The organism is Dyella sp. BiH032 (assembly GCF_031954525.1).
GTDB lineage: Bacteria > Pseudomonadota > Gammaproteobacteria > Xanthomonadales > Rhodanobacteraceae > Dyella_D.
On sequence record NZ_CP134867.1, the window covers coordinates 2047365 to 2162707 of the forward strand.

Here is a 115343-nt window from a genome sequence, read left to right on the forward strand (position 1 = left end):
CGTTCCACCGCAACGAGCGTGAGCGGGCGGAAGAATCGCTATCGGTCGGGCCGTTCCGCGGCTTCCTTACCGCGGTACATCGACTGCAGGCCGCTTTTCCGGCGGAAAGTTCACCGATCCGTACGGCCTTGGTCACCGCGCGTTCCGCGCCGGCGCACAAGCGGGTGATTCTCACGTTGCGGCGCTGGGGCGTGCGCATCGACGAAGCCTTGTTCCTCGGCGGGCGCGACAAGGGGCCGTTCCTGGAAGCCTTCGGCGCTGACATCTTCTTCGACGATTCGCCGGCCAACGTCGAATCCGCGCGCAAGTACGTGGCTGCGGGGCACGTTCCGCATGGCGTCAGCAATCGCTGAGCGCGCAAAAAACCGCCCGGGTCGGCGCTCCGGGCGGCAAGTGTTCCCGTCGGGTAGGGAGCGAGGACGCTACGCGACTACTCGTCCTCGTCGTAGAACTCGTCGGGCAGCTCGAGATCTTCCCCTTCTTCCTCATCGTATGGGTCCGGCCAGGGCCGGTTTTTTCCCGCCATGCGCGCGGCGGGGCCTTCGTCCATTTCCCAGAATCGCTGCGTGCTTCCCATAGCGCTCATTCCAGCCCCTGGTTTCCCCGAGGCGCGGGCCTGCCCGGCGGGCAGCAGGCCGCAAGTACACGTTGAGCCGTAAAGCCAGGGTGGAAAAGACGCAAAAAACACCTTGCGGCGACGCTGGCGCGGATTAGAGGCAGCCCGTCAGCCCTTCATACAGCGTCGTGCTGGTGCCGGGGAGCGTCGCCCACAGCGGCCTGGAGCCCTGCAGGGCAGCGACTAGTTGCCGCGCGTCCGTGCCCGGAGCGAGCGGGCTGGCGCATTGCCACTGATGGACCGCCGACCGGACCTTGCCGGTATCCGGATCCACTTCCTCGGAGCTGGCGGCGAACACGAAGCGGCATTCACCCACCTGGCCGGTCGTGGTATTGGCCGAGCAGGTGTACCTGAGGGCTTCGAGATTCGAATATTCCCCCTCGCAGAAGGTATCGCCGCAGATGTCGTCGAAGTTCACCTTCAGCTGGTAGATCACCCCCAGCCAAGCATCGCGTTCCTGCCAGGTGGGCAGGTAGCTGTGCATGTCGACGTAGGCAGGTGTTTCGGTCGTGGAGCGCGTCATGGCGGCGTGCGCGTCGCCATGGGGCAGTCCGAAGGCGAGGCACGCGATGGCCGTGCACGAGGCCAGCAGGGAGCGAATGGTCATGGGTTCTCCTAGCGAAGATGCGCCCGATCGGCGCATGACCATTGAGCGATATCGGCCCATGCCTTCGCTGCCGGCCGATGCGACCGCGTTGCGTAGGCTCAGGCCGGCAAGGAAACGAGGAAAAGCCGCGCGTCTTGTAGGCGTGGCGCGGCTACACCAGCCGCGTTCGCCGCCACCATGAAGTGACCTGGCCTTCGCGCACGAGCGTGAACAGGCCGGAGCCGAGGATCAGCGCGATGCCGATGAGCATGGGCCAGTCCAGGTGATCGCCGAACAGCCAATAGCCGAAGCCGATGGCCCACAGCATCTGGCTGTACTGGGTGGGCGCGACGCGGTTGGCGGGCGCGTGCTGCGTGGCGAGCATCAGGAGCACGCCGGCCAACCCGGCGAGCAGGCCATAGCCGGCCAGGAGCAGCCATTGATGGAAGCTCGGCCAGACGAAGTCGGACAGCATCAGCAAGCCGCCGACCAGCAGCGGCCCGATCACGCCGGCGCCGTAAAGACTCAGCCGTTTTTCGTGCGCTCCGGCCATGCGCAGCGCGACCACCGATACCGCTCCTGACAGACCGCACACCATCGCGGCCAGATGTCCGCCGCTGAGCGCACGAAACCCCGGACGCAACACCACCAGCACACCCACGAAACCCGCCACGACGGCGGACCAGCGGCGCCAGCCGACGTGCTCCTTGAGGAACAGCACGGAAAGCAGGGTCACGAAGATCGGCAGCAGGAAGATCAGCGCGAACGCTTCCGCCATCGGCAGCGCGGTGAAAGCCATCACCGCGGAGATGTTGCTGATCGCCCCCGATACCGCCCGCGTCCACCACAGCACCGGCTTGCGGGCCTTGAACACCTCGATCCAGCGATCCCCCGGCTTGCGGATGAAGGGCAGTGCCGAAAGCATCAGCACCGCACCGAAGAACACGGCCTCATAGGCAGGCAGCGTTCCATGCAGCGATTTCACGAAGGCATCGCTGATCGCGTAGGCCGCGTAGCAGGCGAAGCCCAGCAGAACACCTTTGATCATGGGGATGATCCGGAGGGACGGCGGGGGAGGCAGGCATGGTCCCACAGTCGTGGCGATCAATGACACTCGGCGGATGTCATTGCCGTTGTCCAGCTTGGTTTGGTGAGTTGGGGTGGCGGCGTTGTCGCGAGCACTCGCCTCTCATCTGCTGTGGCCGGAGGGAGTTTTCGTGGGACCGGCATCTTTTCCCTGGAAGGGGGAAGAGATGGGGCTATGGCACTTTATTCTGCGCGCTCTCCGTTCCGGTGAGAGAGCTACGGAGCGGTGATGCGGTGAGCTTTTGGGGAACTAGGCGTGAGGCGTCGCTTCATCGACGCGTTCCCGCGAGCCCCCGCCCCTCATCCCGCCTTCTCTCCCACGGGGACTACCTACGGGTCGCCCGGAGGGGAGAAGGAGAAGTGAATACCGAGGCAAGCAAAACAAAAACAAGAGCGAGCGAAGCGACGCTCCGTGTCGCTCTTGATCTTCCGGGTTCCCTTCGCGGCGGTGAGGGCTGGACGATCAGGCCCGCGAAGCGGGGCGGGGGCAGGACGCCCCCGCCTTTTCGATCAGGGCATGGATGCCCTGTCGAAAAGCCCGGCCAGCCCTCAACGCACCCGCAGCAGCGAAGGCTGCGGAGGGCGCCGCGCAGGGGGCCCTTCTTCTTGGTTAGGCGGTCTCTAACATCAAGTGCACCACCCCCACGACACGGTGATGCATGGGACAGCATTACAGCCATCTGAGCGCCGAAGAACGGGGCGCGATCATGGTGGGCAAGGCACGCGGCGAGAGCGCTCGGCAGCTGGCACGGCTGCTAGGCCGTTCGGCTAGCACGATTTCCCGGGAATTGGCGCGTAATGGGCACCGCGAACCGGCGGAGCGTCCGCGCATGGGTCGTCCGACACTTGGCTATGACGCCCGCCGTGCCGGTGCGCGGGCTCGACGGCTCGCGCGCAAGGCACGCCGACGGCGCAAGCTACATCGTGATGGGGTCTTGTGGCCCCTGGTGCGCCAGCTGTTAGCGCGCCGCTGGTCACCGCAAGAAGTGAGCCGCACACTGCGCCGGCAGCATCCTGACGAGCCGGCCAAACACGTGTCCCATGAGACGATCTACACCGCGATTTATGCCATGCCGCGTGGCGAACTGCGGCGTGAGCTGGTGGCCTTGCTGCGCCAACACAAGTGCGCACGCCGTCCGCGTGGCCAAGGGGCGAACCGGCGCGGCCGCATGCAGGATCTGCCGAGTATTCATGACCGCCCGCCGGAGGCCAACGAGCGCCTGTTACCAGGCCATTGGGAAGGCGACTTCCTCAAGGGGGCGCGTAACCGATCGTCGGTGGGGGTGCTGGTGGATCGACGCACTTTGTTCCTGAAGCTGGTCAAGATGAAGGGGTGTTCGGCCCAGGAGGCGCTGGAGGGCTTCAGTCGCGCCTTCCAGGGCGTGCCGCCGGAGCTTCGCCAGACACTGACCTATGACCAGGGCAAGGAAATGGCGCTGTACAAGACCTTGTCCGAACGTACCGGCTTGAGCATTTATTTCGCCGATCCGCGCAGCCCCTGGCAGCGGGGCATCTGCGAAAACACCAACGGCCTGCTGCGGCAGTACCTCCCTAAAGGCACCGATCTGTCCGTGCATAGCCAGCGAGCGCTGGATGCCATCGCTCAGGAGATGAACCTTCGGCCCCGAGCCACCTTGGGCTACCACTGTCCGGCGGAGATGTTCATGCGTGCCATGGGGCACGATGACCTCGCTCAGGCCATCGATGATGCACTTCTAGATTGACACCGCCTTACTTCTTCTTGGGCAAGCAAGAAGAAGTAACTCGCTCTCCGGCAGGAGAGCGAAACCCTCGCCCCAACGGGGCGAGACACGACTGGCGACCACGTCGCGACAATCGAGCGATATCGCCCCTGGGTTCCGGCCCACGCCGGAATAACGAGTAGGTAAGGGCAAGGCGACCCTGAGCGCCCGAATGGGGTTCGCAAACTCACCCCAACCTACGCACTCCGCCCAGCCAGCGGCGGGATGACGCCATAGAAAGGCAAGGCGGCCGCCAAGCAGGCCATGAGGCGACAACCGGGTCGGGTCGCTAGGGCTGGGCGCGCGACGCCAAGAACAAACATCCAGCCGTTCAGGCCCCCAGCCGGCACCCCCGAAAAGACCCACCGCCCACGGCGCCCAGGTCAATCCCTACTCACGAGGCCCCGCCTGCAAGCCCCCTGCAGGCCACCCTCACAGCCCCCCACCTAACTACCCCCCAAGTGCTGCACCTCGTCATGACCCACCCCGAGCCCCCCGGCTAGAATCGAAAACTTCCTACCCACCGCACGGAACATACGCATGTCCGCCCGCCTGAACCCGCTCGACCTGTACGACGTCCGCTCGCTGCTCACCGACGAGGAGCGCATGGTGCAAGACACCGTGGGCCGGTTCGTGGACGAGAGGGTGCTGCCGGTCATCGGCGATGCGTTCGACCAGGGGCGGTTTCCCAAGGAACTGATTCCGGAGATCGCCGGCCTTGGCCTGCTGGGTGCCACCATTCCCGAGAAATACGGCTGCGCCGGCATGAACGGCGTCAGCTACGGCCTGATCTGCCAGGAACTGGAGCGCGGCGACTCGGGCCTGCGCAGCTTCGCCTCGGTGCAGAGCTCGCTATGCATGTACCCGATCTACGCCTACGGCACGGAAGAGCAGAAGCTGCACTACCTGCCCAAGATGGCCGCCGGCGAAATCATCGGTTGCTTCGGCCTGACCGAGCCGCACGGCGGCTCCGATCCGGCCAACATGAAGACCAACGCCAAGAAAGACGGTGGCGACTGGGTCATCAACGGCGCCAAGATGTGGATCACCAACGGCAACCTCGCGCACATCGCCATCGTGTGGGCGCAGACCGAGGACGGCATCCAGGGCTTCATCGTGCCGACGGACACCGCGGGTTTCACCGCGCAGGAAGTGCACAAGAAGATGAGCCTGCGCGCCTCGGTCACCTCGGCGCTGTTCTTCGACAACGTGCGCGTGCCGGAAGCCAACCGCCTGCCGAACGTGAAGGGTCTCAAGGGCCCGCTGGGCTGCCTGACCCAGGCCCGCTACGGCATTACCTGGGGCCCGATCGGCGCCGCGCAGGCCTGCCTGAAGGAAGTGCTGGACTACACGCAGGAGCGCGTGCTGTTCGGCCGCCCGCTGGCCTCCAATCAGGCCGTGCAGATCAAGCTGGCCGAGATGGCCCGCCGCATCACCATGGCGCAGCTGCTGTCGCTGCAGCTCGGCCGCCTGAAGGATGCCGGCGCCATGCAGCCCACGCAGGTTTCGCTGGCCAAGTGGAACAACTGCCGCATGGCCATCGACATCGCGCGCGAATGCCGCGACATCCTCGGCGGCGCGGGCATCACCACGGAGCACGTCGCCATCCGCCATGCGCTGAACCTGGAATCGGTCATCACGTACGAGGGCACCGAAACCGTGCATCAGCTGGTGGTCGGCCGCGAGCTGACCGGCATCAACGCGTTCTGAGATGGCCAAGCCCCACACCAGCTGGGTCGACCTGCGCATCGAGACCGAACGGCTGATCCTGCGTCCGCCGCGCGACGAGGACTTCGATGCCTGGGCGGCCAACATGGCCGATGCGGAATCCGCGCGCTTCATCGGCGGGCAGCAGCCGCGCGCGGTGGCATGGCGCGGGTTCCTGACCATGGTGGGCGCGTGGGCGATCCAGGGCTTCGGCATGTTCTCGGTGATCGAGAAAAGCAGCGGCCAATGGGTCGGCCGGCTCGGTCCGTGGCAGCCGGAAGGCTGGCCGGGTCCGGAAGTGGGCTGGGGCCTAGCGCGGTCCGCATGGGGCAAGGGCTATGCGGCGGAAGGGGCGGCCGCGGCCATCGATTGGGCCTTCGATCATCTCGGCTGGACCGATGTGATCCACAGCATCGATCGAGAGAACACCGCCTCGCAGGCGCTCGCCATGCGGCTTGGCTCGCGCAACCGGGGCCCGGGACGCTTGCCCGAGCCGTTCCAGGACGTACCCATCGATATCTGGGGCCAGACCCGCGAGGAGTGGCGCCGGCGCGCCTGAGGAAACCCATGCACGATGCGCTGGAGCAAGTCATCGCCGAAGCCGTGCCGCAGTTGCGGCGCCTTTGCCGCGAGCCCTGGCACCTGATCGGCAGCGCCGCCGCTCGTCTGGCCGGCGCGGACGTCACCGTGGCCGACCTCGACCTGCTGACCACCGCCGAAGACGCCGCGCGCCTGGCCGAGGCCTGGCGCGATCGGCGCGAGCCGGCCTACGAGCCCGCTGGCGCCGATCGCTTCCGCTCGCGTTTCGGCCGCTTTCGTTTCGCCGCCATGCCGGTGGAAGTGATGGGAGCGCTGGAACTCCATGCGGAGCAGGGCTGGGAACCGGTCACCGTCGGCGAGACGATGTCTGTCCGCGTCGCCGGGGTGGACGTGCCGGTGCCGAGCGTGGCCGAGCAGATCCGCATCCTCGAAAGCTTCGGCCGCCCGAAGGACCTTCACCGCGCCGCGCTGTTGCGCGCGCTGGACCGCGGCGCCGAGGTGGGCGCCAGCTGACGTTTCCGCCGGCCTGGCCGGCTCCTTTTCCCGCCGCGGCTGCGCGGCTCATCACACATTGAACCCGACTCCCCATGACCGCGCTCCCGTTCAACCTCAGTGCCCGCCACAAGGGCTTCAACCGCGCCGAGATCGTCGACCAGAACTTCATCGAGTTCGTGCAGCTGTGGCAGGGCCGGGCGCAGGCCGCGCCCGACGACGGCGAGCCGGTGCTGCCGGGCAGCGCGCTCGATGCGCGCGGTTTTCGCGAATTGCTGGAGTCGCAGCTCATCTCGCGCCATCTGGACTTGATGGCGCGTGTGCTGCGCGTGCAGAACAAGGTGTTCTACACCATCGGCTCCAGCGGCCACGAAGGCAATGCGATGGTGGCGCGACTGACCCGCCATACCGATCCCGCCTTCCTGCATTACCGCTCCGGCGGCTTCATGGCCGAGCGCTTCCGCAAACTGCCCGGCATGGACCCGGTGATGGACTCGGCGCTGTCCTTCGCCGCCAGCATGGAAGACCCGGCCTCCGGCGGCCGCCACAAAGTGTGGGGCAGCAAGCCGCTATGGGTGCTGCCGCAGACCTCGACCATCGCTTCGCACCTGCCGAAGGCGTTCGGCACGGCGGTGGCGATCGAGCAGGCGCGCCGCATCGGCCATGCATTGCCGATTCCGGACGACAGCATCGCGATCTGCTCGTTCGGCGATGCCTCGTCCAACCATGCGAGCGCGCAGACCGCGTTCAACGCGGCGGCGTGGACGGCTTACCAGAAACTGCCCGCGCCCGTGCTGTTCGTGTGCGAGGACAACGGCATCGGCATCTCGGTGAAGACGCCGAGCGGCTGGATCGCGAACAATTTCCGGCATCGTCCGGACCTGGATTACTTCTTCGCCGATGGCCTCGATCTCGCCGAAGGCTATGCGCAGGTGCGCGACGCGGTGGAACACTGCCGCCGCACGCGCCGCCCGACCTTCCTGCACCTGCGCACCACGCGCGTGATGGGCCACGCCGGCACCGATTTCGAGATCGAATGGCGCAGTGTGGAAGAGCTGTTCGCGCTGGAGGCGACCGACCCGCTGCTGCGTTCGGCCGACATCGCGCTGGCGTCCGGCCTGTATACGCGCGACGCACTGCTCGAACTCTACGAGACCACCCGCAAGCGCTGCTTCGCCGCGGCGGAAGATGCCGATCGCCGGCCGCGCCTGGGCTCGCTGGCCGAAGTGATGAAGCCGCTCGCGCCGTACACGCCGGCCGCGGTGAAGGCCGAAGCCGAACGCGCCGACTACGCCGCGCGCCGCGCGGAAGTGTTCGGCGGCGAGGACAAGCTGCCCGAAAAGCAGCCGCCGCGGCACTTGGCCATCCAGATCGGCCAGGCCCTGCACGACGTGATGGCGAAGTATCCCGAGTCGCTGCTGTTCGGCGAGGACGTGGCGCAGAAGGGCGGCGTGTACACCGTCACCAAGGGCCTGTTCAAGACCTTCAAAGGCAATCGCGTGTTCAACACGCTGCTGGACGAGACGATCATCCTCGGCCTGGCCCAGGGTTACGCCAACATGGGCATGCTGCCCTTGCCCGAGATCCAGTACCTGGCCTATTTCCACAACGCCTGCGACCAGATCCGCGGCGAGGCCTGCAGCCTGCAGTTCTTCTCCAACGATCAGTACCGCAACCCGCTGGTGATGCGCGTGGCTTCGCTGGGCTATCAGCGCGGCTTCGGCGGGCATTTCCACAACGACAACTCGATCGCCGCGCTGCGCGACATTCCCGGCCTGGTAGTGGGCTGCCCGAGCCGCGGCGACGACGCGGCCGCCATGCTGCGCACGCTGATGGCGCTGGCGAAGGTCGACGGGCGCGTGTGCGCCTTCCTCGAACCCATCGCGCTGTACATGACCAAGGACCTGCACGAGGCCGGCGACGGCCAGTGGCAGTTCGCCTATCCCGCGCCGGGCGAAGCGATGCCGCTGGGTGAAGGCCGCGTCTACGACGCCGGCGCCGAGGACCTGGTGGTCTTCACCTTCGGCAATGGCGTGCCGATGGCGCTGCGCGCCGCGCGCGAGATCGGGAAGAAGCGCGGCTGGCGCACGCGCGTGGTGGACCTGCGCTGGCTGGCGCCGCTCAATGACGGTTTCATCGTCGAGCAAGCGCGTAGCGCGAAGCGCATCCTGGTGCTCGACGAAGGCCGCCGCAGCGCGGGCGTCGGTGAAGGCATCATCACCGCCATCGTCGAAGGCGGCTGCGGCGCTACGCCGTTGCAGCGCGTGGTGGGTGCGGATACCTACACGCCGCTGGCCGGCGCTGCCCTGCTGGTACTGCCGGGCGAAGCGGAAGTCGTCGCTGCCGCCGAACGCATGGCGTGACGCAGCGCACGGCGCGGGGACGGTGGCGATTCAGTCCCCGCGCCGTATGGTCGTCTTCCTTCGAGCCAGAACGAAGGGAGGCACCCATGAAACACGCCGTTCACGCGCTTCTGATCGCCTCGGTCCTCGCCACCGCCGCGTGCACGCAGGACAAGTCGGAGCAAGCCCCGCCGCGGCCTGCACCGACGACGACCGCCACCGCTTCGGCATCGAATCTCGCGCCCGCGCCGGACAGCAGCGCGGCGGAGGCCTCCTCTTCGGCCGAGCCGATCGCCAAGGGACCCTATCTGTTCGACCTGTTGCAGCGGCCGGATTTCGCCGCGGCGTTCCAGGCGCTGGCTGGTGCCAAGGAGCTGCCGGAGTGGACCCGGCAGGGCGGTACGTCCACGCCTGCGCAGAACGTAACCGTGGGCAGCAAGACCTTGCAGGCCGCGTCGGGCTGCAAGCCGCACGATTGTCCGAGCGAACGCATCGTGCTGCTATATGACGAAAAGACTCATGACATGTGGGGCGTATTCGCCCGCCGCCAGGGCGAGGCGCCGGCCGACGTCAGCGATACCAGCAACGACCAGTTGACCTGGCTGGGCGAGCCGGACGAGCAGCTCAAGGACGCGCTCAGGAAGAGGCTCTATTACCCCGAGTGAGTGCGACGGCCAAGCGAGGCGCTCCCTCTGAAATGAAGAGGAGCGCCGCCTCGCCCGGGGTCGTCAGCGTTCCCGGGCGGGATCGTCCACCACCCCTGCCGGCCAGGCGGTCGCGCAGCCCGTCCCCGGATTCACGGCCACGCGCACCCGGTTGCGTCCTTCCAATTTCGCGCGGTACATCGCGTGATCCGCGCGTTCCACGAGCGATTCCGGCGTGTCGTCCGGCCGGCGCATCGCGATGCCCACGCTGACGGTCAGCAGCCGTCCGTCTCCATCCACGGGAATGTCCAGTCGATGGACGCGGCGGCACAGGCGGATCGCCACCTGGACGGCCTGCGCCTGCGCCACGTCGCGCAGCACGGCGACGAATTCCTCGCCGCCGTAGCGGCCCAGCAGGTCCTGCGGACGCAATTCGTGGCGCAGTGCGCCGGCCACCGCCAGCAGCGCGCGATCGCCGGCGCGGTGGCCGAGGCAGTCGTTGAGCGCCTTGAAATGATCCAGGTCCAGGAAGAGCAGGGCTGCCGGCTGGTGATCGGCGGCCAGCACGGCCTGGAGCCTCTCGCTCCAGGCGCGGCGGTTGAGTACCTGGGTGAGGGCGTCGACGTCGGCCAGCTCGCGGACGACGTCAGTGTCGTGGCGCATGGCCAAGGCGTGGTCGGCCAGGCCCAGCGCCAGCACGATGGCCTGGAAGGCGCCGGCCACCAGTGCGGCGTCGCCGAGCCAGTTCATGCCGGGCAGCACTCCGCTGGCCTGCGCGCTGTTCATTGCGGTGAGCGCGAGCAGGGGCGTGAAGCCGAGCAGGAAGTAGCGCGCCGGGCGCGATCCGCGCCAGGCGGCGACGAGGCCCGCGTAGAGCAGCAGGACCGCGCCGATGATCAGTACGGGATAGAGCAGGGCCCGCGATGCGGCCGCGAGCGCGTCCACGCGGCTGATGCGCATCACGACCAGCGGCGGCATGCCCAGCGCCAGCGCGAGCGCACAGGCGTGAAGCGGCGGCGAGAAACGCTCCAGCTCGCAGAAGCGGGCCACGAACGCCGCCGCGAACGCCATCGACAACAGCGCCGCGGCCGGCCCGATGAGCGAGGCCGTGCCGGCCAGCCAGGTCCATTCCATCGGATGGAACACGTAGCCGGTCTGGATGCCCTGGATGATGCCGTAGCAGACCACGTAGCCCGCATACCAGGCGAAGGTGGCGTCGCGCAGCATGAGCGCCAGGCACGAGGTCATGACCGCCATGGCGAGCATGACGGCGAAGCACGCGCTGGAAAGCATCAGCCAACGCGCGTCTTCGCGCAGGTAGTCGCTCCACGGCGTCCATTCGAAGCGCACCGGCGTGGCGCCGGTGGCATCGGCCTCGAATCGCAGCAGCAAGGGTTCGGACGGAATCCCGTCGGCGCCGAGTCGCCAGGCGAGCCGGCCGTGTCCGTGCATCGGGGCGTCGAAATCGTCCAGGGCCATCCGCTGCGGCGGCAGGCCGTGCCGATACAAGGTGACGGGCGCGAGCGGCGGCGGATAGACGGTCAGCGCATGTTCCTCGGCGACCGCCGAGGGCGGTGGCCGGAGCACGACCCAGCCGGCCTGGCCAGGCCGGCTGACCCGGTTCAGCAGATCCGGATCGAAGGCGTGGAACTCGCCGCGGTCGTAGGCGGCCCACACGCTGGCCGGCGTGTCGCCCGGGCGCGCCTCGCGCCACGCGCCGTCCAGTGCGGAGGCCGGCACGGCCTTCAGCGGGGCGAGCAGGAGCAGCACGATGGCCAGCACACGCCGCCATGCTTGTGATCCGCATGTTCCGCCAGCCCGCACCCGAAGCCCCCCTTCGTGCCCGCTCGCCCCGCGCCGGAAGCGTTCCGGCCGTGAGCGATAGGGACTTGCATTCTGGCCGAGCGGGGCCGTCGGCCCCATTCGGTCGAACGGCATAGAAGGAACAGCCGGCGGACGCCGCGCCGGAGACGTCACCCAGTCTTAACCGCCAGTGGGGAAGCTTGGGCGACCGGCCCGCCGAAGGCCCTTGCTTCGAAGGAGCAATCGATATGAGCGCTACCAAGATCGCGGTATTCGTAGGCAGCCTGCGCAAGGCATCGATCAATCGCAGGCTCGCGCTCGCCGTGGAGAAGCTGGCGCCGAAGGAATTTTCGTTCGAACACGTGCCCATCGACGGACTGCCGCTGTACGACCAGGACTTCGACGGTGCTTATCCGGCGGCCTGCCAGCAGCTCAAGCGCACGGTCGAGGCGGCGGACGCCTTGCTGTTCGTGACGCCCGAGTACAACCGTTCCATTCCCGGCGTGCTGAAGAACGCGATCGACATCGCGTCGCGCCCGTGGGGCACCAACTCGTTCGCCGGCAAGCCCGGCGCGGTGATCGGCGCTTCAATCGGCGCCACGGGATCGGCGTTGTCGCAGCAGCATCTGCGCAATGTGCTGGCCTACCTGGACGTCCCGCTGCTCGCACAGCCTGAGGTCTTCGTGCAGTTCAAGAGCGACGACCTGATCGGCGCGGACGGCCAGATCAGCAAGGACGACACCAAGTCCTTCTTGCAGAGCTTCGTCGATCGCTACGTCGCCTGGGTACGCAAGCAGCTGGGTTGAGCGCGGCCCGCAGCTCGCCGTGCATCGGGCGTGGCGTGCGGCCCCTCAGGCGAGCTGCCTGGCGAAGCGTTCGAGCCACAGGAAGGAAACCAGGACGGCCGTCGGCGTCCGTGCGCGGGTGGACGCCACCGCCTCGAGCAGGCGCTCGACGCCGCGCGGGTCGATCAGGCCCAGGTCCGCGAGGGCGCATTCACGCAGCTGCGTGGCCAGCGCGGCCGCCTGTCTGGCGATCAGGGCGGGAAAGACCTCCTCGAAGGTTTCTTTCCGATAGCCGGCGGGAAACGTGTCCTCGCCCAGACGCTTCTGCAGATAACGGCGCATCAGCGTGCGTTGCCGGCGCTGTGCCGTCGGCAGACGGTGGCAGAAATGCACCAGGCGGGGATCGCTCAGCGGATTGACTGGCCACAGCCCACGTCGCGCGATGTCCGGCGCGCGGCAGGCCTGGGCCGCGAGCGCGGTCGTCGGCACCGGGCCGGCTGGAGCGCTGAAGCAATACGCGGTGCGTGCCGCTTCCCGCGCGCGGGGCGTGAGCAGCGCCGCCACCTCCGCCCGATGCGCGCGCTCCCGCTCCCGCTCGAGCGCTTCCGTGCCGCCTTCGCCGGAGAGCTCGTGCGCATAGTCGGGAAACAGCTCGTCGCCGCCCAGGCCTGTATAGAGCCGGTCGCATCCCTGTGCGCGGGCGATGTCCCAGAGAGCGGCGCAGGCTTCCAGGTAATACTCCTGATGGAACCCCAGTCGCCGCCCGGGCAACGGGCCCAAGTCGAGGCTGGGCAGGAAGTCGGCGATCTCCACGGTGCGGTCGCGCAAGCCGAGCTGTTCCACGATGGCCTGGCGCCGCCTGAGCTGGGGTGTGCGAGTGTCGCCGTCGAGCAGGATGCCGAGACTCGCCAGGGCACCGTGCCTGCCCGCCAGGCCGCAGGCGACTGTCGCCGAGTCCATGCCGCCGCTGAGTTCCAGCGCCGAGCGCTCCGCGGCGACCGGCCGCGCATCTAACACGATGCCCAGGCACGCGCCGAAATCGGCCAGCAGCGCATCGGCTTCCCGGGGCGGCGCCAGGTCCGCATCACGCGCCGGCGACGGGTACTGATGACTGGCCTTGCCCGGCTCGGCGGACAGCGTGGCGCGTTCGGTGAGCAGCACGATGCCGACGCAAAGCTGCCGCGCCGAGTACATCGTGTGCAGCGCGAGGCGATGGCTGGCGATCTCGAAGTCCAGCGCGGTCGGCGCGGCGGTCAGGTCCGCCGCATCCCAGGACAATTCCAACCGTTCGTCCGTGGCGCGGGCGTAGACCGGCAGCGAGCCAAACACGCCGGCGCGCACCTTGAGGCGGCATCCGGCCGGTGCCGCTTCGATCATGACGTAGTCGAGCGGCCACAGCAGGCATTCGCGGTGGCGGCGTTCGAATTCCGCGGCATCGACGTCGAGGATCGTGGCTTCCGCGGCATCGGCGCGGCGTTCGCGCACGGCCGCGAACCACTGGCCGTCGGTGCGAACGAGCACGCTCTCCAGCGCCGGGTGTTCGAACGGAGCGATGCGGCTTGGGCCAAAACGGATGGCGCCGTCGCTCCAGCGCGGGGCGATGGCGAGGTCGGCTAGTGCGATCGTGGCCTTGAGCATGTTCCGTCCATGAAAAGCCATCCATGAAAAAGCCGCCCCGGTGCCGGGGCGGCTTCGCGATCACCCGTGAACGGGCATGGCAGGCATGGCCGGCGGATCAGCCGCCGTCGCCACGGCCGCCGAACGTGCCGATGTCGCCATCCCAGATGGTCTTCGGCGCGTGCTTCTGCATGGGGGCCTGCTTCTGCATCGGCGCTTCCACCGACACGCCGAACAGATCAACTGCAATCACGCCTTCTTCACGCACGAAGAGTTCCTGAAGTTCCATGTGAATGCCCTTTGCAATGAGCCGCGACACTGCGGCCGGTCGAGCCTAGCACTGGGGCCGCGGCAAAACCGGTACTTCGTCACGCATGCCCGCGCAACGAAGTGGTCGGCCGGTCAGTCCGAGGGGCTGGCGCCGACGCCGCAGATGCGCTCCAGCAACTGCGCTTGGACATTGCGCACCGCCTGGCCGCCCGGCTGCAGGCGCTGGTAGTGGCCGTCGGCCTGCAGGATCGACGCACTGCTGTTGTCGGCCAGGTAGAGCTCCAGTTCCTTCTTCAGGCGCTGCTGCAGCTTCTTGCTCTCGATAGGGAAACCGGTTTCCACGCGACGGTCCAGATTGCGTTCCATCAGATCCGCGCTGGCCAGGAAGAGTTCGTCGTGGCCGCCATTGGCGAACCAGTACACGCGGCTGTGCTCGAGGAAGCGGTCGACGATGGAGCGCACGCGGATGTTGTGCGACACGCCGGGGACGCCAGGGCGGAGGCAGCACATGCCGCGCACGATCAGGTCGATCTTCACGCCGGCGATGCTCGCCTTGTACAACGCGCGGATCACCTTCGGATCGGTGAGCGCATTGACCTTGGCGATGATGTGCGCCTCGCGGCCGGCCTGGGCGTGCGCGGTTTCGCGCGCGATCATCTCCAGCAGGGTTTTCTTCAGCGTGAACGGCGCATGCAGCAGCTTCTTCATGCGCAACACCTTGCCCATGCCGGTGAGCTGGCTGAAGAGCTTGTGCACGTCCTCGCACAGCGCCTGGTCGGAGGTGAGCAGGCTGTAGTCGGTATAAAGGCGCGCATTGCCGGTGTGGTAATTGCCGGTGCCCAGGTGGGCGTAGCGCACCAGTTCATCGCCCTCGCGGCGCTGGATCAGCATCAGCTTGGCGTGCGTCTTCACGCCCACCACGCCGTAGATCACCATCGCGCCGGCCTGTTGCAGGCGCGAGGCGAGGCTGAGGTTGGATTCCTCGTCGAAGCGTGCGCGCAGTTCCACCACCACGGTCACTTCCTTGCCCGCCCGCGCGGCGTCCACCAGCGCGTCGACGATCTCCGAGTTCGCGCCGCTGCGATACAGCGTCTGCTTGATCGCCAGCACGTTCGGGTCCTTCGCCGCCTGGTGCAGCAGGTCGACCACCGGAGCGAACGATTCGAAGGGATGCAGCAGCAGCACGTCCTGCTTGCCGATCACCTGGAAAAGATCCTCTTCCTTCTTCAGTGCCTTCGGGATGGCCGGCGTGAAGGGCGGATACAGCAGCTGCGGCGCGTGCGACTTGTTCACCAGGCCCATCAGGCGCGTCAGGTTGACCGGGCCGTTCACTTCGTACATCTCGGCCGCGGTGAGGCCGAACTGCTTGAGCAGGTAGTCGGTGAGTTCCTTCGGGCAGTTGTCGGCCACTTCCAGCCGCACGGCGTCGCCGAAGCGGCGCGAATACAGCTCGCCGCGCAGCGCGCGGGCGAGGTCCTCGACGTCTTCCGGATCGATGGTGAGGTCGGCGTTGCGCGTGAGGCGGAACTGGTAGCAGCCGCGCACCGACATGCCGGGAAAGAGTTCTTCCGTGTGTGCGTGGATGATCGACGACAGCAGCACGAAGTTCTCGCCGCCCTCGCTGACGTCCTCCGGCAGCGGGATCAGGCGCGGCAGCACGCGCGGCGCCGGCACCACCGCCAGGCCCGAATCGCGGCCGAATGCGTCCACGCCTTCCAGCTGCACGATGAAGTTGAGGCTCTTGTTGACCAGCAGCGGGAACGGATGGGTGGGGTCCAGGCCGATCGGGGTGACCAGCGGCGCCACCTCGTGGCGGAAATAGCGGCGCACCCACAGCTTCTGTTTGTGCGACCACTCGTTGCGGCGCACGATGCGGATGCCCTGGCGCGCCAGTTCCGGCAGCACGCGTTCGTTGAGGATGGCGTACTGGCGCTCGATCTGCCGGTGCGCGATCTCGCTGATCTCCTGCAGCGCGCGCTTGGGCGCGATGCCGTCGGGGCCGACGATTTCGTGGTCGAAGGCGATCTGGCTCTTCAGGCCGGCGACGCGGATCTCGAAGAACTCGTCCATGTTGCTGGAGAAGATCAGCAGGAACTTCAGCCGTTCCAGGATCGGCTTGCGCTCGTCCAGCGCTTGTTCCAGCACGCGGATGTTGAACTGCAGCTGCGACAGCTCGCGGTGGATGTACAGGCTGGCGTCGCTGAGGTCGTGGGTTCCGCCCAGCGGTTCGCTCAGGGGCGGCTCCGCGCCGTTGGCTTCCTCGACCGTAAGGCTGGTGCGGTTTTCGCTGCTGGACATCGTGTCGGTCCTGGCCCCTGCCGGCGGGGAAGTGGGAGTAGGCATGCTACCCCGTTGCCGCGGCAGGCACGTCCCCGGCCCGCCGGTCACTCCGGGCCGTTTCGCAGCGGGTCATATTGCTACGGAAATTTGACGGCGGCATGACGGCGTCAGCCCCTCGCATAATCGATCAGGCCGGACGACAGGTGATCGAAGAGCCGGCGCACGGCGGGCGTGCGGCGCAGGTCTTCGTGCATTACCGCCCAGGTGTCCAGCGGCAAGGAAAGCGGTTCCAGCACGCGCACCAGCTTCGCGTCGCGCGCGGCGAGCGGCAGCTGGCAGAAACCGATGCCGTAGCCGGCCCGCAACGCCGCCAGCGCTGCCAGATCGTGGTCGGTGCGCAGCGCGAACCATTCGCGGGACCAGGGCAGGTCCTTCGGGCGCATGGTCCGCGCATAGGCCGGCTCGTGATCGAAGCCGATCAGGCTGTGCGCGCGCAGCTCCTCCAGCGTGGCGGGCGTGCCGTGCCGGCGCAGATAGCGTCGATGCGCGAACAGGCCCAGCTCGATTCGCCCCAGCCGGCGGGACACCAGCGCCTGCTGGGTGGGACGGGTCATGCGGATGGCCAGGTCGGCGTCCTTGCGCAGCAGGTCCTCGGAGCGGTTGGTGGCCACCAGCTCGATCGTCACTTCAGGGTTGGACGCGCGGAAACTCGTGAGCATCGGCGGCAGGACTTCCGCGCCGATCACTTCGCTGGCCGTCACGCGGACCACGCCGCGCACGGTGTCGTCGCCGGTGGTGGCCGCGCGGCGCAAGGCGGCGGTGGCCGAGGCCATGGCCTCCGCATGCGGCATCAATCGGAGGGCCGCGTCGGTGGGCACCAGCCCTTGCGGAGAGCGGGTGAACAGCGCCAGCGCGAGGGCGTTTTCCAGCTCGCGGATGTGCCGGCCGAGGCTGGGCTGCGTCATTGCCAGCGTGCGCGCGGCGGCGGACAGGCTGCCTTCGCGCATCACGGCGAGGAAGGAGCGGTAGAGATCCCAGGAGGGCTCGGACATGGCCATGCATATCTGTATAGCAGATATGCGGTTCTCGTGGATTTTCTTATGGGACATGCGCGCTCATGCTGCGTCCACCTAAGACGGATGACGGACATGAAGCAGACGAAGCGAGTCCTGGTGGTGGGCGCCAATGGCGGCGTCGGCGGCGAAACGTGCCGGGCGCTGTTGCGCCACGGTTGGACGGTGCGTGCCCTTGCACGCAAGCCTGGCGGTGCCTTGCAGGGCGTGGAGTGGTTCCAGGGCGATGCCATGGTCGCCGACGACGTGGCGCGCGCCGCGGCGGGCGTCGATGCGATCGTGCATGGGGTGAACCCGCCCGGTTACCGCGGCTGGGAGAGGCTGGTGCTGCCGATGCTGGAGAACACCCTCGCCGCGGCGAAGATGGCGGGCGCCCGCGTCGTGCTGCCGGGCACAATCTACAACTATGGATTGGATGCCTTTCCGGTGCTGACCGAAGATGCGGCCCAGCATCCGCCCACCCGCAAGGGCGAGCTGCGCGTGGCGATGGAGCAGCGCCTGGCGCGGGCCGCGCGGGAAGGCACGGCGGTGCTGATCCTGCGCTGCGGCGATTTCATCGGGCCGCGCAACACCGGCAACAGCTGGTTCTCGCAAGGGCTGGTCAAGCCGGGCAAGCCGGTGCGCGCCGTGACCTATCCGGGACCGCCCGCGCTGGGCCACGCCTGGGCCTATCTGCCGGACGTGGCGGAAACGCTGGCGCGGTTGCTCGATCGCGCCGACGAGCTGGAGCCGTTCGCCTCGTTCCACTTCGGCGGCTATTGGCTGGATGGCTACCAGATGGTCGACGCCGTACGCGCGGCGACCGGCGACGCTTCGGTGCGCGCGGCGCGCTTTCCATGGTGGATGGTGGCGTTGGCGACGCCGTTCGCGGAGACGCTGCGCGAGCTCTGGAAGATGCGCTATCTGTGGAAGACCGAAGCACGACTGGAGGATGCCAAGCTGCGGCGCTTCCTCGGCGAGGTGCCGGCAACGCCGGTGGTCGAGGCGGTGCGGAGTGCGCTGGTGGGAGCGCAGTGTCTCTAGAAGCATCGGGCGACGCCCTTCATCCCTCTCCCCGACGGGGAGAGGGAGCTAGGTTGGCGCACCTTTGGCGCGTGCCCTCTGCTCTCCGGCCAGGTACCGGCTCGGTGGCTCCCCCAGCACGCGCCGGAATGCCGCGGTGAACGCGCTCGCGCTGCCGTAGCCCAGCTCCATCGCCACGTCGGTGATGGACTGGCCGCGGCTCAGGCGGGTGAGGGCGGCGAGCAGGCAGGCCTGCTGGCGCCACGCGGCATAGCTCATGCCGGTCTGCACGCGGAAGGTGCGGGTGAAGTGGCGGCGGCTCATGCCCGCCTTCGCGGCCATGGCGTCGATGTCGATGTCCAGCGCGGGGGCATCGAGTATTGCGCGGCACAGCGCGTACAGGCGTGGATCGGCCGGCAGCGGCGTGTTGAGGGCGAGAGTGGGCATGGCGCGGATCTCGTCCAGCAGCAGCGCCATCAGGCGGCCATCGCGGCTCTCCAGCGCGTACTCGACGGGGAGATCGACGGCGGCCTCGAGCAATTCGTGCAGCAGGGGTGAGACGGCGATGACCTGGCAGTGCGCCCACAGGTCCCGCGCGGCGTCGGGCTGCACGTAGGCGCTGCGCGTGCTGACCTCGCCATCCATGTGCACTTCGTGCATGACGCCCGCCGGAATCCACAGCGCGCGCCGCGGCGGCACCACCCAGCTTCCTTCGGGCGTGATGGTCTTCACCACGCCGGTGGCGGCGTAGAGCAGTTGATGGCGCTTGTGCGCGTGCGCGGGCAGGACGAAGTGCGCGGGATAGTCGTTGCCGGTGGCGACGATCGGGCGCGGAGTGTCCTCATAGCGGTTGACGCGTGTCTGGCGCATGCATGGCCCGGATTCGACAGAAACTGACCCTACGGCGTGAGCGGGCCGGAGGTACTCAATCTAAGGTGCAGCCCTGGCCGCGGCAAGATGCCGCGCCGCCCACCGTCCCCAGCCGCCATTTCTTGCCCATGCAGACCCGCGTCGACGATCTACCCGTAACCGCTGCCCAGGCCGAACCGCGCACCGAGTTCGGCATCATCGGCGCGATCAGCTTCTCGCACCTGCTCAACGACATGATCCAGTCGCTGATCCTGGCGATCTATCCGATCCTGAAGTCGGGCTTCGACCTCAGCTTCGCGCAGGTGGGGCTGATCACGCTGACGTACCAAGTCACCGCCTCACTGCTGCAGCCAATGGTCGGCATGGTGACCGACCGCAAGCCGATGCCGTTCTCGCTGCCGGTGGGCATGGGCTTCACCCTGTGCGGCCTGCTGCTGCTGGCCAAGGCGCCGAGTTTCCCGCTGCTGCTGGTGGCTGCCGCACTGGTGGGCACGGGCTCGTCCGTGTTTCATCCGGAGTCCTCGCGCGTGGCGCGCATGGCTTCCGGCGGCCGGCACGGGTTGGCGCAGTCGCTGTTCCAGGTGGGCGGCAACGCCGGCGCCTCGCTGGGGCCGCTGCTGGCGGCATGGATCATCGTGCCGAACGGCCGCGGCAGCGTCGCCTGGTTCTCGCTGGCCGCGCTGTTGGCGATCGTGGTGCTGCTGCAGGTGAGTGCGTGGTATCGCGACCACCATGCGACGCGCGGCAAGGCGAAGGCGCGGCATGCAGCGGTGACGCTGACGCGCGGGCAGGTGGCCGGCTCGCTGCTCATCCTGGGTCTGCTGATCTTCTCCAAGTACTTCTACGTCGCCAGTATCACCAGCTATTACACGTTCTATCTGATCCACAAGTTCGGCGTGTCGGTGCAGAACGCGCAGACGCATCTGTTCGTGTTCCTGTTCGCGGTGGCGGCCGGTTCGCTGATCGGCGGCCCGGTGGGCGACCGCATCGGCCGCAAGTGGGTGATCTGGGCGTCGATCCTGGGCGTGGCGCCGTTCACCTTGATGCTGCCGCATGCCAGCCTGTTCTGGACCGGCGTGCTGACCGTGGTGATCGGCCTGATCCTGTCCTCGGCGTTCTCCGCGATCCTGGTCTATGCACAGGAACTGATTCCCGGGCGCGTGGGCATGATCTCCGGGCTGTTCTTCGGCTTCGCCTTCGGCATGGGCGGCATCGGCGCGGCGGTGCTGGGGCGCGTCGCGGACCTTCACGGCATCGACTTCGTCTACGGCCTCTGCGCTTACCTGCCGCTGCTGGGCGTGATCACGGTATTGCTGCCCAATCTGGACGGACACCGGCGCCTGGCCGCCTCCCGCTGATTTCTCTGCCGTGCGCTACCGGACGCGTTAGCATGGACGGCATCGCCGCGCGTTGGCGCGGCATGCCTCCAAGGAGCAGGTCATGCGTTCGGGCAATCCGGTTTTACGCGATAGCACTTTCCAGGGTCTGTTCGCCGAAGGCGAACGCATGACCCTCAATGGCACGGTGGCCAAGACGGGGCTGCTGCTGTTCCTGGCCGTGGTGACCGGCGGCTGGACCTGGCTGCGCTTCAGCCGCGTCGCCGCCGAAGCCGGCAGCGCCGGCGCCGGGCTGGCGGCGGTTTCGCCGTTCATCTGGGGCGGCCTGATGGTCGGCCTGGCGCTGGCGCTGCTGACCACGTTCAAGGCGAACTGGGCCGGCATCACCGCGCCGGCCTACGCCATCGCCGAAGGCTTCGCCCTCGGTGGCCTGTCGGCGATTTTCGAACTGCGCTTCCCCGGCATCGTCCTGCAGGCGGTGATGCTCACCGCAGGCGTGATGGCGGTGATGCTGGTGCTCTACCGCACGCGGGTCATCCGCGTCACCGACAAGTTGCGCATGGGCGTGGTGGCGGCCACCGGCGGCATCGCGCTGCTGTACCTGGTGGACCTGGGGCTGCGCGCGTTCACCAGCATCCAGGTGCCTTTCATTCATGAGTCCGGCGCGCTGGGCATCGGCTTCAGCCTGCTGGTGGTAGGGCTCGCCGCGTTCAACCTGTTGCTGGATTTCGACATGATCGAAAGCGGCGTGGACCAGGGCGCACCGAAGTACATGGAGTGGTACGGCGCCTTCGGCCTGATGGTGACGCTGGTGTGGCTGTACATGGAGCTGCTGCGGCTGCTGTCGAAAGCGCGCCGCTGAGGGCTCACTGCATGAGAACGAAAAAGGCCGGCTTCCGCCGGCCTTTTTCTTAGGGAACCCACGATTGGTTTATCCCTCTTGGTTTACGAGCTCATGTCCTGCATGACTTCGCCAGGACATAGCCGATCAGCAAGAGCTCGATCACTTATCCGCAGCCGACCACCACGGGTTCGGGCTCCAGGCGCACGCCGAACTTCGCATCCACCCCGGCGATCACCTTCTGCGCGAAGGCCCATAGTTCGGGGCCGCTCGCCTTGCCGTGGTTCACCAGTACCAGCGCGTGCCGGTTGGAGATGCCGGCGTCGCCTTCGCGCTGGCCCTTGAAGCCGGCGGCTTCGATCAGCCACGCGGCCGAGAGTTTCCAGCGGCCGTCCGTGCCGGGCCAGGCCATCAGTGCCGGATGCTCGCGTTTCAGTGCCTCGCCCACGGCGGCATCGACGATCGGGTTCTTGAAGAAGCTGCCGGCGTTGCCGATGACGGCCGGGTCCGGCAGCTTGCGTGTGCGCAGGTGCACGACCGCTTCGGCGACGTGGAAGGGCGCGGGCTTCTCCACGCCCATGCGCGCCAGCTCCTCGCGGATGCCGGCATAGTCCAGGCGCAGTTCGCGCGTGCGCGGCAGCGCGAAGCGCACGGCGGTGACGATGTAGCGGCCGGGCTCGTGCTTGAACACCGAATCGCGGTAGGCGAAGGCGCAGGCTTCGCGGTCGAGCACGGCGACGCGGCGTTCCTTGGTGTCCCAGGCTTCCACGCTTTCGACGAACTCGGCCACCTCGGTGCCGTAGGCGCCGATGTTCTGGATGGGAGCGGCGCCGACAGTGCCGGGGATCAGGATCAGGTTCTCCAGCCCCGCGAAGCCCTGGCCCAGCGTCCAGCGCACGAAGTCGTCCCAGCGTTCGCCGGCGGCGACGGCGATGCGGGTGAGGCCGCCTTCCTGTTCCACGTGCACGCCGCGGTTGGCCATGGCCACCACGGTGCCGTCGAAGTCGCCGGTGAACAGCAGGTTGCTGCCTTCGCCCAGCACCAGCAGCGGGCCGCCGCGGACGACGGGGAAATCCAGCAGTTCCGGCAGCTTGGCCGCTTCGCGCACTTCGGCCAGCAGCCTGGCGCGCGCGTCCACGCGCAGCGTGTTGCGCTGGCCGAGCGGCGCGTTCTCGATCAGCACATAGCCGCCCATGTCGATGCGTTGCGGCGGCAGCGCGGCGTGCTCAGCCGGCATGGGCGCCTCCGTGCTGACGGCGGATTTCGTCCACGCATTCGGCGATGAGTTCCGGGCCGCGGTAGATCATGCCCGAGTAGATCTGCACCAGCGCGGCGCCGGCCTCGATCTTGCCGGCTGCATCGCCGCCATCGAGGATGCCGCCCACGCCGACGATGGGAATGCGCTCGCCCAGGCGCTTGCGCATGCCGCGCAACACCTCGGTGGAACGCGCGTACAGCGGCCGGCCGGACAGGCCGCCGGCTTCGTTGCCGTGCGGGTCGCTGGCGACAGCCGCATGGTCGACGGTGGTGTTGGTGCAGATGACACCGTCCACGCCGGTGCCGAGCAGCACATCGGCGATGCCGTCCAGCTCGGCCTCGGTCAGGTCGGGCGCGATCTTCAGCAGCATCGGCTTGCGCGCGCCGGCCTGCGAGCCCAGGCGCTCCTGCGCCTCGCGCAGCGTCTCGATGAAGCGGCGCAGGGTGGCTTCCTCCTGCAGGTCGCGCAGGCCCTGGGTGTTCGGCGAGGAAATGTTCACCGTCACGTAGGTCGCGTGCGGATAGACCTTCTCCAGGCAGAAGAGATAGTCGTCCACCGCTTTCTCGTTCGGCGTGTCCTTGTTCTTGCCGATGTTGATGCCGAGCACGCCGCGATAGCTGGAGCGCTGCACGTTGCGCACCAGCGCGTCCACGCCGTGGTTATTGAAACCCAGGCGGTTGATGATCGCCTCGTGGCGGGGCAGGCGGAACATGCGTGGCTTGTCGTTGCCCGGCTGCGGGCGCGGCGTGGTGGTGCCCACCTCGACGAAGCCGAAGCCCAGCGCGCCGAGCGCGTCGAGATGGTCGGCGTTCTTGTCCAGGCCCGCCGCCAGTCCCACCGGATTCGGGAAGCGGATGCCGAACACGGTGGCCGGAAGTTCCGCGGGCGGCTTGGCCGCCAGGTGCAGGAAGTTGCTGCGGTGGGCCACGTCCAGGCCGTACAGCGTGGCGCGGTGCGCCGTTTCCGCGTCGAGCGCGAACAGCAGGGGGCGAAGATATCGGTACATGTTCAACCTGGATGGCCCACGTAGACGCGGGTGTCGTAATCGAAACTGATCTTGCCGTCGTGTGCGGTGGCGTCGAACAGCTCCCGCAACGCGCGCAGCATGGGGCCGTGCATGGGATGGTCTTCCTTCGGCGCGTACGAGGAAGACATCAGGCGGCCGCGCAGGCTGTCGAAATCCTGCTGCTGGCGGTGCTCGAAGCTGGCGGTGCCGCGATAGCCCTCGCCGAACCATGCGCGCATGCGCGGCTCGTCGGCATAGCGTTCGGCGACGCTGGTGTAGTCGGTGCCATAGCGCTGCAGCAGCGCCTCGTAGCCTTCCAGAAACGGCGTGCCGACGAGGCGGCGGCTGTTCCAGTAGATCGCGGCCAGGCCATGCGGCCGCAGGACGCGCGCGAACTCATGGCGCGTGGCGTTCTCGTCGAACCAGTGAAAGGCCTGCGCCACCGAGATCAAGTCCACGCTGTGCGCCGCCAGGCCAGTGGCGTCGGCGCGGCCGTCGAGCGCGCGGAAGTGCTTGTCGTGTCCCAGCCATTTCTCGGCCGCCGCGCGCATGGCGGCGTTGGGTTCCACCGCGATCACGCGGTAGTCGGCGTCGAGGAACATCTTGCTGGAAATACCGGTGCCCGCGCCGACGTCGGCGACCAGCCACTGGGGCGTCACGCCATGCTCGTGCTGCAGCCACTGCAGCAGCGCCTTCGGATAGTCGGGCCGGAAGCGAACGTAGTCCTCGACGCGGTTGCTGAAACGCTCCGTGCTTTGCAGGTCGGTCATGGCACTCATCCCGTGAGGTTTTGCCCGCCGTCGACGCAAAGCGTCTGGCCGGTGATCCAGCCGGCCCACGGCGAGGCGAGGAACAGCGCGGCGTGCGCGATGTCCTCCGGCGCGCCGAAGCGGCCGAAGGGGATGCTGGCGAGGGCGGCGCGGTACAGCGCGGGTTCCTCACGCCGGCGGCGATCCCACAGGCCGTCGGCGAAATCCACCGAGCCCGGCGCGATGGCGTTCACCCGGATGCGATGCTCCGCCAGCGCGAGCGCCTGCGAGGTGGTGTATTGGCTGAGCGCGGCTTTCACCGCGGCGTAGGGCGCGTTGCGCGGCCGCGGATGGAACGCGGCGATGGAACTGGTGTGCAGGATGCAGGCGTGCGGCGACGCCTTCAGGTGGGGCAGGGCGAAGCGCGAGGCGCGCACGGCCGCCATCAGGTCGATGCGGAAGCCGGCTTCCCAGCCTGCGTCGTCGTCCGCGAAGCCGTAGCCGCTGGCGTTGTTGATCAGCACGTCGATGCCGCCCAAGGTGTCGGCGGCGTTGCCGATGTAGCGCTCGATCGCTTGCGCGTCGCCCAGATCGCAGCTTTCCGAATGGGCGACCGCGCCGAGCGCGGCGATCGCCTCGCGGGTATCGCGCAGTGCTTCCGTGCCGCGCGCGCAGATCGACACCGCCGCACCGGCCCCGGCGAAAGCCAGGGCCATGCTGCGCCCGATGCCCTTGCTGCCGCCGGCGATCACCACGCGGTAGCCATCGAACGGGAAGGCGGGGCGGGGTGGCGGGATGGGCATCCGGTTGGCCGTGTCGAGGGTCGTGTCGAGAGTGGGACCGATGGGCGCCCGGCCGGAGCCGGGCGCCGTTCGCTTACAGGTCGAACTTGATGCCCTGGGCCAGCGGCAGCGCGTCCGAGTAGTTGCTGGTGTTGGTCTGGCGGCGCATGTAGACCTTCCATGCGTCCGAGCCGGATTCGCGGCCGCCGCCGGTCTCCTTCTCGCCGCCGAAGGCACCGCCGATTTCCGCGCCCGAGGTACCGATGTTGACGTTGGCGATGCCGCAGTCCGAACCGGCGGCCGACAGATACTGCTCCGCCGCCCTCAGGTCGCGCGTGAAGATTGCCGACGAAAGGCCCTGCGGCACGTCGTTCTGCAGTTCGATGGCCTCGTCCAGGGTCTTGAACGGCATGACGTAGAGGATCGGCGCGAAGGTCTCGGCCTGCACCACCTCGTCGCTGTTCTTCACGCCGGTGACGATGGTCGGCAGCACGAAGTTGCCCTTGCGGTCGGTGAGCGCGGCGCCGCCGGTCAGCACCTTGCCGCCCGTGGCCTTGGCTTTCTCGATCGCGGCGAGGTACGCATGCACCGCGTCCTGGCTGTTGAGCGGACCCATCAGAGTGGTGGCCAGGGTCGGGTCGCCGATCTTGCCTTCCACCTGCTTGTACGCGGCGACCAGCTTGTCGGTGACTTCGCCGATGATCGACTCGTGCACGAACAGGCGGCGCGTAGTGGTGCAGCGCTGGCCGGCCGTGCCGACCGCGCCGAACACGATGGCGGGAATGGCCAGCTTCAGATCGGCGCTCTGGTCCACGATGATCGCGTTGTTGCCACCCAGCTCCAGCAGCGAGCGGCCCATGCGGCGCGCGACGCGCTCGCCGACCAGGCGGCCGACCTTGGTCGAACCGGTGAAGCTGATCAGCGGGATGCGCTTGTCGTCGACGAAGTTCTGCGACAGTTCCACGCCGGCGTCATTGAACAGGAAGAAGATGTCCGGGAAGCCGCCGGCCTTCAGCGCTTCGTTGCAGATCTTCATGGTGGCGATGGCCGAGAGCGGGGTCTTCGGCGAGGGCTTCCAGATGCAGATGTCGCCGCAAATCGCCGCGAGGAACGCGTTCCACGCCCACACCGCCACCGGGAAATTGAATGCGCTGATGATGCCCACCAGGCCCAGCGGGTGGTACTGCTCGTACATGCGATGGCCGGGGCGCTCCGAGTGCATGGTGTAGCCGTAGAGCATGCGGCTCTGGCCCACCGCGAAGTCGGCGATGTCGATCATCTCCTGCACTTCGCCGTCGCCCTCGGGCTTGATCTTGCCCATCTCCAGCGCGACCAGCGAGCCGAGGGCGTCCTTGTGCTTGCGTAGCGCCTCGCCGCACAGGCGCACGGCTTCGCCACGGCGCGGCGCGGGCGTGGTGCGCCAGATCTTGAAGGCTTCCTGGGCGCGCTTGACGATGGTCTCGTAGTCCGCGGCGCTGGAGGCATGCACGGTACCGATCACCTCGCCGGAGGCCGGGTTCACCGGCTGCAGCGTGCCGGCATCGGTGGTGCGCGACCACTCGCCCTGGCCGAGATAGGTGCCGGAATGCTCCGTGCCGATGCCGAGCGCCTTGAGGATTTCGTGGGACATGCGTGCTCCTGGACCGTGGCGCCTCGCGGCGCGGTGGGGACATGGTGGAAAAACGCGATTCTAGCAGGCGCGGCCGGATCCCCCGCGATGCCGGCGGATGATGCGCCGCGCCATGACTGGCGGCCAGCGCAAATGCTCGAACGGTGCGGGAAGGAGGTTCGAATCCGTGCCTTGTTCGACCACCGTGCTTTCGCGCATTCGAGCGCAGTGGCCTAGGCCATGAAGAAGCGAGAGGGCATGCGCGAAAGGGCATGGCCCGCGGTTTTTTCGCGCCGCGCCTTGTTCATCTATACTTCCCGCCCGTTGCCCCCGTAGCTCAGTTGGATAGAGCGTCCCCCTCCTAAGGGGAAGGTCGTACGTTCGAATCGTATCGGGGGCACCACTACCAAGGGCACGCATGGCGTGCCCTTGTTTTTTCGGGACCCGGCCGTCCAGCCGTACCGCTGGCGCAGACGGCGGTCGGGAAGTGCAAGCGGGTGCCGTGGGCTATGCCGGCGCCTTGCGACAACGCCGGGCCGGAGCATGCGTTCAGGCGCCTGCGGCCACAGTCGGCCGCCTGGCCGGTGTTGGCCGGCGTCACAAAACTCCTACGGCGGGTCGTCAACCATGCGTGACGGATTCGCCGTTCCATGCGCGACAGAAGGAAAACCTATGGACACGAGGCTTCGACCGGCCGTTTCACAGTCGATCACCGCGGCGTTGTTCATGCTCCTGGGGCTGGCGCTGCTGGCGGGAGGCGCCTGGTTGCTGGTTCTGGGCGGCTCGCCGTACTACGTGCTGGCCGGTGCGGCGCTGATCGCCACTGGATGGCTGGCGTGGCGCGGCCGGCGGCTGGCGCTCGGGCTGCATGCGCTGTTGCTGTTCGTCACCCTGCTGTGGGCGGTCTATGAAGTGCGCCTGGACTGGTGGCAGCTGGTGCCGCGCGTGGCCGCATGGTTCGCGCTGGCGTGGTGGCTGCTGCTGCCGTGGGTATCGCGGCGCCTGGTGATCGAGCCCAGGCCCGCGCTGCGCTGGGCGGCCGGCACGCTGCCGTTGTGGATCGCGACCGGGCTGTGCGTGGCGGTGGGCGCGGTCGCGTATTTCACCGATGGCCACACTTTGGCCGGCGAGGTGCCGGCAGCGAGCATGGCGGCGCCGGTGCCGGCCGATGCGACCGGCACGCCGCCGAACGACTGGATCGCTTATGGCCGCTCCGGCTATGGCGATCGCTATTCGCCGGCTGCGCAGATCACGCCGGCCAACGTTTCCCGCCTGCAGGTGGCGTGGACCTTCCACACCGGTGATTTCAAGGGGCCGGGCGATCCCACGGAAATCGCCAACGAGGTCACCCCGCTGAAGGCCAACGGCATGCTGTACCTGTGCACGCCGCACAACATCGTGATCGCGCTGGACCCGGACACGGGCAAGGAACGCTGGCGTTACGACCCGAAGATCAACCGCGACGCCAAGGGCTACCAGCACATGATCTGTCGCGGCGTGGCTTATCACGACTCCGGCGCGTATGCCGCCCAGACCGCGGCCGAGGGCGCCGTGCCGTCCCTGCCGGCCGCACCCGCGCCGACGCCGAAGGGCGCGGTGGCCGCCGAAGCGATCCATTTCGACAGTTGCCCGCGCCGCATCTTCGCCCCGACCGCGGATGCCACCATCGTGGCGCTCAATGCCGACAACGGGCAGCTGTGCGAAGACTTCGGCGAGCACGGCGTCATCGGCTTGTACCAGGGCATGTCGGCGACGCAGCGCGGCTTCCTCAATCCGACCTCGCCGCCGACGGTGACGCGCAACGTGCTGATCGTTTCGGCGAGCGTCACCGACAACGAATCCACGCACGAGCCTTCCGGCGTGATCCGCGGCTACGACATCACCACCGGCAAGCTGTTGTGGAACTGGGACTCGGCCGAGCCGGATCGAACCGAGCCGCTGGAACCTGGGCAGTACTACAAGCACAACTCGCCCAATTCATGGAGCGTGTCCAGCGTCGACGAGAAGCTCGGCCTGGTTTATATCCCGATGGGCAACCAGACGCCGGACATGTGGGGCGGCGACCGCTATCCCGAGGGCGAGCGCTTCAACAGTTCGATCGTGGCGCTGGACATCGCCACCGGCAAGTTGCGCTGGGTCTACCAGACGGTGCACCACGATCTGTGGGACATGGATATCGGCGGACAGCCCAGCCTGGTCGACATCGACACGCCGCAGGGCAAGGTGCCGGCGCTGGTGGCGTCCAGCAAGCGCGGCGATATCTACGTGCTGGACCGCCGCGACGGCAAGCCGATCGTGCCCGCGCCGGAACAGCCCGTACCCCAGGGCGCGGCGACGGGCGACCGGACGTCGCCGACGCAGCCGTTCTCGGCGCTCAGCTTCAAGCCCGAGCGGCCGCTGCGCGAGGCGGACATGTGGGGCACCAACCCGTTCGACCAGCTTGCCTGCCGCATCAAGTTCAAGCGGCTGCGTTACGACGGCATCTTCACGCCGCCGTCGGAACAGGGTTCGCTGGTATATCCCGGCAACTACGGCGTGTTCGACTGGGGCGGCGTCGCGGTCGACCCCGGCCGGCAGCTGATCGTCGGCAATCCCAACTACATGGCGTTCGTTTCCAAGCTCTTCACTCGGGAGAAGGAGGAGTCGAAGAACGCCAAGGGGTCCACCGGTAGCGAACATGGCCTGCAGCCGATGAAGGGCACGCCGTTCGCGGTCGAGCTGCTGCCCTTGCTGTCGCCGCTGGGCATTCCCTGTCAGGCGCCGCCGTGGGGCTATGTCGCCGCGGTGGACCTGAAGACCATGCGCAAGGTGTGGATGCACAAGAACGGCACGGTCGTGGACAACGCGCCGCTGCCCATCCCGCTGCCGCTCGGCGTGCCCAGCCTGGGCGGCATGATCACCACCGGCAGTGGCGTGGCCTTCATGAGCGCGACGCTGGACTATTACCTGCGCGCGTATGACGTGCGCGATGGCCGGAAGCTGTGGGAAGCAAGGTTGCCGGCGGGTGGGCAGGCGACACCCATGACCTACGTGTCCGACCAGACCGGGCGCCAGTACGTGGTGATCATGGCCGGCGGCCACGGTTCGCTCGGCACGAAGCTGGGCGATGCATTGATCGCCTATGCGCTGCCGGAGGGCGAGAAGAAGTAGGTCGCGGTGAACGCCGGCGTCATGGCGTCTGTGCCGTAACGCCGGCGTTCGCGTTGCTTGCTCCAGCGAGCTGCGTCAAAGCACGCGCATGAATGCGACCAGGTCCTGCTTTTCCTGGTCGCTCAACTTCGTTCCCAGCACCAGGTTGAAGTACTCCACGGTGTCGTCCAGGGTCAGCAGCCGGCCATCGTGCAGATACGGCGGCGTGTCCTTGATGCCGCGCAGCGGGAAGGTTTTGATCGGTCCGTCCGCGCTGGCCATCATGCCGTTGATCATGCGCTGCTTGTAGAACCGTTCGGCCTGCAGGTTGTGCATGGTGTTGTCGGTGTAATACGGCGGCGCGTGGCAGCTGCTGCATTGCCCCTTGCCGAAGAACACCGCCTGGCCGCGCAATTCCTGCTCGGTGGCCTTGGCCGGATCGAGCTTGCCGTCCACGGCGAGCTTGGGCGCCGGCGGGAAATCCAGCAGTTCCTGGAATTCCGCCATGAAGTGCACCTGGCTACCGCGTTCCAGGATGTTCACACCCTTCTTGGTCGCGATGACCGGGTCGCCATCGAAGTAGGCGGCGCGCTGCTCGAACTCGGTGAAATCCTCCACGGTCTTCAGTGCGCGCTGCGAGCCGAACAGTCGCTGGATGTTCACGCCGCGCAGCGCAGGGGTCTCGATACGGTGGCGGAACTCCTGCGGGCGGATGTCGCCCACCAGGTGCGTGGCGCCGTTGGTGCTGCCGTTGGCATGGCAGTCGAAACAGGCGACGCCGAGGCTGGGCCGCGCGGAACGGCGGTCGCCGGTGGCGTTGAACTGCTGCTGCGGGAACGGCGTTACCAGCAAGCGCAGTCCTTCGAGCTGCTTGGGATTCAAGAGCCCGTTGAACAACTCGTAATAGTTGTCCAGCGTCACCAGCTTTCCCTTGGACACATCGCCGAGGTCGGGTCGCGTGGTGAGGAAGATCGCCTGCGGGAACTCGGGCAGGATGTGATCCGGCAGGTCGAAGTCCAAGTCGAAGCGGGTGAGGTCGCGGTTGTCCTGCTGCTTGATGCGTTCGATCTCGAAGTGCGGGAAGACCATGCCGCCTTCGGGATGGTTGGGATGCGGCAGGGGCAGAAAGCCCGCGGGAAATGCGTCCTTGCTCTTGATCTCCTCCGGCGACATGTCCGCGAGCTGCTGCCAGCTCGTACCCGACTTGAGTTTCACGCGTACGCCTTCCTGCACTGGCTTGCCGCGCGACATGGTCACGCCTTTGGCCGGCTTGTCGGAGAGGTCGTAGCGTTCCTGCAGCAGGTTCTTCTGCCGTTGCATGACGCCGGGCTTGGCCTGCGACATGCGTTGCATGGTGGTGGCGAAGTCCGGTTCGACGACCGGAAGGTAGCTGCTCGGCGGTGGCTTGTGCGATGAGTCGACTTGCCAGCCCAGTACCGAGCCGGACAGCAGCGACCCGGTAGTGGCAAGCATGACAGCGGTCGCCAAGGCGACTCGCCGACCGTGTTTTACGCTGATGCGTTTCATGTGGCCTCCCTAGGGTTTGAATCCTGGCGGCCGGACGTATCCCCCTTTTGCCGTGAAGCCGCCGCAAGCGAGCGTATGCCTGCCTGAGGAGGCGGGATAATTGATTGATTGGATCGGTTCGATCAGTGCAGCCTATGCGCGTCGAACTGATGTGAAACCGTGATGCGGCTCGACGTTTTGCGATATGCGCGTCATTCGCGAGGTCAGGCTTCCGCGCGGACCTGGCGCGCATGCGTCCACACGCTGAAGACGTCGCCATGCGTCGCGCGCCGCCAGCTCGCCCGCGCCAGCCATGCGAAGCCGATGCCCAGCGCGATGCCGGCGATGTCCACCCCAAGCACGGCGGTCGACGCCGGCGTCCATGGCTGGCTCCATGTCGCGGCATTGCGAGCGAGGTCGAGCAGCGCCACCGCGACATAGGCGATGGCGGTGATTGCGAGCAGTTCCACTGCCGCGCGTGCGACGGGCCGCAGGCAGGCATAGGCCACAGCGAATGCCACGCTGCCGTAGCAGGCCGCGCGCATCGGCACGGCCGGATCGGTGCCGAGCATGTCTGCGGCCGCCGTGGCGGCGAAGGCGGCAGCGATGCCCAGGCAAGTGCCGATGCAGATGCCGACCGTCGCGCGCGCCATCACCCATGTCTTGCCGGGCTGTTCGGCGTGGCGCCGCTTGCGGCGCGATTCGATCCACAGCAGATTGCCCGAATAGAACAGGAACGCGCCGGCCAGGCCCAGCAGGAAGTACAGCCATTGCACCGCGCGCCCGCCGAAGTTGCCGAAGTGCAGCGCGTAGATGGACGAGTTCACCAGGCCGTTGGTCGTATGCGTGGCGCCAACGTGTTCTTCCAGCACTTCGCCGGTTACGCCGTGCAACGCGATGGTGCCGTACGTGCCCAGCGTGCGCTCGGACACGCCGCGCACCTGCACCAGCGCGTTGGCGTCGCCGTAATGGGTGAAATGGATGTAGTCCGGTTCGAACGTGCTGACGCCGGTGGCGAGGGCCGCCGCCTTGGCGCGCGCGATCAGCACGTCGGCCGGCAGCGTCGGCGCGGCACGGCCGGCGGCTTCCACGGTGGGTGCGGTGGCGATCGCCTTGGCGAAGGCTTCGTTGAGCTTGCCGTCGAACGCAACCAGGTTGAGCGAGGCGAACAAGGGCACGAACAGGCACATCAGCGCACCGGTCACGGCAAAGACGATGTGGAACGGCAGGCTGAGCACGCCGATCGCGTTGTGCGCGTCCTGCCACAGCCGCTTGAGGTTGCGGCCCGGGCGCAGCGCGAATAGATCGCCCAGCAGTTGCGGCAGGTGGATGAGCAGGCCGGACACCAGCGCCAGGCCGTAGATCACGCTGACGATGCCCATCAGGTACAGGCCGACCACCGGGATGCCCAGCGAATCGTGCAGTGCATAGACGAAGTCGGCCAGATGGCTGCGGGTGGGGGCGTCTTCGTCAGCGGTGGCCTGTTCGAGCCTGTCGGGCGTGGCGAAGTGTTCTTCGCCGTCGTTCCAATAGGCGTACGGCCCCTGGGCGCTGCCCGGCGGCGACAGCACGATGCCGAAGTAGGCGCCGGCCTTGGGATGCGCCTGCAGCAGCCGGTCGATCATGGTCTGCACGGGCATGTCGCGCGCGGGCTGGCTGCGCCATGGCGGGTTCTGCCACGTGGCGATGTCGTGGTGGAACACGGTGAGTGCGCCGGCGAAGAACGCCACGAACAGCGCGAAACCGGCGAGCAGGCCGGTCCACGTGTGCACAGTCTGGAAGGTGCGGATGGTCGAGGATTTCATCATCGGCCTCAGGTGCCGGCCAAGTGGCGCGACAGCCATAGCAGGGCGAACACGGCGGCGTTGGCCGCGGCCAGCACCGCCCAGGCGCGCGTGCCGCTGCGGAACATGTAGCTGCCCGCCATGACGCCTACCCAGAGGGGAAAGAACAGCAGCAGCACGGGAATGAGCCAGTCCTGGCCGTGTCCCGGCAGCCAGAACAGGCACAGCGCCAGCAGCATCGCGGACAGCGGGAAGCCCAGGACTGTGCCGGCGAGGCAGCGCGCGATCATCGCCGCTCCTCCGGCGCCGCGTACCAGGCGAGATAGGGCAGGGCGACCCAGCCCAGCATCAGCGCGGTGAGCGCCGCGAAGCCGCCTGCGCCCGGGCCGAGCAGCGCGACCCAGGCCGCCACCCCGCCGGCGGCAACGAGCCACGCTGCCGCGCGCACCCACGGCGGCAGCGGCGTCGCGCGCAGGCGCTGCCGGGGGCTGGCGAGGTAGAGCAGCAGCGTGCTGGCGAAACAAAGCAGGAGGGCGGCGGGCAGCATGGATCAGAACCGGTACGTCACATTCAACTGCCAGTTCGTCGGCGCGCCGTAGTACCCCTGCGCCCAATACAGGCTGGCGATGTATTTGCGATTGGTGAGGTTGTCCACGTTGAGCGTGGCGCTCCACGAAGGATCGAAGTCGTAACGCGCCATCGCTCCCAGTAAGGCGTAGCTGCCCTGGCGGGTGAAGATCTCGCGGCCCTGCGTGTCCAGCGCCAGCTGGTCGCGCACGATCCGGTCCTGCCAGCGCAGCGAACCGCCGACTTTCAGGCCCGGCAGCCAGGGCAAGCGGTAGGTCGTGGTCACGCGCAGCACGCGCCGAGGCACGTAGGTGCGCACGTTGCGGTCCTGGTCGTCCTCGATGCCCAGTTGCGTGAAGCCGGCGCTCGCTTCCCAGTTCGGCGTGAGGCTGCCGGACAGGTCGAATTCGTAACCGGTGGAGGTGGCATTGATGCCGCGATAGTAGCTCTGGCCGGTGGCGGGGTTGATGCCCACCGACTCGGCGTAGTTGTTCTGGCGCGAGCGGAACACCGCGAACGAGGCGTTCAGGCGATCGTCCATCCATGCGCCCTTGACGCCGGCTTCCAGGTTGTCGCCGGTGACCGGGTCCAGCACGCGGTTGTCGATGTCCACTTCGGTCTGCGGGTTGAACAGCTTGGCGTAGCTGGCGTACACGGAGTAATGGGCGCTCAGGTCGTACACCGCGCCGACGAAAGGCGTGGTCTTGGTCTTCTCGTAGGCATGCGCCACGCCGTAGTTCTCGCCGGTGCTGCGGATATGCGTGAGGCTGGCGCCGGTGATCAGCTTGAACGCATCGGCGATGTTCCAGCGCGCGGTGGCATAGGCGCTGCGGCGGCGGACATTGAACTCGGCGCCCTGGTAGTACGCGTCGAATGCCGGTTTCGGATAACGGCCGTCCCAGCCTTCCAGCGGCGGCAGCGGCGTGCCGATGTCGTTGGAATAACCGGAGAGCTGGTCGACGTCGCTCTTGCCCGCGTTCACGCCGAGCACGAGTTCGTGCTCGCGCCCGCCGAGGGTAAAGGGGCCGCTTGCATAGACGTCGGCGTAATACTGCTTCTCGGTGCTGCCGTAGGCGGACGGATAGCTGAAGAGCCCCAGGCCGGTCGCCGCGTCCGGCGTGCCGTACACGTAGAAGAGCTCGCTGTCGTTGGCGATGCGCCGGTAGTTGAGCGCGCCTTTCACGCTCCAGCCGTTGCCGAAATCGTGCGACAGCGTCAGGTAGGACTGGGTGTTGGCCAGGTCCCAGCGCGCCCAGTCCGCGGCGGTGCTGGTGGAGCGGGCGTAGTGCGTCGGCGTGCCGTCGGTGTTGTACAGCGGCAGTGCGCCCCACATCGGGCTGTCCGGCGAATTCTTCTGCCAGGTGATGCCGGCCGAGAGCAGGGTGCCCGGCGCGAGGTCCGCTTCCAGCATGCCGGCCGCGATCTTCTTATGCATCGAATAGCGGTCCAGATAGCTGTCGGTCTGCTGGTCGGCCAGCACCAGCCGGCCGCGCACGCTGCGGGAGGCATTCAATGGGCCGGAAAGGTCGGCATCGAGGCGGCGGTTGTTCCAGCTTCCTACGGTGGCGCCCACGCTGCCCTGCAGATCGGCGGTCGGACGCTTGCGCACGAAGTTGATCGTGGCCGATGGATTGCCGGTGAACGACAACAGGCCATTGGCGCCGCGCAGCACTTCGATGTGGTCGTAGATGGCGGTATCGATGTCGCCTTCCTGTCCGCCGTTGGCGAACGGCATGCCCAGTCCATCGGTAAGGAAGTTGGTGATGTCGAAGCCGCGCGCGCCGTAGTACGTGCGATCGGTCTCGATCTTCTCGACGTTGATGCCGGTGGTGCGGCCGAGCACGTCGTTGATGTTGTTCATCCCGAAATCGTCCATCTGCTCGCGGGTGACCACGCTCACCGATTGCGGCGTCTCGCGCAGCGACAGGGGCAGGCGTGTCGCGCCGGTGGCGGCGGGCAGGGTGTAGCCGTCGGTGCTGTCGCCGCCGACGTTGGCGGTCGTGCTGATGCCTTCCAGATTTGTGACCTGGCGCGGATCCTTGGGCTGGCGCGGCAGCTCGCCGTCGCCGTTGCCAGTGGCTGCGGGCGCGGCCGGCGGATCGGCGGCGAAGGCCGGCGCGGCGAACGCCAGCAGGCAGGCGAGCGCCAGCGGGCCGTGGCGCAGGGAGAAAGCAGGGCGACGAAGCACGGAATGCGAGGGGATGTTGCCGACCACGATGGCGTCCTTGTAGGCGGCGTCCTCGGGGAGGCGCCGGCGGGTGAAAGAAGGAGCGGCTGGGTCGGTGAAGCGACGTGGCTTGCTGTTGTTGGTAAATGATAATAATTCTTATCTACGGCCGACAAGCCTTTTCGCAAGCCTGGTGCAAGCCGGTGTCTGTTTGCCGATGGTGGGCGCAAACGCGAGCCGCTCGGCCGGGAGCCTGGCGGCAGATATCGGCGGACTAAAAGAACGGAGAGGGGAGCGAGCGGATGGGCCGCCGTCGTCAGCGCGGCACGACGGCCGTGGCCTCCACTTCCAGCAGCAGCCCTTCGCGGGCGAGGCGGCTCACTTCGACGAGGGTGCTGGCTGGCGGGTGCTTCGTATCGATGTATTTGTCGCGCGCCGCCCGCAATGCCGTGAGCTGCGACATATCCGTGACGTACCTGTCTATTCTCACCACGTTCGCGAAGCTGGCGCCCGCCGCTTTCAGCGCGGCATCGATGTTGGCGAACACCTGCTCCGCCTGCCGGCCGAAGTCACCGGCGCCGACCAGTCTGCCCTGGGCGTCGAGCGCGATCTGCCCTGAGAGGTACAGCGTGCGCGCGCCGCTGGGCACCTCCACGACGTGGGTGTAGCCGGTCGGCTTGGACAGATTGGACGGATTGAGATAGCGGAAGCCGTTGGCGGAAGCAGCCTCATCGGCCGCGGCGCAACCAGCGGTGGACAAGGCGAGCAGAGCCAGGCAGCAGGCGAAGCGTCGTGACACGACACACTCCAGGGCCACGCTCCAGGGCATGGCGTGGCCGGATCATAGCCAATGCGTGGCACGGAACCGCGATGCCAATTGGCTCGGTATCGGGCGCGAAGCACAAGACACAGTGAGGGTGGTCCGGCGTCCGCTTGTGCCAATCATCAACATATTTGTTGACAATAAACCGATTGGTTGATATTAATGCGCCATGACGAATTTCCAGCAACTCCTGCATCTCGTCGACGAAGCGGGGCAGCCCCCCGAGCTGGCCCAGGAGCGCCTCAGCCAAGTCTTCTTCGCGCTCTCCGATCCGGTTCGCCGGAACATCCTGGAGCGCCTGGATGGCCAGGCGCTGCTCGTCTCGGAGATCGCCGCGGCATTCGATATTTCCTTGCAGGCGGTATCGCGGCACATCCAGGTGCTGGTGCGGACGGGGCTGATCCAGCAGGAACGCACCGGAAGGATCAGCCGCTGCAGCCTCGATGCCGGCCCCATGCTGGAGGCAGCGGTATGGATGAACCGCTACAGCAAGTACTGGCAGCAGCAGTTCGACCTGCTCGCCGTCACCCTGGCGGACATCGACGAGCGCCGCGCCGCCGCGCCGAAGAAGCCCGCGCGCAAAGCCGCGAAGAAGCGTCCGTCTGGCAGGAAGTGAGGCGCGCTGCTGCGCGCCGGTAGTGCAAGCCCAACTCCCCTTATCCCGAGGAAGTGTCATGGCTCAGCATCGCGTCGTCAGTCACGAAGAATGGCTCCAGGCCCGCAAGCGTTTTCTGGTCAAGGAGAAGGAATTCACCCGCCTGCGCGACGAGCTCAGCCGGCAGCGCCTCGAGCTGCCGTGGGAGCGCGTCGAGAAGACCTATGCGTTCGAAAGCGAGCAAGGCAGGGTGACGCTGGCCGATCTGTTCGGCGATCGCAACCAGCTGATGGTCTACCACCTGATGTATGCCCCGGAATGGGATATCAGCTGCAAGAGCTGCGCATTCTGGGCCGACAATTTCAACGGTATCGTGCCGCACCTGGCGCAGCACGGCGTCGCCTTCGCGGCGATCTCGCGGGCGTCGTTGGCGAAGCTGCGGAAACAGGCGGGCGATTTCGGCTGGAGCTTCCCGTGGGTGTCGTCGCTCGACGATTTCAACTACGACTACAACGTATCGTTCTCGCCGGAAGCGCTGGCGCGGGATGAGGCCTATTACAACTACGGCACCGAAAAGGTGCGCGGCACGGATCGCCCTGGCATCAGTGCTTTCTTCAAGGACGATGATGGCAACGTCTATCACACGTATTCCACCTATGCGCGCGGCGTGGATATCTTCAACACTGCTTACCACTATCTCGATGCCGCACCGCTGGGGCGCAACGAGGACGGGCTGGCCTATCCGATGGAATGGGTGAAGCACCGCACCGCCTACGGCGCCTGATCGGCAGGAGGACTTTTCATGAAATACGCGGACGTCAATGGAAAGCTGGCCGACTATCGCCGCCAGATCGCGAGGATCCGCGAGAGGATGCGCGACACCCTGGCCGAGGTCGAGCCGGAGGAAGTGAGCGATTACGAGCTTGCCGACACCGATGGCAAGGTGCGCCTCTCGGATCTGTTCGGCGAGCACGAGGATCTGATCGTCGTGCACAACATGGGCGTGACCTGTTCCTATTGCACGCTATGGGCGGACGGCTACAACGGCATTCACCAGCACGTGGTGACGCGCGCAGGTTTCGCGGTATCCAGTCCGGACCGGCCGGCCGTGCAGAAAAAGTTCGCCGAAAGCCGCGGTTGGAAGTTCCCCATGGTGAGTCACGCGGGAACGAGTTTTGCGAAGGACATGGGCTACACCTCCACCCATGGTGGATGGCTACCCGGCGTCTCGGTGTTCCGCCGCGAGGGCGACGCCATCCTGCGGGTGTCGGACACAGGCTTCAGTCCCGGTGACGATTTCTGCCCGCTATGGCATTTCTTCGACATGCTTCCCGGCGGCGTCGGGGCATGGCCAGGTGTGATCACCAAGCCAACCTGCTGTTCTGGCGACTGACGCGGAGGATGGATCATGTGTCCTCTGTGCATCGGTACCGCCTGGCTCATCGCCGGCGGCATGGGTTCGGCCGGCGGCATGGCGACGGTGGTGTGGCGCTCGGTGAGCAAGCGCCGCACCGGTAACGATGGCATCCACAGCGTGGCGCCGGCGGCGGAGATGCCGCCGCTCGCCATGCCGATGCCGTGGCACGCGCGGCTGCACGGAGATCACGAAGCCTGCGCGCAGCACGAAGCGGCGGCGGCCCCCGAAGCGAAGCACGGCGCCCGCTGAGCACCGGGCTGCTGCAACTCATGAGAGGATGGCACCGCCCGAGGGCGTGAACGCCATGCTGCGGTCTCCTCGAATAGCCAGCGCTTTTGCCTGTCACGCCATGGCGTATGGACGTTCGCTCAGCTACAGGGCGTTCGATAGAGAGAGGTCCGGATGACATCGTGCGACGCGCATGCGAAGGGAGTTCATGTGCTCAAGGCTTATGGGGGCTTCCCAGGGGCGCCACTAATGCTGGCCATGCTGTTGGCCGCGTGCGGGCCGGCGGTTGCACCGAAGCACGCCGTTCGTGTGGACGGCGGACCGACCGCGCCGGCCAAGCCGGCGTCGCCATCCTTTGCCGACCTGCCGGCGCTATCGGGGCTGGATGCGGCGGTTCAATCCGGTTTCCGTTCGTCGTCTCCGGTAGAACCGGATGCGGGCGGATTGACGGCCGCCTTCGGGCACGCGAGGTACTGCTATCACCTGCAGTTCCGCATGCAGGCCAGCCGGCGCATGGACGAATCCTGCCAGGCTGCGTTCAAGGATGGGGCGACAACCGAGGCTGCGGAAGCATGTCGATCCAGGGCGATGAGAATGGATGTGGAGCGGGCTGGCCTCAATGAACCGTTCGCCGGTTGCGCGGGCGACGCCAAGACCTCTCGCCGCTATTTCGAAGCCGCGCGCGCCGCGGCACGCGCGGGGAATACAGAGGCGCAGCTGTGCTACCTCCAGGGGAGTTTCGACGACGGTGACATCCGCTACTCCCGCGAGGATCTCGATGGCTATCGGCAGGATGCGCCGCGGCTCATCGCCGAGGCGATGAGCCGCGGCGACTGGCGTGTGGTGGTTTTGCTGGCGCGCGGTAGACCTGTCGACACCTTCGAGTTGCTCTCTGCCATCACGCACGACGATCTTTACGAGGTGTACGTGATGAAACGCGTGCTCCAGAAGGGTGCGGAGCCGGCTCTCGCCCAACGGGCGGAAAGGTCGATCCAGGTGGAATACACGCTGCTCAATATGCAGACGCGCGAGCCGATGCTCTCGGCGGAACGGATGACCGAAGGCCTTGCCGAAGCGGAAGCGATCTATCGCCGGTACTTCGCCGACGGGCCGCTGCTGAAAGAGCCGCCCGTCGTGTGCAAATCGGGCTTCGGCAGCAGTGCTCCCTGGCTCTGAAAACCTGGCCGTGCTTTCACCGGCTGGCCAGGTCGTCCGAACTGGCCGCCTGCCCAGCGAGCGATACCGCTTGTGCGGGTGTTTCAATCCGGTCCGCGCGAAGCCGCCGCAACCGGCGGTTGCTGATGGTCAATCCGTCGATCTGGCCGGATGCCGCTCGGGTGAATGTCACCGTACCGAGCGAGCCGATGAAGCGGTCGCCGCCCATGGCGTCCAGGTTCACTTCGTCGCGGCGAGGCCAGCGGACGGCGAGCTTGCCGTCCTTGACGCGCACGGCGTAAGTCGTGTCCAGCTCCGTGCTGCGATATGTGCCGGCGAAGGTAGCCAGCACCGCCGGCGAAGGCATGGGTTCGTCGATGCGGACGAACTCGCGCGTCGTCGGCCAGAAGTCGCGGATGCGCAAGCGTGGCGAGCCTCCACCGGCTGATGTGAAGCGCCACTCGTGCGTTGCCTGCGCGGCGTCCGCCGGTCGGAACACCCCATTGCCGATGGGCAGCAGGGCCGTAGTGGCGCCGATCTGGCGAAGCTGGCCATCCTTAAAGTCCAGCCGGACGATCTCGTCCGTCTGCGGGCTCCAGTACGTGCCCGCCCATGGTGCGATGGACGCGGGCGGGAGCGAAATCGCGGGCGGGGTGGTGTCCTTCATGCGATCGCCCAGGTAGACCGCCGCGACCTTGCGCGTGAGATCGGCCGGCGCGATGGTGGAACCGTTGCACAGGGCAACCACTGCGACCCGATGGTCGGGAAAGAGCACGGCATCGGACCGGAAGCCGTTGTCGGCGCCGTCGTGGCTGATCAACCGCAGACCCTGGTATTCGCCGATGCGCAGCCCGCCGCCGTAGCCGGTGCTGGTGCCATCGTTCAATCGACCGGCCGTCTGCAGCATCGCCATTGCTTTCTCGCCGCCGACGCGCGCATCGACCAGGTTCTGTTCCCACTTCAACAGATCGCCGACCGTCGTATTGAGGCTGGTGGATCCGTAATGGGTAATGTGGGGAACGTTCGTCACCCAGCCGCCACCATTGCGCGGACTGTAGGCGGAAGCGCGGCCGGGCACGATTTCCGCATAGTCGTCCAGGAAGCGGGTCTGGTCCATGCCGAGCGGCTTGAAGATGCGTGCGTCTGCGAAGTCTCGCAGCGACTGGCCGGAAACGCGCTGCACGATGACGGCCAGGAGCGTGTAGGCGGCGTTGCCATACACCACTTCGCTGCCGGGATCGAAGTTCAGCGACCGCTGTCGCGACAGTGCCCATAGCACGTCGCCCTGCGTATAGAGGTCGTCGTTGCGCCAGCCTGCCATGTTGAGCAACTGACCTTGCTCACGCAGGCCGTTGGTGTGGTGCATCAGGTGTTCGATGGTGATGGTTTTGCCAAGGTCCGGCAGTTCGGGCACGTATTCGCGCACGTCGTCGCGCAGCGACAGCTTGCCCTCCTGTACGAGCAGGGCGATCGAGAATGCCGTGAACTGCTTGGAGATGGAGGCGACGTGGAAGACGGACTGCGGTGTGATCGGCACGCCATACTCGAGGTTCGACATGCCGTAGCCCTGCGCATAATCGAGCGTGCCGTTGCGCGAGACGCCCACCGCGCAGCCGGGAGTGGCGGTGCCTTTCCAGGGCGCGAAGATCGCATCGATCTTCGCGTGGCGGGCTGAAAGCGTCGCGCCGGCTTCCTGCGCGCGGCTTTCGCCGATGGATGTAGCCAACGCGACAGCGATGGCCGAGGCCAGCAAGAGCGAACGAGTCGTGCGCACGATCGGTCCCCTGTGAGGCAGGTTGGCGCCGGAACCTAGCATCGTGCGGTAAGGCTGGGTATGGGCTGGAAGTCAGGCCCTGAACGAGAAACTGGTATCGCTTCGCCGCGTCTGAATCCATCTGTCTTGGCGGTGGGCGATGCAGGTATGGGTACGGTCTTCACGTCACTGGAGGTGTCTCCGTGTGGTGAATGCGTAGCGACTGATGGGCCCAGTTCCGTGACTGCGTGTCGGACAGCGATGGTGCGGGGCGGTTCCGAAAGAGTATGGTCACGCCGGCAGCGAAGCGCACTTGGCCATCGATACGCACAAAACAAAACAGCGCCGACATCCAAGGATGCGAGGCGCTGTTTGTCTGGATCGGATTGGTGGAGCGGAGGAGGATCGAACTCCCGACCTTCGCATTGCGAACGCGACGCTCTCCCAGCTGAGCTACCGCCCCACGCGAGCCGCAAATACTAGCAGCGGGGTTGGGCGTCCGCCAAGCCCCCTGGGCGTTTCGCTCAGTCCGGCAGGCGGCCGGCGAGGCGCTCGTGGAGGAAGTCGCGACGCCAGCCTTCCAGGAAGTCCGGCCATCGGCGGGTGACGACATAGTTTTCCAACACCTTGCGAGGGCAAAGCAGACCGGCGGGCAGATCCAGCTCCAGGGCGGTGGCGTCCACCACGTCCTTCATGGCGGCCAGGGCCTTCTTTGCTTCGCCCTGCGGGGTGCCCGGGATCGGGGCGGTGGCGGCGAGATCGTCGTCGGTGATGGGCTGCTGCAGAAGATGGAACAGCTCGGTGCGCTGTGGCGCGCGCAGGGCGCGCTGGCCGCGGGTGCGGCTGTCGAGCTCCGACATGCTTTGCGGCGGGAGCTGGGCCAGGTTCATGGCCTGCGCGTCCTCCAGCAGCCAGGGGCGGGGACGGTCCTGCTCGCGCGCGGTGGCGTCGCGCCACAGGAGAACCCGGCGCAGGCGCGCCTGCTGGGCGGGATGCCAGTCGGAAGCGCTGCGGAAATTTTCCTGCGGTTGCGAGTCGCCTTCGCGGACGCAGGCGCGGCGCTTGAGGCGCTCGCAGTCCTCCATGTGCCAGGCGGCGCGGCCGCGCTGGTCGAGGCGTTCGGCCAACTGCTCGCGAACGGGTTCCAGATAGACCACGTCGAGGGTGGCGTAGGCGCGTTGCGAATCGGTGAGCGGACGCTGCATCCAGTCGGAGCGGGTTTCGCCTTTGTCGAGTTCTGCGCCGACCAGTTCGGCGACCAGGGCGCGGTAGCTGATGCCCAGTCCCATGCCGACGAAGGCGGCGGCGATCTGCGTGTCGAAAAGCTTGGCCGGACCGCCGGGCAGCAGCGGAGCAAGCGCTTCCAGGTCCTCGCTGCCGCTGTGCATGACGGTAAGCAACTGGCCATGGCCGAGCAGCGGACGAAGCGCGTCGCCGATATCGAAGGCGAGCGGATCGACGAGCGCATAGCGCTTGTTCCAGCCCAGCTGGAGCAGCGCCAGTTGCGGATAGAAGGTATTGCGGCGCATGAACTCGGTATCGAGATCGAGCGCGGCGTCGGCGGGCAGCGCGGTGAGCCATTGCTCGAGCGCGTCGCGGCTGGTGATCCATTCCGCCGGCGGGGTGAGGGGGAGTTGCATCGATGCTTCCTTAGCAGCCTGACGGACATGCATCGCTCATTGTCCTGTCAGGAGTTTGTGCCTATGGTTAGCGGCGCACCTTAGCAGGCCGCCCCAAGGACGCCCACCATGCCGAGCAAGGAAACCGTACGACGCCAACGCGCCCTGGGCGGAGCGCTTGGCGTGGTCGTGCTCGGGATGGCGCTGGTGTATCACTTCTTTCCGCGCGTTTTCCATGTGGACCCCGCGCGGACGCAGACGCAGCGTGCGATGAACCTGGGGCCGGTGGCGGCGCCGCTGGGCACGGGCCGCGCGTCGGCCGCGTCTACGGCGCAGGCGGAGTTGGATGCCGGCCCGCCGCTGACGCTGGCGCCCACCGAAGTGATCGTCGCGCGCATGGGCAAGAAGGACCAGGACCTGCCCGAGCAGAAGAGCGCCGATACGCCGGAAGTCGAGGCCTTGCTGGACAAGGCAGCGAAGGCGCTGCGCAACGGCCAGTTGGCAGGCGACAAGGACGGCGCCGCGGCGCTGTTCGCCGAGGCGCTCAAGCTCAAGCCGGACAGCCGGCGTGCCGCGCAGGGACTTTATGAAGTACGTGCGCGCCTGGTGGCGGAGATCGGGCAGGACATCCTGGTCGGCGACGAGGAGTCGGCCAAGGATCTGCTGGACGCGCTCAAGAATGTTCCCGACAGCAAGGACGACGTGGCGCAGATCGAGGACAAGCTCAAGACACTGGCGCAGGTGCGCCCGATGCTGGCGCAGGCGGCCACGCTGCTGCAGCAGGGCAAGGTGGATCAGCCCAAGGGCGGCAACGCGCTGGAGCTGTATCGGCAGGTGCAGCAGCTGGACGCCGAGAATGCGATGGCCGCGCAAGGCATCGTCCAGGTGCAGCGCGCGGTGCTGGACCGGGCGCTGGCCGCGGTGGCGACCAACGATTTCAAGGGTGCGGGCGATGCGCTGACCGAGGCGGCGACGATTCTGCCCGGGTCGCCGGCATTGCAAGATGTGCAGGGGCGTGTCGACGGCATCCGCCATCAGCGCGCGACCAGCTTGCTGGCGCAGGCACGTTCCGCGCTGGATGCGGGCAATCCCGCGCTGGCCCAGCAGCTGGCGGGGCAGGCCAAGGAGCTGGCGCCGGACCTGGCCGGACTCAACGATTTCCAGGAACGCATGACGAATGCGCGCCTGTACGCCAGCTACAAGCCGGGGCAGGTGTTCACCGATCGCTACGTGGATCTGCCTGGACAGACGCCGGCGATGGTCGTCGTTCCCACGGGCAGTTTCGTGATGGGGGCGCCGGACTCCGAAGAGGGGCGCGGCAACACCGAGAGTCCTCAGCACGAGGTGACGATCGGCAAAGGCTTCGCGTTGGCGCGCTCGGAGATCACCATCGGCCAGTTCCGCGAATTCGTCCGGGCCAGCGGCTACCAGCCGGAATCGGTGAAGCTAGGCGGCGCCAGCGTGTACGACGAACGCAGCGGCGCGCTGCGCGACGACCCCGATGCCACCTGGCAGAGCGACTACGCGGGGCGTGCGACCGGCGACGACCGCTTGCCGGTGGTCAATATTTCCTGGAACGACGCGAAGGCGTACGCCGATTGGCTCAGTCAGCGCACCGGCAAGCGTTACCGGCTGCCGAGCGAGGCAGAGTTCGAATACGCGTTGCGTGGCGGAACGACTACCCGGTACTGGTGGGGCGACGGCGCGCCCACGCGCAAGGTGGAGAACCTCACAGGCGCGGGCGATCGTTCACAGAGCGGGCGGCGCTGGAGCAACGCGTTCGAGAAGTACCGCGACGGCTACTGGGGCCCGGCGCCGGTGATGAGTTTCGAGGCCAACCCCTACGGCTTGTTCGATATCGACGGCAACGTCTCGGAATGGGTACTGGACTGCTGGCACGAGAGCTATGTGCGTGCGCCCACCGACGGCAGCGCCTGGGTGAATCCGGGGTGCTCGACGCGGGTGGTGCGGGGCGGCTCCTGGGGCAGCTCGCCAGACCAGGTGCGCTCGGCCTATCGGCAGGGGGCTGAGGGGAGCGTACGCAGCGGTCGCGTCGGTTTCCGGGTTCTCCGGGAGCTCTGAGACCGGCGGGCGGCATGGACCTGTCCGGCTGCCGGCGCGCAAACCCTTGAGCGGGCGACATCTTTATACGCATGCTTGCGTCTGGCCGGATTCGCTTGTCTTGCCGCTGCACGCAACCGTAAAATGGCCCGCTTTCGTGTAAGGGAATCATCGACTTAGGGCGAGGGGCCCGGGTACGGTCGGGGGGTGAGGCAGGTCGTCGGCCTGTATGAATTTCCCCATCTATCCGCAGGTTAGGGCCTTTTCTAGGTTGGTTCGATGCGAAAGTGGCGAAACTGGTAGACGCACCAGATTTAGGTTCTGGCGGGTAACCCCCGTGTGGGTTCGAGTCCCACCTTTCGCACCATCTCCCTTATCGAAAAGGCTTTTTGCGGGCGGCGAGGCCGCCGGGCGCCTTCGGCGCGCACTTTCGGGTATTCAGGAGACGTCATGCAGGTTTCGGTTGAAAACGTTGGCAAGCTCGAGCGCAAGCTCACGGTGAAGTTTCCGGCAGAGCGCTTCGAATCGCAGGTCAGCGCGCGCATCGCCGAGATGGGCCGCACGGTGCGTCTGAAGGGCTTCCGCCCGGGCAAGGTACCGACGGCGGTGATCCAGCAGCGCTTCGGCGCGCAGGTCCGCGGCGAGGTGCTTTCCGACCTGATCGGCACGACCCTGCGTGAGGCGGTGGAGAAGGAAAATCTCCGCCCCATCGCCAATCCGGCGGTGGATACCACCGGCAACCCGGAAAACGGCGAGATCACCTACACCGCTACCTTCGAGATCATGCCGGAGTTCCCGGAAATCGACGTCGCCGGCCTGGACATCAAGCGTCCGGTGGCCGAGGTGACCGATGCCGACATCGAGAAGATGATCGAGACTCTGCGTGCCCAGCGCCGCAGCTTCGATGAGGTGGACCGCGCCTCGGCCGACAGCGATTTCGTGATGTTCGAGTACGCCGCCGTCGCCGGCGACTACCGCTTCCCGGCCGAGGGCCTCGAGCGCGCTGGCAGCGTGCTCGGCTCGGGCACCCTGTTCAAGGCCCTGGACGAGGCCCTGACCGGCCGCAAGGCGGACGAAGAGTTCGAAACGGACGTGGAATTCCCGGCCGACTTCCGCAACGAGAACCTCGCCGGCAAGACCGCGAAGGTCACGTTCAAGATCGTGAAGGTACAGGAGCAGAAGCTCCCGACTGTGGACGCCGAATTCGCCAAGCTGTTCGGCATCGTCGACGGCGACCTGGAGAAGTTCCGCAAGGAAGTGCGCAACAACCTGGAGCGCGAGCTCAAGGCCACCCTGATGGCCCGCCTGAAGTCCCAGGTGGCCGAGAAGCTGTCCGAGGCGCACGAGAGCCTGGACGTGCCCAACATCATGGTGCAGTCCGAGGCTCACAACCTCGCCGCCGGCAGCGTGCCGCGCGGCCAGCAGCCGCCGCCGCAGCTGATCGAGGCTGCCGCTCCGATGGCGCGCAAGCGTGTGATCGCCGGCCTGCTGATGGGCGAAATCGCCCGCAAGCAGGAGCTCAAGCTCGACCGTACCCGTCTGGCCGAACAATTGGCCGCGATCGCGTCGACCTACGAGGAGCCGGAGAAGGTCATTGAACTGTACAACTCCGACCCCCAATTGATGTCCGGGCTGCAGAACCGCGTGATGGAAGATCAGGTGGCGCTGTGGGTGGCGGATCACGCCAATACCACGGACGAGAACCTGAGCTTCGACGAGGTCATGCGCCCGGTCAGCGCCTGAGGCGGGTTTCCTTCGACACCCGCTCGACCCCACGCCCCAGATGGGGATGAAAGTCGTCGCGGCCGGCCCCGGTGGGCCCGGCCGCGAAACGGGTGACGACGTGAGCCGTGCCCCTTGGGAGCGCGAATTCCGCCCGGATGGCGATTTTTCGCGGTTTCCAGCACGATCTGCCGAGCACAAGCAGGCGAATTAACCGGAGAGCGACAAGCATGGCCATGGACCCGATCCAGAACCTCAACCTGGTCCCCATCGTCGTCGAGCAGACGGCGCGCGGCGAGCGTTCGTACGACATCTATTCCCGCCTCCTGAAGGAGCGCGTGATCTTCCTTGTCGGCGAAGTGAACGACCAGGTCGCCAACCTGCTGGTCGCGCAGATGCTGTTCCTGGAGTCCGAGAACCCGGACAAGGACATTCATCTGTATATCAACAGCCCGGGCGGTGCGGTCACCGCCGGCCTGGCGATCTACGACACCATGCAGTTCATCAAGCCGGACGTCAGCACGATGTGCGTCGGCCAGGCCTGCAGCGCCGCGTCGCTGCTGCTGATGGCGGGCGCCAAGGGCAAGCGCTACTCGCTGCCCAATTCGCGCGTGATGATCCACCAGCCGTCGGGCGGCGCCCGCGGGCAGGCGACGGACATCGAGATTCAGGCCCAGGAAATCCTGTACCTGCGTCGCCGTCTTAACGAAATTTATGTACATCACACCGGCCAGCCGCTGGACAAGATCGAGCGGGACATGGAGCGTGACCGTTTCATGAGCGCCGAGGCCGCCCGCGAGTACGGCCTGATCGACCAGGTGCTGGACCGCCGCGCCGTCGAAACGGTCAAGTCGGCCTGATAGACGGCCGTTATAGTGCTTGAAAGCCAGGTTCTGCGTCTGGAATCGGACGCGGAACCCTGTGCTATTCTCGCTTCGCAACCGATTTACAGCAGGGTTACAGCATGACTGACGAGCGGCAGGGCCGTTCCAACGACAGCGGCAAGATTCTCTACTGCTCCTTCTGCGGCAAGAGCCAGCACGAAGTGCGCAAGCTGATCGCGGGTCCGTCCGTGTTCATCTGCGACGAGTGCGTGGAGCTTTGCAACGACATCATCCGCGAGGAGCTGGAGGAGAAGGCCGCCTCCGGGCGCAGCCAGCTGCCCAAGCCCCGCGAGATCATGGAGACGCTCGACCAGTATGTGGTCGGCCAGACCCGCGCCAAGAAAGCGCTGGCGGTGGCCGTGTACAACCACTACAAGCGCATGGAGTCGCGTCAGAAGAGCGACGACGTCGAGCTGGGCAAGTCCAACATCCTCCTGATCGGCCCTACCGGCTCGGGCAAGACCCTGCTCGCCGAGACGCTGGCGCGCCTGCTCAACGTGCCGTTCACCATTGCCGATGCCACCACGTTGACCGAAGCCGGCTACGTGGGCGAGGACGTGGAGAACATCATCCAGAAGCTGCTGCAGAAGTGCGACTACGACGTCGACAAGGCGCAGTCGGGCATCGTCTACATCGACGAGATCGACAAGATCTCGCGCAAGAGCGAGAACCCGTCGATCACGCGCGACGTGTCGGGCGAAGGCGTGCAGCAGGCGCTGCTGAAGCTGATCGAGGGCACCCTGGCCTCGGTCCCGCCGCAGGGCGGCCGCAAGCATCCGCAGCAGGAATTCCTGCAGGTGGACACCAAGAACATCCTGTTCATCTGCGGTGGCGCGTTCGCCGGCCTGGAGAAGGTGATCCAGCAGCGTTCCGAGACCACGGGCATCGGCTTCTCCGCCGAGGTGCGCAGCAAGGAACGTACCGAGAACCTCGGGAAGGTGCTGGCGGACGTGGAGCCGGCCGACCTGGTCCGCTTCGGCCTGATTCCGGAGTTCGTCGGCCGCTTGCCGGTGGTGGCGACCCTGGACGAGCTGGATGAGGCCGCTTTGGTCAAGATCCTGACCGAGCCCAGGAACGCCGTCACCAAGCAGTTCAAGAAGCTGTTCGAGATGGAAGGTGTGGAGCTGGAGTTCCGCCCGGAGGCCCTGCAGGCCATCGCCCGCAAGGCGTTGAAGCGCAAGACCGGCGCCCGCGGCCTGCGCACCATCCTGGAGCAGGTGCTGCTGGACACCATGTACGAGCTGCCCTCACTGGAGCACGTGAGCAAGGTGGTCGTGGACGACGCCGTCATCAACGGCCAGGCCGAGCCTTACCTGATCTATCGCGGCAACCTGCAGCAGCAGCGCGTGGCGGGCGAGGGCGGCGACGCCGCCTGAGCAGCCTGCGCCTCGCAAGGCTGAACGAACGGCCCCGGCGTCTGTCGGGGCCGTTTTTGTTTCCGTTGCGCCATGCGCACTTGTGCGCGGGCGCCCCGGCCTCCACTTGACGATCAGATGCCTCCGGCGCAGTGTCGGGGCGTAGTCGCTTCAGTCCCCCGAGGGAACCATTTACATGGCAAAAAATGCCCCCCTTCCCGTCGCCACGGGTGCCACCCTGGACGCGCTTCCGGTTCTGCCGCTGCGCGACGTGGTGGTCTATCCCCACATGGTCATCCCGCTGTTCGTCGGTCGCGATAAATCCATGCGCGCGCTCGAGCGCGCCATGGAGGGCGAGCGCCAGATCCTGCTGGTGGCGCAGAAGAGCCCCGACATCGACGATCCGGCCGTGGCCGACCTCCACCAGATCGGTACGCTGGCGGGCGTGCTGCAGCTGCTGAAGCTTCCCGACGGCACGGTGAAGGTGTTGGTCGAAGGCCAGGCACGCGTGTCCGTCGAGAAGTACCAGGAGGAGGGCGGCATGCTGATGGCCACCTCCCGCATCATCGAGCCGCAATACAGCGCCAAGGAGCGCGAGCTCGACGTGGTATCGCGCACGCTGGTGTCGCTGTTCGAGCAGTTGGTGAAGCAGAGCCGCAAGCTTCCGCCGGAAGTGCTGGCGACGCTGTCCGGCATCGACGATCCGTCGCGGCTGGCCGATTCGATCGCGGCCCACCTGTCTGTGCGCATGGCCGACAAGCAGAAAGTGCTGGAGACGGCCGACGTCGGCCAACGTCTCGAGCTGCTGATCGGGCTGGTCGACGGCGAGATGGATCTGCAGCAGGTGGAAAAGCGCATCCGCGGTCGCGTCAAGTCGCAGATGGAGAAGAGCCAGCGCGAGTACTACCTCAACGAGCAGATGAAGGCCATCCAGAAGGAGCTCGGCGAGAGCGAGGAAGGCCCGAACGAGATCGAGGAGCTGCAGAAGAAGATCGACAACGCCGGCATGCCCAAGGCGGTGTTGGCCAAGGCGCGCCAGGAGTTCGGCAAGCTGCGCCAGATGTCGCCCATGTCGGCCGAGGCCACGGTGGTGCGCAACTACCTGGACTGGCTGGTCGGCGTGCCGTGGAAGAAGCGCACCAAGGTGCGCAAGGACCTGCAGCTGGCGCAGGACGTGCTCGACGCCGACCACTTCGGTCTGGAGAAGGTCAAGGAACGCATTCTCGAATACCTGGCCGTGCAGCAGCGCGTGAACACCATGAAGGGTCCCATCCTTTGCCTGGTCGGTCCGCCGGGCGTGGGCAAGACCTCGCTCGGCCAGTCCATCGCGAAAGCGACGAACCGCAAGTTCGTCCGCATGAGCCTGGGCGGCGTGCGTGACGAGGCCGAGATCCGCGGTCACCGCCGCACCTACATCGGTTCGATGCCTGGCCGCATCGTGCAGAACTTGAACAAGGTCGGCACCAAGAACCCACTGTTCGTGCTGGATGAGATCGACAAGATGTCGATGGACTTCCGCGGCGACCCGTCGTCGGCGCTGCTGGAAGTGCTGGATCCCGAGCAGAACCACACGTTCAACGATCACTACCTCGAGGTCGATCTCGATCTTTCCGAGGTGATGTGGATCGCCACGGCCAACTCGCTCAACATCCCCGGGCCGCTGCTGGATCGCATGGAAGTCATTCGCATCCCCGGTTACACCGAGGACGAGAAGATGGCGATCGCGCAGAAGTACTTGCTGCCGAAGCAGCTGAAGGCCAATGGCCTGAAGGAAGGCGAGCTCAGCGTCGACGGCGAAGCCGTCCGCGACATCGTGCGCTACTACACGCGCGAGTCCGGTGTGCGCAATCTCGAGCGCGAGGTGTCCAAGATCTGCCGCAAGGTCGTCAAGGAGCTCACCCTGGGCGAAGTGAAGAAGGCCAAGGGCAAGAAGGTGGAGGCCAAGAAGGCCGAGGCCGCGAAGGCGACCAAGGCCAAGAAGCCTTCGGCGATCAAGGTCACCTCGGAGAACCTGGAGCATTACCTCGGCGTGCGCCGCTTCGACTTCGGCCGCAAGGAGCAGCAGAACGAAGTCGGTCTGGTCACCGGCCTCGCATGGACGCAGGTGGGTGGCGATCTGCTGAGCATCGAAGCCTCCATCGTGCCGGGCAAGGGCCGGCTGGTGCACACCGGCCAGCTTGGCGACGTCATGAAGGAATCCATCCAGGCGGCGCTCTCGGTGGTGCGTGCGCGGGCGGACAACCTGGGCATCGATCCGGAGTTCCATCAGAACTACGACATCCACATCCACGTGCCGGAAGGTGCGACGCCAAAGGACGGCCCGAGCGCGGGCATCGCCATGTGCACGGCGCTGGTGTCGGCGCTCACCAAGGTGCCGGTGCGCTCCGAGGTGGCGATGACCGGCGAGATCACCCTGCGCGGCCGCGTACTGCCGATCGGTGGCCTCAAGGAGAAGTTGCTGGCGGCTCACCGTGGCGGCATCACGACGGTGATCATCCCGGAAGAGAACAAGAAGGACCTTGCGGACATTCCGTCGAACATCACCGGCCAGCTCGACATCCATGCGGTTCGCTGGATCGACGAAGTGCTCGACATCGCGCTGGAGCGTCCACTGCAGCCGCGTCAGGCCAAGGAAGAGGAAGCGGCGCCGGCGACGGTGGAGAAGGTGGAGAGCGCCGACGAGTCTGCCGAGACGCCCGCGCGCCCCCATTGAGCGGCGTCGCGATCGGTTGATCATCGAAAGTGGCATGCCCCTGGCATGCCACTTTTTTTATGCGCAGATGAGCGTTCCGCGTGTGCGCTGCGTAACGTTTCGAACCCTGTAATGCAAGTGCTTCTGAACGTGGCAAAGAGCCTGAAAGCCTTGGTATTGCTTATATTGCGGACCCTAGGGGGCACTGGTATAAAGGCGGCACCGCAATCCACGCGCGTCGTCGGAAGCGCATCGATGCGGGGTCGCGGGGCGGCGCCCCACACCTGGTCGCCAACCAACTCTAGTCGGCGTCGTCTCGTCCCAGACTGACCACGCGGGCCGCATAATCGTTTAAGGGAGTGTCTCAATGAATAAAACCGATCTGATCAATGCCATTGCCGAGAAGGCCGAACTCACCAAGGCTGACGCTGGCCGCGCGCTCGAGGCTTTCTTCGAGACCGTGCAGAAGGCGCTGAAGAAGGGTGACGATGTGTCGGTCGTGGGCTTTGGCACTTTCACCGTGCGCAAGCGCGCCGCTCGTACCGGCCGCAACCCGCGCACCAACGAGACGATCAAGATCAAGGCCTCGAAGGTTCCGGCTTTCAAGGCTGGCAAGACCCTCAAGGATGCCCTAAACTAAGCGGCTGACCGCTTGGTTTCGGGTGCTTAGCTCAGCGGTAGAGCACCGCCCTTACAAGGCGATGGTCGTAGGTTCGATCCCTACAGCACCCACCAGAAAACTGCGGAGCGGTAGTTCAGTCGGTTAGAATGCTGGCCTGTCACGCCGGAGGTCGCGGGTTCGAGTCCCGTCCGCTCCGCCACAGTTCGCAAGGGCGCCCGCGTGGCGCCCTTGCTTTTTATGGACCGCGCCGGGTAGGGCGCATCGATCAACCCTGACGGGAAGATTCCCATGTTGCAGGCACTACGTACCAAGCTTCACGGATGGCCGTCCATCGTCATTCTGGGCGTTTGCGTCTTCGCGATTTCCTTCTTCGGTATCGAGTCGTACTTCATATCGCGGACCGAGACCTTCGTGGCGAAGGTCGGCAAGCATGAGATCTCCCAGCAGGACTTCCAGCAGCGCATGAACAACCTGCGCCAGCAGATGATGCAGCAGCAGGGAGAGCAGTTCGATGCGGCGGCGTTCGAGAAGCCCGAGAACAAGCTGCGCATCGTCAACGCGATGGTCGACCAGCGCCTGCTGCTCGATGCGGCTGCCAACATGGGCATGCGCGTCTCCGATCAGCAACTGCGCGACAGCATCCTGGCCTTCCCGGGCCTGCAGCAGAACGGCAAGTTCGACCCAGGCCTGTATCGCGCTTTCCTCACCGGCATGGGCAAGACCTCCGGCCAGTTCGAGGCGGAGCTGCGCAACGAGCTCGCTGTGGCCCAACTGCCGGATGCGATCGATGCGTCCACGGTCATCACCGATGCGGATATCGATCGTTATCTCAACCTCAGCATGCAGCGTCGCGATCTGCGCTTCTTCGCGCTGCCGCGTCCGGCGTTGACCGATGCGAAGGTGGACGATGCGCAGATCGATGCGTACTACAAGGCTCATCAAGCCGACTTCGTGAATCCCGAGCAGGTCTCGGTGAAGTACATCGAAGTGACCGGTGGTGATCTCAAGCTGGACGCGGAGCCCAGCGAGGATGACCTCAAGAAGCGCTACGAGCAGGAAAAGCAGCGCTTCGTGTTGCCGGAGCAGCGTCTCGTCTCACACATCCTGGTCAATGTGCCGAAGAACGCGACGCCGGAGCAGCAGAAGGCTGCCTTGGCCAAGGCCCAGCAGATCGCGGGCGAAGCCAAGCCGGACAATTTCGCCAAGCTCGCCGAACAGTCGTCGGACGACCTGGGTTCGAAGCGCACGGGTGGCGATCTGGGCTGGCTAGAGAAGGGCGTGGCCAACGCGGCCTTCGACGAAGCACTGTTCGCGCTGCAGAAGGACCAGATTTCCAAGCCGGTGCTTTCCGACGAGGGCTATCATGTGCTGTGGCTGCGCGACATCCGCAGTGGCCAGGCCAAGCCGTTCGCCGAAGTGCGCGACCAGCTCGCCAAGGAGGCGATGACGGGTGAGCGCGACCGCAAGTTCAATGAGATTGCCGGCAAGCTGACCGACAGCGCCTATCAGAATCCGGGCTCGCTGGAACCGGCATCGCAGGCGCTCGGGCTGCCGATCAAGACTTCCGAGCTGTTCTCGCGCCAGGGCGGCACCGGCATCGCCTCGAACCCGAAGCTGGTGCAGGCCGCGTTCGCCGACGACGTGCTGGCACAGGGCAACAATTCCGGCCTCATCGATCTGGGCAACGACCATGCCGTGGTGATCCACGTCGACAAGCATGTGGCCGCCGCGCCCAAGCCGTTGGCCGAGGTGCGCGACGCGGTGCGCCAGAAGGTCCTGGACGAGCGCGTGGCTGCCGCGGCCAAGGCCAAGGCGGATGATCTGCTGGCTCGCCTGCAGAAGGGCGAGGACATGGCAGCCATCGCCGCTTCCGTCGGCGCCCCCTTGCGGAAGGCTGACGAAGCCACCCGCGGACTGGGCGACGTGCCGCCGGAAGTGCTTTTTGAAGCCTTCAAGCTGCCGCACCCCGCGCAAGGGAAGGCAGAGTTCGCCAGCGTGCCGCAGCAGGATGGTTCCTACGTCCTGCTGGCGCTCGACAAGGTGCAGGATGCCGATCTCTCCAAGGTCCCGGCCCAGCAGCGCGATATGCTCCGCCAGCAGATGGCTCGGGTGTACGGAGCGTCGGCCACGCAGGCGTTCATCGATGCGCTGAAGGCCAAGACCGAGATCAAGGTTGCCACTGACCGCATGTAATTCGCGGCGGGCGCAGAAACAGAAAGGCGACCTTCGGGTCGCCTTTTTTTGTTCTGCCCCCGTCAATCCGTGGTCAGACTCCGGTCATCCCCAGGATGTTGTAGCCGCTGTCCACATAAGTGACTTCGCCCGTGATGCCCGAAGCGAGATCCGAGCATAGAAACGCAGCGACATTGCCGACTTCATCGATAGTGACGCTGCGTCGCAGTGGCGCGTTCTCTTCGACGTGGTCCAGCATTCTGCGGAAGTTGGAAATGCCGGCCGCTGCGAGCGTCTTGATCGGGCCCGCGGAAATGGCGTTCACGCGGGTGCCTTCAGGCCCAAGGTTGTAGGCGAGGTAACGGACGTTCGCCTCGAGGCTGGCTTTCGCCAGGCCCATCACGTTGTAGTTGGAGAGCGCGCGTATCGCACCGAGGTAGCTCAGGGTGAGGATGGCGCCGCCGCGGCCACCCATCAGTGGCCGCGCTGCTTTGGCCAGTGCGGCGAGGCTGTAGCTGGAGACGTCGTGTGCGATGGCGAAACTTTCGCGGGTAAGTTGATCGAGGAATTCGCCCTGCAACGCTTCGCGTGGCGCGTAGCCGACCGAATGCACGAGGATGTCGAAGCCATCCCAGTGGCGGCCCAATTCGGCGAAGAGCTGGTTGATCTGCGTATCGTCCGAGACGTCGCAAGGCAGCGTGATGTTGGAGCCGAAGGCGTTGGCCGCCTCGTCGACGCGATCCTTGAGTCGGTCATTCTGGTAGGTGAAGGCCAGTTGCGCGCCTTCGCGATGCATCGCGTTGGCGATGCCCCAGGCGATCGAGCGCTGGCTGGCGATGCCGACGATCAGGGCGCGCTTGCCGTGCAGGAATCCCATGCGTCCTCTCCGGGCCATGGCGCGCCCAGGCGCGTCGCGGGCAGTGTAACAGGCCGGTTTTGCGATGGCGGCAGCGGGCATCAGCCCTGGGCGTCGAGCTTCAGTACCTGGCCGAGACGAAGCGTGGAGCCTTGCAAACCGTTCCAGCGCCTGATCTGGTCCACGTCGAGCGAATAGCGGCGGGCGATGTTCCACAGCGTTTCGCCGGATTTCACCGTGTGGGTCCGGGTGCGGGTCGCCTGTGCCTTGCCGGCCGCGGTTCCGCCATCCTCCAGCGGAGCAGACGGGCCACTCGACGCCGCGGCGAAGCTGCTGCTGTCTGAGCCAGTCGTTCCGTTGCTGCCGTTCTGCAGCAGGGCATTGCGGAACTGCTCCACGCGACCGCTCGGCATGACCAGGTAAGAAGCCGCGCGCTTGTCGAAGTACCCGTTGCGGAAGCCCGCGTTGAGATTCTTCAATTCGTCCACGGACATGCCCGCATGGTTGGCGGCCTGGGCGATCGGCATCGATTGGTCGACGGGGACGGAGACCAATTGCTGTTCGGGCGCGATCAGCGGCAACTGGACATTGAAGCGTCCCGGGTCGCGTACGACGCAGGAGATGGCAAGCAGTTTCGCCAGATGTTCGCGCGTGATGCGCTTGACCGGCATCTTGGGAATGGCCGGCTCCTCGCCCGGCATGCCGTAGCGATCGAGCAGCTTGCGGGCGGCGAATTCGCCGGCGTTGAAGGCATAGTCGGCCATGCGCCAGTCGCCAAGATCGTCGTGATAGCGCTTGAGCAGCGCCATGATCGCGTCGGTGGCGGCCGGCATATCCAGGCGGCCATCGAAATTCTTGTCCACGCGCATGCCGAGGGCATTGGCCGTCACCGGCATGATCTGCCACATGCCCGCCGGATTGCCCTTGCTTCCCGGCACCGGACGGTAGTGGCTCTCGACCCAGGGCAGCAGGGCAAACTCGCCCGCCACGCCATGCTTGGCGGCGATCTGCTGTACGTACATCAACCGCGGCATCACCTCGCGCATCTGCGCTTCGAATACCGATGGGCTTTGTGTGTACCGGCGCGCCCAATATGTAATGGACGGATCAGCATCGCAATCGGCCATCTGGAAGCTGCCGCGCAATTGATCCCACACGTTGGCCGAGTCCGACGGCGTTTCCGCCGCGCCCACGTGGCCGGGAACATTGCTGATGCTCGGCTTGGGCGCCGCAGGCTTTACCACGTTCACGGAAGCGGGTGCCGAAGGCTGGGAGGGCGGAGCGCTCGCGCAGGCGGCAAGACACAGGGTGACCGTCGCGGGAAGAAGGCGAAGAGTGGGGCGTGTCATGCGCGGAACTCATCCTTGGCAGCGCGCAGAGTCGCGAAGCGCGAGACGCGGTCGGCAGCGGCGCCGTGGCGGGAGCACCACTGCGCCACGTCTTCGCTGTCGATGCGCAGGAAAGGGTTGGTTGCCCGCTCGGTCGAGAGAGTCACCGGCAGGGTCGGCTCTTCGCGTTCGCGCAGGGTGCGCACCTGCTCGATGCGCTGCAGGAGATCCGAGTTCGCCGGTTCCACGGTCTGCGCAAAGCGTCCGTTGGAAGCGGTGTACTCGTGCGCGCAGCACACCTTGAGGTCGCCCGGCAGGTCGGCGAGCCGGTCCAGCGACGCGAGCATCTGCTGGGGCGTGCCTTCGAACAGACGGCCGCAGCCCATGCTGAAGAGCGTGTCGCCGCAAAGCAGCAGGCCTTCCCCGACGTAGGCGATATGGGAGCGGGTATGGCCGGGGATCTCCAGCACGCGAAACGCAGCGGTGGGCTTGTCCAGCGTTACCGTGTCTCCATCGTCGACGCGGTGGGAGACATGCGCGATGCGGTCGTCGCGGGGGGCATACACGGGAACTTGGTGACGCGCGAGCAGCGCTTGGACGCCGCCGATGTGATCGTTGTGATGGTGCGTCAGCAGAATGGCGCGCAAGCGCAGTTTGCGTGCGGCCAGCGCGGTTTCCACAGGAGTAGCTTCGCCAGGATCGACCACGAGCGCATTACCGGCATCGTCGTACAACAGCCAGATGTAGTTGTCGGCGAGCGCCGGTAACGGTACGACGTGCAAGGGGGCACCTCTGCGGTTTCGTATCGACTGGCGCAGGCCTCCCGGCTTGCGCGAAGTGGGGGACTATAAAGCGGGCGGGGCGGAGGCTCGTTAGCAAGCCGTTAACCGGCGCCGGCCGCGTTCAGTGTTGTGTCGCGGTTGGGCGCGGCGGTGTGAACAGGGGCCCGGTTCCCGGTGCCAGCGTTTACACTCAGCGCTTGAACGTACCCGTCCGATCTTCCATGCCGCAGCGCGACAAAGACATCTACGCCAGCGCTCATCTTCGCCACCTCCTGGCGGAGGAGGCCGCAGCGATGGCGCCGCACCTGCAGCGTTGCGCGGGGTCGCACGCCCTGCTGCTCTCGGCGCTGTCGCACGACCACCCGCCGGTGCTGCCGCTGCTCGGCTATTGGACCCGGATGCGCTTGGTGGGTACGCGTTTCCAGGGCGACGTCAAAGCCCGGGCCGACGAACCGTTGCCTTTCGTGGACGACGCTTTCGGCCTGGTGCTGCTGCGCCATGCCGTGGAGGTAGCGCCGGTGCCGCAAGCCCTGCTGCAGGAGGCCTGCCGGGTGCTGGCGCCGGGCGGTGTGCTGGTGGTGAGCGGGTTGCATCCGTTGAGCGCATGGCTGCCCTGGGTCTACTGGCACCGTCGCCATGGCACCATGCCTGCCTTGACCTCGCCGCTCATCTTGGAACGCTGGGTGCGGGGGGCGGAGCTCGACATCGAGCGCGTGGAGCGGGTAGGTCATGTCTGGCCCAATGCGGGCAGACGGGCGCGCGGCGCCCATCCGTTGGGCGGCGCCTATTGGCTGATCGCCCGGAAGCAGCGCCGGGTGGCCATACTGCCCAAGCTCAAGCCGGCGCTGGTGCCCGCGCCGGTCAATGTGAAACTGGCACCCGGTGCGAGGCGCGACGCCTCGTCCGACGCATGAAACATCAACGCAGGTAACGATGACCGACGTGGAAGCTTTTACCGATGGCGCATGCCTCGGCAATCCCGGGCCGGGCGGCTGGGCCGCCCTGTTGCGCGCCAAGGGGACGGAACGCCTGATCGCCGGCGGCGAACCGGAGACGACCAACAACCGCATGGAGCTGATGGCGGCCATCGCTGCGCTCGAGGCACTGAAGCGCCCTTGCAAAGTGCTCCTCACCACGGACTCCCGCTATGTGATGCAAGGCATCGAGGAGTGGGTGCCGAAGTGGATCGCCAATGGCTGGAAGACTGCCGACAAGAAGCCGGTGAAGAACCAAGACTTGTGGCAGCGGCTCGCCGCGGCCGCGGGAGCGCATCAGCTGCGCTGGCAATGGGTGCGCGGCCATAATGGCCACGTGGAGAACGAGCGAGTCGACGTGGCCGCCCGCGAACAGGCCGAGCAGTACAGGAGCAAGCGATGAGGCAGATCGTCCTCGACACCGAAACCACAGGCCTCGAAGTCCGCCAGGGGCATCGCCTGATCGAAATCGCCTGCGTCGAGATGGTCGAGCGCCGACCCACCGGGCGCCACTACCAGACTTACCTCAATCCGGACCGCCTGATCGACGAAGGCGCCAAGCAGGTCACCGGCATCGAGGACGAGTTCCTGCTCGACAAGCCACGCTTCGCGGACGTGGTGGAGGAGTTCCTGGCCTTCATCCAGGGCGCCGAACTGATCATCCATAACGCCACGTTCGACGTGGGCTTCCTCGATGCCGAACTGGCGCGCGTCGGTGAGCGCTATGGCCGGATCGCCGATCATTGTCCGGTGATCGACACGCTTGTGATGGCGCGGGAGCGCTATCCCGGCCAGCGCAACAGCCTCGATGCGCTCTGCAAGCGCCTGGGCGTGGACAACTCGGCGCGCGATCTGCACGGCGGCCTGATCGACGCCCAGCTGCTGGCCGAGGTGTACCTCGCCATGACCTCGGGCCAGGTCGCGCTGGACCTGGGATTCGAAGCTGCGCCGGAGCAGGGTGGTGCCGCGCAGGTGGTGATGCCTGCGGTACTCACGCGGCGGCCAAAGGTGCTGCGCGCCACCGAGGACGAGCTGACGGCGCACGAGCGGCGCCTGGATGCCCTGGACAAGAGCGCCGGCGGCACGAGTATCTGGCGCAAGGAGGAGGCGCCTGTGGCGGATGCGGCGGTGGCCGCCGGCTAGGCCGTGAGGCTTCGCGGAGAGGCATCAATCGATCCTGGCGAGGATCACGGTGATGTTGTCGTTGCCGCCGGCGTCCAGGGCGGCGAGCAGCAGGTGGTCCACGCATTCCTGCGCGGCGATATCGCGGCGCTCCACGACGCGGGCAATCGCCGCATCGCTGACTTCTTCGGTCAAGCCGTCGCTGCAAAGCAGGAATGCCATGCCTGGCTCGAGCTTCCCGCGTGCCAGGCCGATATGCAGCTGATCCACTGCCGTGATCCCCAGCGCCTGGGTGATGACATTGCGTTGCGGATGGCGTGCGGCCTGGCTGGCATCGAGCGTGCCTGCAGCCACCAGTTCCTGAACCAGCGAGTGGTCATGACTGATCTGCTTCAGGCCGTCTTTCCACAGGTAGATACGGCTGTCGCCGACCCAGGCTACCTCGTAGCCGGCCGGACTCAACCGCAGCGCCGCAATGGTGGTACCCATCGGAAGCGGGTCGCGGTAGTTCCGCGTCTGCGCCATGAGACGCTCATCGGCACCTTTGATCGCCTCGACGAGGGTGTGCCCGCGGGTCACAAGATCGGTCACCGCGTCGCGCACCAAGGCCGAGGCGACCTCGCCATGCTGATGACCGCCCATACCGTCGGCGACCAGGAACAGGCCCAGGCCGGCGTCGGCGTAATAGGTGTCTTCGTTGCGCGCACGCCGCAGGCCGACGTGGGTACCGTGTCCGAATTCGATCATGGGCTGCCGGGAGGGACGTGTGCGCGCAGGATGCCCCATGTCCGGGGAGTTGTCACGACGAACCGTCTCGCGTATGATCGCCGGCTCGCGCGGACCACCGTGTGACCCCTTCGGAGAGGTGGCAGAGTGGTCGAATGTACCTGACTCGAAATCAGGCGTACGTGCAAGCGTACCGTGGGTTCGAATCCCACCCTCTCCGCCAGATATGCAAAAGGCCCCGATCGGGGCCTTTTGCTTTTTCGGCTTGCTGTTTGCTGGGCGCGCGGAAGTGGTTACTCCAGCTTGCTCCAGTAACGGCCGTGCCGCGGCAAATAGTGGTTGGCGGGATCGAGCGATACCGCCACGCGTGTCGCCTGCCCAGTAATTTCCTGCCGTGGGAAGAAGCCGTAGTAGCGCGAGTCCGCGCTGTTGTCGCGGTTGTCTCCCATCAAAAGATAGCGTCCCTGGGGGACGACCACGGGGCCGAAATCGCGCATCGGGCTCGCATGGAATCGGGATAGTCGCACGGGGTGTCCGCCGTCTGCGGTCTCCTCAAGGACATAGTCGGCCGGATCGGTGGTGTCGTCATCGATGCCGGTGACGTGGGTCGGCCGGTAATGCGCATCGCGTCCATTGACGAACAGGCGATTGCCGCGCAACGCCACCATGTCCCCGGGAACGCCGATCACACGTTTGACGAGGCGTTCCCCCGCTGCTTCCGACTCCAGTACCACGATATCGCCGCGCTTCGGATCTCCCAGATGCAGAAGCGAGACATGCGTAAATGGAATGCGCATGTCATAGGCCATCTTGTCCACCACGATACGGTCACCGATGCGTATGGTGGGTTGCATGGAGCCGGTGGGGACCACGTTCCAGTCCGCCACTGCGCTGCGGAACACCAGCATGCACAGCAGGAATGCCAGGAACCCGCGGTTTCGGCGCAGAAACGATCTGAGCAGCTGCATGATCCTTCTCCCAACCCGTAGGCATCGTTGCCTCGATGCGAGACAGGCCGGTGTAGGGATAGTTCCCGATCCGACGTGTTTTATCGCTCCCGGAAGGCTTCCTTGGCCTTGAAGACTGGTTTGAGCAAGTAGTCGAGAATGGTCTTGTCGCTGGTGCGGATGTCGATGGTCGACGTCATGCCGGGACGTATGGCCAATGGCTTGTCGGCCACCATGAGCGAGTCCCCGTCCGTGCGCACCAGCACGCGGTAATAGGTGGTGTCGTCGCCTGGCTTCTTTTCGTTTTCCAGCGTGTCGGAGCTGACCAGCTCCACCTTGCCCTTCAGCGCGCCATAGATGCCGTAGTCGTAGGCCGAGATCTTCACCGTGGCCGCCTGGCCGATGTGCACAAAGCCCACGTCCGCCGGCTTGATCTTGCCCTCGACCAGGAGTCGTCCGTCGACGGGAGATATCTCCATGATGGTCTCGCCAGGCCGCACCACGCCCCCGATGGTCTTGATGCGGATGTTTTTGACCACGCCTTTGACGGGGGAGGCGAGCAGGGTGTGCTCCACCACACTGGCATTGCCTGCCAGGCGTTCCTTCGTTTGCGCCAGCTCCAGCTCCGCCTGTGCGAGCTCGGAGTTGGCCTGTGCCTTGAAGCGATTGCGCTGTTCCGCGATCTGCATCTTGTAGTTGTTGGCGTCGCGGCGCATGCGCAGGATTTCGACTTCCGAAACTAGTCCCTTGCGCATGAGAGGTTCCGAAAGCGCCAGTTCCTTGGTTGCGAGGTCGAAGCTTCGTTGCAACGAGGCGACGCTTTCGTCGAGGGACCTGCGCCGTGCCTCGAAGGCCTGCGTTTCTTCCTGAATCACCTTGGGTTCGTTGCGGACCTCTTCCGAAAAATCCAGGGCTTGGTCATAGGCCTCGGCACGCAGTCGTGCCACGTTGCCCTGCAGGCCGATGACCTTGGAACGGACTTCGCGATAGCCGGCTTCGGCACGTGTTGGGTCGATCTTCGCCAGCGGTTGGCCCTGTTCGACCAGATCGCCTTCCCGCACGAGCAAGGCCTGCAGGATGCCGCCATCGAGACTCTGGATATTCTGTTCGCCGCCCGAGGCGACGATGCGTCCTTCCGCCCTGGTCACTTCATCGACGCGCGCGATCGCGGCCCAGCTCATGGCACATATCAGTATCACCAGCATGAGATAGAGCATGGCGTTCATGCGAGGCGTGGAATGTGCCAGCATGGCCTGCCGGATGTCGTTGACGTAAGCGATGTCGCCCGGCTGCAGGGTGGCCGAGTGCTTCTTCTTTTTCATGCGTCGAGCCCTCCTTGACTCGCCACCTGTGGCGTTGGAGCGGCAGAGGAGGATTTCTTTGACGCAAGCCGAGCCATGATGTCGGCCTTCTTCCCGTCGGCGACGATCTTGCCCTCGTCGATCACGATCACGCGTTCGACCAACCTCAAAGCCGATGGCCGATGCGTCACCATCAGGACGGTCTGGTCCTGCAGTGCGTGCTGGAGTTGTTCGAGAAACTGGCTTTCGGTCTGCGCATCCATGGCGCTGGTTGGCTCGTCGAGCAGGAGCACCTTGGGGTTGGCGATCAAGGCACGGGCGAGCGCGACCATCTGTCGCTGTCCTCCGGACAAGCCTTCGCCTGTCTCGCCGATCGGCAGATTGATCCCGAGCGGGTGGCGGGAGGCCATATCCTCCAGACCCGTGAGACGCAGTACGCGCAGGAATGCCTCGGCCGAGGCGTCCGGTCGCGAGATGAGGACGTTCTGGCGCAGCGTGCCGTAGAAGAGGCGGGAGTGCTGGCCGACATAGGCCACTGCGTGGCGCCAGTCGGCGACATCCAGCTGCGAGGCATTGAGTCCATCGGCGAGCAGCTGCCCCTTGGTGGGCTCATAGAGTCTGCCGATCACCTTCAATAGCGTGGACTTGCCGCTACCCACCTTGCCGAGGATGCCTATCCGCTCGCCAGGAGCCACGCTGAAACTGATGCGATCCAGCATGGGCGGCGGGGAAGGCCGATCGGGCGGTACCGGGTAGCCGAAACCGATGTCGCGCAGCTCGATGCCGCCGCTCAAGGTGTGGCCGGCCAGATAATCGCGCTCCTTATCGCGTTCGGTCGGTGTCGCCATCAACTGATCCATGGACCGGTAAGCGACCTTGGCCTGCTGATAGCGAATGGCCAACCCGGCTACCTGGCTTAGCGGTGCGAGTGCGCGGCCGGAAAGCATCACGGTGGCGATGAGTGCGCCTTGGGTAAGTTCCTTTGCCTCGATGAGGTAGACGCCCATGACGATGAGCACCACGGTCTGCAATTGCTGAAGGAAAGCGATGATGCCCGTCGCCGTCGCGGATAGATGGCGCGATTTCATCGACGTGGCCGCCGACAGCGCGCTGAAGGTATCCCAGCGCCGCTGCATGAAGCCTTCGCCCGAGACGGCCTTGAGCGTCTCGATACCTTCCAGTGATTCGATCAATACGCCCTGCTTGAGCGAGGACTCCCGCAGGTTTTCGTTCATGATCCGCGCGAGCGGCCATTGAACCCACACGCTGATCAGGGCGATCAGGGGAATCATCGCCGCAGGCACCCATCCCAGCGGACCGCCGACGGCGAAGATCACGCCGACGAACAGGAGCACGAAGGGGAGGTCGGCAATCGCCGAAAGCGTCGCGGAAGTGATGAAGTCGCGCACCGAATCGAATTCACGCAACTGATTGGCGAAGGTGCCGGGAGACGCTGGCTTCCGCTCCATGCGAACGGACATGGCCTGCTGGAACAGCATGCTGCCCACCGCAAGATCGGCCTTCTTGCCGGCAAGGTCCAGCAGGTAGCTGCGGATGTAGCGCGTCACGCCTTCGAAGATCATGGCGAGCGATACGCCGATGGCCAGCGACCATAAGGTCACGATGGCAAAGTTCGGGACCACTCGGTCGTAGACGTTCATGGTGAAGAAAATGCTGGCCAGGGAAAGCACGTTCACCAGCAAGGTGGCGATCGCAGCATTGGCGTAGTAACCGCGGTAACGCCACAAAGTGCCGAACAGCCAGTGCGAAGGGCGGCTCTTGGGGAGGCCGGTGTCTCTGCCGTTCTCGCCGACGGTGCCCTTAGGCTTGGCGAGAATGGCAGCACCGGCGTACAGCGCATCCATCTCATCGGCGTCTAGTGCCACAGGGTCTCTGCCGAGTTCGGGCAGCACGACCCGATAGATGGGGCCGTTCTCGCCGGAGGATCGATCCAGCAAGAGACAGCCGCCTCCGTCCTTGCGCAACAGGACGACGGGCCACAGGTGCTCCGAGATCTTCGCGGCCTTGCGCAGGACCATGGTCGCCGACAGCCCGGCACGCTCCAGCGCGACTAAGGCGAGTCCTGGTTCCAGCGGCGTCGACACGGGCAGCCCCGCGAAGACGGCTCGCTCGCTCCTGCTCACTCCATGCTGCTCGCATAGCAGCATCACACTCTGCTGCAAGGTGTCTTCGCTGGCGGCGGTCGGCGCCGTTCCCACGCTTTTGCGCGGAAGGCTAAAGGCTTCGGTGGACACGTGGTTGCTCCGTGGCGAGGCCGGACACCATCGCGTCCCGCGCGCGGGGGGAGCGATTCATGAATCGCGGAAAGCCCGGGCTACGTGCCATCGGGCTTTCCCGGTGCCCGGAAAAGTCTGCCAAGGATCGAAGACGGTCCTGTCAGGGGCCATCGAAGAGGTACGAAACGGCGGTGCCCCTCAGTCCTAAATGCTCGAATGACTGCGACTCCAAAAAGATAAGGGCGGTGTCGCCACCGCCCTTCCTGAGCTTTCTTTTTCCCTGGCGCTCAGCCGGCTTTCTTCTTGGCCAACCGCAACCAAGTATCCACCACGGTGTCCGGATTCAGCGATACCGATTCGATGCCCTGGTCCATCAGCCATTCGGCGAGATCCGGATGGTCGGACGGGCCTTGGCCGCAGATGCCCACGTACTTGCCTTTCTCGCGAGCGGTCTTGATCGCCATGGCGAGCAGCTTCTTGACCGCCGGATCGCGCTCGTCGAACAGGTTGGCGACGATGCTGGAATCGCGGTCCAGGCCCAGGGTGAGCTGGGTGAGGTCATTGGAGCCGATCGAGAAACCGTCGAAGATGTCGAGAAACTCATCGGCGAGCAATGCGTTGGAGGGCACCTCGCACATCATGATGATCTTCAGGTCGCGCTCGCCTTGCTTCAGGCCGTTCTTGGCCAGCACCTCGACCACCTTGCGGCCTTCGCCCAGCGTGCGCACGAAGGGGATCATTACCCACACATTGTCCAGGCCCATCACCTCGCGCACGCGCTTGACGGCTTTGCATTCCAGCCCGAACGATTCGGCGAAGCCTGCGTCGACGTAGCGGCTGGCGCCGCGGTAGCCGATCATCGGATTTTCTTCGTGCGGCTCATAGCGCGAGCCACCCAGGAGGTTGGCGTACTCATTGGACTTGAAGTCCGACAAGCGCACGATCACCGGCTTGGGGAAGACCGAGGCGGCGATGGTGGCAATGCCTTCCGCCAGCCGGTCGACGTAGAACGACACCGGGTCGGCGTAGCCGGCGATGCGTTCGTCGATCTTCGCCTTGGTGGCGGCATCCTGCTTGGCGTATTCGAGCAAGGCCTTGGGGTGCACGCCGATGTGGCTGGCGATGATCATCTCCAGGCGGGCCAGGCCGATGCCGGCATTCGGCAGCATGCCGAAATCGAAGGCGCGTTCCGGGTTGGCCACGTTCATCATGATCTTCAGCGGCGCCTCGGGCATGTCGCCCAGGTCGGCGGTGACACGATCGAACTTCAGCGTGCCTTCGTAGATCGTGCCGGTATCGCCTTCCGCGCAGGACACGGTGACGTCCATGCCATCAGGGATTTTTTCCAGCGCATTGCCCGTCCCTACCACCGCGGGCACGCCCAGTTCGCGCGCGATGATCGCGGCGTGGCAGGTGCGGCCGCCGCGATTGGTGACGATCGCGGAGGCGCGCTTCATCACCGGCTCCCAATCGGGGTCGGTCATGTCGGCCACCAGCACGTCGCCGGGCTGCACCTTGTTCATATCGGCAAGACTGCGCACGACGCGCGCCTTGCCGGCGCCGATCTTCTGGCCGATGGCGCGGCCTTCGGCCAGGACCTTGCCCTTCTCCGCGAGATGGAAGCGCTCCAATTGCGTGGCATGGGCGCGCGATTTCACCGTTTCCGGGCGGGCCTGCACGATGTACAGCTTGCCGGTATGGCCGTCCTTCGCCCATTCGATGTCCATCGGGCGGCCGTAGTGCTGCTCGATGATCAGCGCCTGCTTGGCCAATTCCTGCACGTCCTCGTCGGTGATGCAGAAGCGGTGGCGCAGCTCGTCCGGCGTCGGCTCGGTCTTTACGCGCTCGCCCGGCGTGGACGAATAGACCATGCGCAGCTGCTTGGCACCGAGCTGGCGGCGCAGCACCGCCGGCTTGCCCTGCTTGAGCGTGGGTTTGAAGACATAGAACTCGTCGGGGTTCACCGCGCCCTGTACGACCATTTCGCCCAGGCCATAGGAGCCGGTGACGAATACGACGTCGCGGAAGCCGGACTCGGTGTCCAGCGTGAACAGCACGCCGGAAGCGCCCACGTCCGAGCGCACCATCAGCTGCACGCCGGCGGAGAGGAACACGTCTTCGTGCTTGAAGCCCTGGTGCACGCGATAGGCGATGGCGCGATCGTTGTAGAGCGAGGCGAAGACTTCCTTCACCTTGTGCAGCACGTCATCGATGCCGACCACGTTGAGGAAGGTTTCCTGCTGGCCTGCGAAGGACGCGTCGGGCAGGTCTTCGGCGGTAGCAGAGGAGCGCACGGCCACGGCGATGTTCTCCGCGCCGGCGTCCTTGCAGAGCTTTGCGTAGGCGCCTCGAATGGCTTGATCGAGGTCGGCCGGCAGCGGCGTCTCGGTGACCCACTCGCGGATCTCCTTGCCGGCGGTGGTGAGGGCGTCGACGTCATCGACGTCCAGATCGGCCAGGCGAGCCTGGATGCGCTTGGCCACCCCACTCTTGTCCAGGTACTGCTGAAAGGCTTCGGCAGTGGTGGCGAAGCCGCCGGGGACGGAAACCCCGAGCTTGGCCAGGTTGCCGATCATCTCGCCGAGCGACGCATTCTTGCCGCCGACCTTGCCCAGGTCGGTCATGCGCAGCGAGTCGAGCCAAAGCACCAGATCGTTCAAGGGAGTCTCCTCAGAGCTCTATAGGGGGTAAGGCGATAGGGGTAGGGCGTGTGACAGCGCGCAAACGCGGCCGCAAAGAACTGGTATTGTCCGCCGCCGATGGTGCGGGGCACAAGAAGACCATTGACGCCCACTGCCGCGCCAACTGCATACCAGTCAGGAGATGGTCAAGCAAAGACAGGGATTCGCGCATGCGCTAAGGTGGCGGCCACTCTTTATCGAGGCCCCAGGGACAGGTATGCGGCGAACCGTTTTTTATATCTCCGATTCCACTGGTATTACCGCGGAGACGATCGGCAACAGCATCCTGGCCCAATTCGAGGGCGTGCAGTTCGACAAGCATCGCCTGCCGTTCGTGGACGATCCGCAAAAAGCTGAGGCTGCGGCGTTGCGTATCAAGACGAGATACGCCCAGACCGGCGAGCGTCCGATCGTGGTCAACACCATGGCGTCCCGCGACCTGTGCGAGATCGTGGCGGGGAGCGGGGCGCTGATGCTGGACGTATTCGCGCCGTTCATCGGTCCGCTGGAGGATGAGCTGGGCGCCAAGCGCTCGGGGGCTGTCAACCGTTCCCATGGCCTGGTGGACTTCGACAAGTACGAGGCGCGCATCAATGCCACCAACTATGCGCTGTCCCACGACGACGGCATCGACGTGGACTATGCGCAGGCGGATCTGATCCTGGTCGGCGTATCGCGCTCGGGCAAGACGCCGACCTGCCTTTACATGGCCTTGCATTACGGGGTGAGCGCCGCCAATTACCCTCTGACCGACGACGATCTCGACAAGCTGGAGCTTCCGGCGCGGCTGCGTCCCTATCGGGACCGGTTGTTCGGCCTCACCATCGACCCCCAGCGGCTGGCGCAGATCCGCGAGCAGCGGCGCGCCGGCAGTCGTTATGCGACCCTGCAGCAGTGCCGATGGGAGCTGGAGCAGGCCGAGAAGCTCATGCGCCGCGAAGGGATTCCCAGCCTCAACACTACGCACGTGTCGATCGAGGAAATCGCGAGCAAGATTCTGGACCGCTTCGGTATCGAGCGGACCATGTTCTGACCCCGAGGAGTAGCCATCGTCTTTATGAGTGCCGTGCTGGACAGTCGCCAGTCCCTGTTGCCGGATCGCTTCGGTTTTCTGATGGGACTGTATGCGGAGAACTACCATCGCCTGACGCACCTGTTCGCACCGCACGAACTGGCGCCGGGCTATTACGTGTCGGCCGTGGACGACGGGCTGGACGTTCGCCTGCAGGTGCAGGAACGGCACCCCTATACGCTGGAACTGGAACTGACCTACGACTTCCTCGACGACAACACGGGCCATCCTTCCCCGTCGGCGCAGTTGAGGATGTATACGGACGCGCATGTCGCCGAGGCGTTGCATTGCCATCCAGGCCGCCACCTGTGGCAGGTGCTGGGGCCGTTTCCTCCGGCGCACACGGTATTGCAGCACCGGTTGCGCATGAACGGCTTTCTCTCCCGCTGGCTGGAGTACCTTGCCGAACAGGGACACTCGCGCGGAACGCTCGAGCCGATCGAGCATCACAAGCCAGTGGAGCTCCCGCCGGGACACGAGTTGTAAGTCTGCGAAGCGCCGATCTTGCGCTGACGGAGCTGTGCAAAACGCAGGCAACAAAAAACCCGCGCGAGGCGGGTTCCTTGGAAAAGTGGCGGAGCGGACGGGACTCGAACCCGCGACCTCCGGCGTGACAGGCCAGCATTCTAACCGACTGAACTACCGCTCCGCATTTTCGAACAACTCAAGCCAAAGAGGCCCCTGCTTTCCAGCTCGGCTCCGTCGCTTCATGGCGAAGCATCCGGTTCAAACTGGCGTCCCCACGGGGATTCGAACCCCGGTCGCCACCGTGAAAGGGTGATGTCCTAGGCCTCTAGACGATGGGGACGTGATTTAAAACTTTGGTGGAGCCAGGCGGGATCGAACCGCCGACCTCCTGCATGCCATGCAGGCGCTCTCCCAGCTGAGCTATGGCCCCACTGCTGTGGAGCCCGAAAGAATAGATAGGGTTCCGGGTTTCGTCAAGCATCCGCGAAGAATTTTTTTCACAAATGTGGGTGGCGGATGACCGCCGTTTGGCCGGTCATCCGCGCGTTCTCGGAGCCGGCTTCGCGTAGGTGCCTGTCGGTGCAGCGCATGCCTTGCATGTAGTCTGTCCTCGGTTCGACACGGAAGCCTCCATGCACGATCTGCACTTCATCCAGGACCTCGCCACGGTGATGCTGGTCGCCGGCCTCACCACCGTAATCTTCCAGCGCCTGAAGCAGCCGGTCGTGCTCGGCTACATCATCGCCGGGCTGGTGGTCGGGCCGTACACCTCGGCAGTGATCTTCATCCACGACGAAGACACCATCCGCACGCTGTCGGAGCTGGGCATGATCCTGCTCCTGTTCGCCCTGGGGCTGGAGTTCAGCCTGAAAAAACTGAGGGCCGTGGGCGGCGCGGCGCTGGTAGCGGCGATCTGCGAGATCGTGCTGATGGTATGGATCGGCTACGAGATCGGGCGCTTCTTCGGCTGGAGCTCGATGGACTCGATGTTCCTCGGCGCCATGCTGTCGATCTCGTCCACCACGATCATCATGAAGGCGCTGGACGACCTGGATCTGAAGCGCGAGCGCTTCGCCCAGCTGATCTTCGGCATTCTCATCATCGAGGATGTGCTCGCGGTGGTGCTGATGGCCCTGCTCACGGGCATCGCCAGCACCGGGAACCTGGAGGCCGGGCCGGCCATGGAAGCCGTCGGCCGCCTAATGCTCTTCATGGTGGTATCGCTGGTCGTGGGATTGCTGCTGGTCCCGCGGGTGGTCGATTACATCGCACGCGTCAGCCGCGACGATGTGTTGCTGGTGGCGGTGCTGGGTCTGTGCTTCGGTTTCTGCCTGCTCGTGTCTGAGATGGGGTATAGCGTGGCGCTCGGCGCGTTCCTGATCGGCGCGATCGTGGGCGAGTCCGACAGCGTGGCCCGCATCGAGCGGATCATCGGGCCAGTGCGGGACATGTTCAGCGCCATTTTCTTCGTCGCCATCGGCATGCTGATCGATCCGGCGCTGCTGGCCCAGTACGCGTTGCCGATTACCGTGGTGACGATCGTCGTGGTGCTCGGCAAGGTGATTACCTGCAGCTTCGGTACCTTCGTGGCGGGCAACGGCGGACGGACTTCCCTTCGCGTCGGCATGGGGCTGGCGCAGATCGGTGAGTTCTCGTTCGTGATCGCTTCGCTGGGATTGAGCCTGAAGGTGACCAGCAGCTTCCTCTACCCGGTTGCGGTGGCGGTATCCGCCATCACCACCTTTCTTACGCCGTACCTGATACGAGCAGCGGACCCGCTAGCGTCGGGACTGGCCCGCCGCCTGCCTTCCGGCATCAGCGGCATGTTCAACGCGTACACCGACTGGATGGGTAGCCTGAGCCTGAGCGGGCAGGGCGCCATGGTGATGAAGATGATCCGCCGCCTGATCTGGCACGTGATCATCAACATGATGCTCGTGGTGGCAGTGTTCCTGATCATGGCCTTCCTGTACCGCCGCGGCTTCTTCCATTGGGACCTGTTCGCCCAGCGCCCCCCGGTCGCGCGCTCGCTGGCATGGTCCCTGGCGGCCCTGCTTTCCCTGCCGATGATCGTGGCGACCTATCGGAAGGCGGCCGCGCTCGGCATGTTGCTCGCCGAACTGAGCATTCCGGAACGTGTGGGCGGTTCGCTCAATGTGAAGATCCGGTCCGTATTGGCACGTCTTGTGCCTCTGGCGGCGATGTGGGTGCTCGGACTGCTGGTCGCCGCGCTGGCGTCGACCATCCTGCCGCCGCGCGAAGTGGCGCTGGTGCTGCTGTTGGTCGGGCTGGGGCTCACCTGGTTGCTGTGGCGCGTACTGGTCCAGGTGCACGCCCGTTTGCAGGCGGCGCTGAAGGATACGCTGGAGCGCGACGGACGCCCGGGCGGACATCCGTGAAGGAATTCGCAAAAAGCCACGACTGTCACGTGGCTTGAACCTTTATCATGCCTGATGGTCCCAGGCCCGAATCGTTGCTAAGACCGGGAAGGCGCCGCACAATGCGTGGCGCTGCCTCCATCGGGGAGGCCCGTCCGGTGAGCACCGGGACATCCAAAAACGAGGGAGTTTCAAATGAAGCAATTTTTGCGTCCCACGCTGACGGCCGCCGCCCTGGCGGTTGCGCTGGGCCTCACCGCCGGCGCCCACGCCCAGGCCGCCAAGACCGCCGCTCCGGCGGCTGGCGCGGTCGACAAGACCAAGGCCAGCTACGTGGTCGGTTGGGACCTGGCCAGCCAGCTGCCTCCGCTCGTGCGCGAGGAAGTGGATCCGGCCACCGTGGCCCGCGCCGTGCAGTCCGCCCTGTCCGGCCAGAAGCCGACCATGACCGAGGCTGAGGCCAAGCAGGTGCGTGACGCTTTCGTCGCCAATCTGCAGACCAAGGCCAAGGCCGAGTACGAGAAGGTCGCCGCCAAGAACAAGTCGGATGGCGACGCGTTCCTGGCCAAGAACAAGAGCGCCGCTGGCGTGAAGACCACCGCCTCGGGCCTGCAGTACCAGGTGATCAGCCAGGGCACCGGCGCCCGCCCGGGTCCGAACGACACCGTGCAGGTCAACTATGTGGGCAGCTTCGTCGACGGCACCGTGTTTGACGACTCCTCCAAGCACGAAGGCAGCCAGGGTCCGGCTTCGATCCCGCTCAACGGCGTGATCCCGGGCTTCCGCGAAGGCCTGCAGCTGATGCAGGTGGGCGGCCACTACAAGCTGTTCATCCCGTCGAACATCGCCTACGGCGCTCAGCCGCAGAACGGCTTCCCGCCGAACGCGACCATCATCTTCGACGTGACCCTGGTGAAGACCGGCCCGACGCCGGCCGGTGCTGGCGACCAGGGCGGCGCGAAGTAAGCGCGGCTTTTTTCGCTGTCACACGCACGGGGCGCGAAGCGATTCGCGCCCCGTTGCTTTTCGGAAAGGCACGCGGCGCGATACGTGAAGACGGCCTGCTAGAATTCGCGGTCTGTCGTTTCCCCGGAATCCCTGGACGATGAAAGCCACCATTTTCGGCACCGGCTATGTAGGCCTGGTCACCGGTGCCTGCCTGGCCGAGATGGGCAACCACGTAGTCTGCGTCGACATCGATGCCGCCAAGGTCGAGCGCCTCAAGCGCGGCGAGATCCCCATCTACGAGCCGGGCCTCGAACCCATCGTCAAGCGTAACCATGCGAGCGGGCAGCTGGATTTCACCACCGATCCCGCCCCGGCGATCGCGCACGGCCAGGTGATCTTCATCGCCGTCGGCACGCCGCCGGATGAAGACGGCAGCGCCGACCTCAAGTACGTCCTCGGCGTGGCACGCACGATCGGTCGTCATCTCGATCGCTATGCGGTCGTCGTGAACAAGTCCACCGTCCCGGTGGGTACGGCCGACCGCGTGCGCGAGGCGATCGCGGCCGAACTGGATGCACGTGGAGTGGATGTCGAATTCGACGTGGTCTCGAACCCGGAATTCCTCAAGGAGGGCGATGCGGTCGAGGACTGCCTGCGCCCCGACCGCATCATCATCGGCAGTTCCAGTGAGCGCGCGGTGGGTGTGCTGCGCAAGCTGTACGCGCCGTTCAACCGCAACCACGATCGCACCGTGGTGATGGACGAGCGTTCGGCCGAGCTGACCAAGTACGCGGCGAATGCCATGCTGGCGACCAAGATCAGCTTCATGAATGAGATCGCCAATATCGCCGAGCGCGTCGGCGCCGACGTGGAACTGGTCCGCCAGGGCATCGGTTCGGACCCGCGGATCGGCTATCACTTCATCTATCCCGGTGCCGGTTACGGCGGTTCCTGCTTCCCGAAGGACGTGCAGGCCCTGGAGCGCACGGCGCGCGGTGTCGGCTATGAGGCGCAGCTGCTGGGCGCCGTCGAGGCGGTGAATCATGCGCAGAAGGGCAAGCTGTTCGAACTGATCTCGCGCCACTTCGGTGGCGAACTCCAGGGCAAGACCGTCGCCCTGTGGGGCCTCGCGTTCAAGCCGAACACGGACGACATGCGCGAAGCGTCCAGCCGTCACCTGATGGAAGCCCTGTGGAAGGCCGGCGCCACCGTGCGCGCCTTCGACCCGGAGGCGCGCGAGGAAACCCATCGCATCTACGGCGACCGCGGGGACCTCGTGCTGTGCGATGGCGCTTATCAAGCACTCGAGAGGGCTGACGTCCTGGCCATCGTCACCGAATGGAAGGCATTCCGCAGCCCCGATTTCGCGCGCATCCGCGCTGCGCTGACAAGTCCGGCAATTTTCGATGGCCGCAATCTCTACGATCCTTCGGCCGTCGAAGAAGCCGGGCTCGCGTATTACGGCATCGGCCGCGGCCGCAGCCTGAGGGTTTGACGTGTCCGCCTCCCTGGAACAGCGCCTGACCGAACTCGAAGTGCGGCTTACCTTCCTGGACGATACGGTAAACGCGTTGGTGGCTGCGGAAACCGCGCAGGCCCAGCGTGTCCTGGTCCTCGAACAGCTGCTCCGTGGTCTGCGCGAGGAGCTTGTGGCGCTGCGCACTTCCCAGGCGCACGATCCCCACAGCGAACCGCCGCCGCCGCATTACTGATCAATCTCCACTACCCGTACAGCAAGACAGGTTCATCGACATGGCCGAATCCCTGCGCGATCAGCTGCTCAAGAGCGGCATCGTCAAACAGGTCCGTGATGAGAAGCGGCAGTCCCAGCCGCCCGCCGGAAAGCCCACGAACAAAGGCGGCAAGCCGAAGCCACAGCCGCAGCCGGGGCGGAAGCCGCGCGATGGCGAGATCGATCTGGCCAAGGCATACGCCATCCGCGCACAGTCGGAGGCCAGCGAGCGGCGTCAGGCCGAGCAGGAGGCTGCCGAGCAGGCGCGCCTCAAGCGGGAGCGCAAGCAGAAGATCCAGCAGCTGCTGCAAGGGCAGGCACTGAACAAGAACGATGCCGAGCATCCGCGCCATTTCGAGTACGGAGGCAAGATCCGCCGCGTCTACCTGGATCAGGCCCAACTGGCGGCCGTGAATGCCGGCGAGTTGGGCATCGTGCAGCAGAATGGCCGCTACACGGTCGTCACCCGCGCGATCGCCGAGCAGGTACGGGAGATCGATCCGCACCAGCTTGCGCTACTGGTCGACCCGAACGCGGGCGGCGTGGGCGAGGATGGCGTGCCCGACGATCTGGTGTGGTGACGCGCACTCCCACCGCATGACCAAAAAAAGGCCGGCATCGCTGCCGGCCTTTTTCTTATGAGGCTACGCGTCAGGCTTCGGGCGGTTGCGCAAGGACCGGCAGATCCCAGCCTTGCTTGGGAGCGAAGCGTTCGCCGTGACGCTGGGCCAGGTGTTCCAGTTTGCCCTTGATCACGCTCACGCCTTCGCTGCGGACGTACTGGATCGGGCCGCCGCGGAACGGCGCGAAGCCGGTGCCGAAGATCACGCCGGCATCGAGCAGGTCGGGATCGTCCACCACGCCGTCGGCAAGGCACGCGACCGCTTCGTTGACCATAGGCAGCAGCATGCGGTCCTGCAGGTCGGCCGGAACTGCATAGTCCGGATCCACTTCGGGCTTCTGCGGCTTGCCTTCCTGCCACACGTAGAAACCTTGCCCGTCCTTCTTTCCGCGCTTGCCTGCAGCGAGCTTGTCCTCGATGCCGGGCGGCAATTCCAGGCCCAGGAACGGCGCCAGTTCCTTGCCGACCGATGCGCAGACGTCCAGCCCCACGGTATCGGCCAGTTCGATCGGGCCCATCGGCATGCCGAACTTCTTGGCTTCCTTGTCGAGCACGGGCCCGGGCACGCCCTCGTTGTAAAGGCGCATGGCCTCGAGCAGATACGGCATCAGGATACGGTTCACCAGGAATCCGGGCGTTCCTTTCACCGCTATCGGCAGCTTGCCGATGGCCTTGCAGAAGGCGAGGGCGCGTTTTTCCACGGCCGGATCGAGGCCGTCATGGCGGACCACCTCCACCAAGGGCATCTGCGCCACCGGATTGAAGAAGTGCAGGCCCAGGAAGCGCTGCGGCGCCTTCAGGCCCTGGCGCAATTCGTCCAGCGGGATGCTGGAGGTATTGGTGGCGAGGATTTCGTCGGCCTGGAACTGAGGCTCGATGATGGCGTACAGAGCCTTCTTCGCTTCCGGGTTCTCGAAGATGGCCTCGATGGCGAGGTCGGCCTGTGCCACGCCTTTGCCCTCGACGTCAGCGCGCAGGCGGCGGGCGGTCTCTTCGACTTTCTCGGCGGTCTTGAGTTTCTTCTCGTACAACTGCCGTGCGCGGTCCTGGGCGGGCTGGATGAACTTCATCTCGCGGTCCTGCAGGGTCACCTGGAAACCCTTGAACGCTGCCCATGCGGCAATGTCGCCGCCCATCACGCCGGCGCCCACCACGTGGACGTGCTCGATGCCGTGTTCGACACCGCCACCCTGGCCTTTCAGGCGTTCCTGCAGCAGGAAGATGCGGATCAGGTTGCGCGCGGTGCTGGTCTCGGCCAGCTTGGCCACGGAGCGAGCCTCGAGCTTCAGTCGCTGCTGGATGCTGCTGCCGCCGCGCTGCCAGACATTGATGAGCGCGAACGGCGCCGGGTAATGCTCCTTGCGTACCTTGGCCGCGGTCTGCTTGATCACCATCGGCGCGAGGATCTGGCGCGCGGGCCAGGTATTGGTGGCCCAGGCTTTCAGACGCTGGGCCAGGGGACGCACGTGCGGCCGGCGCAGCAGCGCGCGCGCCTCGGCAAGCAATTCACTGGGCGGCGCGAGACGGTCCACCACGCCGAGCGAGGCGGCGCGCCTGGCCGACAGGGCTTTGCCCGTCAGCATCAGTGGTAGGGCGTCGGGCGCACCGATCAGACGGGGCAGGCGCGCCGTGCCACCCCAGCCCGGATGGATGCCCAGCATCACCTCCGGCAGGCCGATCCGGGTCTTCTCGTCATCCGCGGCAATGCGCTGGCGGCAAGCCAGGACCAGCTCCGTGCCGCCGCCCATGCAGGCGCCATGCACGGCGGCCACGGTGGGGCAGGGCAGGCGGGCGAGGGACTCGAAGACCCGCTGGCCGTTCTCGATGTTCTGCAGGACTGTGCCTTGACGGGCGTACTCGACGAACTCCTTGATGTCCGCCCCCACCGCGAACCCGCCAGGCTTGGCCGAATGGATCAGCACGCCGGCCGGCTTCTCGATCGAAAGGCGCTCCACGATCTGTCCGAGCTCGTCGAGCACCTCGCGCGAAAGCGCGTTGACGCTGCTGTTGGCCCGGTCGAGCGTCAGGGTGACGATGCCGCTGTCATCCAGGCTCGTCTTCCAGTGGTTGAAGCGCAATCCTTCGAACATGGGTCTGGTCCAGCATGGAAAGGCTCGAACCATACCCTCCCGTAGCGAGGATTGCGAGATGGCCGGCGGAGCTCCCGGATCGCATGAAAATGGCGTAAAAGAGCGGCCTGTGCGCTGACGCAAGGAACGGGGCCGCGATTCCAGCGAGCCTGTCCAGGACGCTAGGCGAAGCCATCGGGACCGCGTAACTTACTCCCCAGATGAATACGTCCATTGCCGCTCCTTCCGTCCAGCAGGGCGCCGATGTCCTCGAGCGCATCCTGGGCGCGCGCGGCTGCCTGGTCGCGCTGGAAGACGTCGACAGCGAGGCCTTGATCGGGCAGTTCCGGACCCTGGTCCGGCGTACGGGCCAGACCGTTTATCTGTGGAGCCCGGAGGAAGGGCTGGGGAATCTGCGCGAGGAGCATGCGGACAAGGCGCTTCATCCGCGCCTCGGCCATGTGTTGCGCTACATCCAGCAGAGCAACCATTTCGGCATCTATCTGCTGCGACGGCTGCCTTTGCCGCTGGCTGCGCCGGACGTGGCCCTGCTGCGGCAATTGGCACGCACGCCGACAGGGCATGTGCGACGGGTCGTCTTGCTGGACGCGCCGGGTTCGCTGCTCGACGGGCTGAGCGATGTCGTGGTCCGGCTGAGCTGCCAGGTAAAACCGGCGCACCGGCCCCGTCTTCGCGACGGCCGGTGGGTGCTTTGACCACGGCCATGCCGATGCATGCCGGCATCATGGTGGTGGCGGCGCAGCGCGAGCTGCGTCGCGCAGTATTCGACGCGCTGGATCGCGACGGCCATCTCGCCGTGCATTCGGCGCGCGATACCACGCATGCCGGCATCCTGCTCGAAGGGCGGGCCGATCTTGCCCTCGTCGTGATGGTGCTCGAGGGCGATGCCCGCGACGCGCTGGCGTCGGTGGAGCAGCTCCGGCGCCTGCCGGCCTGCGCCGAGGCGCCGCTGATCGCCGTGTTGACCGAAGACGCCTCCATCCGTCCGGCCCAGCTTCCGGCGGGCGTATCCGACTGGCTGTATGCCTCCCAGATAGACAGCGAGCTGATCGCGCGCTGGCGGCGACTGCAGCGGACCGGCGCGATGCCGCCCGCGGCCAGCCCGGGGCCGGGGCAGGGTGGCGATTACCGCTTTGCCTTCGATGAGACGGACGGCGAATGGGCCATCGTCGATACGTCGCGCGGACGGCTGCTCGAGGTCAGTCCGGCATTGATACGACGCAGCGGGCTGGTCGGCGATCGCCTGATCGGCCTGCCGCTGACGGAGCTGCTCGAATTCCAAGAAGTCACGGCCGAGCAGGCCATCGCCGACGATTCCCGCCGCTGGCACCCCTGTCGGCGCCGCACCCGCGAGGGGTACGACAGCGGTGAAGCCAGTGCCCGGCCGGTCCGTCATGCCGGCGCCGACGCGGTGGCGTTCGCCTTTCGCAGCGACAAGGCGGGAGCGCGCGCCGAGGTGGCGCTGTCCCTGCTGGCGCGGCTATTCGGTACCGGCAGCGGCGACGACAGCATCGATACCGCGGCCCGCATGATTTACGAGGAGCTGGGGTTGGACTACCTGGCCGTCTGGTCCGCTCGTCCCGAGGAAGGCGGTGCGCCGCTCCAGCTGGCGCAGTGGTGGAGCGGCGAGGAGCAGCTCTGGCCGAGTCCGCAGTTGCAGAGCTCCCTGCGGCTGGTGCTCTCCGGGCAGGCTATGCTGCATCCCGGCGACGCACGTCGGCTTGCCGCGATGGATCCTCTGCTGGAGCAGCTGGGGCTCAGCGGCTTCGCCGGCCTGCCGCTGCTGGACGAGCGGCACTCCGTGCTGGGTGCCCTGCTGGCGGGCACACGGCAGCCGTTCGGCGAACTGACCATCATCGAACCGGTATTGCGCTGTGCCGCGGCACGCTTCGCGCATGCGCTGGAGTTGCGCCGCACCCGCGAACAGGGGCGCGCCGAGGGCCTGCTGGATGCACTGACCGGCCTGCCGAACCGGCTGCTGTTCAACGACCGGCTGGACACGATCATCCGCGAGGCCAACCGCACCGGCGAGTGCTTCGCCATGCTGTTCGTCGACCTCGATCGCTTCAAGACCATCAACGACACGCTGGGCCACGCTGTGGGCGACCAGGTGCTGATCACCGCCACCCAACGCCTGCGGACGAGCGTGCGCGCTTCGGATACGGTAGCCCGCTATGCGGGCGACGAATTCGTCGTCATCCTCCGCCACATTGTCAAGAGCGAGGACGTGCTGCGCATCGCCGAGAAGATCGTGCAGGTGATGGAGGCGCCGTTCCGCATCGACGATGGCACCGAGCTGCAGGTCACCGCGTCGATCGGCGTGAGCTTCTTCCCGGACGACGCGCCGGACGCCGAGACCCTGCTCAAGCACGCCGACGAGGCGATGTACGCGGCCAAGAGCCTGGGCCGCAACAACTATCAGATCTACGAGATCAGCGCCGAGCAGGCGCAGCAGCAGAACATGGCGCTCAAATCGGGGCTGCGCCACGCCGAGCACAATGGCGAGCTGCGCGTGTTCTATCAGCCGCAGGTGGACGCGGCCAGCGAAGACATCGTCGGCATGGAAGCGCTGGTCCGCTGGGAGCACCCGGAGCTGGGCTTCATTGGGCCGGGCTTCTTCATTCCGCTGGCGGAGGAGACCGGGCTGATCGTGTCGATCGGCGAATGGGTGTTGCGCACCGCCTGCAGGCAGGCGCAGGAATGGGAGCGCAAGTTCGGCTTGCGGCTGCGCCTGGGCGTGAATCTTTCCGCGGTGCAGCTGATGCAGCCGAACCTGCTCGAGGTGGTGTCCTCCGCACTGCAGGAGAGCGGACTGGATCCCGGCCTACTGGAAATGGAGGTGACCGAGAGCATCAGTATCAAGGCGGCACCGAACCTGGTGGAGAACCTGCACGGGCTGCATCGGCTGGGTTGCCGCATTGCCATCGACGATTTCGGCACCGGCGCCGCTTCGCTGGACTACCTGCGCAAGCTGCCCGCCGACCGGATCAAGATCGACCAGAGCTTCGTGCGCAACATCGGGGTGGACCCCGACGATGAGGCCATCGTGCGCGCCACCATCGAAATGGCCCATCGCCTCAAGCGCGGCGTGGTGGCCGAGGGCGTGGAGATCGAGCAGCACCTGCACTTCCTGCGCGCCAACCGCTGCGACGAACTGCAGGGCTATTTGTTCTGCAGGCCGCTCCCGACCCCGGCTTTCGAGAAACTGCTGCTGGAGCGGCAGCGCCTGCTGGCGACGGCCGACGAAGGCGAGGCCTGAGGCCCGCCGGCTTGCCTCGGCCGAGGCAGGCCCTATATCGGTCAACGGGAGGTCGGCCGGCAGGACGCCTGCTGCGTTCGCTACGATGTCGCCGAAGCCGCTGGATGAATGCCATCCAGCACTGGGCATCGTTCTTCCGCAGGGAGAAGCTCCGGCGCGACTGAACTTGGTGGCGCGATCCTTGTCATAGCGGACCGTCCCGAGCCGGCGGAATCCCCTCAAGCGGGTGGCAGAGTCAGAAGGAGACGGCCCGGATGGGCGAAAACGAACTGGACAGCGCCCTCGTCGAGCGGGTCCAAAAAGGGGACAAGCGGGCGTTCGACCTGCTGGTGCGCAAGTACCAGCACAAGGTGATCGCGTTGATCTCCCGCTATGTGAACAACTACGCCGAGTGCGAGGACGTCGCCCAGGAGGCCTTCGTGCGCGCATGGCGCGCGATCGGCTCCTTCCGTGGCGAGAGCGCTTTCTATACCTGGATGTACAAGATCGCCGTGAACACGGCGAAGAACCACCTGGTAGCCATGGGGCGGCGACCGCCGGCCGATGACATCGCCGTGGACGACGCGGTCTTCGTGCCAGGCTCGGACCGCATGCAGGAGAGCGCCACCCCCGAGCGCGAGCTGTTGCGGCAGGAAATTGAACAAACGGTGTATTCCACTGTCCAAGCGCTGCCCGAGGAACTGCGGACCGCCATCACGCTGCGCGAGGTGGATGGCCTCAGTTACGAAGAAATCGCCGAGGCGATGGGCTGTCCGATCGGTACGGTGCGTTCGCGTATCTTCCGGGCACGTGAAGCTATCGATGAGAAATTGCGGCCCCTGTTGTCGGACCGTGAGGACCTGACTCCATGACTGACACCCATCGCGAAACTCTGTCCGCTGGTATGGACGGCGAGCTGACCCAGGAGGAACTCCGCTTCCTGCTGCGCCGGCTTGACCACGACGCTGCGTTGCAGCAAGCCTGGTCGCGCTATCACGTAGCGCGTGACGGCCTGCGCCGGCAGCAGCCCCCGTTGGCCTCGGAAGGTTTCTCGGCTCGCGTCATGCTGGCGATCGAACAGGAAGCGGCCGTCGTGGCCGGTTCAGGACGCCGCCGCCACTGGTTGCGCTGGTCGGCCGGCGGCGCGATTGCCGCCACGGTGGCCGTCGCGGCCCTGCTGGTAACCCAGCCGGCAGGACCTGGCGGCGAAAGCGCCGCTCCACAGGTCGCCGCCAAGGGCGGTCATCGACCGGCTGCGGTCCAGGCCGGGGCTACGGCCGTCGCCTCCCGCGTGGACACGCCGGCTGCCGCGCCCGCCTGGCTCAACAATTACGCCAGTCTGCCTTCGGCCCTGACCCAGCAGGCTTCGGCGACGGTGGACGGTGGCGACGGGGCGACCTTCCTCTACTCGCGCAATCGCCTGAATCCCTATCAGGTGGACCGCTACCGGGCAATCAACAACGGCGACGGCAGCTACCTGCTGCTGGTGTCGCCGACGCAGCGGGCGCCGCAGGCCCCGCAGCCGGAACCGCCGGCTCAGTGACGCCCGGGCATGCCTTTGCCCGGGTTCGCATTTCCGCATCTACCGCCGGCCCTTCGACAGGGCCGGCCGATGCGTGCCCGGCAGCCCAACCTTCAGCCTGAAACCTCAAGCCTGACAGACCCAAGGAGGAACACATGAGTCGAACGATCCTGCGTCGCGCCGCGTGCGGTGCGCTGGTATCGCTTGCCGTGGCAAGCGGAGCGCAGGCGCAGACGCAGCCGGCCGGCGCCGCGCCGGCACCTGCGGCCAGCCTGCCGGACTTCACCGGCATCGTGCAGAAGAACGCCCCGGCCGTGGTCCACGTGGAAGCCAAGTACAGCGGCAAGAGCGCCCGCAAGGCCGCCCCTCCGGTGCGCGGCCGCGGTGCCATGCCGGACGATCCGCAGTTGGACATCTTCCGCCGTTTCTTCGGCATGCCGATGGTGCCGTCGCCGGAAGAACAGCAGAGCACCTCGCTCGGCTCGGGCTTCATCATTTCGAGCGACGGCTACATCCTCACCAATACCCACGTGGTGGAGGACGCCGACCAGATCACCGTGCGCCTCCAGGACCGCCGCACGCTGACCGCCAAGGTGGTCGGCAGCGACCCGCAATACGACATTGCCCTGCTGAAGGTCGACGCGGGCGGCAACCTTCCCGCCGTGACCGTCGGCGATTCGCGCAGCCTCAAGCCGGGCCAATGGGTGCTGGCGATCGGCTCGCCGTTCGGCTTCGACTACACCGTGACCCAGGGCATCGTGAGCGCGGTCGGTCGCAACCTGGGCAGCCAGGATCAGCCGTACACCTCGTTCATCCAGACCGACGTGCCGATCAACCGCGGCAACTCCGGCGGCCCGCTGTTCGACCTGCAGGGGCGGGTGGTGGGCGTCAATTCGCAGATCTACTCCAATACCGGCGGTTACCTCGGCGTGGCGTTCTCGATCCCGATCGACGTGGCCATGAACGTGGTCAAGCAGATCAAGGAGAAGGGCTACGTCACCCGCGGGCAGCTCGGCGTGATGATGCAGCCGATCACCGACGACATCGCCAAGGCGCTCAAGCTCGGCAGCAACTCCGGCGCGGCGGTGACCCAGGTGAGCCCTGGCAGCGGCGCCGAAAAAGCCGGCCTCAAGCCGGGTGACATCATCGTGGGCTACAACGGCCAGCCGATCACCCAGGCGGCCGATCTGCCGCCCCTGGTCGGCATCACGCCGCCGGGCAGCAAGGCGACGCTGAGCATCCTGCGCGACGGTAAGAAGCAAGACGTACCGGTGACCATCGGCGAGATGAAGCGCGACGGCAAGGCAGCGTCCGCCGCACCGGCGGTGGGTGGCGGTCCTGCCGCGGCGACCGGTTCCACGGCGCTGGGGCTGGCGGTGGAGGACGTGGACAGCGATACGCGCCAGCAGCTCGGCCTGAAGGCGGGCGAGGGCGTGCTGATCGGCGATGTCACCGGATCCGTGGCGGCTCGGGCCGGCCTGCAGCCGGGAGACGTGATCCTGATGGTCAACCAGCAGCGGGTCGGCAGCGCGGCGGCCTTTCATGCGGCGACCAAGGGTCTCAAGCCCGGCGACACCGTGCTGCTGCTGGTTCGTCACGGCGACCAGAGCGGTTTCGTCGGGCTGACCCTTCCCAAAGGGGACGACGAGTGATCCATGTGACGGGGCGCCTTCGGGCGCCCCGCTTCGTTCAGCTGCCGGTGCCTTGGGTTTCCATGCGATAATGCCGGGTTCGTATCGCCATCCCGGTGATACGCTGCCTGCGCCCGCGCAGGCGGTGACCGCAGCCAGCGTGTTCCATGGAACTGATCCGCAATTTCTCCATCATCGCCCACATCGACCACGGCAAGTCGACGCTTGCCGACCGCATCATCCAGATCTGCGGTGGGCTGGCCGAGCGCGAGATGGAAGCGCAGGTGCTCGACAGCAACCCGATCGAGCGCGAGCGCGGCATCACCATCAAGGCGCAGTCCGTATCGCTGCCGTACAAGGCGCGCGACGGCAAGACCTATCAGCTCAATTTCATCGACACTCCCGGTCACGTCGACTTCTCGTATGAGGTAAGCCGCTCGCTGGCGGCCTGCGAAGGTGCGCTGCTGGTGGTGGACGCAGCGCAGGGCGTGGAAGCCCAGTCGGTCGCCAACTGCTATACCGCCGTCGAAATGGGCCTGGAAGTCGTGCCCGTGCTCAACAAGATCGACCTGCCCACGGCCGACCCTGAAAAGGTGAAGGGCGAGATCGAGGCGGTGATCGGCATCGATGCCACCGACGCGGTGGCGGTCAGCGCCAAGACCGGCCAGAACGTGGTCGAGGTGCTCGAGGCCATCGTGGCGCGCATCCCGCCGCCGAAGCCGCGTGATACCGATCGCCTGCAGGCGCTGATCATCGACTCCTGGTTCGACAACTACCTCGGCGTGGTGTCGCTGGTGCGCGTGATGCAGGGTGAGATTCGCCCCGGCGAGAAGCTCCTGGTGATGTCCACCGGCCGCACGCATGAAGTGAGCGAAGTGGGCGTCTTCACACCCAAGCGCAAGAAGCTAGACAAGCTCTCCGCCGGCGAAGTGGGCTGGATCACGGCCTCGATCAAGGACGTCCACGGCGCGCCGGTCGGCGACACGCTGACCCACGCAGGCAAGCCCGCCGACAAGCCGCTGCCCGGTTTCCAGACCATGCAGCCGCGCGTGTTCGCCGGCCTGTTCCCCGTGTCCGCGGACGATTACCCCGCGCTGCGCGAGGCGCTCGAGAAGCTGCGCCTCAACGACGCGGCGCTGTTCTTCGAGCCGGAGAGCTCCGAGGCCATGGGCTTCGGCTTCCGCTGCGGCTTCCTCGGCATGCTGCACATGGAGATCGTGCAGGAGCGCCTGGAGCGCGAGTACGACCTGGACCTGGTCACCACGGCACCGACTGTGGTGTACGAGATACTCAAGAGCGACGGCTCCGTCATGCAGCTGGACAACCCGGCCAAGCTGCCCGCGTCGCCGCAGGTCGAAGAGATCCGCGAGCCGATCATCGTCGCCAACATCCTTACGCCGCCGGACTACATCGGCAACATCATCACGCTGTGCGAGGAGAAGCGCGGCGTGCAGCGCTCCATCCAGTACCTGGCCACCCAGGTGCAGATCAGCTACGAGCTGCCGCTGGCCGAGGTGGTGCTCGACTTCTTCGATCGCCTGAAGTCGGTATCGCGCGGCTACGCCTCGATGGACTATCACTTCGAGCGCTTCGATGCGGGCCCCTTCGTGCGCGTGGACGTGCTGATCAATGGCGACCGCGTGGACGCGCTGTCGCTGATCGTGCACCGCAGCCATGCCGATCGCCGTGGCCGCGACCTGGTCGAGCGCATGAAGGACCTGATTCCGCGCCAGCAGTTCGACGTGGCCATCCAGGCCGCCATCGGTGCCCAGGTCATCGCCCGTTCGACCGTGAAAGCTCTGCGCAAGAACGTTCTGGCGAAGTGCTACGGCGGCGACGTCAGCCGCAAGAAGAAATTGCTGGAGAAGCAAAAGGAAGGCAAGAAGCGCATGAAGCAGGTGGGTCGCGTGGAGATTCCGCAGGAGGCCTTCCTCGCCGTGCTCAAGGTGGACAAATAAGCGTGCACGACATGGAACGTACAGGGGGCTGCCGCACCTTCGCCGGCGAGACGGGCCGGCATTGCAGAACCCATCCGCGACTCACGCTCTGAAGGAGCCCTCATGGATTTCGATTTTTCGGCGATTCTGCTTGGCCTCACGGTGCTGTTCGGCGTGATCTGGGCTCTGGACCGCCTGTTCTTCTACAAGGGGCGCAAGACCCGCGCCGAAGCGTCGGGGCAGCCGCTGCAGGACCCGATGCCGGTGGACTGGGCTCGGTCGCTGTTCCCGGTGGTGCTGGTGGTGCTGCTGCTGCGCTCGTTCGTGGCCGAGCCGTTCCGCATTCCTTCCGGCTCGATGATGCCTACGCTCGACGTCGGCGATTTCATCCTGGTGAACAAGTTCGCCTATGGCCTGCGCATGCCGGCCTTCAACAACAAGTTCCTCGCGCTGGGCGAACCCAAGCGCGGCGACGTGGTGGTATTCCGCTTCCCGGGCTACCTATGCCGCGTGGACGGCCAGCTGGTGCGCAGCGGCGACCAGACCTGCGCCAACCCGCAGGCGCCGGTGCAGAGCCAGAACTGGATCAAGCGCGTGATCGGCCTGCCGGGCGACCGCATCGAGATGCAGGGCGACCAGTTGCTGATCAATGGCGAACCGGTCGCCGCGGACCAGGTCGGCCCGTACATGGGCAACCCCAAGCGCGACGAAGACCGCCTGATGCTTGAGATGGGCGCCACGGTGTGGAACGAACACCTGCGCACGGAAGAAGGCGTCGTAGTGAACCACCTGACCGCGCGCATGCCGGCCTACAACCGCCCGCCGCCGATCCCCAACGACAAGGTGCCGTCGGTGGTGCCGCAGGGTTGCTACCTGGTGATGGGCGACAACCGCTACAACAGCACCGATAGTCGCTGGTGGGGCTGCCTGCCGGAGCAGAACCTGGCCGGCAAGGCGTTCCTGATCTGGCTCAGCTGGAAGGGCACCGATGCGGGTTGGGTGGACTTCTCCCGCCTGGGCCGCGTCATCCATTGACCAAAGCGTGATGGCGGTCGGGTCGCGCGGCGTGACGCCGGCCCGCCGCGGCGCCAAAATCCGCCCTGCACGATGCCGGCGGGCCGGCAACGTGGCACCATTCTCACCATACGTTGCGGGGCCGCCGCCAGTCGGCATAGCGAGGGGACTATGAAAGCGAAGCAGTCGGGTATCACCCTGATCGGGTTTCTGTTGGTGCTGCTGGTGGTGGCCTTCTTCGGCTACATGGCCATGAAGCTGGTGCCGGCCTATGCCGAGTTCATGGGCGTGAACAAGGCGATGACCCAGGTGGCCAGCGCCGGCGTCGAGGGCAAGACCCTGGACGACATCCGCCGCGACCTGATGTTCAAGATGGGCTTCCAGTACGTGGACGACGCTACCATCAAGCCCAAGGACATCACCATCACGCGCGCCAACAACGCCGCGCAGCTGAACGTCACGTACGAGAAGCGCGTGCCCTTCATGTACAACATCGATTTCCTGCTGCACTTCCAGAAGAGCGTGCCGTTGCAGGGCAACGTGGGTTACTGAGGTTTTTTTGTCCAAGCTGACTTACCGCTTCCGCGATCCGGCGCTGGCACAACTGGCACTGACCCATCGCAGCGCCGGCAAGCCGAACAACGAGCGGCTGGAGTTCCTCGGCGACGCACTGCTCGGCGTAGTGGTCGCCGAGCTGCTTTACGAAGCACACCCGAACGCCAGCGAAGGCGAGCTGTCGCGCCTGCGCGCGCAACTGGTGAACGGGCAGGCGCTGGCGCTCATCGCGCGCGAACTGGAGCTCGGCGACGAGCTGAAGCTCGGCTCCGGCGAACTGAAGAGCGGTGGGTTCCGCCGGGATTCGATTCTCGCGGACGCTTTCGAGGCGCTGGTGGCGGCGGTTTACCTGGATAGCGATTTCGCGCAGTGCCGCGAGGTGGTGCGCAGCCTGTTCGCCGAGCGCGTCGCGGCCATTCCGCGATCCTCCAAGGATGCCAAGACCCGCCTGCAGGAATGGCTGCAGGCGCGCGGCTGGCCCTTGCCGCATTACGAACTGAAAGACAGCTACGGCGAGGATCACGCGAAGACGTTCGACGTCTCCTGCACGATCGCCGAGCCTATGCCGATCAGCGAGGATGGCCGCGGCGGCAGCCGCCGCGCCGCCGAGCAGGACGCGGCCGAGGCCGTGCTGCGCCAACTGCAGGAAACCAGACCATGAGCGACCACGACAACGATTTCGACACTCTCGAGCCGGCCGAGCTGCCGCACGAGGATTTCCGCTGCGGCGCGGTAGCGCTGCTGGGCCGCCCCAACGTGGGCAAGTCCACGTTGCTCAACGCGATGATCGGTTTCCGCCTGTCCATCGTCAGCCCGCGACCGCAGACCACCCGCCACCGCATTCTCGGCATCGCCACCAGCGAGGCGGGGCAGATCCTGTACGTGGACACGCCCGGCTTGCACCGTGGTGCCAAGCGCGCCATGAACCGCAGCCTCAACCGCGCCGCCCGTTCGGCGATCAGCGAGGTCGATCTGGCCGTGCAGGTGATCGAGGCCGGTCGCTGGACGGACGAGGACCAGGCGCTGTACGACGCCCTGGCCGAACAGAAGATCCCGCGCCTGCTGGCGATCAACAAAGTCGATCTCAGCAAGGACAAGTCCGCACTGCTGCCGTTCGTGGCCGGCCTGATGGATCAGCATGTCTTCGACGAGGTCTATTACGTCAGCGCGCTCAAGGAGAAGGGGTTGAAGGAACTGGAGAAGGGCATTCTCCAGCGCCTGCCGGTGCGTGCGCCGATGTACGGCGAGGACGAAATCACCGACCGCAGTGAGCGCTTTCTTGCGGCGGAAATGGTTCGCGAGCAGCTCATGCTCCGTCTCGACCAGGAACTGCCTTACGCCACCACGGTGGAAATCGAACAGTTCAAGGACCGCGAGGACGGCGTGGCCGAGATCCATGCCGTGATCTGGGTCGAGCGGGACGGGCAGAAGGCCATCGTGATCGGCAACGGCGGCCAGCAACTCAAGGCTATCGGCTCCGCCGCGCGGCGGAAGATGGAGCAACTGTTCGAGCGCAAGGTCTACCTGAAGCTGTGGGTGAAGGTGCGCGAGGGCTGGGTCGACGACGAGTCCATGCTCAAGAAGTTCGGTTACACCGATTGACGTGACGGATCGCGGCCGCGACGCGATCGCCGCCCACGCGTATCCTTGAACGGCATCCCGCTCCGCCCTCGACGCCATGCAACTGCTGCAGCAGCCGGCTTACGTCCTCCACGCCCGGCCCTACCGGGAGACCTCGCTGCTGCTGGAGTGCCTCACGCTCGAGCATGGCCGTCTCGGTGTGGTGGCGCGCGGCGTACGGCGCGAGCGCGCCAAACTGCAGCGTTCGCAACTGGAGCCGTTCCAGCCGCTGGCGTTCGACCTGCTGCTGCGCGGTGAGCTGGCTACCTTGCAGGGCGCGGAAAACACCGGCTCGCCGCGCCGCCTCGTCGGCGACGCCGGCCTGGCCGGCCTCTATCTCAATGAATTGGTGGTGCGCCTGACCGGCCGTCAGGACCCGCACCCGGAGCTGTTCCAGGCCTACGCGGTCACCTTGGACCGCATGGCGGCCGGCGACCCTCTGGCGTGGACGCTGCGCCGGTTCGAGCGCGATCTGCTCGACGCGATCGGTTATGGCCTGCAACTGGAGTACGAAGGGGAGTCCGGCGAGCCGCTCGATCCGCAGCGGCATTACCGCTACCAGGTGGAGCAGGGGCCCGCACCCTGCCGCCCGGACCTTCCGCATGCCTTGCGCGGCAGCGATCTGCTGGCGCTGTCGATGGACGCCATGCCCGATGCGGCCGGCTTGTCCGCGTTGCGGACGATGATGCGCGACGTCATCCGGTTCCATCTTGGCGGCGCCGAGCTGCGCGCCTGGCACGTGCTGGCCGCGGCGCTGTCTCGCCGCTGACAGGGCTCAGGGCCGGGGCACCAGTGCCTCGATGGTGTGCCGCAGGGTGGTGCGGAAGCGATCATGCAGGGCGGGCGGCACCGGGCGCCCCTGGCGCATCCGTTCCTGCAATTGCACTACTCGCGCCGCCAGCGCCGTGGCGCCGCAGAAGCCGCACGAGCCGCGCAGCTTGTGCAGGCGATCGCCGAAGCCGGCGTCGGTCAGCGCGATGTCCAGCTCCTGATAGATGCTCACCAGTTCGTCGCGCAGCAGGGCGCGCATGGCGAGCATGATCTGCTCGCTGCCGGCGCTGGCCAGGCCTTGCGCGTCGTCGAGCAGCGGTTGTGCGTCCGGCTGCACCAGCGCGACGACGCGGCGCAGGTCGGAGAGATCGCAGGGCTTCTGCAGCACCTCGCTGAACCCCTGGGAGAGCAGGCGCTGCCGTTCGGTCGCGTCCATCTCGGCGCTGGTCGCCACGGCGGTGCTTTCGGCGGAGGGAGCCGCGGGGTCGCCGCGCAGTTCGGTCAGCACCTGCTGCGCGCCGGCGCCCGGCATGCGGCAATCGAGCAGGAGCAGGTCGTACGCCTCCTGCCGGCCGCGCGCGATGGCCGCCGGGCCGTCGTCGCAGGATTCGGCATCCAGGCCCAGGGTGCGCATGGCTTCCACCAGGAAAAGCCGGCTGGCCGGATCGTCGTCGGCCACCAGCACGCGGAGCACATGACTACCGGGCGCATGACGGCCTGGCGGACCGGCGGGCGAGCCGTTGGAAGGCGTGTTGAACATTGACGAGTCCATGTCGTTCAGCTGGTTTTGGCAGAATGGCGCGACATGCGCCCGACATCAAGCCACCTTTTGTTCTATTTGTGCATCGTGTTCGGTTTCGCCGCGGCGCTTCCCGCCCGTGCGGACATCGTGCTCGGAGCCAAGCAATTGGCGGCCCCTGGGGTGAAATTGCAGGACGTGCAGGTGCGCATCGCCGAGGATGCCGACGGTGGCCTGCAACTGGCGATCCGCGCCGCCAAGGCCGAACTGCCGGCGCTTGGCTGGCGGCGTGTCGGGGTGGACCTGCGCGGCGGGCTATCGCGGGATCCGCATCTGCGCTGGCTGTTCGACGGCGACCTGCGCTTGGCCGGCGCATCTGGCGGGGCTTGGAACGACGCCAAGCTTTCGCTGGTGCTGGACGAGGCGGCCAACACCCTCCAGGTCGACCTCAACCAGGGCAAGTCCCTGGCCAGTGCGGCGCTGCCGCTCGACCAGCCCACGCACGCCCAGATCAGCCTCAAGGGGCTGCCGGCCGGGTGGTTGCAGGGCCTGCTCGGGACCATGTGGTCAGGCCGCACGACCGCCGGGCGACTGGACGCCGACATGGCGCTGGACGTGGAGGACGCCGGCGTACAGGCCTCCGGCCAGTTCGGCCTGGCTGACGTCGGCTTCGACACGCCTTCGGGCACTCTGGCCGGACAGCGCGTCAATGGCTCCGGCCGCCTCAGCGTCGATACCACCGGTGGTCCGGCCAGGATCAGCCTGGATGCCAGCCTGCGCGGCGGCGAACTGCTGCTGGGGCCGATCTACGCCCGCCTGCCGGATCACCCGGTGCAGCTGGGGCTCGATGCGAGCGCGCGCAACGGCGCCCTGGATCTGAGCCGGCTGCGCGTGGGCGACGCGGACGCCATGCAGCTGGACGGCTCGCTGGCGTTCGATGCCAAGGGCGAACTGCAGAAGCTCAAGTTGGACCGTTTCCAGGCCAGCTTCCCCGCGGCTTATCAGCGCTATGGCCAGTCCTGGCTGGCTACGCTCGGCCTGCGCAACATGCGCATCGCCGGCCAGCTCTCGGCGACGCTGGACCTGGCGGCCGACGGTCCCCGCGCGTTCTCCTTCGATACGGACGGCCTGGACGTGGCCGACGGCGAAGGGCGCCTGGCTGTCGACGGCCTGCGCGGCGGCATGGACTGGGCGGCGCGCGGCACCCGTCCCGCCACCACGCTGAACTGGCGCAGCGTGCAGATCTACCGGCTGATGCATGGTGCGGCGCAGACCGCCTGGCAAAGCCGCGACGGCAGCCTGGGGTTGCAGAAGCCGGTGGACGTGCCCTTGCTCAACGGCCGCTTGCGCGTGGCGAACCTCGACTGGCGACCGGCCGCCGCCAAGGGCCGGCGCCTGACCACCTCCCTGGCGCTCACCGGCGTGGACATGTCGGCTTTCAGCCGTGCCATGGGCTGGCCGGAATTTCCCGGCACCCTCGGCGGCGCGATCCCGGCGCTGCGCTGGGTGGACGACCGCATCGAACTCGAAGGCGGGCTTTCGGTGAACGTGTTCGACGGCTTCGTCGACGTCACCCGCATGTCGCTGCAGGACCCGTTCGGCAACAGCCCGGTGCTCGCCGGCGACGTCACGCTGCGCCAGCTCGACCTGGGCGCCATGACCAGCGTCTTCGACATCGGCAGCATTACCGGCCGCATGGACGGAACGATCCAGAACCTGCGACTGGTGAACTGGACTCCGGTCGCCTTCGATGCGCGCCTGCTGGCCGGCAGCGGCGGACGCATCAGCCAGCGCGCGGTCAACAGCATCGTCTCGGTGGGTGGCGGCGGCATCGCCGCCGGGCTGCAGGGGGCGATGCTCCGTCTGTTCAAGAATTTCAGCTACAAGCGCATCGGCCTCAACTGCGTGCTGCAGGGAAGCGTGTGCCGCATGAGCGGCCTGGACAGCGACGGCGACGGCTACACTATCGTCGAAGGCAGCGGGCTGCCGCGGCTCCAGGTCGTGGGCCACCAGACCCAGGTGGACTGGCCGACGCTGGTGCGGCGTCTGAAGGCCGCGACGGAAAGCGGCGGGCCTGAAGTCCGTTGAGCCTTCATTCGCTGGCGCGGCGTCTCTGGTCGAGGACCGCCCAGCATCAAGCCATCCAAGGAGTGCCGATCATGCGCAAGCTCGCTTATGTCCTGTTGACCTCGCTGTTCGTCGCCCTGGTCGGCTGCGTGACCATCAATGTGTACTTCCCCGAGGCCGCCGCGCAGAAGGCGGCCGACCAGTTCATCGGCACGGTGCTGGACAACGCCAAGCCGGCCGCCAAGAGCGGCGACGAGAGCGACGCCAAGCCCGCACCGGCCAATCCCGGCAAGCAGCCGTCGGCGATGCTGCTGGATCTCCTCATTCCCGCCGCCTATGCGGCCGACACGCCCGACATCCGCATCCAGACCAGCACGAGCGAAGCGATCCGCGCCCGCATGCAGCAGCGCTTCCAGGGCAGCCTGGGCGCGCTGTTCGACAGCGGGGCGGTGGGCTTCACCCGGGACGGCCTGGTGACCGTGCGCGATGCCTCCAAGGTGCCGTTGAACCAGCGCGCCGAAGTCAACGCGACCGTGGCCGACGAGAACCGCGACCGCAGCGCGCTGTACCGCGAGGTCGCCAACGCCAACGGTCACGCCGAATGGGAGCCGCAGATCCGCGCCACCTTCGCCAAGGGCTGGATCGAGCGGGCTCGCGCCGGCTGGTATTATCAGGACCCTTCGGGCGCCTGGAAGCAGAAGTAACGCCGCGCCTGTTCTCCTCTTTTCGCGCCCGGACCGTACGATCCGGGCGCGCGCTTTTTGCACGGGTCCCATGAAAGAATTCGAAGCCACCATCACCGACCTCAGCCACGACGGCCGCGGCGTCGCCCGCGTCGACGGCAAAGCCGTCTTCGTCTCCGGCGCGCTGCCCGGGGAAGAGGTGTTGCTGCGCATCCGCCGCCGCCATCGCAACTTCGACGAAGCCGAGACGGTGGAGCTGCGTACCCGCTCGCCGCATCGCGTCGAACCGCGTTGCCGCCACTACGGTCAATGCAGCGGCTGCGCCCTGCAGCACTTGGATGCCGAATCGCAGATCGCCGCCAAGCAGCGCGTGCTGGCGGAGAACTTCGAGCGCATCGGCAAGGTGGCCCCCGCCGCATGGCTGCCGCCGCTGGTCGATGCCCCGTGGGGCTATCGCCGCAAGGGACGGTTGTCGGTGCGCAACGTGGCGAAGAAGGGCCGCGTGCTGGTCGGCTTCCGCGAAGAGGACAACCCGCGCTTCGTCGCCGACATCACCCAGTGCGAAGTCGTGCATCCGGCACTCGGCCCCAAGATCGGCCTGCTCGGTGAACTGGTCAGCGCGCTCGATGCCGCGGGCGACATCGCGCAGATCGAATTCGCGGCCGGCGACGAAACGGTCGCCCTGGTGTTCCGCCACCTCAAGCCCCTGAGCGAAGGCGACCTGGCCAAGCTCAAGGCCTTCGGCCAGGAGCACGATTTCGCTATCTATCTGCAACCGGGCGGCATCAGCAGCGTGCACCCGCTGTGGCCGGAGCAGCCGCGCCTCGCGTTCCGCATCGACGCGGGTGAGGGCGTGCCGGACGTCGAACTGGAGTTCCGCCCGCTGGATTTCGTGCAGGTCAACGCCGGCATGAACCGCAGCATGATGGCCCGCGCGCTGGAACTGCTGGACCCGCAGCCCACCGACCGGGTGCTCGACCTGTTCTGCGGCCTCGGCAACTTCACCCTGCCGATCGCCCGCCGCGTGGCGGAAGTGGTGGGCGTAGAGGGCGAGCACGGGCTGGTCGAGCGCGCGGCGGCGAACGCCATGCGCAACGGTATTTCCAACGCGCGGTTCGAGGTCGCCAATCTGTTCGAGGACCAGCGCGGCACGTCCTGGGCGCGCCAGCCCTGGGACAAGCTGTTGCTCGACCCGCCGCGCGCCGGCGCCGACAAGGTGCTGGAGTACCTGCCGCATCGCGAGACCCGTCGCATCGTGTACGTGTCCTGCCATCCGGGATCGCTCGCCCGCGACGCCGGTATCCTGGTGCAGAAGCACGGGTTCCGCCTCAGCGCGGCCGGCGTGATGGACATGTTCCCGCACACCGCGCACGTGGAGTCCATCGCCCTGTTCGAGCGCGACTGACTGCCATGGGCGTCGAGATCGAGCGCAAGTTCCTCCTCCACGGCGACGGCTGGCGCAGCCTGGTCGAAAGCACCGAGCGCCTGGCGCAGGGTTATCTCGTCGGCGCGGAGGCACTGCGTACCGGCGTGTCCCGCGCCTCGGTGCGCGCCCGCATCGCCGGCGACCGCGCGTGGCTCAACATCAAGTCGGCCCGGCTGGGCATCGAGCGGGCGGAATTCGAGTACGCCATTCCCGTCGCCGACGCCGAGTCCATGCTGGCGGAGCTTTGCGACGGCGTGCTGGAGAAATTTCGTCACCTTGTCACCGTGGATGGCGTAACGTTCGAGATCGACGAATTCCTCGGCGACAACGCCGGCCTGGTGGTCGCCGAAGTGGAACTCGATGCGCCGGATGCGCCTTTCCCGCGGCCCACCTGGCTGGGGCGGGAGGTGAGCGCACTGCCGCGCTACTACAACGTCAACCTGATCGAGCATCCGTATTCGCGCTGGTCCACCGCCGAGCGGCATGCCGACGATGCGGAGGAGCGAGCCTGATGCTGATGATCGGCCTGGCCGGACTGGAACTGACCGATGCCGAACGGCGTCGGCTCGTGGCGCCCGGCGTGTCCGGCGTGCTGCTGTTCGCGCGCAATTTCGCTTCGCGGGAGCAGGTCAGCACCTTGATCGAATCGATCCGCGAGGTCGCCGGCGAGGACATCCTCGTGGCGGTCGACCAGGAAGGCGGTCCGGTGCAGCGCTTCCGCGACGGCTTCACGCGCCTGCCGGCGCTGGCCAAAGTGGGCGCTGTCTACGACCGCAATCCCGTCGAAGCCATCCGCCTGGCCGAGGAACATGCCTGGGTGATGGCCAGCGAGATGCGGGCGATCGGCGTCGACTTCAGCTTCGCCCCCGTGGTGGACCTGGCACGCGGCAACGCCGCCATCGGCACCCGCGCCTTCCATGCCGACCCCGCCGCCGCCGCCGAGCTGGGCCAGGCCTATGTGCGCGGCATGCACCTGGGCGGCATGGCCGCGGTGCTCAAGCATTTCCCCGGCCATGGTTCGGTGGCGGTGGATACGCACAAGGCCACGGCGGTGGACCCGCGTCCGCTGGAGACGATCCGCCGCGAAGACCTGCATCCATTCGCCGAATGCATCGAGGCGCGGGTGGAGGCGGTCATGATGGCCCATGTCATCTACCCTGCCGTCGACGCGCAGCCGGCCGGCTTCTCGAAGCTCTGGATCCGGGACATCCTGCGCGGCGACCTGGGCTTCAAAGGCGCGGTGATCAGCGACGACATCAGCATGGCTGCCGCCGGCGCCGCCGGCGGTGTGGCCGCGCGTGTGGCGGCCCATCTCGACGTCGGTTGCGATCTGGTATTGGCTTGCTTCCCCGACGTGGTGGACGAGGCCATCGCCGCCGTGCAGGGCCGCGCCGCCACGGCGCCGGAACGGCTGGCCGCCCTGCGCGGCGCACTGGGCGCCACCTGGGAAGGATTGACCGACAACCCGCAGCGCGACCGTTTCATCGCGCGCATCACGGCGCTGGACGCCGAGGAAGGCAAGGCATGAGCACCGACGTTTCCGCATCCACCGTTCCGCCGCTCGCCGACGCGTTGGCGAACGCCGACCTGCTGTTCGATCGCGGCAGCCTCGAGGGCGTGATCGCCGACATGGGCCGCCGCATCGATACGGCGCTCGACGGCGAACGCGCCGTATTCCTCACCGTGATGAACGGGGCGCTGGTGTTCGGCGGCCACCTGGCCCTGGCCATCCGCACCGACCTCGAATTCGACTACGTCCATGCCACGCGCTATCGCGGCACCACCTCGGGCAGCGAACTGTATTGGCTGCGCGAGCCGCAGGTTTCGCTCGAAGGGCGCATGGTCCTGCTGGTCGACGACATCCTCGACGAAGGCCACACCCTGAAGGCCGTGCGCGACGATTGCCTGCGCCGGGGCGCCAAGCGCGTGCTCGTGGTGACGCTGTGCAGCAAGCGGCATGATCGCCTGGTGGAAGGCATCACGGCGGATTTCAACGGCGTGGAGCTGCCGGACCGCTACGTCTTCGGCTTCGGCATGGACTACTACGAGCAGGGCCGCAACCTGCCGGGCATCTACGCGCTGCGCTGAGCGCACCTGGGGGCACATGGACATTCTCGGCATTTCCGGCAGCCTGCGCGCCGCGTCGTTCAACACTGCGCTGCTGCGGGCCGCGCAGGAATTGGCGCCGGCGGGCATGCGGATCGCCACCCATCGGCTGCACGAGCTGCCGCTGTTCGACCAGGACGTGGAAGAGCAGGGCGACCCGCCGCCGGTCGTGGCGCTGAAGGATGCGATCGACGCGGCCGATGCCCTGCTGCTGGCCTGTCCCGAATACAACGGCGGCATCAGCGGCGTGCTGAAGAACGCCATCGACTGGGCCTCCCGCGCCGGACGCGACCGCGCCAAGTCGCCGCTGGCCGGCAAGCTGGTCTGCATCGTCGGCGCCAGCCCCGGCATCACCGGTACCGTGCGCGCCCAGGACGCCCTGCGGCTGGTGCTGCGCCGCGCCGGCGCGCGGACCGAGCCGCAGGGCGAGGTGCTGGTGTTCCAGGCGCATACCAAGATCGCGGATGGCAAGCTCGCGGACGAGCGCACGCGCGACGCGCTGGCCCGCCATCTGCAGGCCTTCGCCGACCGGGTGGCCGCGTCGCGCGGCTGAGTTTCTCGATTCGAACCAAGCAGGAAGATCCTTCGTGACCATCGATCTAGCCGTCATCGGCGGCAGCGGCCTCTATAGCTTCCCCGGCCTGGAAAACACGACCCGCCACAGCGTCGAAACGCCCTACGGCAAGGCGTCCGGCGACGTGGTGATCGGCGACTTCGCCGGCAAGCGCGTGGCCTTCCTGGCGCGTCACGGCGAGAGCCATACCGTGCCGCCGCATCGCGTCAATTACCGTGCCAATCTTTGGGCGCTGCATTCGCTGGGTGCGCGAAGTGTGATCGGCGTCAATGCCGTCGGCGGTATCCGCGACGACATGGGGCCGCGCGTGATCGCGGTGCCAGACCAGGTCATCGATTACACGCACGGCCGCTACACCAGCTTCTGCGACGTGGAAGGCGTCGAGGTGAAGCACATCGATTTCAGCGAGCCGTACACCGGATCGCTGCGGCGCGAGCTGATCGAGGCGGCGCAGCGCGCCGGCGTGCCCGTCGTCGACGGCGGCTGCTACGGCGCGACCCAGGGGCCGCGCCTGGAGACCCGGGCGGAGATCGCCCGGATGAAGCGCGACGGCTGCGACCTGGTCGGGATGACCGGCATGCCCGAGGCGGCGCTGGCGCGCGAACTGGAGCTGGCTTACGCCTGCCTGGCGCTGGTCGCCAATTTCGCCGCTGGCTGCGGTGACGAGGCCGAGATCAGCATTGACGAAATCTTCGCGCACCTTAAAGCGGCGACGGCGGAAGTGCCCCGCATCCTGGAGGCTTTGCTCAAAAGCTGAGCATCGCGGCCTATCCCGTCCGGCTATACGCACCCGCATATTGCGCTTTCCCATCAAACATGTTGATACTTCCGCCCGTGCCAGGGGCGGCGAACCAAGGGGTTGTGGTGGTTCTGCAGGAAGCCATGGTGCATCCAATCCATGATTCAGAGGTTCACGCAATGCGTTTCGGTACGGTCAAGTGGTTCAACGACGCCAAAGGCTTCGGCTTCATCGCGCCTGAGGACGGTGGGGAGGACGTGTTCGTCCACTTTTCGGCGATCAACGCCAAGGGCTTCCGCAGTCTGCAGGAAGGCCAGCGCGTGAAGTTCGAAGTGACTCAGGGCCCGAAGGGCGCTCAGGCTTCGGGCGTCGAGATCGCGGGCTGATACGCCGCGCCGGCGGCGACGCCGGCCACCGGTCAGAAACAAAAGAGTCCCGCGCCGCAAAGCGCGGGATTTTTTTATGCGCTCGCCGCCTTCGTGCGCGACAGCGCAGGCCCCTTGCGGCCCGCGCGGGGCGGGGCCGTGGAGCCGCGGATCACCAGTTCCGGGACGAACCGCTCGCTGCCCGGCTGGCTGCCTTTCTGCAATTGCTCCAGCAGGCGGGACGCTGCGTGCCGGCCGATCTCGCTGGTCGACTGGCTCGCCGTGGTGAGCGCCGGCCAGGCCTGGCGCGAGAACGGATTGTCCTCGAAGCCCGCGATGGACAGGTCCCACGGCACGTCCAGTCCTGCCGAGCGAGCCGCGGCGAGCGCGCCGGCGGCAATCTCGTCGTTGCTCCCGAAGATCGCCGTCGGCGCGTCCTTGCCGGCCAGCAGCTTGCGCGCGCGGCGAAAGCCGTCCTCGAACGTGTAGGTACCTTCCAGCACGTATTTCTTCCGCACGGGAATGCCGTGCTCCTTCATCGCGTCGGCGAAGCCTTCGTAGCGCTCCGGGCTGGACCGGTAATGCGGGTCGCCCCAGAGGAACGCGATGGACGTATGCCCCAACTGGATCAGATATGCGGTGATGGCATAGGCGGCCTTGTGGTCGTCGACGTAGACGCAGGGGGCGCCGTCGCGCGGATCGCCGCGGGCCGCGATGATCCTCGCGTAGGCCACGTCGTTCGCCTTGAGCCTGGCCAGCAGACGCGGGTTCTCCGACATCGGCGGCGTGAGCACCAGGCCGGCGAGGCGGGCGTTCTTGGCCAGCAGCGACAGCTCGTCGACCAGTCGCGGCGAGCTTGGGGTGCAGGGATAGATCAGCAGCTCGTAGCCGCGCTCGCGGCAGGCCGCCAGCACGCCGTTCTGCAGGCTGAGAATGTAGTTGGCGTTGGGGTTGTCGTCGTAGACCAGCGCGATGGTGAACGAGCGCGTGCCGCGCAGGCTGCGCGCGGTCGCATCCGGCCGGTAGTGCAGGGCCTCGATCGCGCGTCGCACCTTCTGCACGGTATCGGCATGCACCGTCGGCTCGAGGTTGATCACGCGCGACACCGTCATCGGCGATACGCCGGCGAGACTGGCGACGTCTTTGATCGTAGGCCTGCGCAACGCGACGCTCTCCCCTGGCGGCGATGTCCGCATCCTAGCCCAAGCGGCGGCACTTGAAAGCATCCGCGCATTCGCCAGCGCCGTACGGGATTGCTCTGCGCGACGCAGCTTAGGTAGCGTTACCACGATCACCGTGGACTTCGTACCAGAGCGAGCTTCTGCCGTTGTGCGAAAGAGGTCTTCGGATTCCCCGCACGATGCAAGCCTCTCCTGCGCACTCCTTATATATAGACATCCATCCGCGATCGATCACGTCTGCGGTGCAGTTCCCCTGTCGCACCGTGTCTTACGTCATCGTTGATAACGTTACCATTCGGGTTTAGCATCCGATCGAGATGACAGGGACACGGCATTCGCGTGTCCGCCGCGTGACGGGGAGAGCCAATGCGGGATCGTGCGTGGGGAGCCGTGGCGCATAGGCCGCGGATCATGCTGGCGGCAGACGTGGGCGGCACGCATGCGCGGGTCGGCCTGGTCGACGGCGCGGCGCCGGCCGGCGTCCCCGGCATCGTTGCCTACGAGCGCTACGCCGGCGCCGACTGGCCCGGCCTGGCCGAGATCCTCGCCGATTTCCTTGCGCGTTATCCCGGCCATGCGGTCAGCGAGGCCTCCATCGCGGTGGCCGGCTACGTGCGCGATGGCGAGCTGGTGGCGGAGAATCTGCGCTGGCCGGTCCGCCTCGCCGAACTGCGCGAGCGGCTCGGACTGCGCCATCTGCGCGTGGTCAACGATTTCGAGGCGCTTGCCTACGCCACGCAATTTCTGCAGGACCACGAAAGCCTCGCCGTGATCGACGCGCCGCGAGCGGCGGGCCCGGTCGCGGTGGTCGGACCCGGTACCGGCCTGGGCTGCGCGCTGCTGCTGCCCGGCGCGCAGGGGGCGACCGTGCTGCCCAGCGAAGGAGGGCACGTCGCCCTCGCGCCGGGCAACGAACGGGAGCTGGCCCTGCTGCGTCTGCTCTCGCGCGGTCGCGACTACGTTCACACCGGGCATGTGCTGTCCGGTCCCGGCCTGGTGAATCTCTATTGCGCGTTGGGCGAGCTGGACGGTATGCCCATCGTGCACGCCGAACCCGAGCGCATCACGGCGGCGGCGCTGGAGGGCGAAGACCGCCTCGCGCTGGAAACCTTGCGCGTGTTCTGCGCCATGCTCGGCGGCTTCGTCGGCGACCTGGCTGTGCTGTTCAAAGCCTCCGGCGGCGTTTTCCTGGCCGGCGGCATCCTGCCGCAATTGAGCGAATTCCTGCCCCGCAGCGAGTTCCGCGAGCGCTTCTTCAACAAGGGCGTGATGCGTGAATTCCTTGCGGGCGTGCCCGTGCGCCTGATCGAGCACGGCCGCCTGGGCGTGCTCGGGGCGGCGGGGCTGCAGGCACGCGACGTCGCGTGAACGACGCGGGCGCAAGCCCGCGAACAAGGACCGGTCCAGTCCGGGTGAGCGGCCGCAGCTCGATGCTGCGGTCGCGGGAGGGGGATATGACAACGACAACCATGGCGAGGTGAGCAGGCATGTTGGCAATCAAATATCGCGGGCATGAGCTGTCCCGCAACGTATTGGCGTGCGTCCTGGGCCTGGCGCTGAGCGGTACCGCCTTTGCGCAGGCGACGACCGGTTCGATCTTCGGCACGGTGGCCGGCGACGCCGGCGGCACGACGGTGATCGTGCAGGGTGACAACGGCGTGTCGCGCCGCATTCCGGTCGGCGCGGACGGGCGCTACCAGGCCGGCGCGTTGCCGGTCGGCGTCTACAAGGTGTTGCTGGAGCGCCAGGGCGCGGTGGTGGCCTCGCACGAGCAGGTCGCGCTGCGCGTCAGTAGCGGCACTCAGGTGGACTTCGCCGGCACCGGTGCGGCCGCCGGCGCCACCAATCTGCAGGGCGTGCAGGTCACCGCGAGCGCCTTGCCGCCAATCGACGTGAGCAGCGTGGATTCGCGCACGGTCATCACCGCGCAGCAGCTCGACGCGCTGCCGCTGGCCCGCACGGCCGAGGACATCGCGCTGCTGGCGCCGGGCACGGTCACTTCCGGCTCGAACTTCACCAGCCGTATCGGTGGCGGCGGCGACCTGGTGTCGTTCGGCGGCGCTTCCGGCGCGGAGAACGCGTACTACATCAACGGTTTCAACACGACCGATCCTTACAAGGGCCAGGGCGCGCTGCAGTTGCCTTACGGCGCGATCGACCAGCAGGAAGTGCTGACCGGCGGCTACAGCTCCATGTATGGCCGCTCCGACGGCGGCGTGATCAGCCAGGTGGGCAAGAGCGGCACCAACGAATGGCACTTCGGCGCGCAGGCGCAGTGGACCCCGCGCTCCCTGATGTCTTCGCCCGACGACATCATCTATGCGCGCAACCGTTACGCCGGCAAGACCTACCAGTACCGGCAGGACGACAAGTCGTGGCGCACCACCTACAGTGCCTACGTAGGCGGCCCGCTGATCAAGGACCGCCTGTACTTCTTCGTCGCCGCCGAGGCCGACAAGGAGCAGGGCTCGCAGACGTCCACCAGCGATGCCAGCAGTCCGTCGCGCACCAACTACACGTACACCACGCCCAAGTGGTACGCGAAGCTCAACTGGAACATCACCGACAACCACATGCTCGAGCTGACCGGCATCCAGAGCGAGCAGCATGGCTCCGGCAGCAACTACGCGTTCGACTATGCGACCCATCGCGCCGGCGCATTCCAGTCGTACTCCGACCGCACCAAGACCGGCGGCGATGCGTACATCGTCAAGTACACCGGCTACCTCACCGACAACATCACGCTGAGCGCGATGTACGGCAAGATGCGCCTGCACGATTACTCGGCGCCGGTCAGCTACGACCCGAATCTGCCGTACCTGCAGAACATCCAGGACCAGAACCTGGCGCTCACCGGAGGCCGTCCGGTCGGCAACAGCCAGTCCACCTTCTCGGTGCCCGCGCCCACCCAGGGCTCGCAGAACACCAACCTGCGCATCGACCTGGAATGGCGCCTGGGTGACCACAAGCTCAACCTGGGCATCGACGACCAGACCCCGCGCACCATCGACCAGGGCAGCAACAGTCTCACCTGGACGTATGCGCACAACAACGACGCCACCGCGCCGGTCGACCCGGCCAACGGCATCGGCGCGCCCGGCGGCAACGGCTACTACGTGATGAAGGAAGTGGTGACCGGCGCAGCGGGCGTGAAGACCGTCGAGCACGCGCAGTACATCGAAGACACCTGGCAGATGACCGACCGCTTCCTGCTCAACGTCGGCCTGCGCAACGACGCCTTCGCCAACTACAACAACAGCGGGCAGAAATTCACCTCGCAGAACCACAACTGGTCGCCGCGCCTGGGCTTCAGCTGGGACGTCTACGGCGACGCCAGCCTGAAGGTCTACGGCAACGCCGGCCGCTACTACCTGGCGATTAACAACAACACCGCCTACGACGGCGCCACCGGCTACGCCTGGAACCGCACCTATTACACCTACACCGGCATCGATGCCAACGGCATGCCCACCGGCCTGACGCCGTTCGGCTACTACGACGTCAACGGCCACACCGGCCAGGCGCCCGACCCGCGCACGGTGGCGTCCAAGAATCTGGGCGCGGAATACCAGGACGAGTTCATCCTGGGTGCCACCAAGGCGATCACGCCGGAATGGATCGCCGGCGTGAAGGGCACCTTCCGCGTGCTGCGGCAGATCTCCGACGACGTCTGCGACAGCTCCAACCTGCTCATCGCCAAGACCAAGGCGATGTACAACCTCACCGACGACCAGATCACCGCCAACCGCGGCGCCTGCTACATTTTCAACCCGGGCAAGACCAACGACTTCGACGTGCTCACCACGCAGGGCTACCTGCGCGTGCCCATGAGCAATGCCGACTGGGGCTTCGCGCAGGGTCCGAAGCGCAAGTACTACGCGCTTGAGATGTTCTTGGAGCATCCGCTGGGCAAGGACGACTGGGGCGGCCGCGTCAGCTACGTGTATTCGCGCAGCTACGGCAACTCCGAAGGCCTGCTGCAGGTGTCGCGCGGCAACGACTCGGTTGGCGTGACCCAGGACTGGGACAACTCATACGTGATGGACCGCGCCAACGGCGTGCTCGGCAACAACCGCACGCACCAGATCAAGGCGTACGGCGCCTATCGCATCTCGCCGGAATGGATGCTCTCGGGCGTGGCCAACCTCGCCTCGGGCGGCCCGCATAACTGCCTGGGCTTCTTCGGCCCCGACCAGACCCAGCCCGACGGTTACGGCTCGTACTACCACTGGTGCAACGGCAAGCCCTCGGTGCCTGGCTCCATGGGCGACCTGCCTTGGACCTATCGCGTCGACCTCAACGTGACGTACCGGCCGGCCTTCGCTGACCACAAGCTGGCCTTCAACCTGAGCGTATTCAACGTGCTGAACCAGCAGCGCCCGCTGGTGTTGTACACCCGCTACAACAGCAACAACACGCCGGACAAGCTCAATGACCTGTACGACACGGTCAAGGTGATGGAGTCGCCGCGCTACGTGCGCTTCGGCGTCAGCTACGACTTCTGAGCCGCCAGCCCGCGGCCGGCCCATGCCGGCCGCGGGCGATCGCCTGTACTCTCGGGCGGTCGTCATTTCTCTTCACCTAAAAGGAGATGCCCGATGGCCGATCGCCGTCGCTTTCTCAAGACCGCCGCCCTGGGCGTCACCGCCGCGGCGCTGAGCTCCCGCATCGCACCGGCCCTGGCCGACGCCAAGGGGGCCGCCCCTGCCGGCGGCGGTCGCAAGCCCCGCGTGATCTCCACCTGGGATTTCGGCGTGCCCGCCAACCTCGCGGCCTGGGCTGTGCTCGCCAAGGGCGGCCGCGCGCTGGACGCCGTGGAAGCCGGCGTGATGATTCCCGAGGCCGACCTCAAGAACCACAGCGTGGGCCGTGCCGGCTATCCCGACCGCGACGGCCACGTCAGCCTGGACGCCAGCATCATGGATGGCGACGGCGGTTGCGGCGCGGTCGCCGCGCTGGAGAACATCGCCCATCCCATCCAGGTCGCGCGCCGAGTGATGGAGCGCACCCCGCACGTGCTGCTGGTGGGTGAGGGCGCGCAGCAGTTCGCGCTCGAACAAGGCTTCAAGAAGGAAAAGCTGCTGACGCCGGAGTCCGAAAAGGCCTGGCACGAGTGGCTGAAGACCGCGCATTACCAGCCCAGCGCCAACAGCGAGGTGCGCGATTACGGCAAGGGCGTGCGCGACGCGAAGAGCCTGCCGGGCGGCAAGGACAACCACGACACCATCGGCATGCTTGCCGTCGACGCCCAGGGCCGCCTGGCCGGTGCCTGCACCACCAGCGGCATGGCCTGGAAGCTGCGCGGCCGCGTAGGCGACAGCCCGATCATCGGCGCGGGCCTTTATGTGGATGGGGAGGTCGGCGGCGCCACCTCCACGGGCGTGGGCGAAGAAGTGATCCGCAACGCCGGCAGCTTCCTGGTGGTGGAGCTGATGCGCCAGGGCCGCTCGCCGCAGCAAGCCTGCGAGGAGGCGGTCATGCGCATCGTCAAGAAGCGTCCGCAGGCATCCAAGGACCTGCAGGTCGGCTTTCTCGCCATCAACCGCGAAGGCGAGGTCGGCGCATTCGCCATCCAGCCCGGTTTCAGCTACGCGGTGTGCGATGGCGCGAAGCAGGACGGCCTGTTTCCCTCCAAGAGCGTCTACTGATGGCCGGCCGCTACTTGCTGGAAGTGGCGGCCAATTCCGTCGCCTCCGCGCTCGCCGCGCAGGACGGCGGCGCCGGCCGGGTGGAGCTGTGCACCGGCCTGGAATTGGGCGGGCTCACGCCATCGGCGTCGCTGATCGCGATGGTGCGCGAGCGGCTGCATATTCCGCTGTACGTGCTGGTGCGTCCGCGCGCCGGCGATTTTCTCTACGACGATCTCGAATGCGAAGTGATGCAGCGGGACATCGAGACTTGCGCCGCCCTGGGCTGCGATGGCGTGGTGATCGGCGTGCTCGACCCCGACGGCTGCGTGGACGCCGCGCGCTGCAAGCCGCTGGTGCGTGCGGCGGGTGGCATGGGCGTAACCTTTCATCGCGCCTTCGATCTGACCTGCGATCCGGAGCAGGCCCTGGAAGACGCCATCGCGCTCGGTTGCGAACGCGTGCTCACCTCGGGCACGCGGGCCAGCGCCATCGACGGCGCGCCGTTGATCCGTCGGCTGGTGGAGCGTGCGGACGGCTGCATCGCAGTCATGCCCGGCGCAGGCATCACCCCGCAGAACATCGCCGCGCTCGTAGCAGCCACGGGGGCGACCGAGCTCCACGCGTCGGCCAAGCGCCAGCTGCCCTCCGGCATGCGGCATCGCCGGCCGGAGCTGCACGACATGGAAGGCGGCGAAATTCGTAGCGACGTGGAGCAGGTGCGCGCCCTCGTCGCCGCCTTGCAGTAACGCTCCCTTTCCCCGCCGGGGAGAGGGCCGGGGTGAAGAGCCGCGCGGAGCGTGGAAGCGGGACGCAGGGCGAGCGCCGCGCTAGGCAAACGAGACCTTCCGCGAGCCCCTCCTCATCCTGCGATCGAAGTTAGCCTCGTAGATCCAAACGTTCCCCAGGCAGGAAGCAGGAACTTCTAGCAGCTGCTACGCCGCAAACTGCAGCCGCGCAAGCTCCGCATACAGTCCACCTTCCGCCAGCAGGCTCTCGTGCGTCCCCTGGGCCACGATCCGTCCACCATCCATTACCACGATGCGATCAGCACGCTGCACCGTGGCCAGGCGATGCGCGATCACCAGCGTGGTGCGTCCTTTCTCCAGCCGCTCCAGCGCCTGCTGGATGGCCGCTTCGGATTGCGCGTCCAGCGCCGAGGTTGCCTCGTCCAGCAGCAGCAGCGGCGCATCGCGCAGGATCGCGCGCGCGATCGCGACGCGCTGGCGCTGTCCGCCGGACAGGCGTACGCCGCGCTCGCCCAGTTCGGCGCCGTAGCCGCCGTCCAGGGCGCTGACGAATTCGTGCGCTTCGGCCGCGCGTGCGGCATCGCGTACTTCGTCGTCGCTGGCGTCCTGGCGGCCGAAGCGGATGTTGTCCGCCGCGGTGCCGCTGAAGATCACCGTCTCCTGCGGCACCAGCGCGATGGCGCCGCGCAGCTCGGGCAGCGCCAGCGTGCGCAGGTCCATGCCGTCGAGCGTGATGCGTCCGCTTTGCGGATCGTAGAAGCGCAGCAGCAGGGCGAACACGGTGCTCTTGCCCGCGCCCGATGGGCCGACCAGCGCCACTGTCTCGCCCGGCTGGATGCGCAGGTCGAAATCGTGCAACGCCGGCGCGTCGGGGCGCGAGGGATAGTGGAAGCCGACGTTCTCGAACCGCAGCGCGCCGCGCACCGGTTTCGGCAAGGATGCCGGCTGCGCGGGGCTGGCCACTTCGGCCTTCTCGGCGAACAGTTCGCCGATGCGCTCCATCGCGCCGGCCGCGCGCAACACGTCGCCCCAGACCTCCGAGAGTCCGGCGACCGAACCGGCAGCGAAGATCGCATACAGGACGAACTGGCTGAGCAGGCCCGGCGTCAAGTCGCCCGCCAATACGTCGCGCGCGCCGATCCATAGCACCAGCGTGATGGCGCCGAACATCAACACGATTACGGTGGCGGTGAGCAGGGCGCGCGTACCGATGCGTTTGCGTGCGGTGGCCAGCGCACGGGTGATGGCGCTGCCGTAGCGGGTGCTCTCGATGTCCTCGCGCGCGTAAGCCTTCACCGCGGGCGCGGCATTGAGCGTCTCGTTGGCGATGGCGGCCGCGTCGGCCAGCCGGTCCTGGCTGGCACGCGAGAGTTTGCGCACGCGGCGACCGAACACCAGGATCGGCAGCATCATCGCGGGGATCACCAGGGCGGTGAAGCCAGCCAGGCGCGGGATCGTCCACACCATGGCCACCACCGCGCCCGCCAGGGTCACCACGCTGCGCAGCGCGACCGAAATGCCGGAGCCGATCAGTGCCTGCACCACTTCGGTGTCGGTGCCCAGCCGCGAGATCAGTTCACCCACGCGGCTGCGCTCGAAGAAACTTACGTCCAGGCGGATCACGTGCGTGTAGAGCTTCGAACGCATCGAAGCCAGCGCACGCTCGCCCAGGAGGGTGATGCAGAAATACCGCGCCGCGGTGGATGCGGCCAGCACCAGCGCCACGCCGAACAGCCCCAGGAAGGTCAGGTTGATGGTCGCCGCGCTCGCCGCGCCGAAGCCCTGGTCGATCATGTGCCGCACCGCCATAGGCAGCACCAGGGTGGAACCGGAGGAGATCGCCAGGAAGACCAGCCAGCCGATCGCCAGCCCCCGATGGGGCCTGAGGAAGGGCCAGAGCTGGCGCAGCGCGCCGAGGCGCCGTTGGGGAGTCGTGTCGTTCGCCTGTGATGCGCTCATGGGGGTCGCCGCGGTCGGAATCCGTCCGAGATTGGGGGCCTCGACAGTTGATTCAATCACAGACCGGCGATGCGTGGCGCCACGGCGGTCACGCCCCGGCCGATGTGGGCGCCAGCGCCGTGCGAGATTCGCGCCGGCCCTGCAGGCGATCGCGCAGACGCAGGAAGGGACCCTCCACCGTGTAATGCAGCAGCGCGCCGCCGGCCAGCGTGAACATGGCGTAGAGCGCGAAGGCGGCCACGCCCTGGACTTGCGGATGCGTGGCAAGCCAGCCCTGCACGGCATGGAACACCAGCTTGTGGCTGAGATAAAGGCTGTAGGAAACCAGCGCCAGCCATCCCGCGCCCGGCACGGGCCGGCTCAGCAGACAGGCCGGGCTTGTACACGCCGCGACCACCAGCGCCAGGCCCCACGACAGCAGCGGATAGCCGACGACCGAGGCCAGCAGGCCGGCGCGGTCCTGGAAAATCGCGATCGCGGCACCGGTCATCGCCAGGCCGGCGAGCAACAGGAGGTTGGCTTTGGCCTGCAGCGATGCCCACAGGGCCGGGCGATACGCCTGGATGGTCGCGAGCACCACACCCGCCAGCAGACCGTCCAGGCGGTTCCAGGTCGGGTAATAGATCACCTCGACGAACGGCCGGTCGCCCATGTGCAGCCACAGCCAAGCACGCAGCGCCAGGCCGCCGAGCAGCACGAGCAGGCAGGTGGCGACGGATGCTTTCGCCGAGCCGAGCTGCGCGAGCCACCAGGCCAGCAGCGGGAAGGCCAGATAGAAGTGCTCTTCCACGCACAGCGACCACACGTGCGAGAACGCCTGATTCTGCCGGTAGTCGATCAGGAAGTTGACGGTGTAGGTAAGGAACTGCCAGAGCGGCTGGATGCCCGGCGCCTCGCGCGCAGCAGGCACGACGAAATAAACCATCAGTACCGCCAGGTAGGCCGGCACGGTGCGCATCAACCGGCGCGCGTAGAAGCGGCCGAAGGCGGGCGGACGTCCTTCGCTCAGCGGTTTCAGCCACTGCGCCCCGATCAGGTAGCCGCTCAACACGAAGAACAGGTCCACGCCCATCCAGCCGTTGTTCTCCAGCCAGGCGTACGAGTCGCCCAGGCCGCCGACCAGATAGGCATGGAACAGCATCACCCACACGATGGCGATGGCGCGCAGCAGATCTAGACCGGGCAGGCGGTGCATGGCTTCCTCATTCCCTGGGGCGGCGCGGCCGGAGGCCGGCGCAAGGCGCGATTCTGGGAAGCCGGTGAGGTACCGGCAAGAAGGCTTCGTGGCGTTTTGCGGGCAATCGGCGAGCCGTTCGCCACGGCCGGCGAACCGTGTGCGATCAGTCCAGTCGACGTGCCTCGGCGCGGCCGCGGGTAATGTCCACGATGCGTGCCTGCGCTTCCGCCACCTGGCTTTCCGGCAGGCTCAGCACGAGGTCGGCGCCATCCGCACCGAAGCGTTCCTCGTCGATGTGCGCGCCGGCATCCTTCATGCGGGCCTTCAGCAGCGCCAGTTCCGCGAAGTCGCAATGCAGTGCCAGCCGGGCCATCGCGACGATGGGCACCCGCTCGGCCGTGCGCAGGCACTCGGCGGCCGCGCCGCCGTAGGCGCGCACCAGGCCGCCGGCGCCGAGCTTCACGCCGCCGAACCAGCGCGTCACCACGACCACGGCGCGATCGATGCCCTGGCCCTCGATCGCCTGCAGGATCGGCCGGCCGGCGGTGCCGCCGGGTTCGCCGTCGTCGTTGAAGCGGTAGTCCTGGCCGATGCGATAGGCCCAGCAATTGTGCGTGGCGGACGGATCGCTCACCTGCCGCACGAAGGCCAGCGCCTGCTCGGGCGATTCGACCGGCGCGGCCTGCGCGAGGAAGCGGCTCTTCTTGACCTCTTCGACGTGCTGGCACGGCCCCGCGAGGGTGTGGGCCGGTGCGCTCATGGCGTGAGCAACTGCTCGCGCAGATCGTCGGGCAGGGGATAGTCCGGATGGTCACGATGGAAATCGGCGAGCCGCTGCCGCGCTTCCTCGCGATGACGTTCCGCGAAGAGGTGGCGGATCTTGTCCAGCTCCTGCGCGGGCGTGTCGGCGGCATTGCGCGCCGTGTCGGCCGGTGCGGGCGCCGCCGGCGCCATGGCGGGCGTGGCGGCTGCGATGCGCTGGGCGGGGGGCGCGCCCGCTGCCGGAGCGGGTCCGGGCGCGAATGCCGGCGCGGACTTCGGCGCCGCCATCGCGGGCGCCGCCTCGGTGGCATAGTCGGCCACGGGAGGCTGCTGCGCTTGGCTGAGGCGCTCGGCGAGGGGGGCATTGCCTGCGATCGTCTCCGGCTTGCGGAGCTTGGCCGCCATCGCACGCTGCGCGAGCACCGGTGCGGCAGCCGGCGGAGGCGGCATAGCCGCGTTGTCCGCTGCATTGGCGGCCAGCTGCCCGGTCGCGGCTTGGGCGGCAGAGGCGGCGGCCGGTACCGCGGCACTTTCGTGCACCGTCACCGCGGCAGGCGTCGCGGGCGGCGCGCTGGCCGGCATGTCGCGCATGCGCCAGCCCAGCCCCGCGGCAAGCACCAGCACCGCGGCGCTGCCCAGCGCCACCGGCCAGCGCGCGCGGCGTTTCGGGGTCGCCGGTACCGCGGCTTCCACTGCGCGCGCGGCGGCGCGCAGCACGGCCGCGTCGAGCGCGGGGCCGGGCTCTTTATGCGGCAGCTTGCGGTACAGCGCCGCCAGCTCGTCTTCGCCGGGCAGGTGTTCGTCGTCGGGGCGGTGCGTATTCATTCGGCCAGCTGCTCGCGCAGTTTGTTCATGGCATAGCGCAGGCGGGACTTCACCGTCTCGCGGCCTACGCCGGTGACCTCGGCGATCTCCTCCAGGCTCAGCTCCTGTTCCAGGCGCAGCAGCACGGCAGCGCGCTGTTCGTCCGGCAATTGTTCGATGGCCATCTGCAGGCGGCGGCGCTGCTCGAAGTCCGACAGGGCGTGCTCGGGTTGCTCCTGCGCCGGCGCCTCCACCTGGGCCAGGGCCAGCTCGCCGGCCTCGCCATCGAGGGTGGGGCGCTTGCGGCGGTAGCTGTCCACCAGCAGGTTATGCGCGATCTGCAGCATCCACGTCGTGAACTTGGCCTGCGGCTGGTAACGCTCGCGGGCGGCGATCACGCGACTCCAGGTTTCCTGGAACAGTTCGTCCGCCAGCGCCTGATCGTGGCAGGTACGCAGCAGGAAGCGGTAGAGGGTGCCGCGATGGCGCGCGTAGAGGGCCTCGAACGCAGCCAGGTCGCCCTGCGCGTAGGCCAGCATCAGCGTCGCGTCCTCGTCCACCGCGGTATCCATGGCGGGCGAGGGTAAGCGAAATCGGTCGCGGGCATAAGCGGGGGCGACGCGTGGGCGGGGATCGACGATCGCGCGATGCATGCCTTCTGCAACGCAGGCGCAGCCGCGATGGGGTCGTCGCCGGCCACGAAGGCGGGGGAACGAACCGTATCTCAGCCGATCAGCGGGCCCGGATCGGTACGCCGGAAGTCCTCCGGCGCGAAGTTCTGCGTCAGGCGGAACACGCCTTCGTGCACTTTGCGCGGCAGCACCACGTCGAGCACCGTGGTCTGGTGCGGCCCCAGCGCGGCGAACAGGTCGTCCGCCGGATCCGTCGCGGCCGGTGCGTGATGCACCAGCCCCGCGAGGATGGTGGGCTGGATGCGCGCCGCGTACGGGCGACGGCCATCGGCCACAGGACGCAAGGTGCGGCGGCTGTTGGTCGGATCGGCCACGCGCGCGTCGCCGGCGAGCAGTGCATGGTTGAGAAAGAACGAGATCACATTGGGCGTGCGGCTGTTGGCCTGCCGGTCCTGCATGAAGCCGTGCGGCATCCAGTCCGGATTCGGTGGCGAACCGGCGGCGAACAGGAAGCGCGTATCCAGCAGCGGTTCGCCGGCTTCGTCGCTCAGCCGGACGATCAGCAGGCTGCGCGGGTCGTGGATGTGCACGCGCGGCGGGAAGGGGCCCACCGGTTCGAGTTCCACCTTGTCGGCATCGCGTTGTGCGTTCTCCGCGTCGAAGGCGTCGCACAGCGCGGCGTAGCTTTCGCGATCCGCCACGCGCAGGCAGCGCAGCACTGCATCGACCGTCGCGGCCGGTGCCGCCGTCATGATGCCCTGCGCCTCGCCGGAGTGGGATGCTCCGGGAACCAGCTTGAACGCAGTGCGCGGCGCGCGCGTGAGATTCAGCGCGAGCACGTCGCTGTTCGCGCCGGCCTGATTGAGCGAAAGCACCGCGTGCGTCGCGTTGAGATTGGTCGCGGCGATGCGCACCACGCCGTCGGAGCCGTCCTCGCCGGTGTAGCTGTTGATGTGGTCGTACATCGAGCGGTCCGGCCGGTCGCCGGCCAGCGCGAAGAGAAACTGTCCCCGTGCCGCGGGATCCGGACCGTGGATGTGGTCGACGTTGAGCGAAAGCGATTCGCGGCTGCCCAGTTCCAGCCAGTCGAGAATCCGCTGCCCGGGTTCCACGCCATCGAACCACGAGCGCAACCGCCCGAGCAGGCCCTTGCCCAGCTGCGCCAGCGCGGAGCCGAAATTGGCCGGCGCCAGCATGACCAGGTGCGTGAGCTTGATGGTGCTGTACGCACCGGGCCGGTCGCGCTGCGCGCGCAGCCACTCGCGCACCAGCGGACCGCCGGTGGAGTGGGTGATGCAGGCGAAGCTGGGCCCGGTGAGATGGAGATCGCGCAGCGCGTGATCGAAAGCGCGCACGAGGTCGGCCATGGTGACGGCGTCGTCGAAGCTCACGTATTTGGACAGCCACAGGTCGGCGATCCGCAGGCCCATCCCCTGTGCGGCGGCCTGCTGTTGCAGGCGCGCGGGGAGGGCGCCGTAGGTCGAGGTGTTGGTGACGCTCCAGCCGTGGACGAAGACGAGGGTGGTCATGGGCTTCGCTGTTTGGTTTTGGAGTGGGGGTTTTGTGGTTTGTAGGATGCCTGGTTGTTGTCGCTTGGGTTGCGACGGGTAGGGCTTTTTTTTGCTTTTTTTGGGTCTGGCGAGCCTGGTTTGTGTTGGCGGAGGGCGGCCCCGACGGGGCGAGCGTAGCGAGTTATCCGGTGGCGGTATCGCTTGGTCGTCGCGATATCGCCAGTCGTGTCTCGCCCCTGCCGGGGCGAGGGTTTCGCTCTCCTGCCGGAGAGCGAGTTACTTCTTCTTGCTTGCCCAAGAAGAAGTAACCAAGAAGAAGGGCACCCTGCGCGGCGCCCTCCGCAGCCTACGCTGCTGCGGGTGCGTTGAGGGCTGGCCGGGCTTTTCGATCGGGCATCCATGCCCGAATCGAAAAGGCGGGGACGTCCTGTCCCCGCCCGCCTTCGGCGGCCTGATCGTCCAGCCCTCACCGCCGCGAAGGGAACCCGGAAGATCAAGAGCGTTACGGAGCGTCGCTTCGCTCGCTCTTGTTTTTGTTTTTGCTTGCCGCGGTACCGTACTTCTCCTTCTCCCCTCCGGGGAGAAGGCGGGATGAGGGGTGGGTGCTCGCGGGAACGGTTGCCAGAGCGAGCTCTAAGAACGAAACCTCACCGCACCCTCGGCGCATTCCACCCCAGCGCGTTGTACACGTGATACCGCGCGATCCCTACGTATTCATGCAGCGCCGCGTCCGCCACGGTGAAGTTCCACGACAGTGGGTAGAACGACCATAGCGGTTCGATCAGATCGCCTCGCACGGCTTGCGGCTGGATGCCGAAGTGGGCGAAGTACAGCAGGCTGCGCCGCATGTGCAAGCCGGAGGTGATCAGGACGGTGTGCTGCGGGGCGTAGGTGTCCAGGATCGGCTTGCTGTACTGGGCGTTGTGCCAGGTGCTGAGGCTGCGGTCTTCCAGCAGCACATCGCCGGCGGGGACGCCGGCGCGGACCAGGGTGTCGCGGTAGACGGTGGCTTCCGGGGCGCCGTTGTGCAGGGCATCGCCGCCGCTCGCCAGCACTTTGCAATCGCCGCCGGCGGCATGGCAGGACTGGTATTGCGCGACGGCGGCCAGGATGCGGCCATTGGCGAAGAAACTCGGTTCCAGCGTGCCGTGGATGGGGTCGCGGAAGGTGCCTGCGCCGAGCAGCACGATCGCGTTGCGTGCCTGCCAGTGCGGCGCCGGCGTAGCTGCATAGTCGTCCTGCAGGCCGCGCATCAGCCATGCGGGTATCGGCCCGCAGCCGATGGCGGCGACGAGCAGCAGAGCCAGCACGAGGACGGCGCGCGTGGCGGCGGGGCGACGGCGCCGCAGCGCGAAGGCGAGCAGGCACAACAGCAGCAATACGGTTAGTGTCATCGTCTGCGTCCAGGCTGGGGCAAAGGGGGAAGCTTAACCTGCGCCGCGCACATCGCGGCGGAGCGCATGGCCACTCGCGTGGCATGCGAAACGTGTTGCTTAGCAGCACGAGCTGCATACGTATTCATCCGCCGACGGCCCGGACGCAACGCAGAATCGGCCGACTTTTTTTCAACGCACGGCACGGGGAGAGCCGCACGCATGAATGCAGTGGACATCGTCGAAGGGGAAGGGCGCGCCACCGCGCGCGTGGTGTTGATCGCCGCCGCGGCGGCGCTGGGCGGTTTTCTGTTCGGTTTCGATACCGCCGTGATCAACGGCGCGGTCGATGCGGTGCGCGGCAGCTTCGGATTGGGCGCGGGACGGATCGGTTTCGCCGTCTCCTGCGCCTTGCTCGGGTCGGCGCTGGGCGCGTGGTATGCCGGTCCGCTGGCGGATCGCTGGGGCCGCGTGCGCACCATGCAGGTGGCGGCGGCGTTCCTCGCCCTGAGCGCGCTGGGCTCGGGCCTGGTCGCGGGGGTGTGGGACCTGGTCCTGTGGCGCCTGGTGGGTGGCGTCGGCGTGGGCATGGCGTCGGTGATCGCGCCGACCTACATCGCCGAGGTTTCGCCGGCACAGGTGCGCGGACGGCTGGGTTCGTTGCAGCAGCTGGCGATCGTGCTGGGCATCTTCGCCGCGTTGCTGAGTGACGCCTGGCTCGCCAGCTCGGCCGGCGGCGCGTCGCAGCCATTGTGGCTGGGCCTGGCCGCGTGGCGCTGGATGTTCCTGGTCGCGGTGCTGCCCGCGCTGATCTACGGTTCGCTGGTGCTGGGCGTGCCCGAATCGCCGCGCCATCTCGTCGCCAAGGGACGAATGGACGAGGCGAAGGTCGTGCTGCGCCAAGTGCTGGATCTGCGTGACGAAGGCGCACTCGATCGCAAGCTTGCCGACATCGCGCAGAGCCTGCGCTCCGAATACCGTCAGGGTCTGCGCGACCTGCGCGACCTGCGCGGCCCGGTGGCCGGTCTG

The 115343-nt window shown here is 66.7% G+C and carries 99 protein-coding genes and 9 tRNA genes (2 of these 108 cut by a window edge); 64 read left to right on the forward strand and 44 right to left on the reverse strand.

Features of this window, described 5'->3' with window-relative positions; genetic code table 11:
- On the forward strand, positions 1-353 hold the end of the coding sequence (locus tag RKE25_RS09000; RefSeq protein ID WP_311841897.1) for a 5'-nucleotidase. Its footprint begins 577 nt before the window's first position; 353 of the gene's 930 nt are visible here — the last part of the coding sequence; the start codon falls outside the window, past its left edge; its stop codon occupies positions 351-353.
- Between the two features lie 77 nt (positions 354-430).
- On the opposite strand, the gene RKE25_RS09005 is transcribed toward RKE25_RS09000, so the two are convergent.
- The 3 genes from RKE25_RS09005 to RKE25_RS09015 form a co-directional block, all read right to left on the reverse strand.
- Positions 431-577, reverse strand: a complete 147-nt coding sequence (locus RKE25_RS09005; RefSeq protein WP_311841898.1) for a hypothetical protein — start codon at positions 575-577, stop codon at positions 431-433.
- Between the two features lie 133 nt (positions 578-710).
- Positions 711-1223, reverse strand: a complete 513-nt coding sequence (locus RKE25_RS09010; RefSeq protein ID WP_311841899.1) for a hypothetical protein — start codon at positions 1221-1223, stop codon at positions 711-713.
- Positions 1224-1374: 151 nt separating this feature from the next.
- The gene (locus RKE25_RS09015) at positions 1375-2250 is read right to left on the reverse strand and encodes a DMT family transporter (RefSeq protein ID WP_311841900.1); all 876 of its coding nucleotides are present in this window, start codon (positions 2248-2250) and stop codon (positions 1375-1377) included.
- A gap of 697 nt (positions 2251-2947) precedes the next feature.
- On the opposite strand from RKE25_RS09015, the gene RKE25_RS09020 reads away from it, so the two are divergent.
- From RKE25_RS09020 to RKE25_RS09045, 6 genes are all read left to right on the forward strand, one after another.
- The gene (locus RKE25_RS09020) at positions 2948-4012 is read left to right on the forward strand and encodes an IS30 family transposase (RefSeq protein WP_311838249.1); all 1065 of its coding nucleotides are present in this window, start codon (positions 2948-2950) and stop codon (positions 4010-4012) included.
- Between the two features lie 558 nt (positions 4013-4570).
- Positions 4571-5740, forward strand: coding sequence for an acyl-CoA dehydrogenase family protein (locus tag RKE25_RS09025; RefSeq protein WP_311841901.1), 1170 nt, complete (start codon positions 4571-4573; stop codon positions 5738-5740).
- Between the two features lies 1 nt (position 5741).
- Positions 5742-6296, forward strand: a complete 555-nt coding sequence (locus RKE25_RS09030; protein ID WP_311841902.1) for a GNAT family N-acetyltransferase — start codon at positions 5742-5744, stop codon at positions 6294-6296.
- A gap of 8 nt (positions 6297-6304) precedes the next feature.
- Positions 6305-6790, forward strand: coding sequence for a hypothetical protein (locus RKE25_RS09035; protein ID WP_311841903.1), 486 nt, complete (start codon positions 6305-6307; stop codon positions 6788-6790).
- 74 nt (positions 6791-6864) lie between these two features.
- Positions 6865-9132, forward strand: a complete 2268-nt coding sequence (locus RKE25_RS09040; protein WP_311841904.1) for a thiamine pyrophosphate-dependent enzyme — start codon at positions 6865-6867, stop codon at positions 9130-9132.
- 86 nt (positions 9133-9218) lie between these two features.
- Positions 9219-9776: an Ivy family c-type lysozyme inhibitor gene (locus RKE25_RS09045; RefSeq protein ID WP_311841905.1), complete on the forward strand. Its 558-nt coding sequence runs from the start codon at positions 9219-9221 to the stop codon at positions 9774-9776.
- Positions 9777-9839: 63 nt separating this feature from the next.
- Here the strand turns inward: RKE25_RS09045 and RKE25_RS09050 are convergent, their stop codons facing one another.
- The gene (locus RKE25_RS09050; protein ID WP_311841906.1) at positions 9840-11537 is read right to left on the reverse strand and encodes a diguanylate cyclase; all 1698 of its coding nucleotides are present in this window, start codon (positions 11535-11537) and stop codon (positions 9840-9842) included.
- A gap of 269 nt (positions 11538-11806) precedes the next feature.
- On the opposite strand from RKE25_RS09050, the gene RKE25_RS09055 reads away from it, so the two are divergent.
- Positions 11807-12364 (forward strand): NAD(P)H-dependent oxidoreductase, encoded by a 558-nt coding sequence (locus tag RKE25_RS09055; protein ID WP_311841907.1) that lies wholly within the window; start codon positions 11807-11809, stop codon positions 12362-12364.
- A 45-nt stretch (positions 12365-12409) separates the two neighbouring features.
- On the opposite strand, the gene RKE25_RS09060 is transcribed toward RKE25_RS09055, so the two are convergent.
- The 4 genes from RKE25_RS09060 to RKE25_RS09075 all read right to left on the reverse strand — a co-directional run bounded on the left by RKE25_RS09060 (position 12410) and on the right by RKE25_RS09075 (position 17562).
- Complete coding sequence (locus RKE25_RS09060; RefSeq protein ID WP_311841908.1) at positions 12410-13981, reverse strand: hypothetical protein; 1572 nt, start codon at positions 13979-13981, stop codon at positions 12410-12412.
- A gap of 97 nt (positions 13982-14078) precedes the next feature.
- The gene (locus RKE25_RS09065; RefSeq protein ID WP_311841909.1) at positions 14079-14249 is read right to left on the reverse strand and encodes a hypothetical protein; all 171 of its coding nucleotides are present in this window, start codon (positions 14247-14249) and stop codon (positions 14079-14081) included.
- A gap of 113 nt (positions 14250-14362) precedes the next feature.
- Positions 14363-16528: a polyphosphate kinase 1 gene (gene ppk1 / locus RKE25_RS09070; RefSeq protein ID WP_311841910.1), complete on the reverse strand. Its 2166-nt coding sequence runs from the start codon at positions 16526-16528 to the stop codon at positions 14363-14365.
- 149 nt (positions 16529-16677) lie between these two features.
- A complete protein-coding gene (locus tag RKE25_RS09075) occupies positions 16678-17562 on the reverse strand; it encodes a LysR family transcriptional regulator (protein ID WP_311841911.1) in 885 nt (294 codons plus the stop codon).
- A gap of 96 nt (positions 17563-17658) precedes the next feature.
- On the opposite strand from RKE25_RS09075, the gene RKE25_RS09080 reads away from it, so the two are divergent.
- On the forward strand, positions 17659-18606 hold the full coding sequence (locus RKE25_RS09080) for an NAD-dependent epimerase/dehydratase family protein (protein WP_311841912.1): 948 nt from the start codon (positions 17659-17661) through the stop codon (positions 18604-18606).
- 48 nt (positions 18607-18654) lie between these two features.
- Here the strand turns inward: RKE25_RS09080 and RKE25_RS09085 are convergent, their stop codons facing one another.
- Complete coding sequence (locus tag RKE25_RS09085) at positions 18655-19455, reverse strand: helix-turn-helix transcriptional regulator (RefSeq protein ID WP_311841913.1); 801 nt, start codon at positions 19453-19455, stop codon at positions 18655-18657.
- A gap of 128 nt (positions 19456-19583) precedes the next feature.
- Here RKE25_RS09085 and RKE25_RS09090 point away from each other — a divergent pair, with 128 nt between their 5' ends.
- Together RKE25_RS09090 and RKE25_RS09095 are read left to right on the forward strand one after the other, a co-directional pair.
- Positions 19584-20813 carry an MFS transporter gene (locus RKE25_RS09090; RefSeq protein ID WP_311841914.1) on the forward strand — a complete coding sequence of 410 codons (1230 nt, stop codon included), beginning with the start codon at positions 19584-19586 and terminating at the stop codon, positions 20811-20813.
- An 82-nt stretch (positions 20814-20895) separates the two neighbouring features.
- Complete coding sequence (locus tag RKE25_RS09095) at positions 20896-21654, forward strand: Bax inhibitor-1/YccA family protein (protein WP_311841915.1); 759 nt, start codon at positions 20896-20898, stop codon at positions 21652-21654.
- 145 nt (positions 21655-21799) lie between these two features.
- On the opposite strand, the gene murB is transcribed toward RKE25_RS09095, so the two are convergent.
- From murB to RKE25_RS09120, 5 genes are all read right to left on the reverse strand, one after another.
- Positions 21800-22828 carry a UDP-N-acetylmuramate dehydrogenase gene (gene murB, locus RKE25_RS09100; protein WP_311842366.1) on the reverse strand — a complete coding sequence of 343 codons (1029 nt, stop codon included), beginning with the start codon at positions 22826-22828 and terminating at the stop codon, positions 21800-21802.
- Between the two features lie 31 nt (positions 22829-22859).
- On the reverse strand, positions 22860-23897 hold the full coding sequence (locus tag RKE25_RS09105) for a quinone-dependent dihydroorotate dehydrogenase (RefSeq protein WP_311841916.1): 1038 nt from the start codon (positions 23895-23897) through the stop codon (positions 22860-22862).
- 2 nt (positions 23898-23899) lie between these two features.
- Entirely contained in the window at positions 23900-24667 is a 768-nt protein-coding gene (locus RKE25_RS09110) for a class I SAM-dependent methyltransferase (protein WP_311841917.1), read from the reverse strand.
- Between the two features lie 5 nt (positions 24668-24672).
- Complete coding sequence (locus RKE25_RS09115; RefSeq protein ID WP_311841918.1) at positions 24673-25449, reverse strand: SDR family oxidoreductase; 777 nt, start codon at positions 25447-25449, stop codon at positions 24673-24675.
- A gap of 73 nt (positions 25450-25522) precedes the next feature.
- Positions 25523-27058, reverse strand: a complete 1536-nt coding sequence (locus RKE25_RS09120; protein ID WP_311841919.1) for an aldehyde dehydrogenase family protein — start codon at positions 27056-27058, stop codon at positions 25523-25525.
- Positions 27059-27363: 305 nt separating this feature from the next.
- On the opposite strand from RKE25_RS09120, the gene RKE25_RS09125 reads away from it, so the two are divergent.
- Positions 27364-27440: transfer RNA gene (locus RKE25_RS09125), tRNA-Arg, on the forward strand.
- Between the two features lie 269 nt (positions 27441-27709).
- The gene (locus RKE25_RS09130; protein ID WP_311841920.1) at positions 27710-30187 is read left to right on the forward strand and encodes a glucose/quinate/shikimate family membrane-bound PQQ-dependent dehydrogenase; all 2478 of its coding nucleotides are present in this window, start codon (positions 27710-27712) and stop codon (positions 30185-30187) included.
- A 75-nt stretch (positions 30188-30262) separates the two neighbouring features.
- On the opposite strand, the gene RKE25_RS09135 is transcribed toward RKE25_RS09130, so the two are convergent.
- From RKE25_RS09135 to RKE25_RS09160, 6 genes are all read right to left on the reverse strand, one after another.
- Positions 30263-31693 (reverse strand): hypothetical protein, encoded by a 1431-nt coding sequence (locus RKE25_RS09135; RefSeq protein WP_311841921.1) that lies wholly within the window; start codon positions 31691-31693, stop codon positions 30263-30265.
- Between the two features lie 203 nt (positions 31694-31896).
- Positions 31897-33480 carry a PepSY-associated TM helix domain-containing protein gene (locus RKE25_RS09140; protein ID WP_311841922.1) on the reverse strand — a complete coding sequence of 528 codons (1584 nt, stop codon included), beginning with the start codon at positions 33478-33480 and terminating at the stop codon, positions 31897-31899.
- Positions 33481-33485: 5 nt separating this feature from the next.
- On the reverse strand, positions 33486-33746 hold the full coding sequence (locus tag RKE25_RS09145; protein ID WP_311841923.1) for a hypothetical protein: 261 nt from the start codon (positions 33744-33746) through the stop codon (positions 33486-33488).
- Entirely contained in the window at positions 33743-34003 is a 261-nt protein-coding gene (locus RKE25_RS09150; RefSeq protein ID WP_311841924.1) for a hypothetical protein, read from the reverse strand. The genes RKE25_RS09145 and RKE25_RS09150 overlap by 4 nt, the downstream gene beginning before the upstream one ends.
- Positions 34004-34006: 3 nt before the next feature.
- Positions 34007-36238: a TonB-dependent siderophore receptor gene (locus tag RKE25_RS09155; protein WP_311841925.1), complete on the reverse strand. Its 2232-nt coding sequence runs from the start codon at positions 36236-36238 to the stop codon at positions 34007-34009.
- Between the two features lie 268 nt (positions 36239-36506).
- Positions 36507-36989 carry a RidA family protein gene (locus tag RKE25_RS09160; RefSeq protein ID WP_311841926.1) on the reverse strand — a complete coding sequence of 161 codons (483 nt, stop codon included), beginning with the start codon at positions 36987-36989 and terminating at the stop codon, positions 36507-36509.
- 193 nt (positions 36990-37182) lie between these two features.
- Here RKE25_RS09160 and RKE25_RS09165 point away from each other — a divergent pair, with 193 nt between their 5' ends.
- The 5 genes from RKE25_RS09165 (at position 37183) to RKE25_RS09185 (ending at position 40429) form a co-directional block, all read left to right on the forward strand.
- Positions 37183-37629, forward strand: a complete 447-nt coding sequence (locus tag RKE25_RS09165; RefSeq protein ID WP_311841927.1) for a metalloregulator ArsR/SmtB family transcription factor — start codon at positions 37183-37185, stop codon at positions 37627-37629.
- A gap of 58 nt (positions 37630-37687) precedes the next feature.
- On the forward strand, positions 37688-38392 hold the full coding sequence (locus RKE25_RS09170; RefSeq protein ID WP_311841928.1) for a thioredoxin family protein: 705 nt from the start codon (positions 37688-37690) through the stop codon (positions 38390-38392).
- Between the two features lie 18 nt (positions 38393-38410).
- Positions 38411-39001 (forward strand): DUF899 family protein, encoded by a 591-nt coding sequence (locus tag RKE25_RS09175; protein WP_311841929.1) that lies wholly within the window; start codon positions 38411-38413, stop codon positions 38999-39001.
- Positions 39002-39016: 15 nt separating this feature from the next.
- A complete protein-coding gene (locus tag RKE25_RS09180) occupies positions 39017-39274 on the forward strand; it encodes a hypothetical protein (RefSeq protein WP_311841930.1) in 258 nt (85 codons plus the stop codon).
- 228 nt (positions 39275-39502) lie between these two features.
- Complete coding sequence (locus tag RKE25_RS09185; protein WP_311841931.1) at positions 39503-40429, forward strand: hypothetical protein; 927 nt, start codon at positions 39503-39505, stop codon at positions 40427-40429.
- 16 nt (positions 40430-40445) lie between these two features.
- On the opposite strand, the gene RKE25_RS09190 is transcribed toward RKE25_RS09185, so the two are convergent.
- From RKE25_RS09190 to rnd, 3 genes are all read right to left on the reverse strand, one after another.
- Positions 40446-42182, reverse strand: coding sequence for a serine hydrolase domain-containing protein (locus RKE25_RS09190; RefSeq protein ID WP_311841932.1), 1737 nt, complete (start codon positions 42180-42182; stop codon positions 40446-40448).
- Between the two features lie 366 nt (positions 42183-42548).
- Positions 42549-42624, reverse strand: a tRNA-Ala gene (locus tag RKE25_RS09195).
- Positions 42625-42685: 61 nt separating this feature from the next.
- Entirely contained in the window at positions 42686-43801 is a 1116-nt protein-coding gene (gene rnd, locus RKE25_RS09200) for a ribonuclease D (RefSeq protein ID WP_311841933.1), read from the reverse strand.
- Positions 43802-43909: 108 nt separating this feature from the next.
- Between rnd and RKE25_RS09205 the strand changes: the two genes are divergently transcribed.
- The 10 genes from RKE25_RS09205 (at position 43910) to RKE25_RS09250 (ending at position 55309) form a co-directional block, all read left to right on the forward strand.
- Positions 43910-45862 (forward strand): SUMF1/EgtB/PvdO family nonheme iron enzyme, encoded by a 1953-nt coding sequence (locus RKE25_RS09205; RefSeq protein ID WP_311841934.1) that lies wholly within the window; start codon positions 43910-43912, stop codon positions 45860-45862.
- Positions 45863-46122: 260 nt separating this feature from the next.
- Positions 46123-46208 (forward strand) — tRNA-Leu (locus RKE25_RS09210).
- A gap of 83 nt (positions 46209-46291) precedes the next feature.
- Positions 46292-47584, forward strand: a complete 1293-nt coding sequence (tig, locus tag RKE25_RS09215) for a trigger factor (RefSeq protein WP_311841935.1) — start codon at positions 46292-46294, stop codon at positions 47582-47584.
- Between the two features lie 209 nt (positions 47585-47793).
- Complete coding sequence (gene clpP / locus RKE25_RS09220; RefSeq protein WP_311841936.1) at positions 47794-48423, forward strand: ATP-dependent Clp endopeptidase proteolytic subunit ClpP; 630 nt, start codon at positions 47794-47796, stop codon at positions 48421-48423.
- Positions 48424-48527: 104 nt separating this feature from the next.
- Positions 48528-49823: an ATP-dependent Clp protease ATP-binding subunit ClpX gene (gene clpX, locus RKE25_RS09225; protein ID WP_311841937.1), complete on the forward strand. Its 1296-nt coding sequence runs from the start codon at positions 48528-48530 to the stop codon at positions 49821-49823.
- Positions 49824-49998: 175 nt separating this feature from the next.
- Positions 49999-52515 (forward strand): endopeptidase La, encoded by a 2517-nt coding sequence (lon, locus tag RKE25_RS09230; protein ID WP_311841938.1) that lies wholly within the window; start codon positions 49999-50001, stop codon positions 52513-52515.
- A gap of 346 nt (positions 52516-52861) precedes the next feature.
- A complete protein-coding gene (locus tag RKE25_RS09235; protein ID WP_019465590.1) occupies positions 52862-53134 on the forward strand; it encodes an HU family DNA-binding protein in 273 nt (90 codons plus the stop codon).
- A gap of 20 nt (positions 53135-53154) precedes the next feature.
- Positions 53155-53229: transfer RNA gene (locus tag RKE25_RS09240), tRNA-Val, on the forward strand.
- A 9-nt stretch (positions 53230-53238) separates the two neighbouring features.
- Positions 53239-53315, forward strand: a tRNA-Asp gene (locus RKE25_RS09245).
- Between the two features lie 89 nt (positions 53316-53404).
- Positions 53405-55309: a SurA N-terminal domain-containing protein gene (locus RKE25_RS09250; RefSeq protein ID WP_311841939.1), complete on the forward strand. Its 1905-nt coding sequence runs from the start codon at positions 53405-53407 to the stop codon at positions 55307-55309.
- A gap of 73 nt (positions 55310-55382) precedes the next feature.
- Here RKE25_RS09250 and RKE25_RS09255 read toward each other — a convergent pair whose 3' ends face one another.
- From RKE25_RS09255 to gloB, 3 genes are all read right to left on the reverse strand, one after another.
- Complete coding sequence (locus RKE25_RS09255; protein ID WP_311841940.1) at positions 55383-56165, reverse strand: enoyl-ACP reductase; 783 nt, start codon at positions 56163-56165, stop codon at positions 55383-55385.
- An 80-nt stretch (positions 56166-56245) separates the two neighbouring features.
- Complete coding sequence (locus RKE25_RS09260; RefSeq protein ID WP_311841941.1) at positions 56246-57394, reverse strand: LysM peptidoglycan-binding domain-containing protein; 1149 nt, start codon at positions 57392-57394, stop codon at positions 56246-56248.
- 95 nt (positions 57395-57489) lie between these two features.
- Complete coding sequence (gene gloB, locus RKE25_RS09265) at positions 57490-58254, reverse strand: hydroxyacylglutathione hydrolase (RefSeq protein ID WP_311841942.1); 765 nt, start codon at positions 58252-58254, stop codon at positions 57490-57492.
- A gap of 221 nt (positions 58255-58475) precedes the next feature.
- On the opposite strand from gloB, the gene RKE25_RS09270 reads away from it, so the two are divergent.
- The 3 genes from RKE25_RS09270 to dnaQ are packed head-to-tail and all read left to right on the forward strand — an operon-like array spanning position 58476 to position 60371.
- Positions 58476-59168, forward strand: a complete 693-nt coding sequence (locus RKE25_RS09270; RefSeq protein WP_311841943.1) for a methyltransferase domain-containing protein — start codon at positions 58476-58478, stop codon at positions 59166-59168.
- A 19-nt stretch (positions 59169-59187) separates the two neighbouring features.
- On the forward strand, positions 59188-59631 hold the full coding sequence (gene rnhA / locus RKE25_RS09275; protein WP_311841944.1) for a ribonuclease HI: 444 nt from the start codon (positions 59188-59190) through the stop codon (positions 59629-59631).
- Positions 59628-60371: a DNA polymerase III subunit epsilon gene (dnaQ, locus tag RKE25_RS09280; protein WP_311841945.1), complete on the forward strand. Its 744-nt coding sequence runs from the start codon at positions 59628-59630 to the stop codon at positions 60369-60371. Before rnhA ends, dnaQ begins: the two co-directional genes overlap by 4 nt.
- A 24-nt stretch (positions 60372-60395) precedes the next feature.
- Here dnaQ and RKE25_RS09285 read toward each other — a convergent pair whose 3' ends face one another.
- Positions 60396-61097, reverse strand: coding sequence for a protein phosphatase 2C domain-containing protein (locus RKE25_RS09285; protein WP_311841946.1), 702 nt, complete (start codon positions 61095-61097; stop codon positions 60396-60398).
- Between the two features lie 112 nt (positions 61098-61209).
- Between RKE25_RS09285 and RKE25_RS09290 the strand changes: the two genes are divergently transcribed.
- Positions 61210-61299, forward strand: a tRNA-Ser gene (locus tag RKE25_RS09290).
- A 70-nt stretch (positions 61300-61369) separates the two neighbouring features.
- Here RKE25_RS09290 and lepB (RKE25_RS09295) read toward each other — a convergent pair.
- The 4 genes from lepB (RKE25_RS09295) to ppsA form a co-directional block, all read right to left on the reverse strand.
- Entirely contained in the window at positions 61370-62044 is a 675-nt protein-coding gene (gene lepB / locus RKE25_RS09295; protein ID WP_311841947.1) for a signal peptidase I, read from the reverse strand.
- A gap of 80 nt (positions 62045-62124) precedes the next feature.
- A complete protein-coding gene (locus tag RKE25_RS09300) occupies positions 62125-63345 on the reverse strand; it encodes an HlyD family type I secretion periplasmic adaptor subunit (RefSeq protein ID WP_311841948.1) in 1221 nt (406 codons plus the stop codon).
- Positions 63342-65579 (reverse strand): type I secretion system permease/ATPase, encoded by a 2238-nt coding sequence (locus tag RKE25_RS09305; RefSeq protein WP_311841949.1) that lies wholly within the window; start codon positions 65577-65579, stop codon positions 63342-63344. The genes RKE25_RS09300 and RKE25_RS09305 overlap by 4 nt, the downstream gene beginning before the upstream one ends.
- A 269-nt stretch (positions 65580-65848) precedes the next feature.
- Positions 65849-68221, reverse strand: a complete 2373-nt coding sequence (gene ppsA / locus RKE25_RS09310) for a phosphoenolpyruvate synthase (RefSeq protein WP_311841950.1) — start codon at positions 68219-68221, stop codon at positions 65849-65851.
- Between the two features lie 238 nt (positions 68222-68459).
- Between ppsA and RKE25_RS09315 the strand changes: the two genes are divergently transcribed.
- Together RKE25_RS09315 and RKE25_RS09320 are read left to right on the forward strand one after the other, a co-directional pair.
- Positions 68460-69275: a pyruvate, water dikinase regulatory protein gene (locus tag RKE25_RS09315; protein ID WP_311841951.1), complete on the forward strand. Its 816-nt coding sequence runs from the start codon at positions 68460-68462 to the stop codon at positions 69273-69275.
- Positions 69276-69299: 24 nt separating this feature from the next.
- Positions 69300-69800, forward strand: coding sequence for a DUF1249 domain-containing protein (locus RKE25_RS09320; RefSeq protein WP_311841952.1), 501 nt, complete (start codon positions 69300-69302; stop codon positions 69798-69800).
- Positions 69801-69886: 86 nt separating this feature from the next.
- Here the strand turns inward: RKE25_RS09320 and RKE25_RS09325 are convergent.
- From RKE25_RS09325 to RKE25_RS09335, 3 genes are all read right to left on the reverse strand, one after another.
- Positions 69887-69963 (reverse strand) — tRNA-Asp (locus RKE25_RS09325).
- Between the two features lie 83 nt (positions 69964-70046).
- A tRNA-Glu gene (locus RKE25_RS09330) sits at positions 70047-70122 on the reverse strand.
- A gap of 14 nt (positions 70123-70136) precedes the next feature.
- Positions 70137-70212 (reverse strand) — tRNA-Ala (locus tag RKE25_RS09335).
- 202 nt (positions 70213-70414) lie between these two features.
- Here RKE25_RS09335 and RKE25_RS09340 point away from each other — a divergent pair.
- The 5 genes from RKE25_RS09340 to RKE25_RS09360 all read left to right on the forward strand — a co-directional run bounded on the left by RKE25_RS09340 (position 70415) and on the right by RKE25_RS09360 (position 75421).
- Positions 70415-72181: a cation:proton antiporter gene (locus tag RKE25_RS09340; RefSeq protein ID WP_311841953.1), complete on the forward strand. Its 1767-nt coding sequence runs from the start codon at positions 70415-70417 to the stop codon at positions 72179-72181.
- A gap of 174 nt (positions 72182-72355) precedes the next feature.
- Complete coding sequence (locus tag RKE25_RS09345) at positions 72356-73126, forward strand: FKBP-type peptidyl-prolyl cis-trans isomerase (protein WP_311841954.1); 771 nt, start codon at positions 72356-72358, stop codon at positions 73124-73126.
- A gap of 139 nt (positions 73127-73265) precedes the next feature.
- A complete protein-coding gene (locus RKE25_RS09350) occupies positions 73266-74603 on the forward strand; it encodes a UDP-glucose/GDP-mannose dehydrogenase family protein (protein WP_311841955.1) in 1338 nt (445 codons plus the stop codon).
- Position 74604: 1 nt separating this feature from the next.
- On the forward strand, positions 74605-74820 hold the full coding sequence (locus tag RKE25_RS09355; protein WP_311841956.1) for a SlyX family protein: 216 nt from the start codon (positions 74605-74607) through the stop codon (positions 74818-74820).
- Between the two features lie 40 nt (positions 74821-74860).
- Positions 74861-75421, forward strand: a complete 561-nt coding sequence (locus RKE25_RS09360) for a DUF2058 family protein (protein WP_311841957.1) — start codon at positions 74861-74863, stop codon at positions 75419-75421.
- A 70-nt stretch (positions 75422-75491) separates the two neighbouring features.
- On the opposite strand, the gene RKE25_RS09365 is transcribed toward RKE25_RS09360, so the two are convergent.
- On the reverse strand, positions 75492-77552 hold the full coding sequence (locus RKE25_RS09365) for a 3-hydroxyacyl-CoA dehydrogenase NAD-binding domain-containing protein (RefSeq protein WP_311841958.1): 2061 nt from the start codon (positions 77550-77552) through the stop codon (positions 75492-75494).
- Between the two features lie 200 nt (positions 77553-77752).
- Here RKE25_RS09365 and RKE25_RS09370 point away from each other — a divergent pair, with 200 nt between their 5' ends.
- The 11 genes from RKE25_RS09370 (at position 77753) to recO (ending at position 89838) form a co-directional block, all read left to right on the forward strand.
- Entirely contained in the window at positions 77753-78247 is a 495-nt protein-coding gene (locus tag RKE25_RS09370; RefSeq protein WP_311841959.1) for a hypothetical protein, read from the forward strand.
- A gap of 14 nt (positions 78248-78261) precedes the next feature.
- Complete coding sequence (locus RKE25_RS09375) at positions 78262-80811, forward strand: EAL domain-containing protein (protein ID WP_311842367.1); 2550 nt, start codon at positions 78262-78264, stop codon at positions 80809-80811.
- A gap of 254 nt (positions 80812-81065) precedes the next feature.
- Positions 81066-81662: an RNA polymerase sigma factor RpoE gene (rpoE, locus tag RKE25_RS09380; protein WP_311841960.1), complete on the forward strand. Its 597-nt coding sequence runs from the start codon at positions 81066-81068 to the stop codon at positions 81660-81662.
- Positions 81659-82333, forward strand: coding sequence for a sigma-E factor negative regulatory protein (locus tag RKE25_RS09385; protein ID WP_311841961.1), 675 nt, complete (start codon positions 81659-81661; stop codon positions 82331-82333). Before rpoE ends, RKE25_RS09385 begins: the two co-directional genes overlap by 4 nt.
- Positions 82334-82467: 134 nt before the next feature.
- Positions 82468-83964, forward strand: a complete 1497-nt coding sequence (locus RKE25_RS09390) for a DegQ family serine endoprotease (RefSeq protein WP_311841962.1) — start codon at positions 82468-82470, stop codon at positions 83962-83964.
- Positions 83965-84110: 146 nt separating this feature from the next.
- Positions 84111-85901 (forward strand): translation elongation factor 4, encoded by a 1791-nt coding sequence (lepA, locus tag RKE25_RS09395; protein WP_311841963.1) that lies wholly within the window; start codon positions 84111-84113, stop codon positions 85899-85901.
- A 102-nt stretch (positions 85902-86003) separates the two neighbouring features.
- Positions 86004-86915: a signal peptidase I gene (gene lepB / locus RKE25_RS09400; RefSeq protein ID WP_311841964.1), complete on the forward strand. Its 912-nt coding sequence runs from the start codon at positions 86004-86006 to the stop codon at positions 86913-86915.
- 150 nt (positions 86916-87065) lie between these two features.
- A complete protein-coding gene (locus RKE25_RS09405) occupies positions 87066-87446 on the forward strand; it encodes a DUF4845 domain-containing protein (RefSeq protein ID WP_311841965.1) in 381 nt (126 codons plus the stop codon).
- Between the two features lie 7 nt (positions 87447-87453).
- Entirely contained in the window at positions 87454-88110 is a 657-nt protein-coding gene (rnc, locus tag RKE25_RS09410; RefSeq protein ID WP_311841966.1) for a ribonuclease III, read from the forward strand.
- Entirely contained in the window at positions 88107-89051 is a 945-nt protein-coding gene (gene era, locus RKE25_RS09415; protein WP_311841967.1) for a GTPase Era, read from the forward strand. The genes rnc and era overlap by 4 nt, the downstream gene beginning before the upstream one ends.
- 76 nt (positions 89052-89127) lie before the next feature.
- Positions 89128-89838, forward strand: coding sequence for a DNA repair protein RecO (gene recO, locus RKE25_RS09420; protein WP_311841968.1), 711 nt, complete (start codon positions 89128-89130; stop codon positions 89836-89838).
- Positions 89839-89844: 6 nt separating this feature from the next.
- On the opposite strand, the gene RKE25_RS09425 is transcribed toward recO, so the two are convergent.
- Positions 89845-90600, reverse strand: coding sequence for a response regulator (locus RKE25_RS09425; protein ID WP_311841969.1), 756 nt, complete (start codon positions 90598-90600; stop codon positions 89845-89847).
- Positions 90601-90645: 45 nt separating this feature from the next.
- On the opposite strand from RKE25_RS09425, the gene RKE25_RS09430 reads away from it, so the two are divergent.
- The 9 genes from RKE25_RS09430 to RKE25_RS09470 all read left to right on the forward strand — a co-directional run bounded on the left by RKE25_RS09430 (position 90646) and on the right by RKE25_RS09470 (position 98560).
- On the forward strand, positions 90646-92667 hold the full coding sequence (locus RKE25_RS09430; RefSeq protein WP_311841970.1) for a hypothetical protein: 2022 nt from the start codon (positions 90646-90648) through the stop codon (positions 92665-92667).
- A gap of 71 nt (positions 92668-92738) precedes the next feature.
- Positions 92739-93350, forward strand: a complete 612-nt coding sequence (locus RKE25_RS09435) for a YdbL family protein (protein WP_311841971.1) — start codon at positions 92739-92741, stop codon at positions 93348-93350.
- Between the two features lie 70 nt (positions 93351-93420).
- The gene (gene rlmD, locus RKE25_RS09440) at positions 93421-94734 is read left to right on the forward strand and encodes a 23S rRNA (uracil(1939)-C(5))-methyltransferase RlmD (RefSeq protein ID WP_311841972.1); all 1314 of its coding nucleotides are present in this window, start codon (positions 93421-93423) and stop codon (positions 94732-94734) included.
- A gap of 5 nt (positions 94735-94739) precedes the next feature.
- Positions 94740-95267: a CYTH domain-containing protein gene (locus RKE25_RS09445; RefSeq protein WP_311841973.1), complete on the forward strand. Its 528-nt coding sequence runs from the start codon at positions 94740-94742 to the stop codon at positions 95265-95267.
- Positions 95267-96283: a beta-N-acetylhexosaminidase gene (gene nagZ, locus RKE25_RS09450; protein WP_311841974.1), complete on the forward strand. Its 1017-nt coding sequence runs from the start codon at positions 95267-95269 to the stop codon at positions 96281-96283. Before RKE25_RS09445 ends, nagZ begins: the two co-directional genes overlap by 1 nt.
- Positions 96280-96843 carry a hypoxanthine-guanine phosphoribosyltransferase gene (locus tag RKE25_RS09455; RefSeq protein ID WP_311841975.1) on the forward strand — a complete coding sequence of 188 codons (564 nt, stop codon included), beginning with the start codon at positions 96280-96282 and terminating at the stop codon, positions 96841-96843. The genes nagZ and RKE25_RS09455 overlap by 4 nt, the downstream gene beginning before the upstream one ends.
- Before the next feature lie 16 nt (positions 96844-96859).
- A complete protein-coding gene (locus RKE25_RS09460) occupies positions 96860-97414 on the forward strand; it encodes an NADPH-dependent FMN reductase (RefSeq protein ID WP_311841976.1) in 555 nt (184 codons plus the stop codon).
- 34 nt (positions 97415-97448) lie between these two features.
- Complete coding sequence (locus RKE25_RS09465) at positions 97449-98192, forward strand: S-methyl-5'-thioinosine phosphorylase (protein WP_311841977.1); 744 nt, start codon at positions 97449-97451, stop codon at positions 98190-98192.
- 161 nt (positions 98193-98353) lie between these two features.
- Positions 98354-98560 carry a cold-shock protein gene (locus RKE25_RS09470; protein ID WP_311842368.1) on the forward strand — a complete coding sequence of 69 codons (207 nt, stop codon included), beginning with the start codon at positions 98354-98356 and terminating at the stop codon, positions 98558-98560.
- Between the two features lie 74 nt (positions 98561-98634).
- Here RKE25_RS09470 and RKE25_RS09475 read toward each other — a convergent pair whose 3' ends face one another.
- Positions 98635-99702, reverse strand: coding sequence for a LacI family DNA-binding transcriptional regulator (locus RKE25_RS09475; RefSeq protein ID WP_311841978.1), 1068 nt, complete (start codon positions 99700-99702; stop codon positions 98635-98637).
- 429 nt (positions 99703-100131) lie between these two features.
- Here RKE25_RS09475 and glk point away from each other — a divergent pair, with 429 nt between their 5' ends.
- The 4 genes from glk (at position 100132) to RKE25_RS09495 (ending at position 106096) form a co-directional block, all read left to right on the forward strand.
- Positions 100132-101088, forward strand: a complete 957-nt coding sequence (gene glk / locus RKE25_RS09480; RefSeq protein ID WP_311841979.1) for a glucokinase — start codon at positions 100132-100134, stop codon at positions 101086-101088.
- 119 nt (positions 101089-101207) lie between these two features.
- The gene (locus RKE25_RS09485) at positions 101208-104225 is read left to right on the forward strand and encodes a TonB-dependent receptor (RefSeq protein WP_311841980.1); all 3018 of its coding nucleotides are present in this window, start codon (positions 101208-101210) and stop codon (positions 104223-104225) included.
- A gap of 93 nt (positions 104226-104318) precedes the next feature.
- Positions 104319-105368 carry a N(4)-(beta-N-acetylglucosaminyl)-L-asparaginase gene (locus tag RKE25_RS09490; protein WP_311841981.1) on the forward strand — a complete coding sequence of 350 codons (1050 nt, stop codon included), beginning with the start codon at positions 104319-104321 and terminating at the stop codon, positions 105366-105368.
- Positions 105368-106096: a copper homeostasis protein CutC gene (locus RKE25_RS09495; RefSeq protein WP_311841982.1), complete on the forward strand. Its 729-nt coding sequence runs from the start codon at positions 105368-105370 to the stop codon at positions 106094-106096. The genes RKE25_RS09490 and RKE25_RS09495 overlap by 1 nt, the downstream gene beginning before the upstream one ends.
- 186 nt (positions 106097-106282) lie before the next feature.
- Here RKE25_RS09495 and RKE25_RS09500 read toward each other — a convergent pair whose 3' ends face one another.
- The 7 genes from RKE25_RS09500 to RKE25_RS09530 form a co-directional block, all read right to left on the reverse strand.
- Positions 106283-108055 (reverse strand): ABC transporter transmembrane domain-containing protein, encoded by a 1773-nt coding sequence (locus RKE25_RS09500; protein WP_311841983.1) that lies wholly within the window; start codon positions 108053-108055, stop codon positions 106283-106285.
- A gap of 88 nt (positions 108056-108143) precedes the next feature.
- Positions 108144-109250, reverse strand: a complete 1107-nt coding sequence (locus tag RKE25_RS09505) for an acyltransferase (RefSeq protein ID WP_311841984.1) — start codon at positions 109248-109250, stop codon at positions 108144-108146.
- A gap of 145 nt (positions 109251-109395) precedes the next feature.
- Complete coding sequence (locus RKE25_RS09510) at positions 109396-109992, reverse strand: YigZ family protein (protein ID WP_311841985.1); 597 nt, start codon at positions 109990-109992, stop codon at positions 109396-109398.
- On the reverse strand, positions 109989-110819 hold the full coding sequence (locus RKE25_RS09515; RefSeq protein ID WP_311841986.1) for a hypothetical protein: 831 nt from the start codon (positions 110817-110819) through the stop codon (positions 109989-109991). The genes RKE25_RS09510 and RKE25_RS09515 overlap by 4 nt, the downstream gene beginning before the upstream one ends.
- Positions 110816-111370, reverse strand: a complete 555-nt coding sequence (locus RKE25_RS09520) for an RNA polymerase sigma factor (protein WP_311841987.1) — start codon at positions 111368-111370, stop codon at positions 110816-110818. The genes RKE25_RS09515 and RKE25_RS09520 overlap by 4 nt, the downstream gene beginning before the upstream one ends.
- Positions 111371-111522: 152 nt before the next feature.
- On the reverse strand, positions 111523-112959 hold the full coding sequence (locus RKE25_RS09525) for a phospholipase (RefSeq protein WP_311841988.1): 1437 nt from the start codon (positions 112957-112959) through the stop codon (positions 111523-111525).
- A gap of 629 nt (positions 112960-113588) precedes the next feature.
- Positions 113589-114335, reverse strand: coding sequence for a YdcF family protein (locus RKE25_RS09530; RefSeq protein ID WP_311841989.1), 747 nt, complete (start codon positions 114333-114335; stop codon positions 113589-113591).
- Positions 114336-114536: 201 nt separating this feature from the next.
- On the opposite strand from RKE25_RS09530, the gene RKE25_RS09535 reads away from it, so the two are divergent.
- On the forward strand, positions 114537-115343 hold the 5' portion of the coding sequence (locus RKE25_RS09535) for a sugar porter family MFS transporter (protein ID WP_311841990.1). Its footprint extends 621 nt past the window's final position; the window shows 807 of its 1428 coding nt (coding positions 1-807); its start codon is at positions 114537-114539; the stop codon falls past the right edge of the window.

Bases quoted from the DNA above. Each gene is read 5' to 3' on its own strand.
- RKE25_RS09005 (WP_311841898.1), bottom strand. From the start codon at position 577: ATGGGAAGCACGCAGCGATTCTGGGAAATGGACGAAGGCCCCGCCGCG.
- RKE25_RS09010 (WP_311841899.1), bottom strand. From the start codon at position 1,223: ATGACCATTCGCTCCCTGCTGGCCTCGTGCACGGCCATCGCGTGCCTC.
- RKE25_RS09015 (WP_311841900.1), bottom strand. From the start codon at position 2,250: ATGATCAAAGGTGTTCTGCTGGGCTTCGCCTGCTACGCGGCCTACGCG.
- RKE25_RS09020 (WP_311838249.1), top strand. From the start codon at position 2,948: ATGGGACAGCATTACAGCCATCTGAGCGCCGAAGAACGGGGCGCGATC.
- RKE25_RS09025 (WP_311841901.1), top strand. From the start codon at position 4,571: ATGTCCGCCCGCCTGAACCCGCTCGACCTGTACGACGTCCGCTCGCTG.
- RKE25_RS09030 (WP_311841902.1), top strand. From the start codon at position 5,742: ATGGCCAAGCCCCACACCAGCTGGGTCGACCTGCGCATCGAGACCGAA.
- RKE25_RS09035 (WP_311841903.1), top strand. From the start codon at position 6,305: ATGCACGATGCGCTGGAGCAAGTCATCGCCGAAGCCGTGCCGCAGTTG.
- RKE25_RS09040 (WP_311841904.1), top strand. From the start codon at position 6,865: ATGACCGCGCTCCCGTTCAACCTCAGTGCCCGCCACAAGGGCTTCAAC.
- RKE25_RS09045 (WP_311841905.1), top strand. From the start codon at position 9,219: ATGAAACACGCCGTTCACGCGCTTCTGATCGCCTCGGTCCTCGCCACC.
- RKE25_RS09055 (WP_311841907.1), top strand. From the start codon at position 11,807: ATGAGCGCTACCAAGATCGCGGTATTCGTAGGCAGCCTGCGCAAGGCA.
- RKE25_RS09060 (WP_311841908.1), bottom strand. From the start codon at position 13,981: ATGCTCAAGGCCACGATCGCACTAGCCGACCTCGCCATCGCCCCGCGC.
- RKE25_RS09065 (WP_311841909.1), bottom strand. From the start codon at position 14,249: ATGGAACTTCAGGAACTCTTCGTGCGTGAAGAAGGCGTGATTGCAGTT.
- ppk1 (WP_311841910.1), bottom strand. From the start codon at position 16,528: ATGTCCAGCAGCGAAAACCGCACCAGCCTTACGGTCGAGGAAGCCAAC.
- RKE25_RS09075 (WP_311841911.1), bottom strand. From the start codon at position 17,562: ATGTCCGAGCCCTCCTGGGATCTCTACCGCTCCTTCCTCGCCGTGATG.
- RKE25_RS09080 (WP_311841912.1), top strand. From the start codon at position 17,659: ATGAAGCAGACGAAGCGAGTCCTGGTGGTGGGCGCCAATGGCGGCGTC.
- RKE25_RS09085 (WP_311841913.1), bottom strand. From the start codon at position 19,455: ATGCGCCAGACACGCGTCAACCGCTATGAGGACACTCCGCGCCCGATC.
- RKE25_RS09090 (WP_311841914.1), top strand. From the start codon at position 19,584: ATGCAGACCCGCGTCGACGATCTACCCGTAACCGCTGCCCAGGCCGAA.
- RKE25_RS09095 (WP_311841915.1), top strand. From the start codon at position 20,896: ATGCGTTCGGGCAATCCGGTTTTACGCGATAGCACTTTCCAGGGTCTG.
- murB (WP_311842366.1), bottom strand. From the start codon at position 22,828: ATGGGCGGCTATGTGCTGATCGAGAACGCGCCGCTCGGCCAGCGCAAC.
- RKE25_RS09105 (WP_311841916.1), bottom strand. From the start codon at position 23,897: ATGTACCGATATCTTCGCCCCCTGCTGTTCGCGCTCGACGCGGAAACG.
- RKE25_RS09110 (WP_311841917.1), bottom strand. From the start codon at position 24,667: ATGACCGACCTGCAAAGCACGGAGCGTTTCAGCAACCGCGTCGAGGAC.
- RKE25_RS09115 (WP_311841918.1), bottom strand. From the start codon at position 25,449: ATGCCCATCCCGCCACCCCGCCCCGCCTTCCCGTTCGATGGCTACCGC.
- RKE25_RS09120 (WP_311841919.1), bottom strand. From the start codon at position 27,058: ATGTCCCACGAAATCCTCAAGGCGCTCGGCATCGGCACGGAGCATTCC.
- RKE25_RS09130 (WP_311841920.1), top strand. From the start codon at position 27,710: ATGGACACGAGGCTTCGACCGGCCGTTTCACAGTCGATCACCGCGGCG.
- RKE25_RS09135 (WP_311841921.1), bottom strand. From the start codon at position 31,693: ATGAAACGCATCAGCGTAAAACACGGTCGGCGAGTCGCCTTGGCGACC.
- RKE25_RS09140 (WP_311841922.1), bottom strand. From the start codon at position 33,480: ATGATGAAATCCTCGACCATCCGCACCTTCCAGACTGTGCACACGTGG.
- RKE25_RS09145 (WP_311841923.1), bottom strand. From the start codon at position 33,746: ATGATCGCGCGCTGCCTCGCCGGCACAGTCCTGGGCTTCCCGCTGTCC.
- RKE25_RS09150 (WP_311841924.1), bottom strand. From the start codon at position 34,003: ATGCTGCCCGCCGCCCTCCTGCTTTGTTTCGCCAGCACGCTGCTGCTC.
- RKE25_RS09165 (WP_311841927.1), top strand. From the start codon at position 37,183: ATGACGAATTTCCAGCAACTCCTGCATCTCGTCGACGAAGCGGGGCAG.
- RKE25_RS09170 (WP_311841928.1), top strand. From the start codon at position 37,688: ATGGCTCAGCATCGCGTCGTCAGTCACGAAGAATGGCTCCAGGCCCGC.
- RKE25_RS09175 (WP_311841929.1), top strand. From the start codon at position 38,411: ATGAAATACGCGGACGTCAATGGAAAGCTGGCCGACTATCGCCGCCAG.
- RKE25_RS09180 (WP_311841930.1), top strand. From the start codon at position 39,017: ATGTGTCCTCTGTGCATCGGTACCGCCTGGCTCATCGCCGGCGGCATG.
- RKE25_RS09185 (WP_311841931.1), top strand. From the start codon at position 39,503: ATGCTGGCCATGCTGTTGGCCGCGTGCGGGCCGGCGGTTGCACCGAAG.
- rnd (WP_311841933.1), bottom strand. From the start codon at position 43,801: ATGCAACTCCCCCTCACCCCGCCGGCGGAATGGATCACCAGCCGCGAC.
- RKE25_RS09205 (WP_311841934.1), top strand. From the start codon at position 43,910: ATGCCGAGCAAGGAAACCGTACGACGCCAACGCGCCCTGGGCGGAGCG.
- tig (WP_311841935.1), top strand. From the start codon at position 46,292: ATGCAGGTTTCGGTTGAAAACGTTGGCAAGCTCGAGCGCAAGCTCACG.
- clpP (WP_311841936.1), top strand. From the start codon at position 47,794: ATGGCCATGGACCCGATCCAGAACCTCAACCTGGTCCCCATCGTCGTC.
- clpX (WP_311841937.1), top strand. From the start codon at position 48,528: ATGACTGACGAGCGGCAGGGCCGTTCCAACGACAGCGGCAAGATTCTC.
- lon (WP_311841938.1), top strand. From the start codon at position 49,999: ATGGCAAAAAATGCCCCCCTTCCCGTCGCCACGGGTGCCACCCTGGAC.
- RKE25_RS09235 (WP_019465590.1), top strand. From the start codon at position 52,862: ATGAATAAAACCGATCTGATCAATGCCATTGCCGAGAAGGCCGAACTC.
- RKE25_RS09250 (WP_311841939.1), top strand. From the start codon at position 53,405: ATGTTGCAGGCACTACGTACCAAGCTTCACGGATGGCCGTCCATCGTC.
- RKE25_RS09255 (WP_311841940.1), bottom strand. From the start codon at position 56,165: ATGGGATTCCTGCACGGCAAGCGCGCCCTGATCGTCGGCATCGCCAGC.
- RKE25_RS09270 (WP_311841943.1), top strand. From the start codon at position 58,476: ATGCCGCAGCGCGACAAAGACATCTACGCCAGCGCTCATCTTCGCCAC.
- rnhA (WP_311841944.1), top strand. From the start codon at position 59,188: ATGACCGACGTGGAAGCTTTTACCGATGGCGCATGCCTCGGCAATCCC.
- dnaQ (WP_311841945.1), top strand. From the start codon at position 59,628: ATGAGGCAGATCGTCCTCGACACCGAAACCACAGGCCTCGAAGTCCGC.
- RKE25_RS09285 (WP_311841946.1), bottom strand. From the start codon at position 61,097: ATGATCGAATTCGGACACGGTACCCACGTCGGCCTGCGGCGTGCGCGC.
- lepB (WP_311841947.1), bottom strand. From the start codon at position 62,044: ATGCAGCTGCTCAGATCGTTTCTGCGCCGAAACCGCGGGTTCCTGGCA.
- RKE25_RS09300 (WP_311841948.1), bottom strand. From the start codon at position 63,345: ATGAAAAAGAAGAAGCACTCGGCCACCCTGCAGCCGGGCGACATCGCT.
- RKE25_RS09315 (WP_311841951.1), top strand. From the start codon at position 68,460: ATGCGGCGAACCGTTTTTTATATCTCCGATTCCACTGGTATTACCGCG.
- RKE25_RS09320 (WP_311841952.1), top strand. From the start codon at position 69,300: ATGAGTGCCGTGCTGGACAGTCGCCAGTCCCTGTTGCCGGATCGCTTC.
- RKE25_RS09340 (WP_311841953.1), top strand. From the start codon at position 70,415: ATGCACGATCTGCACTTCATCCAGGACCTCGCCACGGTGATGCTGGTC.
- RKE25_RS09345 (WP_311841954.1), top strand. From the start codon at position 72,356: ATGAAGCAATTTTTGCGTCCCACGCTGACGGCCGCCGCCCTGGCGGTT.
- RKE25_RS09350 (WP_311841955.1), top strand. From the start codon at position 73,266: ATGAAAGCCACCATTTTCGGCACCGGCTATGTAGGCCTGGTCACCGGT.
- RKE25_RS09360 (WP_311841957.1), top strand. From the start codon at position 74,861: ATGGCCGAATCCCTGCGCGATCAGCTGCTCAAGAGCGGCATCGTCAAA.
- RKE25_RS09365 (WP_311841958.1), bottom strand. From the start codon at position 77,552: ATGTTCGAAGGATTGCGCTTCAACCACTGGAAGACGAGCCTGGATGAC.
- RKE25_RS09370 (WP_311841959.1), top strand. From the start codon at position 77,753: ATGAATACGTCCATTGCCGCTCCTTCCGTCCAGCAGGGCGCCGATGTC.
- RKE25_RS09375 (WP_311842367.1), top strand. From the start codon at position 78,262: ATGCATGCCGGCATCATGGTGGTGGCGGCGCAGCGCGAGCTGCGTCGC.
- rpoE (WP_311841960.1), top strand. From the start codon at position 81,066: ATGGGCGAAAACGAACTGGACAGCGCCCTCGTCGAGCGGGTCCAAAAA.
- RKE25_RS09385 (WP_311841961.1), top strand. From the start codon at position 81,659: ATGACTGACACCCATCGCGAAACTCTGTCCGCTGGTATGGACGGCGAG.
- RKE25_RS09390 (WP_311841962.1), top strand. From the start codon at position 82,468: ATGAGTCGAACGATCCTGCGTCGCGCCGCGTGCGGTGCGCTGGTATCG.
- lepA (WP_311841963.1), top strand. From the start codon at position 84,111: ATGGAACTGATCCGCAATTTCTCCATCATCGCCCACATCGACCACGGC.
- lepB (WP_311841964.1), top strand. From the start codon at position 86,004: ATGGATTTCGATTTTTCGGCGATTCTGCTTGGCCTCACGGTGCTGTTC.
- RKE25_RS09405 (WP_311841965.1), top strand. From the start codon at position 87,066: ATGAAAGCGAAGCAGTCGGGTATCACCCTGATCGGGTTTCTGTTGGTG.
- era (WP_311841967.1), top strand. From the start codon at position 88,107: ATGAGCGACCACGACAACGATTTCGACACTCTCGAGCCGGCCGAGCTG.
- recO (WP_311841968.1), top strand. From the start codon at position 89,128: ATGCAACTGCTGCAGCAGCCGGCTTACGTCCTCCACGCCCGGCCCTAC.
- RKE25_RS09425 (WP_311841969.1), bottom strand. From the start codon at position 90,600: ATGTTCAACACGCCTTCCAACGGCTCGCCCGCCGGTCCGCCAGGCCGT.
- RKE25_RS09430 (WP_311841970.1), top strand. From the start codon at position 90,646: ATGCGCCCGACATCAAGCCACCTTTTGTTCTATTTGTGCATCGTGTTC.
- RKE25_RS09435 (WP_311841971.1), top strand. From the start codon at position 92,739: ATGCGCAAGCTCGCTTATGTCCTGTTGACCTCGCTGTTCGTCGCCCTG.
- rlmD (WP_311841972.1), top strand. From the start codon at position 93,421: ATGAAAGAATTCGAAGCCACCATCACCGACCTCAGCCACGACGGCCGC.
- RKE25_RS09445 (WP_311841973.1), top strand. From the start codon at position 94,740: ATGGGCGTCGAGATCGAGCGCAAGTTCCTCCTCCACGGCGACGGCTGG.
- nagZ (WP_311841974.1), top strand. From the start codon at position 95,267: ATGCTGATGATCGGCCTGGCCGGACTGGAACTGACCGATGCCGAACGG.
- RKE25_RS09455 (WP_311841975.1), top strand. From the start codon at position 96,280: ATGAGCACCGACGTTTCCGCATCCACCGTTCCGCCGCTCGCCGACGCG.
- RKE25_RS09460 (WP_311841976.1), top strand. From the start codon at position 96,860: ATGGACATTCTCGGCATTTCCGGCAGCCTGCGCGCCGCGTCGTTCAAC.
- RKE25_RS09470 (WP_311842368.1), top strand. From the start codon at position 98,354: ATGCGTTTCGGTACGGTCAAGTGGTTCAACGACGCCAAAGGCTTCGGC.
- glk (WP_311841979.1), top strand. From the start codon at position 100,132: ATGCTGGCGGCAGACGTGGGCGGCACGCATGCGCGGGTCGGCCTGGTC.
- RKE25_RS09485 (WP_311841980.1), top strand. From the start codon at position 101,208: ATGTTGGCAATCAAATATCGCGGGCATGAGCTGTCCCGCAACGTATTG.
- RKE25_RS09490 (WP_311841981.1), top strand. From the start codon at position 104,319: ATGGCCGATCGCCGTCGCTTTCTCAAGACCGCCGCCCTGGGCGTCACC.
- RKE25_RS09495 (WP_311841982.1), top strand. From the start codon at position 105,368: ATGGCCGGCCGCTACTTGCTGGAAGTGGCGGCCAATTCCGTCGCCTCC.
- RKE25_RS09500 (WP_311841983.1), bottom strand. From the start codon at position 108,055: ATGAGCGCATCACAGGCGAACGACACGACTCCCCAACGGCGCCTCGGC.
- RKE25_RS09505 (WP_311841984.1), bottom strand. From the start codon at position 109,250: ATGCACCGCCTGCCCGGTCTAGATCTGCTGCGCGCCATCGCCATCGTG.
- RKE25_RS09510 (WP_311841985.1), bottom strand. From the start codon at position 109,992: ATGAGCGCACCGGCCCACACCCTCGCGGGGCCGTGCCAGCACGTCGAA.
- RKE25_RS09515 (WP_311841986.1), bottom strand. From the start codon at position 110,819: ATGAATACGCACCGCCCCGACGACGAACACCTGCCCGGCGAAGACGAG.
- RKE25_RS09520 (WP_311841987.1), bottom strand. From the start codon at position 111,370: ATGGATACCGCGGTGGACGAGGACGCGACGCTGATGCTGGCCTACGCG.
- RKE25_RS09525 (WP_311841988.1), bottom strand. From the start codon at position 112,959: ATGACCACCCTCGTCTTCGTCCACGGCTGGAGCGTCACCAACACCTCG.
- RKE25_RS09530 (WP_311841989.1), bottom strand. From the start codon at position 114,335: ATGACACTAACCGTATTGCTGCTGTTGTGCCTGCTCGCCTTCGCGCTG.